We start from the raw sequence: 115343 nt of genomic DNA on the forward strand, positions 1-115343 counted from the left end.
ATGCTCCTTTTATCGACAAACAATAATCGCTGAATTCTTCGATATTCATAATCTGAAAAATTAGATTAAATCGTTGTAAGTGTATGTTTTCAAATGTTTTCCATAAATTTGTCCAATGCCCCAGCGTCCATTTTTACGTTGAGTATTGTTCCATCTTCATCCAACAATAATCCATCTGGTATCGTAGAAACATGATATGTATTCATGACCTCTCTAATCTTATTTTCCGGAATTAGAAGGTGTATCCACGGCATGTTGTACTTTTTCATAGCTGCTATCCAATTCGGTCTTTTTTCATCAATACTGATTCCGATCACGAGCAGTCCTTTGTCCTTATATTTTTCATATACTTCTTTCAGATGAGGCATTTCAGCTATACAAGGGCTACACCATGACGACCAAAAGTCAAGATAAATGTATTCATACTTACCTACATAATCTGATAATTGTACCAACTTGTTATCGGAAGTCAGTAGTTTTACGTCTTGATATTTAGTACCTATAGATTCTCTTTTTTTCTTTCTTTGATTATCGTATTCAATCTTTTCTTTAATTACAGGCGCAATCATTGGGCTATTCTTAAAATCTTCACTAACTTTTGAACATACATCTTCAAAATCACTAGTGGGGAAAGTTGAGGTAGCCCTTGCGAAGATCAATTTGCCTGCTATATTATCTTTATTTTCTATAATCAAATTCTTTACAGCTTGAAGGCTAAATATTGAATCTGTGAAATTTTGATATACATTATTCAGTGGCGTGCCGCTCACTTTAATTCTGGAGCTAATATCTGAACGTATATTGCCACGTTCTAATATTATATCTGTCCATCCCCAATCCTGATCACTCACACTAAGTTGTGTGGCCCCATTCAGATATTCTTCACCTTCGAAATGAAACTTACCATCTTTTATGATTGTAGAATCAATGTTGAAGATGTCTTTCATGTTTTCTTTGTAGCTGGTGATTGTGACCGTTTTTCCATTCATTTCATCACTGGCGGTTCCATTTAGATAAAACATATTGTTCTGTCCAAATAGGCCGAAAGAGGAGAGAAGTGTGAGATAAAATATAGATATAAGTTTTTTCATGATCGTATTTTGTTGCAACCGTCACGTTATAGGCACTGCGTTCAACCTTATTCTTCTTTTCTGAAAATACTGAAATTCACACTGCCGTATACTCGCTGATCATCGAATAAAGGCAATTCAGAGAAATTATAATCTTTCGAATGTTCCAGTATAAATATTCCTCCGGCTTTGATTAGGTCTTTTTCGAAAATAAGTTTAGGAACATCTGCGAAGTTTTTCAGATCGTAGGGAGGATCAGCAAAAATAAGATCAAACTGTTGAGTGGCGTGTTGTAGATATTTGAATACATCCATCTTAAACAGGGTGAGTTCCGTAGCTTTCAATTCAGCCTTTGTCTTTTCGATAAAACTGCCATGAACAGGTAGTTTTTCTACACATATCACCTTAGGGCATCCCCTCGAAACCAGTTCGAAGCTGATACCACCCGTACCCCCGAAAAGGTCTAAGGCTGTGGTTTCTTCCCAATCAATCTCGTTATTGAGTACATTGAACAGGTTTTCTTTTGCAAAATCGGTTGTAGGACGAGCCTTGAAGCTTTTAGGAGGACTGAATCTCCGCCCTTTATACTTTCCGCTGATTATTCTCATAATGATAGTGTGATTAAGTCGAGAGGTGCTTTCAATGCATCCTCATTCCATAAATAAACCTCGCGGGGCGTATCTACAGGATTTATATTTTTGATGTACTCTTGTAAAGTATGTTTTATTTCTTCTTCGGGCGATCCGGCAATATATAAATGATCGGTTAGCTGATCGAATCCGCACTGTTCCCAAAGCTTAAGGATAAAATAAACCAGATTGCTTGCAGGTTCACTTTCGTATGTTAGGCAATGAGTGAATTTTGAATTCTTGAAGCATATGATATCCAGTAGGTTGTTATGGAAATTCAGGAACATCTTGGAAGTGAGGCTTACCGATTTGCCCTTATCTCCAAACAAGTCTACTAACAAGCTTGTATGATGCGTGTATTTCGGATTGAATAAGCTACGCGACAGAAATTCATAGATATCTTCATCTATCTTGAACTGATTTACACAACTGTATTTTTCATTTTTATTCGATAATATACGTTCAGCTTTATCCGTATGAGTACGATTGTAAAGATCGATTTTTTCGTGTTCGCCGAAGTAGGCAGACGGGACAAAATCATATTCGGGAGAAACAATGATAACATTCGTTTCCAGAAATTCCTGCGTAAGAAAATTGAAGTCGAAAATAATTCGCTGAATATTATTCAACAGTGTTATTTCGGTCGAAAATGTAGTATCCCGAAGACAAAAGCTTTTTCCGTAATTAGGTTCCGAGATAGAGAACATAAATCTGTTCGGTTCTATCCGGATAGATAAGATATATTTTTCTGATTGTCCGAGGTCTATATTTTCGGGTATAAACATAATTGTTGTTTTATATCTACAAATGTAGAAAAAGATATTTTTATAAGCTACTTTTGATATTCATTTCAATATCCCATGTTAGTATGCTGAACGATTTTTTCCTTGACAAGATTAAAGATAATTTTCCTTTCGAGCCAACCGAAGAGCAGGGACAGGCTTTGACGAAAATTGTCGGGTTCTTATTCTTGCAAAAGGAAGAAACTTTATTCTTGCTCAAAGGTTATGCCGGAACAGGTAAGTCTTCGCTATTAGGTTCTTTGGTCAAAACAATGACCGAGTTCAAACAGAAAACCGTTTTGTTAGCCCCCACTGGTCGCGCGGCAAAAGTTTTTTCGGTTTATGCAAGCCATCCCGCATTTACCATCCATAAAAAAATATACAGACAAAAGAAGTTTTCGGCCGAAGCCGGCTACTTCGCTTTGATGGATAACCTGCATAAAGATACACTATTTATTGTTGACGAGGCTTCTATGATAAGCAATAACGGATTGGATTCGTCCGTTTTCGGTACAGGGCGACTTTTGGACGATCTTATTCACTATGTATATTCGGGTGAAAACTGCCGTTTGCTCCTGATCGGCGATTCGGCACAGTTACCCCCGGTGATGGAGGAGGAGAGTCCTGCTTTGCAATTAGAGGTGCTCGAAGGCTATGGCTTGGAGGTTATGCACTCGATGCTGTCGCAGATCGTGCGACAAGCCGAAAGTTCGGGAATACTCTATAATGCAACGAATATAAGGAATATATTGAGGAAGGGTAAGACCGAAGCCTTTCCAAAATTAAAACTTAAAGGCTTTTCGGATATTATCCGTATATCGGGCGAAGAGTTGATAGATGAAATATCGGCGGCTTACGATCGTGATGGAATAGAAAACACAATGATTATCTCCCGATCTAACAAACGCTCGAATATATATAATCAAGGGGTGCGCAATCGTATTTTATACCGTGAAGAAGAAATTTCTTCGGGCGATCTGCTGATGATAAACAAAAATAATTATTTCTGGACAGAGAATGTAGAGGGTATAGAGTTCCTTGCAAATGGCGAAATTGTAGAAGTATTACGTGTTCGCCGCGAACAGGAACTATACGGCTTTCGCTTCTGTGATGTTTTGGCCAGAAGTCTAGATTACGATATGGAAATCGAAGTAAAGATACTGATGGATACACTTTCTTCCGATACGGCGACATTATCACGTGAGCGGTCGCAAGAATTGTTTCTGAATATACTCGAAGACTATTCCGATATATCGACCAAGGCGGGCAAGATGAAGAAACTGAAAGTCGATCCTTTCTTTAATGCTTTGCAGGTTAAGTTTGCTTATGCCGTCACTTGCCACAAAGCGCAGGGCGGTGAGTGGAACAATGTCTTTCTCGATTTAGGCTATATTGCAGAAGAACATCTCGGTGTAAATTTTTATCGCTGGCTGTATACGGCGATTACACGAGCCAGCGATAAGTTATATCTGATAAATTTGGCAGACGATTTCTTATGAACCTAGTCCGTTTGCTCTAAGATAATCTTTAATTCCGAACTTCTTTTTCATTTCCCGTTTGTTTAAATCCTTTACATCTGTGTGTATTATCAGGTTTTGCTTTCCGATTACAAACTTATCTATAAAGGTATTGATCTCATTCAGATTTTCCGACATAGGCGTATTTGCTATCTCGTGTGCAGCATTCTCGACGCTGTAGAAGTAATAAGGATATTTTTCTTTGCTTAGCTTTTCAGCAATATGCTTCGAACCGTAGAAGCCGAATTTGGTAAATATAATAGTCAGTTTATTATAGGGCACATTACTATCTGCATCACCATGAAACATAAGCATAGGAGATGGTTTCTCCTGCCATTTCAAATCTCCTTTTATGCTGAATATTGCTCCTGCAAAAGAAATAACTCCTGCATAGTTGAAATCTTCGGGCAGGCGTTTAGCCAATTCTGTATTATTGCTTATTTCGTATTCGCCATGCAGAACTGTGATAGCTCCCGCACTCGAGCCGCAACTGATTATTTTGTCTTTATCTATATTCCATTCTTGGGCATGTTGCAGAACGAAATTAGTTGCGTCAAACAGGTCTTCTACTGCTATTGTAATAGCATGATCCATAACTCCGACAGCTTCACGTCCACCCATTTTAGCTTTTTTGCCTGTTTGGGCTTCCTGCTTCTTGCCAGCTTCCAAAGCCATCTTGATACCTAAACGGTAATCGATAGAAACAACGGCATATCCTTTAGCTACCAGCTGATTGAAATAATCCACATATGCTTTCTGATCGCGTTCTCCGCTGGTGAATCCGCCACCGAAAACGAATATAATGCAAGGCTTCTGCCCTGTTATAGACGGTAAATCATATTTGTCGAGTCGCAGCGTGTCATTACCTTTTATCGAGAAAATAAAGGTCTCCTTCTTTATCTCATCATCTTTTGTGAAATCGCTACCGAACGATGAGATACTGACTAGCAGTGCTAAGAATAGCGTATAAATGAATTTGTTTTTCATAACTAATGAGTTATTTTATATAACAGTTCTTTCAGTAATTGTCCGTCGGGGGTAGATACATTATCCACACCTTTGCATTTCCCGTCGTATATTCTTAGCAAGCTAAGTATATTCATGCATTTGAAAGCATTGTAGTTGCGAAGTGCAGCTACATAATCTTTCGCTTGATATGGGTTTCTGAACCCCAATTCGGCAGCGATGCCGTTTTCCGATTTATCCTTTGCCCAATAGCAGATCATCAGATTGCTGAAAAAGTTGAATAGTACGACTAATGTTACTATCAGCGGATTATTTTTCGGGTTACTTTCGAAGTAGTCGGCTATCTGATTCACCTTGAATGTATTCTTCTCGATAATGGCTTTCAGTAGCTCGAAGTTGTTGAAATCTTTGCTTATTCCTATATTTTGCTCTATCAGGTCGGCTGTTATCTGTGCCTGACCTTGCGGTAGTGTAATCAGCAGTTTCCCTATTTCATTCGTTAGTTTACTAAGATCGTTACCCAGATAGTCGGTCAGCATCTGTGCCGATTTCTGGTCTATTCTCAGCCCTTTAGTTCCAAGATAAGATGTAATAAAAGCAGGTATCTTATAATCGGGTATCTTTTTAGACTCGAGTACGACGCCATTCTTTTCTATCGTGGCCGATAATTTTTTTCGCTTATCGAGCGTTCCGTTTTTGTAGTTGAGTACAAGTATTGTAGTCGAGAGCGGATTTTTCGCATAAACCTCAAGTTCGTCTATCTTGCTTAAGCCTTGCGCTTCCTTGACTACTACAACCTGATAGTCTGACATCATCGGGTAACTGCGAGCCAATGTTATGACAGAAGGAACATCGGTCTCCATCCCATAAACAATAGTTTGATTGAAATCACGCTCGTCTTCGGGCAGAACGGTATTGATCAATAAATCTGTCAATTCATCGATATAATACGGTTCATCACCCATCAATAGGTAGATAGGCTTGAATCGTCTGGCCAGTATGTCTGTTTTTATCTGCTCGAAACTCATATTGGGATATTCATCTTGGATTTACTATTTAGAAGCGTAGATGTTTAACCGTTTCACCGTTATTGATCAATGTTTTCAACGACTTTATACCGATCAGCACATGTTCGTCGACGAAGTTCTGTGTCACAATATTGTCGCTTTTCTCAGTCTTTATACCGTCGGCTACCATCGGTTGATCCGATACGAGAAGTAAAGCACCGGTTGGTATCTGATTGGCAAATCCGCATGTAAATAGTGTAGCTGTTTCCATATCGACCGCCATAGCACGAATCTTGCGCAGGTAGTCTTTGAAAGTGTCGTCATGCTCCCACACACGGCGGTTGGTTGTATAAACTGTTCCTGTCCAATAATCCTTATTGTGATTACGGATAGTCGACGATACCGATCTCAACAGGCTGAAAGCTGGCAGAGAAGGTACTTCGGGCGGATAATAATCGTTCGATGTCCCTTCGCCTCTGATAGCAGCAATAGGAAGTATATAGTCACCTAAGGCGTTGTGTTTTTTTATTCCACCGCATTTACCGAGAAATAGGACAGCTTGTGGCTGTACAGCACTCAATAGATCCATGATAGTTGCAGCGTTGGCGCTACCCATCCCAAAATTGATAATGGTGATACCTTCCGCACTGGCATTAGGCATATTACTGTCTAAGCCCACGATAGGCACATTGAAATGATTGGCAAAAACTTCTACATATTTCGAAAAATTGGTAAGAAGTATATGTTTGGTAAATTGTTCCAATGGTCTCTTCGTGTAGCGAGGTAGCCAATTTTCTACAATCTCTTGTTTTGTTTTCATATAAACTCTACTTTTGTTTAGAACGATCCTACTGTATACAAAAACAAAGATTACTCCGATTTGTTTTCATAGGATGCTTTTAACAAAGGTAGCAAATGTTGAAGTTAAATTTACCCCCTTTCAATATAAATGTCAAAAAAATAGATGGTAAGTTATCTGTTTTTGATGAATTGAGGCGCAAGTATGTTGTGCTTACACCCGAGGAATGGGTAAGGCAGCATTTTATAAATTACCTGATTACAGAAAAGGGTTATCCCAAGTCTCTAATCTCGAACGAAATCCAGATTAATCTGAATCAGCAGAAAAAAAGGTGTGATACAGTGATTTACAGCCGTGAGCCATCTCCCTTGGTAATCGTAGAGTATAAAGCTCCCGAGGTGGTTATTACGCAAGATGTGTTTGATCAGATAGTGCGATATAATATAGTACTTAAGGTGCAGTATCTGATTGTCTCCAACGGTTTGAGCCATTATTGCTGCAAAATGGATTATGTGAATCAGTCTTTTGAATACTTATCTGATATTCCTTCCTACAACGAACTATAATAAATAAGTCGTTAGCATTACCACCAACCAACTACAGTATTTTTATGTCATCCCGATACGTAGTGAGGGATCTGCTCAGCCTCCCCAACCCCTCCCAAGGAGGGGCTCTTGTATACTCTCTTTGTGTTCCTCCCCTTGGGGGAGGTTAAGAGGGGCTTTCAGTTCGGAATGATAAAACAGCCATTAGGATGGCAGATATGAGTCTAAACGTCAAAATATACTTAAAAAGAAAAAAGCACCTCGGACTGAGATGCTTTTTTTTATGTTTTAACGAATACCAATATTATTGATTTTCTGCCGGAGTTGTCGGTGTTGGAGTTGTTGTTTGACTCGGCGCAGGAGTTAGAGGTGCAGCACCCGGCATTCCTGTAGACATGTCAGGAGTAGTTGTAGCAGGAGTAGCTAGAGGAATCGTTTGGATTTCTGATGCTGGTCCGGCAATTTGTTTAGGTGTTACCACCACATAAAGGATACTCATAACAATAATAAAGCTAGCTAATCCCCATGTTGCTTTTTCTAAGAAGTCAGTAGTTTTTCTAACTCCCATAATTGCATTTGAAGAAGAGAAGCCCGATGAAAGACCGCCACCTTTAGAATTTTGAACAAGAACTATTAATATAAGTACAATAGCTGCTATAACAATTAATACAATAATTAGCGTATTCATTTTTTATCTTTGAATTTCGAATTTATAATCAGTTTTTCCAGAAAACTCAATTGGTCTGCAAAGTAAATATTTTTTTTCGGATAATTCAAACTTAAGTGTTTAATTATTTTATATGCTTTTTCGTACTTCCGCTGTTTTATGTATATTTTAGCCAAAGTCTCAGTAAAGAACATGTCGTCACTTAGTTCGTCATCTGTATCTACTTCCTTGCTTTCAGCTGTAATGGGTGCGTTAATACCTTCTTTGTCGATATGTATTTTTATACCGCCATCTTCTTTCGATCGTTCTATAAAAGAATCGATAATCACTTGATGTTTGAGCGGAATTGCCTCTTTCTCTGGCTCTTTTTGGATGTTTTCTTTAGGCTGAATCTCCAGATAAGTGAAATAATCGGTCGAAGCAAGGCTCGAATTGATCAAATTGTATTCAAATTCGGGGTCGTCATCGTTGTTATCCAGCGTATCGAAGAAAGCATTTAAGAGAATACTGGTCTTATCTTCGGATATTTCTTTTTTTCCTGTATGTGTGAAAAACTGGTCGTATTCTTCACTTAATATATAGTAAAAAAGAGCCTTTCTGTCGTTAACAAAGATTGCCAGACGGGTTAACTCCGATTTATATTCGTCATTATTGTATAAAAATAATGATTTAAGATAAGCAAAAATACCAATTTGAAAATAGGGATATTCATCAACAATGTTCCTTAAGCCTGCTATTTCAGAATCCGAGGGAACTTTGCTGTTATCTACCAATTGATTAAATAGTTGAATATCCATATGATTTTAAGTTGATAAAGGGATTACCAATCAGACATTGTTGAGTTAAATATCTGATCGACAATTTCTTTTGTCAATTCTTCAATCAGTGCGTCCTGTACTTCGGTTAGCATCTTGCTACTGTCAAAATCCTGGAATGCAGTAAATGTCTCTTCCTTATCTTGCGATGGGTCTACGTTATTTCTGAAACGCATTCTGACACTCATCGTCAAACGTGTTTCAGCCGCAAAGGCATCTGCCTGAACGGATAAAGGCATAAGGTCGTATTGAGTGACCTCTCCTTCTATTTCGAGATCGGGACTAACAGTCGTGAAAATCAGTTTGGTATTTCTATCGAATACATCTCTTATCCTGTCATTAAATACCTGTGTCAATGGTGGATATACAAGAGGTGCCTGATTCGGGAAATCTCTGATTTCGATTGTTTTGGTTTTTGAATAATCGAGTGATGCTCCGTTAAATTTATAAGATATGCTGCAAGCATACATCAGGAATGGGAGTACTATAAGCAATAATGCCGTTTTTTTCATAAATTTTCCAGGTTGTATTCTTTTATTTTCCGATAAAGTGTGCGTTCTGATATTTTCAGATCCTGAGCCGCATTTTTGCGTTTCCCATTATGACGTTCAAGTGCTCTTATTATCATATCTTTCTCTACATCTTGCAGTGAAAGTGTTTCTTCTTCGTAATCCCGTGCCTCCACAATATCAGAATCATCCACTTTGGATGACGATACTATGGCTGGCATATCCTCTTTGGTAGAGAGCGATGTATTCCTGTCGCTACTAACAATGATAGGAGTGAGGGAACTTTCCGAATTATGCTTTATCGACGATGAAATGTCAGAAGGTTGTATATTTCCGGCAACAATATCGTGAACAATTTTCTTAAGGTCGTTCATATCCTTTTTCATATCGAACAGTACTTGATATAGGATTTCACGCTCGTTGTTAAAACTTTTAGAGTCGCTATGATCTTTTGTACTTATCGGAATAAGTCCTACTTCGTTGGCAGGTAGGTATAATTTTAATATTTCGGAGGTAATATCACGTGCCTGCTCTATTACAGATATCTGTTCTGTAATATTTTTTAGCTGGCGAATATTCCCCGGCCAGTAATAATCCTTAAGTGTTTGCTTTGCAGCTTCTGTAAGGACAATCGGCGGCATGTTATATTTTTCCGCACAATCACTGGCAAACTTTCTGAAAAGAAGCGGAATGTCTTCTTTTCTGTCCCTAAGGCATGGGATGCGGATAGGCACAGTGTTCAACCGATAATATAAGTCTTCACGGAATCGTCCGTGCTTTGTTGCGCTGATCATATCCAGATTGGTCGCAGCTACTACGCGAACATCTGTCTTTTCTACTTTCGACGAACCTACTTTAATGAATTCGCCTGTTTCTAATACACGCAGCAGACGAGCTTGTGTCGATAACGGCAATTCACCTACTTCATCAAGAAATAAAGTGCCTCCGTTAGCAACTTCAAAGTAACCTTTGCGTTCGCCGGTAGCACCGGTAAACGAACCTTTTTCGTGTCCGAATAGCTCCGAATCGATAGTACCTTCGGGTATAGAACCGCAGTTGACAGCAATATAGCTACCATGCTTACGGTGGCTATAATTATGTATTATTTGAGGGAAGCTTTCTTTGCCCACACCGCTTTCACCTGTAATAAGTACAGACATATCGGTAGGAGCTACCTGAAGAGCTATATCGATAGCCCGGTTCAGTTCGGGATTATTTCCAATAATACCAAATCGCTGCTTTACTTGTAGAATATCAGGTTTCGCCATAAGGAGCAAGACTTATAAAGGTCATCGACCTATTTATTATTTGTACCTGTGCCATGTGCAAGAATGCTTGGCAACAGATATTTATAGAATTTCAAGAAAACTAAGTAAAAGAATGTATTTAATGTCGCATTTCAAAAATATAACTATCAATCATTGTTATACTTGGACAAACTATAAGTGAGTTTGCGACCTTAATACTGACAAAATTACATATTTTATTCATATTCTGTCAGCCTTTTTAGTAAAGATTTGTGAAGATCGGTTTTCAGTCTGTTGGTTTAGCTAATGCATAAGTCTTAGCTTTGAGGAATTCGCCAAACTCTTTTATGTCTGTGTATATAGCCTGTTCTTTTGGCATGATAGGTTCTCCCAATCTAATATGTATTGTTTTACCTCTCTTGTTATATACTTCGTGTCCGAGACGCAACGAACGTAATTTCCAGCTTACTAAATCCAGAAAATTGAAAAACCAAGAGTTGTGCCCACTGAAGTACATTGGGATTACAGGTACTTTTGCTTTCTTTATCAGTTTTACTACCGGTTCTTGCCATTCACGGTCTTCGACCTCCATTTTGAGGCCTTTTAGTTTCGTCTTGGATACTGCTCCCGCAGGGAAAAAGCCGAGTGGATGCCCTTCTTTCAGATGATCTATACATTGCTTTATGCCTTCGAGGCTCGAACGTGCAGCCAGCCTTCCGCTTTGAAACGGATTGACAACAATGAAATGCATAGCCATTGTATCGATCATACCGAGAATATAATTCACCATCATCTTATAGTCGCCACGTACCGAACCTACTTTGTCGATGGCCGCTATTCCGTCTATGTGTCCGTAGGCATGATTGGATACTGTGATGAACGCCTTTCCTTCAAATTGATCGAGGACTTCTATATTTTCTACAATGATATTTACTCCTACATCTTTCAATAGGTTGTCGCAGAAAGCAACTCCTTCGTATTGCTTAGAAGTATCATAGATGCGGTTCACTTTGTTGAGCCCGGTCAACCACATTGCAAAACTGATTATTATATTGCCAAATGTTCCTTGAAGAATAGGATTCATTTTGCGAAGTTCGTCTTTACTTATAAGTTTTTCTTTCATGCGAAAAATGCATTTAATGAATAACAAAGGTGGTTAAAAATAGGAAAACAGGCAAATATTCTTTTCTGCTAATTTGCTAATCTTTTAGTTCGATAACTTCTAAGTCTCGGATGTTACCATTATCTAAAATAAATCTGACAAGAGTTCTGACTTTATGAAAGCCGTATTTGCCGGCAGCACCGGGGTTAATAAACAAACAATTATATTTTTTATCGAACATTACTTTCAGTATATGCGAATGCCCGTCTATGAATAATTTAGGCGGATTGGTATTTAATATTGTACGAATTCGAGGTTCATATTTTCCGGGGTAACCTCCGATATGAGTTATGAGTATATCTACATCATCTACGGTAAAGCGCAGAAATTCGGGATAGGCAGTACGCACTTTACTGTCATCTATATTTCCATATACTGCTCTAAAAGGTTTTAGGGCTTCGAAACGAAGAGCCAGATCCATAGAGCCGATATCTCCTGCATGCCAGATCTCATCGCATTCGGCAAAGTATTTTTCGTATTTTTCGTCCCACCAGCTATGTGTATCCGATAATAGTCCGATCTTTTTCATATGCGATTATAGATTTATACAAATAGAAAACGCAACGGATAATAAAAATGTTCCCATCGATGTGTATTTGAGGTAGGGGTCTAAAAGCCGATTTTCTTTTGTGCGAATAATATTGGATAATATTTTTATGAAAAGTAAAAATACAAGAACGTAAAAATACTGATAGCAGTTCGATAGATATAAAATTCCATAACCTACAAAACAAGCAAGTGAACCAATAGTCAGAATGCTATGATATCGTTTTGCCTTATCGAGCCCTATGCGAACGGGTATTGTGACTTTCCCCGACTTCTTATCGTTTTCAAGATCACGCATATTATTAATATTAAGTACCGCAGCCGATAAAAATCCTAACCCGATAGCAGGTAGCCACGCCCTGAAATCTAAGGCATGCGTATGAAGAAAATAGGTGCCGACCACAGGGACAGGACCGAAGAAGATGAAAGAAAACAGATCGCCTAGTCCTTTATATCCGTATGGGTTTTTTCCTGTCGTATATTTTATAGCTGCTACAATGGCTGCCAAGCCTAAGCCGAGAAAAATAAGAATATACTTTATATCCATAAATTGCAATGCTATATATATAAGGAGTGAACCCACTATTGCAGCCAGTCCGATAACTATATAGATGCCTCTTTTCATTTGCTGAGGTGTTATGGCTCCGCTTTGTACCGTACGCTTGGGGCCGACTCTTTCGCCTGTAATATCTGTTCCTTGCTGATAATCGCCAAGATCGTTCGCCATATTGGATAACAATTGCAGAATAGTTGCGATAAGGATGGTTAAAATGCAGACTGTAATATTGAATTTGCCTGTGCTGAAAGCCAGGCTACTACCACAGATAGCCGTAGCTACTGCAAGAAAAAGTGTTCGGGGGCGCAATGCTGAGACCCAAGAGGATATTGATGCCATTCTGTTTTAATATATTATCGATCTGAAAGCATCTATGCCAATGCTTAATCGAACGTCAAATTTAGTGTATTTTACGTTATTAAAAGAAGTGAATGCTCCAAAAGATATTAGTCTGGTGAGATTAATAGAATATCCGGCCTCGGTATAGAATTTATTATCGGGGGTATACAGGCTTTTCAAATGAAGTGTTTCCATAAATGGCTGCCCCTGAAAAAACGGGATACGTTTCAGCAGGATATATTTACTGGTATAATTTATACGCGTATCTATCCAATGGCGGTTGGTAGAGTATTCATAACTGTTTAGCATCAGGTACGAATCGAATGGGTTTTTGCATGTCAAGAATGAATTTACAGCATCGAAATGATGATAGTCGGCAAAATGTACCCTGTCGTTATTGCCGATAAATGTTCCTGCTTCTGCCGAGTAGTTGATATGGCTGAAATAGCTTAAAGCTAAAGATTGATTTATTCCTGCCTTTATTTTTCTGAATTTAGAATTGTTTGTCTGCCAAGAAGAAAACCCCTCTTCATAATCAATTAGAAATGTTGGCGACGCATAGTTCTCATATCTCTTTACTCCCTTTTTTATAGAATAATAAGCGTATGGTGTATATTCGAGACCGACATTATAAGACGTTTTATCAAAACTGTCATCACTATATATATTCGGTCTGATATTGCGTCTGGCTCCCCAGATCACAAAATCAGTATTGTTGCTTAATCCTCGTCGTTTGGCAATCTCGAATCCTGTATTCAATTTGAGTCCGTTCGCTAAATCGATTGAATTCTGTACGGCAACGAAATCTTTTTGATAAAAATAACTAAGGTTTTTGCCTTTCGATAATGACGAATACATATTGTCTAGACGAGCAGCCCCTAGTGGGTTAAAATCGGCGGACGTGGAGCCGGCTGATAAGCTTAAACTCCCAAGTTTCATAGGTGCATAATCCAAATCCATATTTGTACCTCCAATAAAACGTTCTCTGGCTGTGGCGTAATACAGATAAGGGCTGATTCTTAATTTTTGTTTCTCATTGAGTTTGTTTGTAATCGTAAATTTTTGCCCGATCCATGCCCCGTCCACAAAATTATATTCAGGTAGGATTCTTAGCAGACCGTCATATCTCACCCTGACCTTACTTGAGTCCGAACCCGTTTGTCCTCCCATCAGCAAATTTCCAAACGAAAATCTGGATGGTTTATGCTTTTCGCGAACCGAATCTATGCGTTGTTGTATTGAATCTTTTCTGACAAAACTTATAGCCTCCCTTTCGTCCAAAGGGATAACTCGTATCTGCTTCCAATACGAAGAGTCCCTATTTTGTGCCAAACTGTCCGATAAAGTGGTGTATAAAGAATCTGTTTTGATTTCAAAATTTCGCTTCGTGTTTTTCTTTTCGGCGATTATTTTCATCGCATCTTTATTTACATCTACATGTTTGTATTTAAGCGATGCATAATAGTTGAGAGCTCCGCTTATACCTAGAAAATCAAGATTGGAAGCGACAAAATAGCTGACAGGCAGATAAACATCTTCTGCTATTTTCTGATAAGTAATAGTATATGTTCGGTTGTCACCTAAATCATGGCTGCTCAGTTCGGCAAGATTTATATGCCATGTACCATCCACAATATAGATATAGCCTTCGAATAAAATGGGGTCTTTTACCTTTGGGCTAACTTTAATCTTGTTTATTGTCGTTCCATCTTCTTCGCTGTATCCTTCATATCTGAATTTGTAGTAAGAAAATGCATTTTCATTTAGCGGTGATATAAACTGTCCGAGTTTGGATGTATATAGTGACCCATTCATAATACTTATAGCTTCTTTCGAATCAAAGTTGTCGGGAATGCTGCTGGAAAAAGCTATTACCGTTTGCTTGTATTTGTCGGGGGCGTTATATTCTATTTCGTTGAATGTTTCCTGAACGAACATTTGGTTTCTAAGCTCCGAAGCCTTCATCCCTTCTGACTTTTGAATCATTCTGTCTAATAGTTTTGAGATTTTGAATAATTCCATATTCACCTTTATATATGTATCGGCAGTATATCCTTTTACTGTATTTGCATAATAGGGGGCTTTAGCGATTGCTTTTCGCATTATTTCATAGGCTGGGTCTTCGGTATTTGATACGGTTACCTCTTTTAGATCAAAAGGTTTTTCTTCCAAAGAAATATTTACGATAGTAGTTTCATTAGGCAGTATTTGTACTCGGCGTTCGATTCGTTCAAAGCCCAGGCATTTAAATTCGACCAGATAACTGCCGGTGGGCAAGGTTGTCTGGTATTGTCCATTTTCATTGCAGACTAATCCGTGATTAATCTCCTTTATATACACGGTTCCTCCATGTAAAGGTTCGTTTGCTTTATCTGTAATTTGTCCTTTGAAATTTTGTGATGAAAGGTTGAATGTAAAAAAAAGGAAGAAGGATAAAATACCGAAATACTTCATGTGTTATCTGTTTTGCGTAATATCATTTAAACTGCAAATATATTAGAAATATTATACTTGGAAATTAAGAATGTGAAAAAGTGACGCTTTTTCGACAGGTTATGCTAACAAATGTTTATAAGGGTATTCGGTTTTAGATTATTTTATTATTTTTGCTAGTCAATATAAGTCAAACCTAACGAGAGAAATGCTAACTGTAGAAAAAATTGGTGGGACATCTATGTCTCAGTTCAAGGATGTATTGGATAATGTAATTGTAGGAAAGAGAAAACCGGAAGAACTATACAATCGTATATTCGTGGTATCAGCATATAATAATGTGACCAATTGGTTGCTCGAACATAAAAAAACGGGTGAGCCGGGAGTTTATGTTCAATTTCTCGAAAATGCCGATTACAGTATAGGTTTGGATAGCTTGTGTCAGCGCCTTCTCCTTATTAATGACGGATTCGAAAGTATCGGTTTGAATCTGGCTGAAGCTCGTGAGTTTATTACCTATCGTATCAAGCAGGCTAAAACGATGTTGCATAGCCTAAGTAAAGTATTGGCTTCGGGTTATGTCAATGCTGACGATATCTGTTTGGCGGCGCGCGAAATATTGGCGTCAGTGGGTGAGGCTCATTCGGCATGGAACTCTGTTAATATTTTGAATAATAGTGGTATATCGGCAAGGTTTATCGACCTGTGTGGATTCAACGACTCGTTGCCACTTACTATAGATGAACGTATTCATCGTGCATTTAAAGATATAGACTTCGGTAAAGATCTTTGTATTGCAACAGGTTATACAAAGGGGACAGAAGGTATTATGCGTGCTTTCGACAGAGGATACACTGAAGTTACATTCAGTAAAATCGCGGTAGAGGTTCACGCTAATGAAGCAATTATACATAAAGAATACCACTTATCGAGTGCCGATCCTAATATTGTTGGGGTCGATAAAGTTGTTCCGGTGGGCTATACCAATTATGTTATTGCCGACCAGTTGGCGGATATAGGTATGGAAGCTATTCATCCTCAGGCTGCAAAGCCGCTCGAGTTGGCGAATATCAATATTCGTATAAAAAACACATTCGAATCGGAGCACCCTGGGACTATAATAACGAAAGAATATGTTTCTGAAATTCCAAAAATAGAAATAGTATCTGGTACAGATAAAGTATTAGCCATCGAGATACATGATCCTATGATGGTCGGTGAGGTTGGTTTCGACTTACGTATCATGCAGATGTTTTCTAAATTTGGAGTAAGCTATATACTAAAATCGACCAATGCTAACTCGATTACAATGGTAGTCTGGGATAATTATAAGTCTCGTGAGTTGATAGCTAGTCTTGAGCAGGCCTTTTACCGTGTTATTTCGGAGCGCGTAGCGTTGGTGTGTGTGATGGGGACTAATATTGCAATGCCGGGATTCTTATACAGAGCATCTAAAGCTCTGTTCGAACAAGGTATCAATGTCGAAAGTTTTGCACAGTCGCTTCGTCAGGTAAATATGCAGTTTGTTATTAAGAGAGAACACTATAAAAGCGCTGTTATAGCTCTAAACGACGAATTGTGCCTCGATAAATAAGGCGAAATAGTATTTTAATATTTTTTTTATTGTAAATAATAAATTTAAATTCTATTTTTGCTAACTGAATATAGCAAAATAGATACTTTAATACCATCGTGGAACACTTCTAATCATTTTAGACATTCCATAACAAAATATAATCTTTTTGTCTCATTAGGATGTTTTTCTATCTAAAATTCTTTATTTTAGACGAATAAAACGAGATGCCGAGCGTTCTGATTAAAAGAAAGGTATATCGATGTGTATTTTTAATATATAAAAATCTTTGAAAGATAAAATGGATTTGTATATTTGTACGCTTGTACAAACACTATTTACGCCATTTTTACTGGATTTAGAATAAATATTGTATAAACAAATATTATAAATTTGAAAATTAAAAATTAATTCACTAAACTTAATTTATTTATTATCACTATGGAAACTAAGAGACAACAACCAAAACAAAAGCCTAGATCAAAAGGCGTTTCAGCTGCGATTGTAATTGTTGGCTGTGCTATTGTAGCATTCTGCTTTTTCATCTTTGTTTGTGGAAATCCTAGCGGTTTCGACGAAAAAGGGCATCCACTTCCAGGTAATGTTTTCGGAATTTTATACCAAGGGGGGTATGTGATACCTTGTGTAATCACATTGCTTCTTACTGTACTTGTTCTTTCTGTTGAGAGATTCTTTGCATTGAACAGAGCAAGCGGTAAAGGAAGCACGTCTAAGTTTATCTTAAATGCTAAAACTAAATTAGCTGCTGGCGACATCGCTGGAGCTGCAAAACTTTGCGATGAGCAAAAAGGTTCAGTTGCTAACATCCTAAAAGCAGGTCTTGTTAGATATGAAGATGTAGAGAAACTTACAGATCTTCATAACGACGAAAAAGCTGCTATTATCCAAAAGGAAATAGAAGAAGCTACTACATTAGAGCTTCCTTACCTACAACAAAACCTATCGATCATTGCAACAATCTCTTCATTGGGTACATTGTTCGGACTATTAGGAACAGTACTAGGTATGATCAAGTCTTTCCAAGCTATGAGTAGCGAGGGATCACCAGATTCAACAGCACTGGCACTAGGTATTTCTGAGGCCCTAATGAATACAGCAATGGGTATCGGTACAGGTGCGTTAGCTATCATCTCTTATTCTTATTTCTCTGGTAGAGTAGAAGAAATGACCAATGCAGTAGACGAAGTTGGCTTCGCTGTTGGTCAAACTTATACTCAAACTCACGGAGGTTTGTCTAAATAATTAATATTTTTAGATTAATTTGTGGAATTTCTATGAGATTCTACTCTAATAAGAAAACAAAGAGAAGATATGGCTAAAGTAAAGGTTAAAAAACAGGATACGTTTATCGACATGACGGCGATGAGTGACGTTACTGTGCTCCTGCTTACATTCTTCATGCTTACATCAACATTTTTACCAAAAGAACCCGTACAGGTTTTGACTCCGGCATCCGTGTCTGAGGTAAAGATTCCTGAAAACGACGTTTTAACAATACTAATCGATCCGCAGGGCAAAGTGTTTTTAAACATGGACAGACCTGAGAATAAGGTTGCAGTATTGAAGTTGATGGGGCAGGATTATGGTATTACGTTTGACGACAAACAAATAAAATCTTTTGTAGAATTGACCCATGTTGGGGTTCCTATGAATAGAATGTCTGGCTTGTTGAACTTACCAATGGATGAGCAGAGTGCTGAGATTAAAAATTTTGGGGTGCCTACAGATAGTACAAATAATCAACTATCACGTTGGGTAAAACATTTTAGGGAAGTAAATGAGGACGCATCTATCGCTATCAAAGCAGATCAGTCGACTCCATATCCATTAGTGGATGGTGTGATGAAAACTTTGATCGAATTGAAAGAAAACAGATATAGTCTTATAACCACTCTTAGGGGAATGCCGGAAGGCCTATAATAATCAAAAACTAAAAAGAATAAGATTATGTCAGAAGTACAAACCGGTGGCGGCGAAAAGAAAAAAGGCAAACCCCAAAAGCTAAACCTACGAGTAGACTTTACTCCGATGGTTGATATGAATATGTTATTGATAACCTTCTTTATGTTTTGTACAACATTGAGTAAGCCGCAGATCATGGATATTGCGATGCCTACCAATGATGAGAACTTAACAGAAGAAGAGAAAGATAAAGTTCCTGAGTCTAAGACGGTGACTCTTTTGCTAGGTGAAAATGATAAAGTATATTATTACTTTGGAAAACCTAAATATGAAGATTACACATCGTTGAAAGAGACTGATTATTCTCCCGAAGGTATTCGTGGAATTCTTTTAGAACGTAATGCGGCAGCTGTTCAAAAAATGACTGAGCTGAAGCGTGAAAAACGTGAAAATAAAAGAATGTCCGATGAAGACTTTAAGAAACAAGCAAGTGAAATTAAGAATGATAAAGAGTCTATGATTGTTGTAATTAAGCCGACAAGCGATGCAACATACGAGAATCTGGTTGATGCTTTAGACGAAATGCAAATTTGCAGTATCGGCAAATATGCAATTGTTGATATGGCCGAAGGCGATCAATTCTTAATCGAGAACTTGAAAACGAAAGGTGCTTATGGCGCTCAAGCTGCAACTCCGAAGTAATCACATTATTAAAAGAAGAAAATTATGGGAAAAGACATAAATTTGAATTCAGGCGAATGGTGTGATGTAGTCTTTGAAGGAAAAAACAAGCAGTATGGTGCTTATAGACTTCGTCAAAGTTCTTCAAAAAGACACATCGCGGCATTTATTGTAATGCTTCTGTTCGCTACGTTTGTCGCAGCGTTGCCAGGGCTAATCGGTGTTGTGAAAAATCTTACAGCGAAAGACGATCTTGGTCCGATGGAAGACACTTTTGCAATGTCGAATATACCTGTTGAAGAACAAGTACAACAAGAGAACCTGATTAAGCAGGAGACTGCACCACCGCCACCACCGTTGAAAACAACAGTGAAGTTTACACCTCCTGTTATCACAGAAGATGACAAGATTGATGAAGATAAGTTGATGAAGTCTCAAGAAGATTTGACAACAACTAAGATCACTATCTCTGTGGCTGACGTGAAAGGTACGGACGATAAGCATGGTGTTGATATTGCCGAACTAAAGGAACATAAAGTAATTGTTGAGCAAAAAGTAGACACTGACAAGCCATTTGTTACAGTTGAACAAATGCCAACGTTCCCTGGAGGCGAAATGGAAATGCATAAGTTTATTAACGAGAACCTAAAATATCCTGTTGTTGCACAAGAAACAGGTGTTCAAGGTCGTGTAACTATTCGTTTCGTTGTAACTAAAACAGGTGCAATTTCGGATGTAACAGTTATCCGTGGTATCGATCCTTCTTGTGATAAAGAAGCAGTAAGGGTTGTAAAAGCGATGCCAAACTGGATTCCTGGAAAACAAAATGGTTTGAATGTACCAGTATATTTTACACTTCCGATTGTATTTAAGTTAAGACAATAATAAATACTCTTCTTGAGGTATTTATTGCAAAACATAAAACTTAGTAAAGAAGAGAAGTTGGACTAAAAACCTCTTCTCTTCTTTTTAAATAATAGAGATGAAACAAAACAAATTTTCCTTTAGAATCGTATGGAGTCTACTAATGGTATTCTTTTACCTGTGTGTCGCTGTACTACTTGTATTCACTCCTATATTTGCGAACGTATCTTTGATTATTCGTATTATAATGGGCGTGCTGTTCTTTGTCTATGGATTGTTTAGGGGATATAGAATGTGGAAGTCATTGTAATTTTTCAGATTAAGATTTTATAAATATAATTTTATTATAATGAAAAAGCTAAGTATTATTTTTTGCACAATAATCATTCTCTTATCATCCTGTGGTGATAGAAGAAAAATAACACGGACTGATACGCTTACCAGCGGTATTGCCGAAATAGCCGTAGATGAGTGTTTTGCACCCATTATACAACAGCAGGTAGATGTTTTTGAAGCACTGAATCCTGATGCTACAATCATTCCTTTATATACAAGTGAAATAGGAATGTTTGATTTATTTATGAAAGATAGCTTGCGGTTGATTATCGCTGCACGCGAACTGACGCAAAACGAGATAAATGTAATAAAAGACCGGCAACGTACTCCTCGGTCTCAAAAAATAGCAACAGATGGTATTGCTATCATTGTAAACAAGGCTAATACAGATACACTTGTTTCTGTAGCCGATTTGAAAAAAATATTTACCGGAGAAGTTCGTACATGGAATGAACTCCGCCCCGGTTCTTCATTAGGAGATATTGCCATTGCCTTCGATAGTCCAAATTCGAGCATGGTTCGATATATAAAAGATTCTATCTGCGGAGACGTACCTTTAGGTTCTAACCTACGGGCACGGGCAGAAGACGCACAGCAAACAATTGATATAAATTCGGAACGCACACCTAATCAGATGGTGATTGACTACGTGGCATCTACCCCTAATGCTCTCGGTATAATTGGTGTGAACTGGATTAGTAATCCGTCGGATACCACTAATCTTAGCTTTATAAATAATGTAAGGGTAATGTCTGTTAGCAAAGAAGAAAAAGCGACAGTGAAGGATAGCTATAAGCCTTATCCGTATCAACTTGCATTAGGAAAGTATCCACTAACCAGAGATATTTATGTAATAATTTCGGATGTTAGCGGTGGTTTAACATCAGGTTTTGTTACCTTTGTTGCTGGTGATCAGGGACAACGTATGATTACAAAAGCAGGACTGTTGCCCGCAACTCGTCCGATGCGATTGATACGTGCAAATCCTGGGTTTGTAAAATAATATTAGCATAAACAAATTAATCTAAATATATATAAGACAGTATGAAGATGAAGTATTTATTAAGTTCATTATTAAGTTTGGCAATTAGCTTGACAGCATTTGCTCAAAATAGCCCGGGTGCAGATTACTTTGCGTTGGGAGAGATAAAATTAGCGAAAGAGTATTTTACAAAGAATATTGGACAAACACCCGCTGAGTCCTATTATTATTTGGGTGAAATAGCTTTTCTTGAAGGTAATATGACAGAAGCTAAAACCAACTTCGAAAAAGGTTTGGCCGCTGATCCACTATCTGCTTTCAATGCAATTGGTTTGGCTAAATTAGAATTGAAATCTAATACAAAAGTAGCAGAAGATCAATTATCTGAAATTTTTAAGAAAAATAAAAAAGACGTTTCTGTTATTCTTGCAATAGCTAAAGCATATTCAGATAATGGAATGACTGAAAAAGCTACTGCAAAAGTAGAAGATGCCCGTAAGGCAAATAAAAAATCTCCGTACATCTATATTTTTGAAGGAGATCTTTTAGCAAAAGCTGGTAAAGCCGGTGATGCAGCTATGCAATACGATCAGGCGATCAACTTTGATCCTAATTGTGTATTAGCTTATGTTAAAGGGGCTAGGGTTTATGAGTCTATCAATCCTACTACAGCAATAGGAATGCTTAAGAAAGTAACTGCAATCCGTCCGGATTATAAAATTACTTACAGATATCTAGGGAAATTGTATTATGCAAATGGTTTTTATGCTGAAGCAATAGCTGCATATAAAGAATACTTTAGCGCTGGCGACTATACTGTTGCTGATATTATTGATCTTGCAGCAGCTCAATATTTTTCTAAAAATTATGGCGATGCTGTAACTGTTATCAATGAAGGTCTTGGTCGTGAGGCTGACAATTTCGTGCTAAATCGTCTATTGATGTATAGCGATAACGAATTGAAAGAATATGACGAAGGTATGGCTGTTGGTCAAAAGTTCTTCAGTATTCCAAGAGATACAGCAAAATATATCGTTCAGGATTATATGACTTATGGTAATATTCTAAGTGAGGCTGGTCAAAAAATAGATGCTATTGCTCAATACAAAAAAGCAATAGAGTTAGATCCTTCTAAAATAGAATTGAATAAAGAGATTGCTATTATCTTAGCAAACGAATCAATGAATGCAGAAGCTGCAGAGTTTTATAAAAAATATATCGAACTTATGGGAGAGAAAGCAGAAGCATCTGATTTCTTCCAACTAGGTCGTTATTATTATATGGCAGGAACAGCTGCATCCAAAGATTCTACTCTAACAGCCCAAGCTCCTGCTATGTTTAAGGACGCTGATGCTGCTTTTGCTATTGTTGCAGAGCGTATACCTGAAAGCCACTTGGGTAACCTGTGGAGAGCCCGCACGAATGCATCACTTGACCCTGAGACTATACAAGGTTTGGCGAAACCATATTATGATGAAACTGTAAGAATTATCACAGCTAAAAATGATGGTGAGAATACTAGAGAGTTAATTGAAGCTTACCGATATTTAGCTTACTATTATTATGTACAGTTTGATGCAACAGGAAGCGCAGAAGCAAAAGCGAATACAAAACTTAATTGTGAAAAGCTACTGGAACTAGATCCGGAAAACTCTGTTGGTTTGCAGTTGCTTGAAGTTGTAAAATAAAAGAACTGAAATTTATAAATATTAAGAGTTCGCACAACATTGTGCGAACTCTTTTTTTGTAGATATGTGTCCATCTGTATAAAAAGTTCTATCTTTGTATCAAATTTCGTGGAGGGATTTGTATGATTGCAACCACATAAAAAAAATGCTAAACCATTTTATGCAAGCTGCGCATATTATCTTTCCTTTTTTTAATTAGATAAATTGATTAAAATGAGTTATTTATTTACTTCTGAATCCGTTTCGGAGGGACACCCGGATAAAGTAGCTGATCAAATATCAGACTCTTTATTAGACGAATTTCTGGCATACGATGCCGAATCGAAAGTAGCTTGCGAAACCCTTGTAACAACAGGTCAGGTCGTATTAGCCGGAGAGGTTAAGTCAAAAGCATATATAGATATTCAAGAGACAGCTCGTAAAGTAATAGAACGTATCGGTTATACCAAAAGTGAGTATCAGTTCGAAGCTAAATCGTGTGGTGTACTATCTGCTATACATGAACAATCGGACGATATAAACAGAGGAGTTGACGGACGAATCGATCCAATGGATCAAGGGGCCGGAGACCAGGGGATGATGTTCGGCTACGCAACTAACGAGACTGATAACTATATGCCTCTTGCATTGGATTTGTCCCATGCATTGCTTTTCGAATTGGCAGCTATACGCAAGAATGAGCTTCATTTGATGCCTTACTTACGTCCTGATGCTAAATCGCAGGTTACGATCGAATATGATGACAATGGAACCCCCTTGCGTATAGATACGATCGTTATTTCTACACAACATGATGATTTTGCTGATGATGTTACTATGCAAAGTCAGATTAAGAATGATGTAATAAATATTCTGGTTCCACGTGTAAAGTCTAAATATAAGACCAGAGAAGATGTGATAAGCCTGTTTACAGATGATATTACATATCATGTCAATCCTACAGGTCGTTTTGTAATAGGAGGACCTCACGGTGATTCTGGTTTGACAGGGCGGAAGATTATTGTGGATACTTATGGTGGAAAAGGTGCTCATGGAGGTGGTGCTTTTTCAGGTAAAGATCCATCTAAAGTAGACCGTTCGGCTGCTTACGCAGCTCGTCATATTGCTAAAAACTTAGTGGCTGCAGGTGTTTCATCAGAAGTGCTGGTTCAAGTTTCATATGCGATCGGTGTTGCTAAGCCTATGAATATTTATGTAAATACTTATGGTAAGAGTAATGTCGCTATGGCAGATGGAGAAATTGCGAAAGTAATAGACCGTATGTTCGATATGCGTCCAAAAGCAATCGAAGAGCGCTTAAAACTTCGTAATCCTATCTATTCGGAAACAGCTGCTTATGGTCATATGGGACGAGAGCCCCAGATTGTAACCAAAGAATTCAAATCTCGTTATAATCCTAAGGGTATTATCCGTGAAGTGGAGTTGTTTACATGGGAGAAGTTAGACTATGTAGATGCTATTAAGAAAGAATTTAATTTATAATAAATAATATAAAAAGGTACATCCCTGTAGATTTCTAACAGGTATGTGCCTTTTCTTATCTCGTCTAATACATTGGTTAAAGATTCGATCTCATATATTGATGTTAGTGATGGAACTCGTGTTGCGATGCAGGATTCTCTTCACTTAGACTTTTACCGTCTTAGGCAAGTGAGTATGGGTGATACAGCAAGCCTGTCGAAGGATGGATTGCCATATTATTACACAAGTAAAGGCGACTCGACTAATAATAAAGGTCACGAGGGAAGCTTGCTGCCATTCGCATTGGAACAGACAGATGGTGTCTTCGGACTTCTCCTGTTGTGTTTTCTGTTCTTTGCCCACTTATACAATGGAGGTTTTAATTTTCTGAAAGAAAATATACGTTTAATTTTCTCTTCCGAAAAAAGCTATAGGGTGCACCGTCAAACTACGGTAAAAGAGATTTTCTATTCCTATTTTCTTATTTTTCAGGCAATAGTGCTAATCTCTATTTGCTTGTATGATGTATTTATGGAATATAGTCCATTGGGCAGGGAATCGCAGACACCTTTTATAACAATAGCTTCCTTTATAGTGTTAATATCCATTTTCCTTCAATTGAAGATTCACTTATATAAATTTATGGGATATGTATTTGACGCCAAGTCTCTCGCGTTGTCTTGGATTCGGACCTATATTGTTGTATTTGAGTTATTAGGTATACTGTTCTTTCTGCCGACGTTGGTGCTTATTTATTCGGAATATTGGCACTTTTTTGTTATCGGATTTATGTTAATTTTATTTCTAATATCTCAAATAATACTTTTTTATAGGATAATAATCTATTTTATATCCGAAAAATTTAACTTTTTGTATTTGATTGCCTACCTTTGCACTATCGAAATATTACCTTATGTGTTTTTAGCGCTGGGGTTGGTTTATTTATATAGATTTGATGTATTAAATGTACTATGGCTCTTAAAGTAAAAAAAATATTGGTGTCGCAACCGGCACCTCAAACAGAGAAATCGCCATATTTTGACATCGCGGAAAAATATCATTTGCAAATGGATTTTCGTCCATTCATAAGAGTGGATGGTTTGGATGCAAAAGAATTTAGGCAACAGCGTATCAATATACAAGATTATTCTGCTGTAGTGTTTACAGCTAAAGTGGCAATAGATCACTTTTTCTCTCTATGTGAGGAACTAAGGATACCAATGCCCGAGACGATGAAATACTTCTGTATATCAGAGTCGGTAGCTTTGTATTTGCAAAAATATATAGTATATAGAAAACGTAAAATTTTCTTTAGTGCTACGGGTAAAATGGATGGTTTGGCAACAGCGCTGACCAAGCATAATAAAGAAAAGTTTATAGTTCCGGTATCGGATGTGCATAGTGATGATCTCATTAATGTGCTGGATGACAAAAAAGCTGAATACACAAAAGCAATCATGTATCGTACGGTAAGTAATAATATTACTCAGGATGAAATATTGTCTTACGATATGTTGATATTTTTTAGTCCGGCAGGTATTTTATCATTGCAGAAAAATGCACCAGACTTCAAGCAGGGAGATATAGCTATCGGATGTTTCGGAGCGGCAACGGCTAAGGCTGTACGCGATGCAGGTCTGCGTCTCGACTGTGAAGCACCTCTGCCAGGAATGCCATCGATGACGGCTGCATTAGAGGCTTTTATAAAAGAAAATCATAAAAGTAAATAAAACATTTACATATAATAATAGAGAAAGCTTAACTTTACGGTTAGGCTTTTTTTATATGCTTATTTATGGAAATTTGGGACGAAGATTTAGGTGAAATTAAATTGATAAAGAGCAATCGTGCTCAACAAATTACTGTTCGTGCTAAGAATGGTGCTTTGCAATTGACTCATCCTCATTTCGTAGGATTGGGGGCTATTGAAGCGGCAGTTCGAGAAATGAAACCACGATTGTTGAAACTGAAAGAAAAATCACCACCTCAATTAATCTTTACACCACAAACTGAATTTAATGCTATTAGCTTTCAGCTCGACTTAAGGGAAAACACATGTGATAACTATTACATGAAATTAAAAAGTGGCGTTTTGTCTATTACGTGTCCTGCTAACTGTAATTTCGAAGATTCGGAAGTGCAGTCTAATATTCGTAACGGAATCGAAAAAGCACTCCGATTCGAAGCAAAGCGACTATTTCCACAAAAGGTAAAAGAGCTTGCCCAAGCTCATGGTTTTACGTATTCTGATGTCAAAATAAATAAAAGTCGTACGCGCTGGGGAAGTTGCTCTTCGAAGAAAAGCATAAACCTATCTTATTTCTGTATGATGATTCCCGAGCATTTGACTGACTTTGTCATTTTACATGAGCTTTGTCATACCATAGAAATGAATCATGGCGACAGATTCTGGAAGCTGCTCGATAAGGTTTCGGCAGGTAGGGCAAAAGCCTTGACGCAGGAACTAAAGTCGATCAAATTAAATTGGTAATATCTTAAATAAGTGAACTTTTGCCGAAGCTCAAGGGTAGTAGCCGCTTTATTGAATCCACTTCACATATCTTACTTTTCCCATACATTACTATTTTTATCGGATGGTTGTAGCGATTCTCTACTTCTAGAAGTGTCTGTCTGCACGAACCGCAAGGTGTACAAGGATTATCGGTATATGCGCCATCATGATATGCTGCAACGGCAATAGCTTCCACTGCAATGTCAGGATATTGAGAATTGGCATGAAATATGGCTACTCGCTCGGCGCATAGCCCCGAAGGATAGGCGGCATTCTCCTGATTGTTGCCTGTTATTATTTTTCCGTTCGCGAGTAATATTGCCGCTCCTACATGAAACTCAGAATAGGGAGCATAAGCATCCTTTGCTGCCAGTTTAGCCTTATCTATAAGTTTTTTTATGTTTTCGTTACACTCTTCAAAGCTGTAAACTAGTATCTTTGTTGTCAGATTTAAATTTTCCATAATTTACTGTCTATATTAAAATATTGAATGTTGTACTTCCAAGACGAAGAGATTGCTGCATTTATACTAAAAATAATAATAAATAGGTCTTCGGCCTTAATATTCTCAAATATATGAAATATCCTTCGATTGCCTTATCCAAATTGATTGTTTTATCGGTTCTGATTTTATTGCCAACCATATCTGCTTTTTCTCAGGCAAAACGCTATAAAACATACGATGACTATATTGATACATACAAAGGGATTGCGATCGATCATATGAAAAAATATAAAATACCTGCCAGTATCACACTCGCACAGGGATTGTTAGAATCGGGAGCAGGTAAAAGCTCTTTGACTCAAAGTTCTAATAATCACTTCGGTATTAAATGTCATAACGATTGGAAAGGCGAAAAAGTTTATAAAGCAGACGATACACCTAACGATTGTTTCAGAAAATATAAGAAGGCAGAGGAATCATACGACGATCATTCCCGCTTTTTGGCGGAAAAACCTCGTTATAAGAATCTTTTTGCCTTAGAGATAACTGACTATAGAGGTTGGGCAAAAGGTTTGCAACAGGCTGGTTATGCAACCGACAAGGCTTATGCTAATAAGTTGATCAAGCTGATAGAAGACTATGAATTGTATCAACACGATCGTCAAGGTAAGAGCGCTTCTAAAATAAAAAAGGAAGAAGAACGGTTCATTCAACAAAACTATAAGCACACACCATACAAAACACATAATCTGGTCTATGTTCTTGCTCAAGATGGTGATACCTATGAAGCTATTGCGGTAGAATTTGGTTTCAAGCCGAAAGACTTGTATAAGCACAACGAAGTACCCGAAGGTTTCCCGTTGAAAGCAGGAGACTTGGTGTATTTCGAGAAAAAGAAATCGAAAGCAGATAAGCCATATTATGAGCATACAGTACAAGTCGGAGAGTCTATGCATAGCATATCCCAGTTGTACGGAATTAAGGTGAAGAACTTATATAAAATGAACAAAAAAGACTTCGAATACGTTCCAGAGGAAGGAGATGTCCTTAAATTAAGATAAATTAGGAACTAAAAGAAATCGAAGTGATGAAGCGTTTATTAATAGCGTTGATACTTGCTGCTTCTACGTCGGCTCTATATGCGCAGGCGCAGACGGAAGATGCAGACGAGAACAAGGATAAAATGGAAAACAACAAATGGTATCTGAAAGGTATAAGCGGTTTAAACTTCTCGCAAACGAGCCTCAGTAACTGGGCGGCTGGAGGAGATAATGCTTTTGGTGGTAATCTTTACCTTAACGGATCATTAAACCGAAAGAGCGGGAATTGGCTTTTCGCAAATACATTCGCATTCGAATATGGACTGAATAATACAGCATCTGCCGGAACTCAAAAAACAGTTGACAGGCTCGAATTTTCGTCTCAATTAGGATACTCTACCGATCATATATGGTATTATACAGTGATGGGGGATTTCAGGTCTCAATTCGCTAAAGGATTTAATTATCCTGACAAAACGAATTATATATCGAAATTTATGGCTCCGGCCTATTCCAACATATCTGTGGGCTTGGAGTATAGACCCAATAAGATATATTCTGTTTATATGTCGCCTATAGCGACTAAGTTGACATTCGTCGAAGACGATTTCTTATCAGGTATAGGTGCTTTTGGCGTTGATCCGGGAGATCGTTTTATGGCCGAAATGGGTGCTTTTTTCAAGATAAGAGCGCAAAGACCCCTTATGGAGAATGTAAGTGCAATAACTGTTGCCGACTTTTTTACCGCTTATGACAGTTCTTTCGGAAATATTGATATTAACTGGGATTTGATGATCAATATGAAAATAAACAAATACCTGTCGGCAACAATCAGTACCAGCCTGAAATATGATGATGATGTTAAGATCAAATCATTTGACGAACAAGGGCAATTAAGTACAAGAGGACCAAGGGTGCAGTTTAAAGAGGTAATAGGAGTTGGGCTCGCCTACAATTTTTAAGGAGAGATAATTGATTGATATATGAATGGCACTAATCTATGGTTAGTGTCATTTTTTATTTAACTTTGGTATAAAAATTAGAATCTAATGAAGAAAATAGCATTGATAACAGGAGCGACATCCGGTATTGGTAGGGCGATAGCCGTTAAATTAGCTCAAGAGGGGTGCAATTTGATTATTACAGGACGAAGGGCAGATCGTTTGTCTGAATTACAAAAAGAAATTCAAGATAAATCGGAAGTAAAAGTGCTGACTCTCAATTTTGATGTCAGAGTTTATAAAGAAGTAGAGGATTCATTGTCAAATTTACCGAAGGAATGGAAGGATATCGATATTCTTGTCAATAACGCAGGCTTAGCAGTCGGACTCAATCCTATCCATCAGGGAGTCGTTGACGATTGGGAGCGAATGATAGATACCAATGTGAAGGGCTTGCTTTATGTAACACGCCTTGTTACACCGGGAATGGTAGAGCGTAAATCAGGGCATATTATCAACCTTTGTTCTATTGCAGGAAAGGACTCTTATGCAAACGGCAATGTTTATTGTGCAACCAAACATGCAGTAGATGCTTTAAGCAAGGGAATGCGAATCGATTTATTGCCTTATAATATAAAGGTAACTCAGATTTGTCCCGGAGCAGTGGAAACCGAATTTTCACTGGTTCGTTTCAAAGGTGATGAGTCTAGGGCGAATCAGGTGTATAAAGGATTTACTCCACTTTTTGCCGATGATATAGCGAATGCTGTTTTTTATGCTGTTTCTCAACCAACTCATGTGGACATACAAGATATGTTGGTGATGCCGACTGCTCAGGCGACGGGAACGATTTTTCATAAAGAAGGATAAGAAAAGTCAGTTATAATATAGAATAGAGTATGCTTTAGTAATAAAGTATGCTCTTTTTCGTTTTTTACCTACCTTTGTGTTTAAATAAAAAGAACTCATGCGAATAGATATAATAAGCGTACTGCCCCAGATGTTTACCGGATTAATTGATTGCTCGATTCTCAAACGTGCACAAGAAAAAGGTTTGGCAGAGATTGTAATCCATAACTTACGCGATTATACAACCGATAAACACCGTAAGGTAGACGATTATCCGTTTGGTGGCGAGGCTGGTATGGTTATGCAAATAGAGCCGATAGATAATGCAATATCATATCTGAAAAAACAACGGGTTTATGATGAAGTGATCTATACTTCTCCCGATGGAGAGGTTTTCAATCAGCCGATGGCAAACCAGATGTCTTCGTATGAAAATATAATTATACTTTGCGGACATTATAAAGGAATTGACTATCGTATACGTGAGCATCTTATTACGAAAGAGGTGTCTATCGGAGATTTTGTTCTTACCGGAGGTGAATTGGCGGCAGCTGTGATGGCCGATGCTATTGTGCGTCTGATACCGGGAGCAATAGGGGACGAGCAATCGGCTTTGTCTGATTCTTTTCAGGATAATTTATTGGCACCGCCTGTTTACACTCGTCCGGCAGAATATAAGGGATGGAAAGTACCCGAAATATTACTATCGGGGCATCAGGCTAAAATAGATGATTGGAAGTTGCAACAGGCTATGGAGCGTACCGAGCGTTTGCGCCCTGGTCTATTGGATAAAAAATATTAAACTTAAAACTTAATTTTTACTGTTACTCGTTGCGAAGCCACAGTCCATTTAGATCCGGATAAAATTAAGCGGATAGCTTCTTTATCGCAGGTTTGGCACAAGCTTTGTTTTATATTTAATTGATAAGGCTGCCCTTTTTCGTCAATAGAGAATTCTACAACGACTTCGCCTTTCACATCCTTACATGCTTCGTCGGTAGGTCTTACTAAAGAAGATATTAAATAAGCATCGTATTTCTCATAACCAATTATCGGTTGAGGGATTGGAGCGCTGGCGGCCACAGTCGGAACTGCTTGGTCTGCCTGAATATTCTTCATTCTGGAGGCCAATTTATTGCTATTACCCTTTTTAACAAAATGTTCTTCCTCTTCTTTTCTTATTTCTTTAGAAACCGAACTGCTTGCATATCCGGCAGCGGGTGCTTCTGTTACTACCATTTCAGCAAGAAGATTATCGCTACTGTCCATCGCAATTTGTCCGACAGTAATACTTTCATCTATATCAGCCGCTATGGCAGCCATCGGACTATTTTGGGCAAGGAGGGGTTCAGGCTCGTTTGCCGATTGTCGGATTGCATTTTTGTATTCTTTATTATTCTCGCTCGGTACGTATATATCAATAGGGTTATTCTCTGCAAGTAAAGTTCCGGCCAGCATTTCAAGTTCGGATTGAGATACATTCGAATCTATATCTTCGTCAACTGTAAAACGATTTATATTAGGCTTGTATTTTCTTACCAGTACAGTATTTGTTTGAGCAATTATTGCTATGTTTTCCACATAGAATTGTTCAGGTACATATATTTCTATGAGTCCCGCATAATTAGCTTCCTGTGCATGAAGATCACTTTTGTGTCCATTTACAAGAAAATAACCCCCAATTCCTAGCAAAAGCACAATACTTGCGGCAGCACTTTGCCAGATAGAGCGACGCTGCCCCATCCTGCTCGATCTTGCACCGATCAGATTTTGTATTTTATTAATTCGGGCGAGATGATCATCGTCTATACTGTCAAATCCTTCGATGGCTTCGGACAAAAAAGAATCCTTCATCGCATCTTTTTCAATTCGATTAGCATCTTTACCTCTTCTTTGTCCTTTTATGTAGTCTAATAAACTCATACCTTCAGATTCTTTTCTATACAGATTTTCAGATTCCGCTTTCCATTTTGAATATAGCTTTTTACACTTTTCAGATTAAATCCCGTTTCATCAACAATATCGACATATGATTTATCCTCATAGAAAAATTTGGACACCGATATACGCTGAGGTTCGGGGAGTTTTTCTAAACATTGATTCAGTGCAGTCTCTTTATCATTATCTATATCTTCGCTAAATAGATCCAAAGTGTCATCGGATTCCATAAGCTGCGAATCAAAATTAACGATAATTTCTTTTTTGTTTTCTCTCAGTATGTGGAAACAATGATTTGTGACAACGCTATATAGCCAATTTTTGAATATCTTGATTTCATATCCTGCAATTCTTGTCGACAGGTTTTCATATATGTCTATAACAGCATCCTGCGACCCTTCCGGCTGCTGCAGATACTTGAGGCATAGACCATATATAAGAGGAATATAACGTTCGTAAAGCTGTTGGAAATACTCAGCCTTACCCGTTTGTTTGAAATTAGCGAGTAGTTCTTCGTCGCTATATTCCTGCATTTTATTTTTATGTGAGCTGAAAAATCGCAATAAATTTCTTTTTAGCACAAATCTACATGATTTTATGTAATATGCAAATTGTTTTCTGTAATGATACTAAGTGAGTGGCTTTGACAATTTGTCCGTAGATATCCAGATTGTGTTGTTATAATATAGTTAAAATGATTGATAATGTTAAATTTTGATTACAATTTAACCACAATAGTAAAAAAGTATGGATGAAGTTTGTTTAAGTTTTAATAATTGTGTATTTTTGAACTAGTTAATGGTATATATGACCACATATTTCTAAACAAATTTGTTATGAAGGAGAAGATAGGAACAAATGCCGGTGTAATCTGGACACATTTAGATGCCGGAGGTAAAAAAACGTTGAAAGACATAAAAAAAGCTAGTAAACTAACAGAAAAAGATATGTACGCAGCTTTGGGTTGGTTGGCAAGAGAAGGTAAGATTGCTTTCAATGAGTTGAAGGACGATATTGAAGTAGTATTGCTTTAATTGAGAGAATAACATAGGAAAAAGGCAGTTTGCAGTATTAGCAACTGCCTTTTTTGTATTATTATCTATATTCTTGCGCTTAAGCATGAATTTAGAAGAGTAATATTTTGTATATTTGTGAGCAATTTTTATTTTTGTGTTACATTTAGTTGTGTTATGGCAGAAAAAGATGAAAAGCTCTTAGCTGAATTTGAATTAAGAATGAGGCAGCTTATGTTTTTCTGTGATTCTCTTAAGTCGGAAAATATTCGTCTTAAGCATGAGATTGCACAGAAGGATATAGCAATTGAATCTTTGACGAAAGAAGCAGAACAACTAAAAATAAAATATGATAATCTGAAGTTTGCAAAATCGTTTTCGTCACCCGATAGTGATGAAATGCAAATAGCTAAAAAACGATTATCGAAATTAGTGCGAGATGTAGATAAGTGCATCGCCATATTGAAAAGCTAAATAATGTTGAATTATGGACGAGCATTTAATAATTAATCTACGAGTAGCTGATATGAGGTATCCTCTCAAAGTAAAGAGGAAAGAAGAAGAAATGTATCGGAGAGCTGCAGATGAAATAGATTATAAACTAGGTCAATATAAGAATTATTTTACAGGCCAATCGTCGCAACCTTTGCGTAGCGCCGATTATATGGCAATGACAGCGATACAGGCTGTAACAGAGAAAACAGAGCATCAAATGCGTGTAGAGCTGTTTGAAGCTAAACTGAAAGAGTTGACACTTGAATTGGATAGTTATCTCAGGAATCTGTAAGAATAAATCCGGATATTGGGCAGCTATATGGCACTGATTGTAAGTAAAGGACTTGATTCCTATGCTTCAGTTGGTGTTTTTTTATTGAGTGAAAATGAAAAACCAAATTAGAAACTATTGATTTATAAATAAAAGTATAAAATTATGAATATATTATTTATTGTTATAGCCTTTCTTGTCGGTGCAATACTGACCTGGCTGACTTTGAATTTTATGGCAAATTCGAAGTTTAAGCGTCAGGTAAAGGAAGCTGAACAAGAAGCCGAGGTGATTAAGAAAAATAAGCTGTTGGAGGTTAAAGAACAGGCTTTGCATATGAAGTCGGAGTTCGAAAAACAAGTAAACAGCCGTAATTCGAGATTACAAGTTGCCGAAAACAAAATTAAGCAAAAAGAACTAAGTCTTAATCAAAGACAAGAAGAGCTTCAGCGTAAAAAGAACGAAGCTGACACGATTAAGGCAAACTTGGAAACACAACTGGAGGTTGTAGAGAAAAGAAAACTGGATCTAGATAAGCTTCACAAACAGGAAGTTGAACGATTGGAAGCATTGTCTGGATTGTCAGCTGACGAGGTGAAAGAGAAGTTGGTTGAGGCTTTGAAAGATGAAGCTCAAACACATGCCCAATCTTATATCAACGATATAATGGAAGAGGCTAAAATGACAGCGAATAAAGAAGCTAAAAAGATTGTCGTTCAATCTATCCAACGTGTGGCTACGGAAACTGCTATCGAAAATGCAATTACAGTATTCCATATAGAATCTGACGAAATAAAGGGTCGTATCATCGGTCGTGAGGGTAGAAATATCCGTGCGCTCGAAGCTGCTACAGGTATCGAGATAGTAGTAGATGATACCCCTGAGGCAATTGTGCTTTCAGGATTTGATCCTGTAAGGCGCGAGATCGCCCGTTTGGCTCTTCATCAACTGGTTGCAGATGGTCGTATCCATCCTGCCCGTATCGAAGAGGTTGTGTCTAAGGTGAAGAAACAAATCGAAGAAGAAATTATCGAAACAGGAAAACGTACTACCATCGATTTAGGTATACATGGTTTGCATCCTGAGTTGATCCGTCTTGTCGGTAAAATGAAATATCGTTCGTCTTACGGACAAAATCTGTTGCAACATGCTCGTGAAACGGCTAATCTTTGTGCTATTATGGCTGCAGAGTTAGGGTTGAACGTGAAGAAAGCAAAACGCGCGGGTCTATTGCATGATATAGGTAAAGTGCCTGATGATGAGCCAGAATTACCTCATGCTTTATTAGGTATGAAACTGGCAGAGAAATACAAAGAAAAACCTGATGTATGTAATGCTATTGGCGCCCATCATGACGAAGTAGAGATGACAACGCTTCTTGCTCCTATTGTGCAAGTATGTGATGCTATATCCGGTGCTCGTCCGGGGGCTCGTCGTGAAATTGTGGAGGCTTATATCAAGCGATTGAATGATCTGGAGCAATTGGCTCTTTCGTATCCGGGTGTTTTGAAGACATACGCAATTCAGGCAGGACGCGAATTGAGAGTTATTGTCGGAGCTGATAAAGTAGATGATATCGAAACAGAAAAATTATCGACAGATATTGCAAAACGTATTCAGGATGAAATGACTTATCCGGGTCAGGTTAAAATTACGGTTATCCGTGAAACCCGTTCGGTAAGCTATGCTAAATAAGTAGAGCAAAATATAATAAAAGATATAAAGAGGTTTCCACGATGGAAACCTCTTTGTTTTTATAAGAATTAAAAACAGAATAATAGTTTTGAGTATAAAGGTTATTTTGATTACTTTTGCAATAACCTAAAACTTTATAATCATTCATATTTCACCGAATAAATTAAGATTATGGCATACAAAATAGCAGTTTTTGACGCGAAGCCTTACGATCAGGCGATGTTCACCAAAGTGAATGAAGAGTATGGGTTTGAATTGACATTTTACAAAGAACACTTAGATATACACAACGTAATTCTGGCCAGCGGATACGACGCTGTTTGCATATTTGTGAACGCAGTAGTTGATGCCAAAGTAGTGGATAGGTTATGTGCTTATGGTGTAAAACTTATTGCATTAAGATGCGCCGGGTTTAATAATGTAGATATTGCTGCTGCGGCAGGCCGCATTAAGGTTGTTCGGGTTCCAGAATATTCTCCGCATGCTATTGCCGAACACACATTAGCACTGATGCTTTGCTTAAATAGAAAAGTACATCGTGCATTCCTGAGAACACGTGATGGAAACTTCTCTCTGAATGGATTTCAGGGATTCGATATGAACGGAAAAACTGTAGGTGTTATTGGTACAGGAAAGATTGGTAAGACTGTGGTGGGTGTATTGAAGGGACTGGGAATGAAAGTCCTTGCTTATGATTTATACCCTGATAATGCATTTGCAGAACGCGAGAATATAAAATATGTGACTCTTGACGAACTCTATACCAATTCGGATGTTATAACTTTACATTGCCCTCTGACTAAAGAAACGGAATATCTGATTTGTGATGAGTCGATCTCGAAAATGAAAGACGGCGTAATGATTATCAATACCGGTAGAGGGAAGCTTATAAATACGAAACATTTGATAGATGGGCTGGTAAGCCGAAAAATAGGCTATGCAGGTTTGGATGTTTATGAAGAAGAAGGTGCATATTTTTACGAAGACTATTCAGATAGTATTATGACGGATGAGGTGCTGGCACGTTTGTTATCATTTAACAATGTTATATTGACTTCGCATCAGGCATTCTTTACGGATGAGGCAATGTCTAATATTGCGCATACCACAATGGATAATATTAAAGATTTCTTTGAAGGAAAGGAATTGAAGAACGAAGTTGCTTATAAGGCCTAAAGGAAAACTGCTGAAACTACTTTTTATATAGAAGCATGAAGATTATTTTATCACTATTTATTTGTTTACTGACATTCTGCGGGCTAGTTTCTGCAGCAGACAATAAGTTTGTTGTCGTAATCGACGCCGGACATGGAGGTAAAGATGGTGGCGCTGTGCGTGCAAGCTATAAAGAGAAGAGTATAAATTTAGGAGTTGCTTTGGCTCTTGGTCAATTAATAGAGAAAAATTACAAAGATGTAAAGGTTGTTTACACCCGAAAGAGTGATGTATTTGTAGACTTGGATCGAAGAGCAGAAATTGCGAATAAAGCAAAGGCTAATCTTTTTATATCTATCCATACAAATTCGACAGCTGCAAAAACCACTTCAGCATCCGGGGCCGATACTTATATTCTGGGTTTGGCGCGTAGCGAAGAAAACTTAGAGGTTGCCAAGCGTGAAAACTCGGTGATATTATTAGAGGATGATTATACTACTAAATATGAAGGATTCGATCCTAATTCTCCCGAATCGAATATCATATTTGAGTTTATGACTAATAAATACATGGAGCAAAGTTTACAATTTGCTTCGTTTGTTCAGTCCGACTTTAAAAATGTCGCAAAGCGTAATGATCGCGGTGTGCGACAAGCAGGCTTTCTAGTGTTGAGAAAAACAAGTACACCAAGTGTACTTATCGAACTTGGTTTTATTAATAATATTGAAGAGTCCCGATATTTAGCTTCGTCAGTGGGTCAAAAAAATATGGCTACTGCAATTTATTCGGGTTTTAAGAAGTATAAGAGGAATTTCGATAAGATGCAGGGTAATCAGAAAATTACTTCGTCGAATGATAATGACGATGATGTAATAGTGGTTGATGAAATTGATATCGTAGAAGAATCTCCTATAGTAGTAGCTTCTGCAAGAGAAAGCAATGCTAATACTTCATCTTCGACAAAAAATAATACTCAAACTAAAACGGCAACAAATAAAAATAACGAAATTGAATATAGAGTTCAATTTTATGTATCGCCGACCAAACTTGCTAGTGATGCTAAGGTATTGAAAGGTTTATCGCCTGTGGATTATTATCGTGATGGGTCTTCGTATAAATATACGTATGGGGCAACTACCGATTATAATGAGGTCTTAAAATTGCAACGACAGGTCAGAACTAAATTTAAAGATGCCTTTGTCATTAAATTTAGAAACGGAGAGCGCTTAAAATAGAAACAAATTAGGAATTAAGAATTATAGATTATGGACAAAATTTCGAAAGAGGTTAAAATTGGTTTAGCTTTTATAATAGCTATTTTTATATTGTATTATGGGATTAATTTTCTGAAAGGAATCAATATATTTAAACCGTCGAATTCGTTTATTCTGGTTTTCGATAATGTCGAAGGGCTTACTCAATCGACGCCGGTAACTCTCAATGGTTTTCAAGTTGGGCTGGTTTATTCGATGGAGCTGGATCCAAACAACCCGAGCCGTGTTATTACATATCTTAATATGGATAAGGGATTGAAAATACCTACGGGCAGTAAATTCTCTTTAGATGTGTCTGTACTGGGTAGTGCCAGCATTGCTCTTGAAATGAATCCATATACAAAAGCATATATTTCATCCTCTGATACAATTGTTGGTGTTCGTAAAAAAGGTTTGATGGATGCTGCGGGTGGTATGCTCCCTCAGGTTGAATTGTTGCTGCCTAAAATAGATTCTATACTTTTGGGAATACAAGCGCTTGTAAATAATCCCGCTTTAGCTCAGTCTTTGACTAACGTGAACCAAATAACCGAAGACCTTGCTAAGACCTCTAAGCAGTTTAATGCTATGGCTGTTAGTTTGAATAAGGATGTTCCGGTTATTACCGGTAATCTGAATGCAATGTCGAGCGATTTGGCTAAAACGACAAAGCAGTTTAATCAAATGGATTTTGTGTCTACTTTTAATTCGGTAGACTCTACTATGAAAAATATTCATTATCTATCGACTAAAGTTACGGCGAAGGATAATTCATTAGGATTATTGCTTAACGACCGCGAATTATACGATAGTATAAACTCGACAATTGGCAATGCATCTTTGTTACTTAAAGATGTCAAAGAAAATCCACAACGCTATATTAATATTAAAGTATTTTGATGATTATTTAGAACTGATCTAAATAATACAAAAAGTGTCTTTTTTTAAAAGGTATAGCCTTAAGCACTTTTGAATGGTTGTGAATAATTATTAAAAGGTTGAACAAATACTTTTCTGAATTTATTTGTTTGATTATTAGGCTTTTGTATTTTTATGTAGGGCTGATTTGAATAAAACACTCTAAGTTGCTGAAACTAAATCAGATATTTCTTTTGCTGGAAATCCTAATTAAAGATGACTTTTTTATATAGATTTTATTTCTGAATTTTACATAACCAAACGGCTAAGATTTAGCTAAGAATTTTCAATATTTAAAGATTAATGAATAACAGTACTCAACATTTGTGGAAGAATTGCTTGGACGTAATTCGGGATAACGTTCCTGAAGCAGCGTTTAAAACTTGGTTCTTACCTATTGTGCCACTTTCTTATGAAAATAAGGTGTTCACAATTCAGGTACCCAGCCAATTCTTTTACGAATATTTAGAGGATAAGTTTGTTGATCTGTTGAAGGTGACTTTGCACAGAGAGATTGGTCAGGATACAATTCTTCAGTATCGTATCTTGATGGAAAATACAACTAATACGGTTGTAGACTATAGAGGGGATGCAAAATCGATGGCGGTAGATAAAATCGTCCTTAAGAATGCAAATAAAATCCCTAACCCATTTCAAAAAGTTGTAGCAGACGATTTCGAATCGCAGTTGAATACGAAATATACGTTCGATAACTTTTTCGAAGGAGAAAGTAATAAGTTAGCTCGTACTGCGGGAGATGCTATTACTAAGAACCCGGGAAAAACGGCTTTCAATCCTTTATTTGTACACGGAGCATCGGGAGTGGGTAAAACCCATCTTTGTCATGCTATCGGTACACAGATAAAAGAAATGTTCCCGGAGAAGCGTGTATTGTATGTCTCGGCTCATTTATTCAAGGTGCAATATGCCGATGCCGGACGTTACAATACAACCAATGATTTTATCAATTTCTACCAAGGCATAGATGTTCTGATTATCGACGATATTCATGAACTTGCCGGAATCGAAAAAACACAAAATACTCTGTTTCATATATTCAATCACCTGCATCAGAATAATAAGCAACTTATCCTTACTTCGGATAAAGCTCCATCAGAATTGCATGGAGTTGAAGAACGTTTGCTAACCCGTTTCAGATGGGGACTGACCACTAAGGTCGATCATCCCGATAAAGCCCTTCGACTAAAGATTCTTCAAAATAAGATTCTTCACGATGGATTATCTATCCCTGAAGATGTTGTAGACTATATCGCAGAGAATGTAACTAATAATGTACGTGATCTCGAAGGAATTATAGTTTCTATCATGGCTCACTCCCTTGTTTACAACAAGGATATCGATTTGGCATTAGCTAAACGTGTAATAGGGCAGGCTATAAAGAAAATAGAAAGCAAGAAGATTACGATAAGTGCTATCGAAGCCATTGTTTGCGAATATTATAATATAAAGAGTGAACTTATACACTCTGCATCTCGTAAACGCCAGATTGTACAAGCTCGTCAGGTGACAATGTATTTGTCGAAGACATATACCGAAATGTCGTTAGCACAGATAGGTTCGTTGGTTGGAAAGAAAAACCATGCGACGGTGTTACATGCCTGCAAAATGGTGCGGGAACAAATGGAGGTAGACAAAGTTTTCAGAGAAGAGATTGTCGAGATAGAGAAGAAATTAAAGAATTAAGAAAAGTTGGAAACGAAAGTTTTCAACTTTTTTCTTTTAGGTACATCCTGTATTGTTTTATATTCAGAACCACAGAAATAAGAATAAGTAATTCGAATGGAAAACTGAACCTAGAGTTCGTACCATAAGTAATAAGGGCTTGCAGTAGTGATGCAGTCAGAACAACTACTGAAATCGTAAATTGCGGAGTCAGATCTTTTCTTCTGAAATAACGGGAAATATTGTATGGAATAAGCATGACAAACAGGATCTTTATCACTTGAAATATAAGCCTTTCAGCAAGCGAGACATATTTAATCATTGGGGCGGTAGAGGAAACTTTTATATGATCATATTCGTAATATAATGAAGTTTTCCAGAAATCTAACCATGATATTCCTATTTGCTTTACATAGCCTATCGGATTCATCGAAATTGTAGTTAAGCTATAATCATAAAGTTTCTTTGATAAATCGGGGAATGACAATCCTGTTTCTTCTTTAAGTTCGGGGTAAGCCTCCCAAATGCTCATCGCTATATCTTTATCCATTGCTGTGTTAATACCCCTGTATCGGGCGTATATGTGCCCTATCTCGGCGTATTCATCCGATGTGTATTCTGCAAAACTCACACAATTCTGTGCTAGGTTGAATCCGTAGAAAGTCGTAGATGTAAAATAGCCTGTATTGACTTTGTTTATGTACGACCATCCTAAGAATATAAAGGCAGGCAGAATGAGGATAGATATGTATGCAGCAAATTTCCTTTGTATCAATAAATTGGAACAGAGCAAGAATATTACTATCAGGACAGGAATGAAGATATAGAATGGTTTTATCAGTACCAAGTATCCGCAAGATAAACCGAGCAATGCGTAATCATTCACCCTGCTTCTTTTTTCTAATATAATTTTGAAAAATAGATAAAAAGTAATTGTAATAACGAATAGAGTGAGCGTTTCGCTAAGAATAGCGAATTCAAAAAATAAGATGGGCAGATAGCATGCTACAAGTAATGTAATGGTCAAAGAAAATTCTTTTTTTATACCGGCCAACAGCAATGTTTTATAAGTCAACACTAGCGTGATAATGCCAATAACCGATTGGAATATACTTGTAATTACAAACGAATTATGAGCAAGGCTTAATAGTAATGGATAGCCGGGCGAACGTTCTCCTCCATATCCGTTTAGATCGAAATTGAGTAATCGATTTGCGAGAGCAATATAATCTTCACTATCTGGATAAATAGTTATATGTTGATATAAAATAGTTACCAGTATGCGAATGCAAGCAGCTATAATAACGATTGTTTTAACCGGATTATCTATTGCCCAAAGACGGATTCGATCTATATTTTTCACTCGGTTATTTTTTGCTAAAGATAAGGTTTCTCACTTTCTTATTCAATACGAATTCAGAAAATGCTTGTTTTCGGTAAATCTTTTGAGAACTTTTTTGTTCTTAATTGTTTATATAATTAGAACAGATTGATAATAACATAAATACAATTTAAATGCTTGATAATGATAAGAGGGCTTTTGTTGCTATCTCAGACACATCAGAAATATGTTTAGTATCTAAAATGGCGAATCGTCATGGATTGATAACAGGTGCAACAGGTACAGGTAAAACCGTCACTTTACAGACACTTGCCGAAACTTTCAGCCAGATGGGTGTTCCTGTTTTTGCAGCCGATGTGAAAGGCGACCTGTCGGGTGTTGCCGGAGTGGGAGGTAATAAGGATAGTGTTAAGCAACGTGTCGAATCTTATCATTTGGCCGAAAAAGGATTTAAATTTCAATCTTTCCCTGTACAATTTTGGGATGTGTTTGGCGAACAGGGAGTTCCTGTGCGTGCAACGATCGCAGATATGGGGCCATTGTTGTTGAGTCGTTTGTTGATGCTGAACGATACCCAGTCGGCGGTGCTTACTATTATATTCAAAATAGCAAAAGATAAAGAATGGGAGCTTATAGACCTGAAAGACTTACAGAAAATACTCGAATATGTGGGTAATGATGCGAATAAGTTCACCACTAACTATGGTAATATATCTGCTGCCAGTGTCGGAGCTATTCAGCGTGGGCTGATTACATTGGAGCATGATGGTGTAGACCAGTTTTTTGGAGAACCCAATCTCAACATAGACGACCTGATACAGACCGAAGGTGAAAAGGGCATTATCAATATACTGGCTTCGGATAGGTTGATGAACTCGCCCAAGGTATATTCTACTTTTTTACTCTGGTTGATGACCAAGCTTTTCGATGTCTTACCCGAAGTAGGGGATGTCGACAAACCGAAATTGGTTTTTTTCTTTGACGAAGCACATTTATTATTTAACGAAGCACCGAAAGTCTTGACTGATAAAATAGAACAGGTTGTTCGTCTGATCCGTTCCAAAGGTGTCGGAGTTTATTTCATATCTCAAACACCGTCCGATATTCCGGATGCTGTTCTAGGGCAATTAGGCAATCGGGTTCAGCATGCTTTGAGGGCATATACTCCTAAAGATCAAAAAGCCTTGAAAGTTGCTGCGCAGACATTTCGAGCCAATCCGGCTTTTAATACCGAGACAGCTATTTCCGAATTGGGTACAGGTGAAGCCTTAGTTTCTTTCTTGGATGAAAAGGGTACACCCCAACCTGTGGAACGTGTATTTATCTTACCGCCACAAGGCCAGATAGGGCCTTTGGATGTGGCAGTCCGTACACAGATGACTCAAGGTTCATTACTTTACAGGCATTATGCCGAAACGCAAGATCGTAATTCTGCCTACGAAATATTAAAAGAACAACTGGCAGGTGTTCAGGCTGAAAGAGATCAGGCAGCACAGGCAAAAATAGATGAAAAGGCTCAAAAAGAACAGGAAAAAGTGCAGAAGGCTCAAGACAAAATAGAGCGGCAGGAAGCAACTCAAAAGAAACGCTTCTGGGGAACTTTGGCTACTGCTGTTCTTGTACCTGTGGCTCGGCAGGTAGTAAATGCGCTGTTTAAAGGGGCAAAAAAGAGATAACTGGTATCAGTTAGTTCTTATAACGATTTATTTTCGGTATATTTCTTTCTGTTTTCATGTATAGTCAGGGTGTTTTCTTGTGCCCATTCTACGAGTCCCCTTAGCGGATTTAAGAGCGTAGCGCCCAAAGGCGTAAGCTCATATTCCACACGGGGAGGAACTTCGGCATATATCTTGCGGTTTATCAATCCGTCGGCTTCCAGAGAGCGCAATGTGACTGTAAGCATACGTTGGGAAATATCTTCTATATCTTTTTGTATTTCGTTGAATCTCATTGTTCCGTTTCGGCTTAATACGATAACTACCAGCAACGACCATTTGTCGCTCAAGTGAGACAATACATCCCGTATGGGGCAGAATTGATATTTTGAAATATTTTCCATTTATTTTAATTTTTATTGTTCTCATTATCAACAATAGTTACCTGTCTGTTCGTTTGTTCTCGCATGATGCGTTCTTGTTTTCAGAAACAAACTATTGTATCTTTGCATCCATAAAGGAACAAAGTTACATAAAGTAACTATCATAATCAAATAATTTATATTATGGGAAAGAAAGTAGCAGTAATCGCGTTGAATCCGGTAAACGGATCAGGATTGTTTCAGTATCTTGAAGCATTTTTCGAAAACGGTATTTCGTATCAGACATTCGCAATAGCCGAATCGAAAGATATCAAGACTAATTCGGGAATCAGTATTTCATTAGATCATGCAATTGCAGATCTGAAAGGAAAAGAAAACGAATATGACGCTCTTGTTTTTGCTTGTGGAGATGCTATGATGAAATTAGCAGAGAACGCCGATAAGCAATATAATAAAGATATGTTCGAGGTTGTTGCAAAGTTTAACGAACAAGGTAAACTTATCGCAGGACATTGTGCCGCTGCGGTAATCTTCGATAAGTCAGGAATAGCTGATGGTAAGAAAATGGCTGTTCATCCTTACGGAAAAGCAGGAGTATTGAAAGGTATACCTACTGACGAAAAATCGGTTGTGGATCATAATCTATATACAGCACAAACTGAAAGCTATATATGGACACTCCTACCGGAGCTCTTAGCTGCTTTGAAGTAATTGTTGCTAAATACATAGAATAAGGAAGGGCTGTCTAAAATTATTTTAGACAGCCCTTCCTTATATTGTAAACTGTATATCCAGTTATTATTTCATCGCTGATACACTTCCCGAACCTGAAATTGATTGTGTGATTTGTGGTTCACCTTTGTATTGAACACTACCGCTGCCCGATACATGTACATCAAGTAATTTGTTTGCATGCACAAAAAAGTCACCACTTCCCGAAACATTGCATGATACAGTGTCGGCAATCAATTCCGAAGCTTTCACTTTACCACTGCCCGATATGTAGCTGCTCAATTTGTTAGCTTTACCTGCCAGCGTAATATCGCCTGATCCAGATACATCGGTTTTCAGTGAATTACATGTTATATTATCTACAATAATACTACTGCTGCCAGAACTTGATATAGATAAATCTGTTGTTTGGATACTACCTTTCAGATGAGCATCTAAAGAGCCACTGATACCAAGTTTAGATAAGTTTGTAGAGTTGGTATATATAGTATACTTAGTAGGGCTTATATTTTCTTTACTGCCTATCGATAATACTCCATTTTCAGATTTTATTTCTAATAAAGGAAAAATATTTTCGTCTACTTCTATTCTAAGGTATGGAGCAGTGTCGGGTTTTTGTTCATAAACAAGAGTGCTGCCACCGCTGAATTTAAACTCGCTATAATCGGTTATGTTAACTTCCTGAGTAACGATTGTGCCGTTTCCTCTTACGGAATTAAAAGAACACGAATGGAGGGTAAGAGAGATCAGGGCTATGCTACAGATGTACAAAAGTGATTTCATTTTCATAAATTATTAAATTAAAAATTGTGATTTATATATATGACTTCCTCATCACATGTTAGGTTACAAGAAAAGTAATTTATTTTCAAAAAACTTTATTTTTTATAAAAAACACAATAAGTAAAACCCATCCTGCTATCATAAATCCACCACCTAAAGGTGTAACCGGACCTAAGAATCGTAGATTCACATTCCAATATTCAGAGAAAGTGAGAAAATAGATGCTGAATGAGAACAGAAATACGCCTATCATAAGGCAAATTGCCGACCATCGTTCAATGGATGTGCTATATGAAAAGGCAAACCCGATAACGAGCAAGACTATAGCATGATATATTTGATAACGTACACCTGTTTCGAAACTGATCAGCTTCTCAGCAGATAGCATGTTTTTGAAAGCATGGGCTCCAAAGGCTCCCAGTATAATGCCTAGCAATCCATATACGGAGGCAACAACTAATACAAATTGTTTCATTATCTATTATTCAAAGGTATATATTCTTTCACTTCTCCTGCATTTTTGTAAGCAGGGCGAATAATCCGTTTTTGTTTGAAATTCAGTTCTTCAATTCGGTGAGCGCACCATCCTACAATACGAGCCATAGCAAACAACGGTGTGAATATCTCTTGTGGCAAGCCTATCATATCGTATACAAAACCCGAATAGAAATCGACATTGGCGCATACTTGCTTATTTACCGATGTTCCTTTAAACTCCATAAAGTTCTTAATGGCGCGTTCTTCGAGTAGATTGTAAAATTCAAATTCCTTATCGCGTCCTTTTTCAAGAGCCAAATCTTTTGCCATTTCTTTAAGGAGCATCGTTCTGGGATCGGAAACGGTATAGATAGCATGTCCGATGCCATATATCAGACCCGATTTGTCGTATGCCTGTTTATTCAGCATCTTTTGCAGATAGGTATCTATTTCTTTTACATCGGTCCAGTCTTTTATGTTGCGTTTGATGTTTTTCATCATGTCCACCACTTTCAGGTTCGCGCCACCGTGCAGGCGTCCTTTGAGTGAGCCTATTCCCGAAGCAATAGCCGAATAGGTATCAGTTCCTGTCGAACTGGTTACACGTACAGTGAATGTCGAGTTATTACCACCACCATGATCAGCGTGAACCATCAATGCCAAATCTAATGTTTTTACATCCAATTCGGTATAATGGCGCCCCTTCATCATGTAAAGGAAATTTTCGGCAAGAGATAAGCCTTCCTGCGGGTGGCGGATATGTAATGATTTACCGCAATTGTGTCTTAGCGAATTATAGGCATAAGCTATAATCGTAGGGAAAGTTGCTACGAGATTCAGCGATTGTTTAATCAGATTTTCGGCTGAGGTGTCGTCCGGCTTATCGTCGAAAGTATATAGTTCGAGTACACATCTTGCCAGATTGTTCATGATATCCTGTCCTTCGAGATCTAGAATATGCATTGTAATCTTAGGATTCAGATCCATGGTGCGGCTCAATAGATCGGAAAATTCTTTCAAAGTATCTTTCTCAGGCAGGTTACCCGAAAGTATCAAATAAACTGTTTCTTCAAAACCCAGCCTGTTTTCTCTTTGTGCACCTTTTACTATATCTTCGAGACTTACACCTCTGTATATCAATTTGCCGGGAATAGGCTTTAGTTTACCCTCCTCGTCACGTTCGTATCCTACAACATCACCTACTTTCGTAAGACCGACTATCACCCCTGTATGATCTTCGTTACGAAGTCCGCGCTTTACATTGAATTTCTTGAATAAATCGTCTTCAATACTTGTCGTGGTTTTTATCGTATCTGATATTTTACTGATGATATTTTCCATATTTTAGTCTATTATATTATAAAGTGTTTCTTTTTTTATTGGTTGCAGAAATTATCTATGTCTGCATCGTTTTGCCAGTTGTATTCTATTCTGAATGCAATCTCTTCCGCTTTTTCTAAACTGTAAGTATCAGAAATGAAGCCTAGAGCCATATCTATTCCTGCGCTTATGCCCGATGATGTGTAATACTTTCCGTCAACTACCCATCGAGCTTGTTTTATCCATTGCACTTGACTGGATGATTCTCTCACCCAATCGAATGCACGTTTGTTCGAAGTAGCTCTCTTACCATCAAGCAATCCTGCCTTTGCGACTAATGTACTTCCGGTACAAACTGATAAAACGTATCGGCTTCGACCGGCTAACTTTTTTATCAGGTTAATGAGGTCGGCATTCTTGATTTCTATTCTCGTTCCCTCTCCTCCGGGGATAAGCAACACATCAATTGCCTGATACAAATCATGAATACTTTTCGTTACGATCGATATATTATCCTTGTTCGAAATAAGTCCCCCATTCAATGAATAATATTGAATAACCGAATTGTCTAATTTTCCGAAAATCTCGACAGGACCAAAAACGTCTAATGTTTCAAATTTATCGAATAGGATAATGCAGATATTCATAAATGATTTATTACAATATTAAGTCGCAATTCATTTCCACGTCATCGATAGTAGCGCCAAGGCTTTCGTAGAATGTTATAGCATGATTGTTCCAATTAGAAACCTGCCAGCGCAATTTATTACAATCGCTTTCTTTGGCAAATGAAATTGCTTTATTGATAAGGATTGTACCCAACCCTTTCCCCCTGTATTGCTGGCGGATGTATAGGTCGTCCATATATAGTGATTTTCCTATCCATGTGTAGTATGCGAAAAAGAATGTTACATACCCCGCTATCTTGTTATCCTTATCTTTAGCGACAAAACCAAGCAGGAAATCTTTTTCTCGCATCATTTGCTCTGCTGAATTTGTCATCTTTTCGGGTAATTTCTCGAAGTTGGCAAATTCATGAAATAAAGAAATCAATTCTTCGAAATGAGATTCCTGAATTTTCTCAATAACAAATACCATTCGCTATCAGTTTTTTTTCATATAGTTCAAGGCACTACCTGCTTTGAACCACTCTATTTGTAATTCGTTATATGTATGAGCCACTTCGAAAGATTCTTTTGTTCCATCTTTATGAGTTAACTCTACCGTCAGGTTTGTTCCGGGTTTGAAATCGGTTAAGCCTAATATGCTTATTTTATCATCCTCACGCACTTTGTCGTAATCTTCTTTGTTGATAAAAGTCAGTGCAAGCATACCCTGCTTCTTCAGATTTGTTTCGTGAATACGGGCAAATGATTTTACAATAATTGCTTTCACATTCAGGAAGCGGGGTTCCATGGCAGCATGTTCACGAGAAGAACCTTCTCCATAATTTTCTTCTGCCACTACAATCGAGCCTAAACCTTCGGCTTTGAATTTTCGTGCCAATTGAGGTACGGGTATATATTCTCCAGTCTGTACATCGAGTATAGCATTTGTCTTGTCGTTAAACGCATTTACTGCACCGATTAGCATATTATTGGATATGTTATCCAAATGTCCGCGGAAGCGTAGCCATGGTCCGGCCATCGATATATGGTCGGTAGTACATTTTCCTTTTGCTTTAATTAGTAGTGGTTGTTCTACAATGTCTTTGCCATTCCATGCAGCAAAAGGTTGTAATGCTTGCAAGCGTTGAGAGTCGGGAGCTATTTCCACAGCAATATTCTCACCGTCTTTTGCAGGAGCAATAAATCCTAAATCTTCTGTATCGTATCCTTTAGGAGGAAGTTCATACCCGTGAGGTTCTTGCAGTTTGACCTGCTCTCCCTTTTCATTCGTAAGGGTATCTTTCAGCGGGTTGAAGCATAAGTCTCCCGCAATTGTCAATGCAGCTACTATCTCGGGCGATGCTACAAAGGCGTGTGTATTCGGGTTACCATCATTACGTTTCGCAAAGTTACGGTTGAACGATGTAATAATCGAATTCGGACGCTCTGGGTTCTCTGTTTCACGTTTCCATTGTCCGATACAAGGTCCGCAGGCATTTGCCATAATCGTAGCCCCTGCCTCTTCGAATACGGAAAGTATTCCGTCTCTTTCGGCGGTATAGCGTACTTGTTCCGAGCCGGGATTAATTATAAATTGGGCTTTTACTTTTACATTCTTTTTGTTGGCATCCTCGACGATTGACACGGCACGTGACATATCTTCGTACGACGAATTGGTGCATGAACCTATTAAGCCGACCTCCATTGTTTGAGGATAGTTTTTCTCTTTTACTATTTTTGCAAATTCAGAAATTGGATGTGCAGCATCGGGAGTAAACGGACCATTGATATATGGCTCCAGTTCCGAAAGGTTAATTTCGATTACACGATCATAATATTTTTCAGGATTAGCGATTATCTCGCTATCCGGTTGTAAGTATGAAATTATATTATTTGCGGCATTCGCAACATCTTCGCGTTCGGTTGCTTTCAGATAATCTGCTGATTTGCTATCGTAAGGGAAAATCGAAGTGGTTGCACCTACCTCTGCGCCCATATTACAAATAGTAGCTTTTCCGGTAGCGGATAATGATGCCGTACCTTCTCCGAAATATTCTATAATGGCATTTGTTCCTCCTTTTACGGTAAGAATACCAGCCAGTTTCAAAATAACATCTTTAGATGAAGCCCATCCCGAAAGTTTTCCGGTCAGCTTCACGCCTATGATCTTAGGCATCTTCAATTCCCACGGCATACCTGCCATGACATCCACAGCATCGGCTCCACCAACACCAATCGCTATCATACCAAGACCTCCGGCGTTAGGAGTATGTGAGTCTGTACCGATCATCATTCCTCCGGGGAAAGCATAGTTTTCCAAAACTACCTGATGAATAATTCCGGCACCCGGTTTCCAGAAACCGATACCAAACTTATTAGAAACGACACTTAAGAAATCATACACTTCTTTATTTGTTATTTCGGCAGTCGATAAATCTTCTTTTGCAGATTTATATGCTTGTATCAGATGATCACAGTGTACTGTCGATGGAACAGCAACCGTCGATCTTCCCGAATTCATCAATTGAAGCAAAGCCATTTGAGCTGTTGCATCCTGCATTGCTACACGATCGGGAGCAAAGTTGACATAATCGGTTGCACGTACATAATCTTTCACTCCTTCGTTAGGAGAAAGATGGGCATATAAAATTTTCTCGCAAAGAGTTAAAGGTTTATTGAGAACCTTTTTGGCATTATCTACTTTCGTTGGAAAAGATTCGTAAAATTTGCGAATCATGTCTATATCGAAGGTTGTACTTGGTGTCATATTAATATTCTTTTTTCTATTGTCTCTTTTTAGTGAATGAAAGTAACTAGCAAAAATAATAAAAATATTCTGTATTGCGGCTCTTTATGTCTCATTTTCTCGTATTTGCCTCTTGTGTTATAGCATTTTGAAAGATGTATTTATTAATGTCTGTCTTTTTGTCTTTCGATAGGCTTGAGTCTATCTTATTGAATTGTATAGAGTTAATTGTTCGGATAAAAGTAATTTAAGTTCAGAGCGATTGCTGATGACTGATATTAAACCTTTTTACCCTTAAAAATGTCTAAGAGTTTTAACAATACCGCTAGGTTTGGAAGATTTTCTTACTTTTGTAGATTCAAATCGTTTTATATTTATGAAGAGCTTTTTTACAATTATTATATTTCTTTTATTTTCGACACAAATTGTGAATGCACAGGTATCATCCGAGAAACTTATCCGTCAAGGAGTAAGTTTGCATGACAAGGGACGTTATAAGGATGCCATAGCTTGCTATGAGGAGGCATTAAAGATAAATCCAACATCTATGTCTGCGGTATATGAAATGTCTTTATCTTATCTTCAGCTGAAAGACTATACGAATGCTCTGAAATATAGTACGAAGGTAATCAATGCCAATTTCCAACCATTATTGGTTGACGCTTATACTGTAAAAGGAACTGCTTTAGCCGATATGGATAAAACCGATGATGCCATCAAGCTGTTCAGTGAAGCATTGGTACGTTGTGGAGATGAATATTTGCTACATTTCAATCTGGGATTATGCTACTTCAATACAAAAAATAATCAAATGGCTGTTCAGCATTTGCGGAAAGCCATTGAAATAGACGCTACGCATTCGAGCGCATTTCTGTTATATGCTTATGCATTGAGTGATGCTGATAGGTGGATACAAAGTTTTTACTCATTTCATTTTTTTCTTTTGTTAGAGCCTAATACGCAGCGATCGAAAGATGCTTTTGCCGAAATGTATGATATAATTGCCACTAAGCTTCCCGCTAATGCACCTCAGTTGACACCCGAGGATGGAATAAACAGACAAAAATTATACGAATCGTTAGTGAGGATACAACCACAAGGCAACGATGCTATTTCTCAATATAAATATTTTGAAGAAGCATCTAAAACTATTTTCTTTGCATTGAGCCAAATGCAGAACGATACTCAAAGCGGATTGCTGTGGGATTTCTTTGTACCTACGTATGAAGAAATACTCGGTTCGGGGTATTTTGATACCTATTGCCGTTATGTCAGTGTCGCCTATTTCAACGAATCGTTGGAATGGTGGAATAATAATAAAACACAGGTAGATAGTTTTATTGAGTGGTTTGAACATGGGCAAGGAGGTATTGTAGATGAGGAGGCTGAATTCGGCGACGATTCTGATTTGGATGATGGAGCTTTGTAAAAATGCTCAGATATAATAAAAATAAAATAAATGTCACAAGAGCAAGACGAAAAGCTTATACAGAGGCTCCATAACAGCGACACACAGCGTGACGCTTTTGCCGAATTGGTGAAGGAGTATAGCGAGCTGCTTTATTGGCAAATACGAAAAATCGTATTGAGCCATGATGATGCGAATGATGTCCTTCAAAATACATTTATTAAGATATGGACAAGCATAGATAGTTTTAGAGGTGATTCTAAATTATCTACATGGCTGTATAGGATAGCTGTAAACGAAAGTATTACCTTTTTGAATAAGCAGCGGGCTCAAAATAATGTATCGATTGATGATACGGATACCTATCTTGTCTCTAAACTCGAAGGCGATGACTACTTCGATGGCGACGAAGCTCAATTGAAACTTCAAAAAGCGATATTGACATTGCCCGAAAAGCAGCGTATTGTATTTAATTTGAAATACTTCGACGAAATGAAATATGAAGAAATGTCAACAGTGCTCGATACCTCTGTTGGTGCACTAAAAGCCTCGTATCATCACGCCGTAAAAAAAATAGAAGAATATTTATCAACCGAGCATTAAACCTTTTTGGATATCTATAGTCTATAATAGTGTGGGTTAATATGTACAAGTGATATTATTAAAAAAATAAGCAGTTATGTTAGAAAAGGATAAGAACAAAGCGAATCCGTTTAGAGTTCCAGAAAATTATTTTGAGAACTTTAATGCGAGCATAATGGACAAACTGCCGGAGAAAGAAAGGAAGGTGGCTAAAATTGTTCCATTATGGAAGAAAGTACTCCCTTGGACTGCAATTGCAGCAGTGTTTGCAGGGGTAATCTTCTCTACGGGAATTATAGATCATCAGAGTATGCCTAATGATATGGGTACAAAAGATATCAAGGATATGACATCTTCTGCCTCTTCAATATCATCTGTAGATGAAGAAGATTTCTATCTATTCTTGCAAGAAGAAGCTATGTCATCGGCATACGATGATGCTGTTTATTCTATAGACTAAAAAAAATAAAAGATATGAAAACTAAAAATATATTACTGATACTTGCTTTCTTTTTGAGTTTGACATCTATAAATGCTCAACGAACAGGCGAAAAAAAAGAGTTTGATGTTACTAAGTTTAAAGAACAAAAAGCAGAGTTTCTTAAGAAAGAATTAAACTTGACGGATGCAGAAATGAAAGGTTTCATCCCGTTGGTGAATGAGTTTATGGATAAAAAATTTGAAATAAACAAAACCACACGTGACGAATCCAGACAGTTGCGCAGAGCGACCAATAAGACAGAAGCCGATTATAAAAAAGCGATAGAAAATTATCTGGATACTCGCGAGAAAGAGGTAATTCTGGAAAAAGAATACTATCAGAAATTTAAAGCTGTATTACCTGCCGAAAAATTGTTTAAGTACCAGAGAGCCGAACAAAAGTTTATGCAGCGTGCTCTGGAAGACTTCAGAGGTAAAAGAGAGGGGACTGGTAAGAAATAAAATAACTGACAAAAAGTTTGTTTATTATTTAATAATGTATACTTTTGTCTTATAGAAGAGAATTAAAATGAAAAAAACAATATTTCATCATCATTGCGAATTGCTGACCACAGGTAAGTAACATGATGATGTATTGTGTAAAATATATGAAAAAGCTTACCACTCGTGGTAGGCTTTTTTTGTTTCATAACGAAATAATATAAAACGAAATAATATGGTATTAAGAATTGCAGTCCAATCTAAAGGACGCTTGTTTGAAGAAACAATGGAGCTTTTGCAAGAAGCAGGTATTAAATTGAATAACAAAAAACGTACTTTGCTTATTCCTGCAAAAGATTTCCCTCTCGAAGTCCTTTTTCTTCGCGATGACGATATTCCTCAAGCAGTAGCAACAGGTGTTGCAGACATAGGTGTTGTTGGCGAAAATGAATTGGTAGAAAAAGACGAGGATGCAGCTATTATCAAGCGCCTGGGTTTCAGTAAATGCCGTTTGTCTTTGGCTATTCCGAAAGATGCAGAATATGCAGATTTAAAATGGTTCGAAGGCAAAAAGATTGCAACTTCTTATCCTCATATTCTGAAAAAATATTTGAACGAGAAATCTATTTCTTCTGACATCCATGTGATTACAGGATCAGTAGAAATATCACCTAGCATTGGTTTGGCAGATGCGATCTTCGATATTGTAAGTTCAGGCGGCACGCTTGTTAGCAACCGACTGAAAGAAGTCGATGTTGTTATGCAATCGGAAGCTTTGTTGATTGCTAATAAAGGTCTTGAGCAAGAGAAAAAAGATATCTTGGATGAACTTATTTTCCGTATCGAGGCTGTGCAGGCAGCAATAGATAAAAAATATGTTGTATTGAATGCGCCGGAAGATAAAGTAGATGAAATATTTGCTATCTTGCCCGGTATGCGTAGCCCAACTGTTACGCCATTGGCTACAGAGGGTTGGTGTTCAGTTCAATCGGTAGTGGATGATAAACGCTTTTGGGAAGTTATAAGTAAACTTAAGGCCTTAGGGGCAGAAGGCATTTTGGTATTACCCATCGAAAAAATGATATTATGATACAATTATCAAGTGATACCTATCTAAGACCATTATCGGCCGAAGATACACCTCTTATTTTTAATGAAATAATTGCAAATAGGGAGTATTTGAGAGAGTGGTTGCCATTTGTCGATTTTACGCAGGAAGTGGAAGATACGGAAGCTTTTGTAACCTCTACGCTCGAATCGGGTGAGAAACAATTTGTTATCTATCATCACGAACAGTTTGTGGGGTTGATCGGTTTCACTAGGACTGATGCGGCTAATAAACGAACCGAAATTGGTTATTGGTTGGCAGAGGCGGCACAAGGAAATGGTATCGTAACCAAAGCAGTGGTCGAATTACTTCATCTGGCATTTGGTGAACTTGATTTTAATAGAGTACAGATACGGGTAGCGGTAGCTAATACAAAAAGCCGGAACATACCCGAGAAACTCGGGTTTTGCTTTGAAGGAATTGAGAGGGATGGGGAGCTTCTTGTCGATAATGCTTTCACCGATCTTGCAATTTACAGTATGCTTAAAAAAGAATTTGGAGGATAATGAATATTCGGCTTATACCTGTAATAGACATTACATATTACGATCAGAATATTGTAAGTTCAACCAATGGGCCATATTGGGAGCATACAGATGAATGGAGCCTATTCAATAAAAAATGTCTTAAAGCGGCAGGTTTTGAAGGTGAAATGAATCCATATTCAAAGGGTTGTTCCTTGTATGAATTAGCGAAAATAACAAATCGAAATCTGACAAAATTGGTATTCGACGAAATAAAAGATATAGATAAGGATGGTAATGATATGGATTGCGTCGGATCACTATCTGGTGGGTATATATTGAATGTTGATGACGAAGATATACTTTATCCTCAATGTTGTGGTAGTTTGAATGATATTAAATCTTGGGAGGAATTGATTGGTGATGAAGATCTTTCTTTTTGGATAGGGCATCCATCTCCGAGTATAATAAAGAATGAAAATAGTATTGTGTTTGATTTGGAACATAGCAATGTGAATGAAAATTATGTTCCCAATCCAAATAAATTTATAGTTGAGGTCAATAAAAATAGTTTAACGAAGGCTATTGATGATGCCAAACTTCAGCTGGAAATTTTTTCTGTACAATTATTGGCAATCAATGCAACAAATCAATGGAATATTTCTGATATTGATAAGTTGCTTATTTATGGAGAATGAATAGTAATCAAAGAAATTAGAATTATGCAAATAATAAAATACCCCCAACGAGCCGATTGGAAAGCAATACTTGCTCGTCCTACATTCGATACATCCAGTTTGAACGAAACTGTTAGTGCAGTATTGTCAGATATAAAATCACGAGGCGATAAAGCGGTTTTTGAGTACGAAGCTAAGTTCGACAAAGTTAATCTTGCAACATTGGCTGTTTCGGAAGAGGAGATAAGTGCGTCTGCGTCACTTGTGCCCGAAGAGCTGAAATCGGCGATTCGTCAGGCAATACAAAATATAGAAACTTTTCACCGCAGCCAGATATTTGAAAGTAAAAAAATAGAAACTACTAAAGGGGTAACTTGCTGGCAAAAAGCAGTAGGTATCGAAAAGGTAGGCTTGTATGTTCCCGGTGGAACAGCACCACTTTTTTCTACCGTATTAATGCTTGCTATTCCTGCTAAGATAGCCGGTTGCAAAGAAATTGTTCTTTGCTCACCTCCAAACAAAGAAGGTAAGATACCTCCCGCTATTCTTTTCGCAGCGAAAGAAGCCGGAGTGAATAAAGTATTCAAGATAGGGGGTATTCAAGCTATCGGAGCAATGGCATACGGTACGGAATCTGTTCCCAAGGTGTATAAGATATTTGGTCCCGGAAATCAATATGTAATGGCGGCTAAACAATTGGTTAGCCTTAAGGATGTTGCTATTGATATGCCTGCCGGACCATCGGAAGTTCAGGTAATTGCCGACGAAACGGCTAATCCTCGGTTTGTAGCTGCCGATTTATTATCGCAGGCAGAGCATGGAGCGGATAGTCAGGTTATATTAACTACTACGTCCGAAAGATTGATATCGGAGGTGTTACACGAAGTTGAAAAACAAACGCTTGAGCTTCCTCGTTGCGAGATTGCTCAAAAGGCGTTAGCTCATAGCAAATTGATTCTGCTCAAAGATGAACAGGAGATAATAGATATGACAAATCAGTATGCTCCCGAGCATTTGATAATAGAAACTGCCGATTATATGGAAATAGCCGGACAGATAATAAATGCGGGTTCAGTTTTCCTTGGTCACTATACACCCGAGAGTGCGGGCGATTATGCATCGGGTACAAATCATACCTTGCCGACCAATGGTTATGCAACAACTTATAGTGGAGTAAATTTAGATAGCTTTGTAAAAAAAATAACCTTTCAGGAAATAACAAAAGAAGGCATCTTACGTTTAGGGCATACCATAGAGGTAATGGCTGAGAATGAAGATCTTCACGCACATAAGAATGCTGTAACTTTAAGACTTTTAGAATGATGCAATTTGATATAATAAAATACGATACGCCTGAGTATCATGAGATGGTCGCTTTGCGTTACCGCATCTTACGTGAACCTCTAGGGCTGTCTTTTACAGAAGCTGATCTGAAAAAAGAGGCTGATGATATTTTTTGTATTTGTAAGGATAACCAGTATATAATAGGCTGTGTTATATTATCGAAATTAGATACCGAAACGGTAAAATTCAGGCAGATGGCTATCGCTGAGCAATATCAGGGAGAAGGTATAGGTTCGCAATTAATAGAGTTCGCAGAAAAGGCAGCAAAAAATCATGGCTTTAAACGAATAACATTGCATGCCCGAAAAGTAGCGAAAGGTTTTTACGAAAAAAACGGCTATGATACAGTAGGGGATGAGTTTACCCTAGTGGGTATTCCTCATTACGAAATGGTGAAATTGATAGATAATAAATAGTTACAAGTAATTAGTTACGAGTTGCAAGATTGCTTGTCAGATAATAAACCTGTAAAAATACATCAATAAATAGTTACAATAACTTAATTGAAAAAAATATAGATATGAATAGTTGGGATGATGAGAAAAAGCAGGTAATAGCTGCTGTTTCCAAATACGTTGATCTTACGGTTGTACCTTTTGGCAAGCCTCAAAGGACTGTGCTGGATATAGAAAAACGTGATCCGATGTATGGAGGAAACGGGGTTGTTTACATGCTTTCTTTATTCGAAGCAGATGAGCTGGTTAATAATCGTATCGGGGTTTATATGGTGCTGTTGAATAATGGCGATCAGGCCGGATTCCATGAGCATGGCAGTAAAAATGAACAAGAACTATATGTAATTGTAAACGGACAGGGCGAATATATCGAGCGTTTAGGGCTGGATAACGAAACACGTAAATTGAACCTGAAAAAAGGGAATATTACTTCTATTCAGGGAAACGATAACTATCATTCTATTATAAATACAGGCGATGAACCGCTGATCATATTTGTAGTAACCACTTACCAACCTAAATAAGAAAAAATACGTATGGATTTACAACAATTAGTCCGCAAAAATATCTGGAATCTTAAACCTTATTCATCTGCCAGAGACGAGTTTAAAGGCGAAGCATCTGTTTATATAGATGCCAATGAGAATCCATTGAACGACAAATATAACCGCTATCCAGATCCATTGCAATGGTCTCTTAAAGAGAAGATTGCTAAGGAGAAAGGAGTAAATATATCAAGTATATTTTTAGGAAATGGGAGCGACGAACCTATCGATCTGGTAATACGCATTTTCTGCGAGCCGCAGATTGATAATATTGTGGCGATAGATCCTACTTATGGTATGTATCAGGTGTGTGCCGATATAAACAATGTGGAGTATAGAAAAGTATTACTGAATGAAGACTATACACTCGATGCCCAACGCTTATTGGATAGAGTGGATGAAAATACGAAATTAATATTTCTATGTTCTCCCAATAATCCCTCAGGTAATTTACTGAATAGGGTAGAAGTAGAGAAAATTATCACGTCATTCAAGGGTATGGTGATACTCGACGAGGCCTATATCGATTTTGCTTTAGATGCCACTTGGCTGAACGATTTAGACAAATATCCGAATCTTATTATTCTGCAAACATTTTCAAAAGCGTGGGGCTTAGCCGCAGTCCGTTTAGGTATGGCTTTTGCTTCTGCTGAGGTTATCTCATTTTTCAATAAGGTGAAATATCCTTACAATGTGAATATCTTGACTCAGAATTATGTGAGTGGAGAGTTGGATAAGGCTGATCAGAAAAAACAATGGGTAAATACTTTACTGAAAGGACGCGATTATTTGCAGATCGAACTGGCGAAACTTCCTTTTGTAGAAAAGGTATATCCTACAGATGCTAATTTCATCCTTATTAATGTAGGTGATGCAAATAAATTATATAAACAATTGGCCGAAAAAGGGGTGATTGTCCGTAATCGAAATTCTGTATCGCTTTGTCTCGGTTGCTTACGAATAACAGTAGGGACAGATGAAGAGAATAAGACGTTGATAGAAACCTTGAAAAGTATTTAATCAGATTACCGAATAATATAAATGAAAAAAAAAGCACTCTTTATAGATCGTGATGGAACGATAGTTATCGAACCACCTATTGATTATCAATTGGATAGTTTAGAAAAATTGGAGTTCTATCCCAAAGTAATACGTAACCTTTATTTTATTCAAAAGAATCTCGATTTTGAATTTGTAATGGTTACCAATCAGGATGGACTGGGTACATCTTCTTTTCCCGAAGATACCTTTTGGCCTGCGCATAACAAAATGATGACGACACTCGAAGGTGAAGGCATTACTTTTGATGATATATTGATCGATCGTAGTTTTCCCGAAGATAATGCCCCAACACGCAAACCTCGTACAGGTATGCTGAATAAATACTTATCGGCAGAATACGATCTTGAGAATTCGTATGTAATAGGCGATAGATTAACCGATGTGGAGTTAGCTAAGAATTTGGGAAGCAAAGCTATTTTTCTTAGTGATAAGGTAGAACTTCCGTCCGACTTGAAAGAATGCTGTGTTTTGCAAACTACCGATTGGGATGTTGTAAGCGAATATCTTTTTGCAGGAGAACGTAGGGCAGAGGTTAAGCGTACTACAAAAGAAACAGATATTTACATTGTACTCAACCTTGATGGGAAAGGGTATTGTGATATTTCGACCGGCTTGAGTTTCTTCGATCACATGCTCGACCAGATAGGTAAACACTCGGGTATGGACTTAACTATAAAAGTAAAAGGTGACTTGAATGTCGATGAACATCATACCATCGAAGATACGGCTATTGCTTTGGGCGAAGCTCTCTATCAGGCATTGGGCAATAAACGTGGAATAGAACGTTATGGCTATTGTCTGCCTATGGACGATTGTCTTTGCTCGGTAGCTCTCGATTTCGGAGGCAGGGCATGGCTTGTTTGGGACGCCGAATTCAAACGTGAAAAGGTAGGGGATATGCCTACCGAGATGTTTTTACATTTCTTTAAATCGTTGAGCGATGCAGCCAAAATGAATCTTAATATAAAAGCAGAAGGAGCGAATGAGCATCACAAAATAGAAGGCATATTCAAAGCTTTGGCACGAGCTATTAAAATGGCAAAAAAACGAGATATATTCAATTACGAACTGCCATCGACCAAGGGGGTTATTTAGTTGAATACTGTATAATGAGGACAAAATAAAAGTCTTAAAAAGAGGGATAGAATGCAATAAATACTATTCCTCTTTGTTTTTAATAAAAACATTGATTTAGCATTTCTCTTTTTTGTGTAAGTTTGCACCAATGAAAAAATATGTATCTATTATCCTTTTATTTCTCTTTATCTCTTTCGGAGCGAATGCTCAGGAAAAGAAATTAGAGATGGCATTGGATAGTCCCGCAAAGCAAGATTCTTTGAAACATAAGGTTGATTCGACAGCACTCCGCATTGCGTCGGCATACGTTTGGAAAATAACGCCTCGTTTGGGCGAGCGCGAAATGACAGTGAGAGATTCTGCTGCCGTTGATTTTCATCAAAGCTCATTGGTTGACGGTAAAGATGTCGCAGTAGGTTATCTGGGTAATATTGGTTCGCCTGCTCAGTCGAAAATATTTTTCAACAGGCCCGAAACTTCTCGTTTCACATTTCTTAATGGCTTTGATTATTGGAGGAAAGGACCGGAAGATCAGTTATTTTTGAATACAAAAATACCTTATTCTAATATTTATTATCAAAGTGGTGGTGGAGGAGAAAGTAAAGAAGAACGCCTAAGAACAGAACTATCTTCGAACTTTGGTAAAAAGCTCAACGTTGGCTTCAATTTCGATTACTTATATGCCAGAGGTTTTTATAACAATTTGTATAATAGACAGATCAGCTACGATTTCAACGCCAGCTATATTGGCGACAAATATCAAATGCATGCGTTCATTGCAAATAATAATTACAACAATTCTGAAAATGGAGGTATACGTGATACAATGTATATAACAAACCCTAATGCAGAAAGTATTAAATCGACTACGTTCAGAGGCAGTTCTTTAGATATTCCCGTAAGGATACAAGGTGGTGGGCTTTGGAATAGACTCCGCGGACGGCACGTTTACCTGACCAACCGTTACAATATAGGCGACGATATGGAAGAATATGCTGTTAATGACAGTGTAAACAGATGGCGAAAGAAAAAAGATTATATAGCACCTGCAAGTGTAATACTTACAACTCATTATAACGATCAGCGCCGCCTCCTCCATGCCAATAATACGGATATGGACGATCTTTATTTGAATTTCAAGAACATAAACGGCGATGTTGCTGATGGGCCTAAATATACAGGACCTATGGATGACTATATGTCGTACTTTTCGCTAAAAAATACACTTGCTTTGGCAATGAATGAAGGTTTCCGCAGTTGGATGAAATTTGGACTGACAGCCTTTATTGAATACGATATGCGGAGATTCTCTGTGCCAGGTTCTCTTCCCGGATTACATGACCGATATAGTGAAGATGCTGTTTTTATTGGAGGTGTTCTATCCAAAGAAAAAGGCAAATATCTTAGATATAGAGCTGTGGGGGAAAAAGACCTGTTGAACAGTGACTTCAAGTTGGAAGGTGAATTGACTACTATGCTTAACTTTAAGGGTCGCGATATGTCGGCAAAAGCAACAGCTTACATTAAAAATATAACTCCGAGTTTTTTCGAGAATCGCTTCTCTTCCAAATTATGGAATTGGGATACTCAATTCAACGATACTAAACGAGTATTTATAGGGGGTGAAATCGAAGTACCATTTACCAAAACGAAAATAAGTGGTGGGGTCGAAAACATTACAGGCTATATATACTACGGACCAAATGGCCTTCCGGCTCAGAGAACAGGTAGTGTACAGGTTGTGGCACTGCGTATAGATCAACAATTGGAAAAAGGTATTTTCCATTGGGATAATCAGGTTGTATATCAGACAACAACTGATGATGAGGCAATTCCACTTCCATCGCTTAGTATTTATTCGAATGTTTATTTGAAAACCCGAATATCCAAAGTATTAACTTTGCAATTAGGAGCGGATGCGCGTTTCCATACTAAGTATTATGCTCCCGGATATGAGCCTTTGACTATGCAGTTTTTTAATCAACGAAATCAAGAAATAGGAAATTTCCCTATTTCTACAGCGTATGTGAATTTGCATCTCAAAAATACCCGTTTCTTTCTTATGATGTACAATGTGGCTCAAGGTATGGGTAATTCCAATTATTTCTCATTGTATCGCTATGCTGTTGCGCCTCGTGTGCTAAAGATGGGTGTTTCGTGGAACTTTAATAATTAAAGCAATCTTTATGAAAATGAGTAAAAAGTCTATATTGGGCATCGGTATTGCAATCTTACTTGTGATATTTGCTATATACTTGTTTTCGAAAACGAATAAGGCTGATTATGCCGAAAAAGATTATCCTCAAATATCAGATGAGGGAATATTGCGCATTGTTACAGATTACAATTCTGTAGGTTATTTCGTTTCAGGTGATACTATTGCCGGATTCAATCACGATCTTATTCAATTGTTACAGACATACACACCACTTAAAATAGAGCTTTCGCTCGAAACAAGTCTTTCTAAAAGTATAGAAGATCTAAGGAAAGGTAAATATGATGTTGTGGCTCGCAATATACCTGTAACATCAGATTTGAAAGATTCTTTAAGTTTCACAGATGTGATAACTCAAAATAAACAGGTTCTTATTCAGAGAAAGAAAGAGTTTAATAATGATATTGAACCGATCAGAAGTCATCTCGATTTGGCAAAAAAGACACTCTATGTGCCATATAACTCTCCGGCTATACTACGGGTACGCAATCTGTCGAGCGAAATAGGTGATACGATATACTATGTAGAGGATAAACTGTATGGTGCGGAACAACTGGTATTGAAAGTTGCAGCGGGCGAAATCGATTACGCTGTGTGTGACGAGAAGGTTGCGAAGAAACTTTCGAAGTCTCTCCCCGAAATAGACTATTCAACTCTTATAGGTTTTACTCATTTCGAAGCGTGGATAGTAAGAAAGAATTCACCTGCCCTACTCGATTCGTTGAATGCATGGATCGGACGTGTAAAAGATACACCTGAGTACGATCTCATATATAAAAAATACTATGAATAAATATTCAGATATAATATGCCCTAAGGTGTATGCCGTAATATAAAATCAAATTAAATAACACTCTTATAAACCTGTTTCAAGAGAGTTTATTATCTTTGTTCGCGATGTTGTTACACTTTCCTTAATCTTGCCATAAACAACATTTTTGATAAAAAATGATTAAAATTGCTATCTAGACTTTGCAATGAGATAAAAAAAAATTACCTTCGTTGGGTTTAAAAGAGTATCAGTGGAATCTTTCTTCAGAACGCATAAATATTTAGTAGAGCACCTTGACGGAGTAATACCCAGACAATTGATGGAGCAAATAGATTGGTCTCATCGTTTGATTGGTATAAAAGGGACAAGAGGTGTTGGAAAGACCACATTCCTCATTCAGTATGCGAAAGAGTTTTTTGATATCGAAAAAAAAGACTGTTTGTATATCAATTTAAATCACTTTTATTTCACTATAAGAACGATCACTAGCTTTGCAAAAGAGTTTGTAGAGAATGGGGGACGAACTTTGCTGTTAGATCAGATATATAAATATCCAAATTGGTCGGCAGAATTAAAAGAGTGTTATGAGCAGTTTCCTCAATTGAAGATAGTATTTGCGGGTTCTACTGTTATGAAGTTGGATGAAGATGTTGAGCTTTCTTCCATTGTGAATAGCTATAATCTTCGCGGCTTTTCCTACAGGGAGTTTTTAAATATTTTGCTGGGCAAAAATTTCTTATCCTATTCTCTTAATGAAATTATAACTAATCATAAAGCTATAGCAGAGAGTATATGCAAAGAGATAGACCCTTTAGAACTTTTCTGGGATTATCTGCATCACGGTTACTATCCGTTTTTTCTTGAGAAAAGAAACTTTTCCGAAAATTTGCTGAAAACCGTAAATATGATGCTGGAGGTCGATGTCTTATGTATACGACAAATAGAGCTTTCATATTTGCCTAAATTGAGAAAATTATTGTATTTGTTGTCTTTATCCTCACCGGGTAAGCCCAATATAAGCCAGTTGAGTATCGACTGCGAAATATCGAGAGCTACTGTGACTAATTATTTGGAATACCTGAGAAGTGCCAGATTGATAAACATGCTTTATAGCGAAGGGGAGGAGTTCCCCAAAAAACCGGATCTGGTATATATGCACAATACAAACCTGATGTTTCCATTAAGGCTTTCGCCGATAGAAGATCAGTCGTTGCAAGAGACATTTTTTTACAATCAAATACATCATAGCGATTGCAAATTGAAGAAAGGGTCGAAAACAGGTATGTTCATCGTTGAAAAAAACAATAATAAATATAAATTTAAAATAGAAGGACAAAAAGGTCGGGGGAAAAAGAAGTCGGATCTTATATATGCGGTTGACAGACTAGCTATAGGCGACAATAATGTAATTCCTCTTTGGCTGTTCGGTTTTTTATATTGAAATATAACATTCTATCGATAAAGATTTATATACTCTATCGATACATAACTATCAAAATAAATAAGCTAAAAAAATAATCAATCTATTACAAAAAAAAGTATGGCTAAACAAAAGAAATTCCTAACATGTGATGGTAATCAGGCAGCGGCACATATCTCGTATATGTTCAGCGAAGTTGCTTCGATTTATCCAATCACACCATCATCAACAATGGCAGAATATGTTGATGAATGGGCTGCTGCCGGACGTAAAAATATATTCGGTGAAATACTTAAGGTACAAGAAATGCAATCGGAGGCTGGTGCTGCCGGTGCGCTTCACGGATCATTGCAAGCAGGGGCTCTGACTACTACATATACAGCTTCTCAAGGTCTTTTGCTGATGATACCTAACATGTATAAGATCGCCGGAGAACTTCTTCCATGCGTATTTCATGTATCGGCACGTGCATTGGCTGCACAGGCGTTATCTATCTTTGGTGACCACCAAGATGTGATGGCTGCCCGTCAAACAGGTTTTGCTATGTTCTTCTCAGGATCGGTACAAGAGGTTATGGACCTTTCGGCTGTTCCTCACTTGGCTACTTTAGAGTCGCGTATTCCTTTCATGAATATATTTGATGGTTTCCGTACTTCTCACGAAATCCAAAAAGTAGAATTGATGAGTCAGGAAGATTTAATTCCACTTATCGATCAGGAAGGTATTAAAGCATTCCGTGACAGAGCATTGAATCCAGAAAATCCGGTAACACGTGGTACTGCACAAAATGATGATATTTACTTCCAGTCTCGTGAGGCTTCAAATAAATTTTATGATGCAGTTCCTGATATCGTAGAAAAATATCTGACAGAAATAGCTAAAATCACAGGTCGTAAATATGGCTTATTTGATTATTACGGAGCAGAAGATGCTGACCGTGTAATTATTGCTATGGGATCGGTAACAGAAGCTATTCGCGAAACAATAGATTTCTTGAATGCACAAGGCGAAAAAGTGGGATTGGTTTCAGTTCACTTATATCGTCCGTTCAAAGCAGAGGCATTCATGAACGCAATACCTAAAACAGCGAAACGTATTGCTGTGTTAGACCGTACTAAAGAGCCGGGAGCTCCCGGACAACCGCTTTACCTTGATGTGAAAGATTGTTTTTATGGAAAAGAAGATGCTCCGACTATTGTTGGTGGTATCTATGGTCTTTCGTCTAAAGATACAACTCCTTCTCAGATTATGTCTGTGTATGAGAATCTTGCGATGAAACTTCCTAAAAATGATTTTACAATCGGTATCGTTGATGATGTAACATTCAAATCGCTTCCTCTTAAAGATGAAGTTTCGGTAGATGACTCGAACTATGAGGCTAAATTCTACGGATTAGGATCGGATGGTACAGTAGGAGCTAATAAAAATACAGTTAAAATTATTGGTGATAATACCGATAAATACTGTCAGGCATATTTTGCTTATGACTCTAAGAAATCGGGCGGTTTTACTGCATCGCATTTGCGCTTCGGGAACAATCCTATCCGTTCTACTTATTTGGTAAATACACCTAACTTCGTGGCATGTCACGTACCTGCATACCTTCACCTTTACGATGTGACTAAAGGTCTGAAAAAAGGTGGTACATTCTTGTTGAACTCTGTTTGGAGTAAAGAGGATGTAGGAAACAATTTGCCGGACAAAGTGAAGAAATATTTAGCAAAAAATGAGATTAACTTCTATATTATCAATGCTACTAAGATTGCTACTGAAATCGGTTTAGGTGGACGTACAAATACAATTCTTCAATCGGCATTCTTTAAAATCTCGAATGTAATTCCTTTCGATCTGGCTGTGGAGCAAATGAAGAAATTCATTGTGAAATCATACGGACGTAAAGGAGAGGATATTATTAATAAAAATAATGCAGCTGTAGATCGTGGTATCGAAATCGAAAAAGTTGAAGTACCTGCTGAATGGGCTAACCTGAATGTTGAACCTGTAGTGGAGGATGATGTTCCTGCATTTATCAAAGACGTAGTACGTCCTGTTAATGCTCAACGTGGATACGATCTTCCTGTGTCGGTATTTAACGGTCGCGAAGATGGTACATGGGATCATGGTACAACCGAATACGAAAAACGTGGTGTAGCTGCGTTCGTTCCTGTATGGGAAGCCGAAAACTGTATTCAATGTAACCAATGTGCCTATGTTTGTCCTCATGCTACAATCCGTCCGTTTGTATTGGATGCAGCAGAACAAGCTAAAACTCCGCAAGATGTTACACTTCTGAAAGCACAAGGAAAGCAATTCGATGGTATGGGATTCCGTATTCAGGTTGATGTTCTTGACTGTCTTGGTTGTGGTAACTGTGCAGATATATGTCCCGGTAAAAAAGGAAATTCAGCCCTTAAGATGGTTGAGATCGGTGGTCAATTCCCAGAGCAAGATAATTGGGATTTCATGATCAAAAATGTAACAAGCAAGGCTCATCTTGTAGATACTAAATTGAATGTGAAAAATTCTCAGTTCGCAACACCACTGTTCGAGTTCTCAGGAGCATGTTCGGGTTGTGGAGAAACTCCATATATCAAACTTGTTACTCAATTGTACGGTGACCGTATGTTGATTGCAAATGCTACAGGATGTACATCTATTTATGGTGGATCGGCACCTTCTACTCCATATCGTAAGAATGAAGAAGGAAAAGGTCCGGCTTGGGCAAACTCATTGTTCGAGGATAATGCAGAGTTTGGTTTAGGTTATGCATTGGCAAATATAACTATGCGCGACCGACTTCAAAAACTGATGACACAAGCACAAGATTGTGCAGATTGTCCCGCAGAATTGAAGCCGTTGTTCTTAGACTGGATTGCTAACAAGCAAGAAGCAGAAAAGACGAAAGAATTATATAAGCAAATGTTGCCAATGATCGAAGCTGCAGCTCCGAAATGTGAGTTCTGCAAAGAGATTCTTTCATTGAAACAATATATTGTTAAACGTTCTATCTGGATATTCGGAGGAGACGGCTGGGCTTATGATATAGGTTTTGGCGGTTTGGATCACGTGATTGCTTCTGGTGAAGATGTAAATATTCTGGTGCTTGATACAGAGGTTTATTCTAATACAGGAGGGCAGTCTTCTAAATCGACACCGGTAGCTGCTGTTGCAAAATTTGCTGCTGCAGGTAAGAAAATCCGTAAGAAGGATTTAGGTATGATTGCTACAACTTATGGTTATGTATACGTTGCTCAAGTATCGATGGGTGCCAACCAAGGCCAATGCTTGAAAGCGATCAAAGAAGCTGAGGAGTATAAAGGACCATCTTTGGTTATTGCATATTCACCATGTATCAGCCACGGATTGAGAAAAGGTATGGGACACGCTCAGGATGAAGAGAAATCGGCTGTTGCTTGTGGATACTGGCACTTGTGGCGTTACAATCCTATGTTGGAAGAAGAAGGTAAAAATCCGTTTACAATGGATAGTAAAGAGCCGGACTGGACTAAATTCCAAGACTTCTTGGGTAGCGAAGTTCGTTATACTTCACTTCAAAAATCGAATCCTTCAGAGGCTTCAGAGCTTTATATCGCTGCTCAAAATAACGCAATGTGGCGTTATAAGAGCTACCAACGCTTAGCGGCTGAGGTTTATGATAAATTTGATGAAAAGTCGGAGTTGCAAAACTGATTAGACTAAATACTTAATATACAGGGGGGATATCTGTCGGATTTCCTCCCTGTTTTTTTTGTGAAATTCCCCTCTAAAATCTTAATTTACTAGGAAGTGCGCAAAATATTGAGAAAAATATATTACCTTTGCCGCATTCGTTTAAAAGTTGTTATATAACTGCTGTAAGACATATGAATAAGAAAACTTTACTAGCTTCACTACTACTATTAATTAGCATGCCAATCTTTGTGCATGCGCAAAATGAAAAGAAGGAAACACTGAGTTCTCCTTCTAAGAATGAGTATCTGATAAAAGATCCGTTGTGGACCCTATCTATTGGGGCCGGTGCACAGATGTATATTGGAGAGGATGATAACAAGGTTGCTACCAAAAAGCGCTTGACTTTTTCTCCGACAATAACGCTTAGTCGACGCCTGAACAATTTGTTTGGTTTGCGCTTAGCTGTTACAGGTGGATCGCTACATGGGTATAATGACGGTGATTCCGGATTTTATACCAAATGGACAGGTGGGGATAATTATAATCCAAGTAGAATAACTATCGATCCTCAATGGGCTCATATGGGTTGGATTGAGGGACGCGATTATGCATTATTGCAGGGAGCAAATGATGCGTATGGATATACTTCTTTACATAGGGATTATTATTTCTATCAGCAAAGTATGCAGTATGTTGCTCTCTATGGAGATCTGACAATAGACCTTTTCAATTTATTTGAAGGTTATAGACCTAATCGCAGAGTTAGAGTTGTTCCTTTTCTGGGACTCGGTATAGCTCAGAAATTCTCAAATAATCGTGGAATGGAAGCTAATACTTTCTTTGCTACGACTGTGGGTTTGAATGCGTCATATCGCTTCTATAAAAATTTCAGTGCATTTGTTGAAATGAGAGGTGTTCTTGTTCCTGATTCATTTGACGGGCAAGTTGCCGATTTGCATAAGTTACCTAGCGATGGTATCCTTAGTTTAAATGGAGGTATATCTTATAGCTGGGGTTCATCCCGATATATAGATCCAGCTCTTGAAACTCGCTTGAATATGCCGTATAATATTGCCCGAGCAAAAGACAATATGGTTTTGGTTCCGGGTGGAAATATCGAATTAGGGTCTGGTGTCGATTTGATATGGGGAGATTCTGTTCCTCGTAAAACTGTTTCTGTTAGTCCATTCTGGATGGATGAAACAGAGGTTACTAATAGACAATATCGTGAGTTTGTTTATTGGGTTCGCGACTCAATAATTAGAGAACGTCTGGCTGATCCCGCTTATGGTGGCGATCCAACATATAAAGTATTGACAAGACCAAACGGAATTGGAAGCGAGGCTGTAGGTCAACGATTGAACTGGCAGAAGAAAATTCCATGGAGTAATCCAACCGATAGAGAAGCTATGGCTATTACAAGTGTTGTAAAAGGACATCCGACTGCGTTAGGTCTGGCTGGTTTGAATGAAGATGCTTTGAACTATACTTATGATTGGTTTGATACAAAAAGCTATTATGCTGCACAAATTGAGTTGAGGAAAAATAATGCGGAATCAATTGCAATATCAAAAGATACTGCTTACGTTAATTCTCGCGGAGATATTATTCGTGAAACGTTGAGTCGGACATCTCATGGCGATCCTATCGATTTTACCAATACATATATCGTAAATATATATCCTGATGTGTATTCTTGGATGACAGACTTTGCCAATGCAAAGAATGAGCAATATATGAAAAACTATTTCATTGTGCCGGCCTTCGACGATTTTCCTGTAGCAGGAGTTTCTTGGGAACAAGCTGATGCATTTTGTAAATGGCGTACAGATATTTTTAATGCAGCAAATCCGAAAACCGCTGGTTTTGAAACATATCGACTACCAACAGAAGCTGAATGGGAATTTGCAGCAAGGAATGGCCGTTCGGAACTTAAATACCCGTGGTTCTCAGACGATACACATACACGTGATGGCCTAGCATATTCGAACAACAGAGGTTCTAATGATTTGAAGGACCTGATGACACCAGTTGCTTCATTTCTACCTAATCGCTTTGGTTTGTATGATATGTCAGGTAATGTTTCGGAATGGACTACTACAACATATTCGGAGTCGGTAGACTTAATGTCGGATGAAATAAATCCTGATTATAGCTATAGAGCTGTAAATTCAGATCCTGATATTCTTAAACGTAAGATTGTTAAAGGTGGTTCTTGGAAAGATACAGACTCTTTCGTACGTGCAGATATCAGATCGGTTGAATATCAAAATAAAGGTCGTTCATATATCGGATTTAGATGTGTGAGATCTTGGGGGCTTAACAAAAAAGGACAAATGATCTTAAAATAAGATTTACATTTAAATCTCAACAAATAAAAATATACTAAAATGAGAAAAAAGAATAATTTAGAAGCTTTCCTATCTAGTAATGCAGGAAGACGTTTCTTTAATATTTTCTATAGTATTGGAGCTTCTGTTGTCATTATTGGTGCTTTATTTAAAATATTACATTTTAATTATGCGAATGAAATCCTTATGATCGGTATGCTTACCGAGGCCTTAGTGTTTTTCATCTCTGCATTTGATAATCCATCGTCCGATGATGATACATCAGTTAAGCAACAGGCATCGAATGTCGCTGTAAATTCAGCTGATAATGCTTACTTGTCTCCTGAGTATATTGATAAAATGTCTTTAGCTACAAAAAACATGGATGGTTTTGCAAAAGTTATGGACTCTTTGAATGAGGTTTCGTTGTCTCTTTTGGCTTCATATAAACAAGTAACAGATAGTTCTCAGGGAATATCTGCTAACAGTCAGGGATTTGCAGATAACATAAAATCGCTGAATCAAAATGTTTTAGGTTTAAATAACGTATATGAGTCGCAATTTCAGTCTATCAATGATCAGATTGCAACAATTAAATATATAAATGAAAGTCTCGAACGTATTAAAGGTTTATATGATGGTGCTATTACGGATAGTGCATTATTCAAGGATGAGACTGAGAAAATGACGAAGCAAATTGAAGCTTTAAATAAAGTGTATGCTCGATTATTACAAGCTATGACGGCTAATAACACACCTGGTTGATTGGGAGTGATATACTGTAATAAAGAAAAGAGAGATGGTTAAGGACATTTTATTAAACAAAAAAGATAACTAATGGCTTCAGATAAAAGACAATCACCGAGGCAGAGGATGATAAATCTTATGTACTTGGTATTTATTGCCATGTTAGCATTAAGTTTCCCTGAAGAGATTCTTGATGGTTTCGATTTGGTCAATGATAGCCTACTTGAAAATGTTGATAATACAACGACCCGTAACAACCAAATATATGCTGAAATAGAGGCTTCATATAAAATGAATCCTGAGAAAACAAAAGTTTGGTTTGAACGAGCACAAGAAGTAAATCAGAAATCAGATTCTCTGTTTAACTATATTCAATATCTGAAATTGGAAATTGCAAAAAAGAGCGATGGACCAGAAGCAGATGCTGATAATCTTAAATACAAAGAGAACTTGGATGCTTCGCCGGAAGTAATGATTGTTGGAAAACAAGGAAATAAACTTAAAGATGCGATAGATCAGTATCGAAATGATATTCTTTCTCGTATTACAGATGAGAACAAACAGAAGATTATCGCAAATTCCTTGTCTACCGAACCAAGACCCAAGTCGGCGGATGATAACAGAACATGGGTACAGGCATCTTTCGAGAGCATGCCGAGTATTGCGGTACTGACATACCTATCTAGTTTGCAATCAAACATAAAACAAGCAGAAGGAGAAGCTCTGAATAGTCTTTTGAAAAATATTGACTTTAGCGATTTCCGCGTTAATAATGTGGAAGCATTTGTTGTTCCTCAGTCCAATGTAGTAATGAGGGGTACATCATACAAAGCAAATATTGTATTGGCAGCGGTTGATACAACTCAACGCCCTCGTATTGTGATTGATGGCAAAGAATTACCTTCAGAGAATAATGGTATATACCAAATACCTGCTGGTGCTACGGGGCTACATTCGTTTAGTGGATATATCGAGATGACTTCTAGAGATGGTGTGTCTATGAGAAGACCATTTACTCAAGAATATACGGTAATGGAACCGATGGCAACTATTGCACCACTATTGATGGATGTCGTTTATGCCGGAATAGATAATCCTTTGAGTATATCGGTTCCGGGTGTTGTGGACAGAGATGTGACAGCCCGAGCAGAAGGTGGTACCTTGACTAAGAGTGGCAATAATTGGGTTGCAAGGCCTGCAAGAGCCGGACAAAACTTTGTAGTAACCGTTTTTTCGAACATGAATGGTGTACAACAGACGGTCGCTCGTAAAGAGTTTCGAGTTAGGTTGTTGCCAGATCCCACTCCTTTTATCGAGTATAAAGATGAAAATGGAAATTCTAAGATGTTTAAACGTGGTGCTTTGGCTCGTTCGATAATATTGAATACAAATGGGGTGAAAGCTGCAATAGATGATGGAATCTTAAATATTCCATTTACAGTTATTGCATTTCGCACTATTTTTGTTGATGCTATGGGTAATGCAATGCCAGAAGTATCGGATGGAGCAAATTTTTCTGCACGTCAATTAGATCAGATCAGAAGAATGGCCAGAGGTAAATATTTCTTTATTTCCGGAGTTAAAGTAAAAGGTCCCGATGGTATAGAGCGTGAGATTGCACCAATGGAAGTGCGTATAAATTAGTAATAAATTAATATAAAATAATAGATCTTATGAGATTTATAATATCAATGATGATTAGTGGATTTTTTATGATAAGTCCACTCCTTACACAAAACTTACAGGCACAGTCCACCGAATCGGCAGAAGATGTAATAAAAGAAGTTACAGCCAGAGAAAGAGTAGTTGTTAACAGTTCATTAAATGATTATGAGACTACAGTTTGGATGAGAGATGTTTATCGGGTTATATCAATAAATGATGATGCCAATGCAGCATTCTTTTATCCTATGGTATCGGATGCAAATCAGGCTAATCTGTTTTCGTTGTTATTCAATTTGATAAAAGATAATGCTATTGAAGCTTATAGATTTAATCTTCAAAATTCAGGAGTTAACGATGATCTTGAAACAGTTGGTTTTAGAGGTTTTTTAGATGTATATTCTATACCTTATGCTGTTAATGCAGATAATACCTTGTCTGTCAATAGCTATGATATTCCTTCTGATGAGATATTGGGCTATTATGTAAAAGAAAAGTGGTTTTTTGATTCTAAAACAGGGAAAGGCGATGTGCGCATAGCTGCAATTTGTCCGGTATTACACCGTGAGGGAAGTTATGGTAGCAATAGTTCTAACGTGCTCAGAAGCCCTTTGTTTTGGGTTTCATTTGATGAAATAACACCGTACTTGCTACGTGCAGAAAATTCAACATCTATTTCAGATATTACTAAACTTAGTAATAAACTTTCGATGTTCGATATTTTAAGAAAGAGATATTATAAAGGTGAAATTTATCAAATAGGAGATAGAACTCTTGTTAAGTATTTCACTACACCTGAATTGTTATCGCAAGAGCAAGACCGTTTGGAAAAAGAACTAGCCGCTATTCAAACGAGATTTAGCAAGATTAAATAAGTTATTAGATAATACAAAAAGGTCTTATGATTACTGTCATAAGACCTTTTTTATGTTGTAAAATACTGTATTTGTGCTTTAATATTATTGTGCTATCATATAAATGTACCTATCTTTGTAGGTTAGTAAGAATTTTTTATCTGTTTGCGCAATGAAAATTGACTGAACCTATAAAATAATACCAAATTAATTTTAAAAACAGCAATTTATGAAATCAAAAAAAAATCTTCTGGGTAAGCTCGTTGGCACAGGTTTGTGTTTGGGTCTTACTTTAGGAGTATTATCTTCATGTGAAGATAAAAAACCGCAGAATGATCTAGCGAACCTAACCCAATATGTAGATCCTTATATTGGTACAGGTGATCATGGACACGTATTTGTAGGGGCAAATGTTCCTTTCGGTGCTGTTCAATTAGGACCATCTAATATTACACAAGGTTGGGACTGGTGCTCTGGATATCATATCACAGATTCTACTATACTAGGGTTTGCAATGACTCATCTAAGTGGAACCGGAATCGGTGATTTAGGTGATATTTCTCTTATGCCTCTTACAGGTGATGTGCCATTAAGAAGAGGTGTACATGGAGATCAAGCTTCAGGTATGTACTCTTTGTTCAATAGAGATACTGAAAAAGTGAAACCTGGCTATTATGCTGTTCATTTAGATCGTTACGATGTAGATGTTGAATTGACAGCAACAAAAAGAGTTGGTTTTCATAAATATACATTCCAAAATAAATCTGTATCAGATCCTAGAATCGTTATCAATCTCGAAGCTGGTATTGGATGGGATACTCCGGTAGAAGGTTATATTACACAAGAGAACGACTCTGTAATTTCCGGATACCGCTATTCTAAAGGATGGGCAAAAGATCAACGTATTTATTTTACAGCAATCTTCTCTGAGCCGATTAAAAAATTCGCCGTATCTGATTCAACAGCTGTGCAAGAAGGTACTACTCTGAAATCTCGCAGAACATTCGGACAAGCATATTTTGCACCTGCTGAAGGCAAAAAAGATGTATATGTGAAAGTTGCGATCTCTCCGGTTAGTATCGAAGGAGCAAAAGCAAATATGGTTGCAGAACTTGCAGGCTGGGATTTTGAAAAAACTATTGCAGATGCAGACTTGGCTTGGAATCAAGAACTGAACAAAATAAAAGTGACATCTAACGAGCCATCGGTAATGCGCAATTTTTATACTGCCCTTTATCACACAATGATCGCACCGTCGTTACTTAACGATGTTAATGGTGATTATCTTGGATCGGATCTTGCTATTCATAAAAACGAAGGTTTTGTAAACTATACTACATTCTCTCTTTGGGATACATATCGTGCGGCTCATCCATTGATGACCCTTATCCATCCTGAAAAAATGTCGGATATGGTGAATACAATGTTACATATCTACAAACAACAAGGTAAACTTCCTGTATGGCATCTTATGGCTAACGAAACTGACTGTATGGTTGGTAATCCGGGCATAATTGTTGTTGCAGACGCATATTTGAAAGGATATGAAGGCTTTGATAAAGACCTTGCGTATGAAGCAATGAAAACATCAGCAATGCTTGATGAAAGAGGTTTGAAAGAATATAAAGAACTAGGGTATGTGCCTTATGACAAAGTAAACGAGTCAGTAGCAAAAGGTATGGAATATGCTATTGCAGACTGGGCTGTGGCACAAGTGGCAAAACAAAGAGGCGAAACCGCCGACTATGAATATTTCTTGAAAAGAAGTAATTCATTTACTCATTACTTCGATAAGAATATCAATTTCATGAGAGGAATAGATTCTAATGGTAAATTCAGACCGGGAGCTTTAGATCCTTTCAAGTCTGTACATCGTGAAAATGATTATACAGAAGGTAATGCATGGCAATATACTTGGTTAGTACCTCAAAATGTACAAGGATTGGTTGACCTATTCGGTAGCGAAGATAAATTTACGCAAAAACTAGACTCTTTATTTATTGTTCAAGGTGATCTAGGTGCTGATGCATCTCCTGATATTAGTGGTCTTATCGGTCAATATGCGCATGGTAACGAGCCAAGCCATCAGGTATTGTATATGTATCCGTATGTTGGACAGCCTTGGAAAACTGCCGAAAAGGTAAGAGAAGTATTGACTACTCTTTATCATGACGCTCCTGCTGGACTTTGTGGAAACGAAGATGTTGGCCAGATGTCTGCATGGTATGTATTGTCAGCTCTAGGCTTCTATCAGGTAGCTCCGGCTGGTGGTGTATTTGTATTTGGTAGTCCTATTGTGAATGATGCTATTATCAATGTTGGAAGTGGTAAGACATTCAATATAAAAGCAAATAACAACAGCAAGGATAATATTTACATCCAACGCATTACGCTTAATGGAAAAGATTATACCAAATCATATATCGAATTTAAAGATATCGTGTCTGGTGGAGACCTTGTATTCGAAATGGGTAACACGCCATCTAAAACATTTGGTGTAAATCCGGAAGATAGACCTAAAACTATTCAATAATAGGAAACTTTTGTTTCTTAATTCAAAAGGGGAATAACTTATTAGTTATTCCCCTTTTTTGTGTACAGGAATCGTCTGTAAAAGAAACATTTCTTATCTTTAATCTCACTTAAACTCTAATTGATCTAAAAATACAATGAAAAAAAAATTGCCACTACTCTCTTTTTTATTATTCTCTTTATTATCCACATTTGTTTCAGCGCAAAAACAATTTGTTCTGAAAGCACCTTATGGAAAGCTGCAAGTAAATATTATTATTGGTAAAACCCTAGAATATTCAGTTGCTCATGATGGAGATATAATGTTGGATAAATCGCCTATCTCGATGACACTTACAAATGGACAATCGTTTGGTGTTAATTCTAAACTGATTGGGTCGTCAACGAGAATCATTAATGAAGTGATTGATGCTCCGATTTATAAAAAGTCAAAAATTACAGATAATTGCAATGAACTTACATTAAGGTTTAAAGACTATAATGTTATTTTCAGGGCATATAATGAAGGTATAGCTTACCGCTTTGTTTCAACATCAAAGAAGCCATTGATTGTAGAAAATGAACAGGCTACATTTAATTTTCCGGCTAATAATCAGAAAGCATATATCCCCTATGTAAAACATGCCCGAAATAGCATTGAAGAGCAGTTCTTTAATTCGTTTGAAAATCCGTATGCTTATATCCCATTATCTGAATGGAATAACAAGCGTCTGGCTTTTTCACCTTTAGTTGTGGAGGGAGTAAATGGAAAGAAAGTTTGCCTTGCCGAGTCTGATCTGCTCGATTATCCGGGAATGTATCTTTATAATGCCAATGGTTCTAATGTGCTGACAGGTGTATTTGCTACATATCCTAAAGATGTAAAACAAGGAGGACATAACCAATTGCAAGAATTGGTCGAAACCCGTGAACCTTATATTGCAAAATGCAGTGGTGCGACAAATTTTCCATGGCGTATAATCGTTGTGTCAGAAAATGATAAGGAATTAGCTGATAATGATATGGTGTATAAATTGGCTACCCCAGCTCAATTTACCGACTATTCGTGGATAAAACCCGGTAAGGTTGCATGGGACTGGTGGAATGACTGGAATTTATATGGCGTCGATTTTCGTGCGGGGATAAATAATGAAACCTATAAATATTATATAGATTTCGCTTCAAAATATGGTATCGAATATGTGATCCTTGACGAAGGTTGGGCAGTGAACTTGCAAGCCGATTTATTACAGGTTATTCCCGAAATTGATCTGAAAGGCCTGGCTGACTATGCAAAAAGTAAGAATGTAGGTCTTATTCTTTGGGCAGGTTACTATGCCTTCAATCGGGATATGGAGAATGTGTGTAAGCATTACTCAGAGATGGGTATTAAAGGCTTTAAGGTAGACTTTATGGATCGGGATGATCAGCAGATGGTAGACTTCCATCACCGGGCGGCTCAGATGGGAATGAAGTATAAGCTCTTGATGGATTTTCATGGAACTTATAAACCTACCGGATTGCAACGGACTTATCCGAATGTAATAAACTTCGAAGGTGTTTATGGTTTGGAGAATATGAAAGGTAATCTGAATGTAGATCAGGTTACGTACGACGTTACTATTCCATTTATCCGACAATTGGCAGGTCCTATGGATTATACACAAGGTGCTATGCGCAATGCTACAAAATCGAATTATCGTGCCGTTAATAATGAAGGGATGAGTCAGGGAACACGTTGTCGTCAGTTAGCAGAATATATTATTTTCGAATCACCATTAAATATGTTATGCGACAGTCCATCCAATTATATGCAGGAAGACGAATGTACGCGCTTTATAGCTACTGTTCCTACTGTATGGGATGCAACAGTGTCTATAAATGGCGAAATAGCGAAATACGTTACCATAGCGCGTAAAAAAGGCAACGATTGGTATGTGGGTTCAATGACAGATTGGAATGCTCGCGATTTAGATATTGATTTATCGTTTTTAGGTGACGGAGTCTTTAAAGCAGAAGTATTCCGTGACGGAATTAATGCCGATCGTGCAGCTCGTGATTATGTCAAGGAAATAATAGATGTTCCTGCTAATAAGAAATTGAAGATCGCAATGGCTCCTGCCGGAGGCTATGTAATGCGAATTTATAAAGCAAACTGATCATATAGATCTAAAAATAAAAAATCCGAAAGGCTGACTTTCGGATTTTTTATTTTTATGATAATTGCTATTTAAGCAGGTCTTTGTACTTCTTCTATTATCTCCATTCCTTTTTGGATGGCTTGCTCATTCATCGGAAGCAATTTGTGATGACGTTCGGGCAATGATTTTTTTAACCCGAGCATAACATGTGTAAGATCGACCATCGGACAAATTTTTAATAATCCACCAAGAACGATCATGTTGAACGCTTTCGAGTTTTGCATCATAGTTGCTGTATCCAATGCAGCTATCTTGTAAATAAAAATATCTGTTCTTGTTGGCGGATGTTGCACGCCATTAGGGTCGTAAATCAGAATTCCTCCCGGCTTTACAGTCGGTTCGAATTTACCCATAGATGGTTGATTCAATATAATGGCTATATCAAATTCATTTATAATAGGTGAGCTTATTGGTTGGTCGCTCAGTATAACTGTTACATTCGCAGTTCCTCCGCGTTGCTCAGGTCCGTAAGACGGGAACCATGATACTTCTTTGTCTTCCATCAAACCGGAGTAAGCAAGTATTTTACCCATCGATAAAACACCTTGTCCTCCAAAACCTGCTATAATAATTTCTTGTGTCATTCTTCGTTATTTGATTTTAGATATTCTTTATATCACCAAGTGGATATGCAGGGAACATATTTTCTACCATCCAGTCGTTAGCTCCGGCAGGAGTCATTTTCCAGCCTGCGCTACAAGTCGAAACGATTTCAACTATAGATGTTCCTTTGTTAGCCATCGAGTTCTCAAAAGCGAGCTTAATCATGCGCTTAGCTTTCTTTACAGAGGCTGCTGTATGCACACTTTGTCGGGTTGCCAGACATACACCTTGAAGTTGAGCTAAAAGATCAAGAATCTTTAAAGGATATCCTGTTTCGTATGTGTCACGGCCATTAGGACTAGTCGATGTTTTCATCTGAGGCAGTGTCGTTGGAGCCATTTGACCACCTGTCATACCATAGATACCATTGTTGATGAAAATAATTGCAATATTTTCACCTCTGTTGGCTGCATGGATTGTTTCGGCTGTGCCAATAGCAGCTAAATCGCCATCGCCCTGATAAGTGAATACCATTTTGCTCGGATTCAAGCGTTTTGCAGCAGTTGCCAGTGCAGGTGCCCGTCCATGAGCGGCCTCCTGCCAGTCTATATCAAGATAGTTATATGCAAACACGGCACAGCCCACAGGAGCAATGCCTATTGTTATTTCCCTAATATTCAGTTCGTCTATAACTTCGGCAATCAGTTTATGTACAACGCCGTGGGAACAACCTGGACAATAATGCATGTCGGCATCGTTCATCAGTTCAGGCTTCGCATAAACTAAGTTTGCTGGGTCTATTATATTTATACTCATAATCTTTGTAACTTTAATTGTAAAATAGTTAGCCGACTGTCTTTAGCAATCGAACTTATTCTTTAAAGCATCTAACACCTCATTTGGTGTCGGTACAATACCTCCCATACGGCCATAGTGTTCTACTTTCACTTTTCCATTTACAGCCAGGCGTACATCCTCTATCATTTGTCCGGCATTCATTTCTACGGTTAGAATACCTTTTATTTGTGATGCATATTTATCTATTGCTTTCGATGGATAAGGCCAAAGCGTGATCGGGCGTATAAGTCCGACCTTTATACCTTCGGCACGGGCTAGTTCCATGGCCTTTTGACAAATACGGGCTGCTGTGCCAAATGCTACAAGTATATAATCTGCATCTTCGCAATTTATTTCCTGATGCATGTTAAGCTCTTTCTCTATCTTCTTGTATTTGGCCTGCAATTTAAGATTGTGAACTTCCATCTTATGAGCATCCAATTCCAGAGTTGTAATAACGTTCGGTTTTCTGTCAGCTGGTTTACCGAGTGTTGCCCATGGGCATTGCTCACGGATTTCTGCTTCAGTTCTTCGTGCTTTGAATGGTGGTAGTTTCACTTTTTCCATCATTTGCCCGATTGCTCCATCTGCAAGTATCATTGCCGGAGTATTGTATTTGAAAGCCAAATCGAAACCCAGCGCCACGAAGTCAGCCATTTCCTGTACTGTTGCAGGAGCCAAGGTTATTAATTTATAATCGCCATGTCCTCCACCTTTTACTGCTTGGAAATAGTCGGATTGCGATGGCTGAATAGTTCCTAGACCCGGACCGCCACGCATTACATTGATTAGTAAGCAAGGTAACTCTCCGCCTGCTAAAAATGAAAATCCTTCCATCATGAGGCTGATACCTGTACTCGATGAAGAAGTGAATACTGCTTTTCCACAGGCAGCACCACCATATACCATATTGATCGATGATGTTTCGCTTTCGGCTTGAAGAACTACCATTCCGGTTGTTTCCCAAGGTGCTTCATCCATCAGAGTTTCCAGTATTTCCGATTGTGGGGTTATCGGGTAGCCGAAATAGCCATCTGTCCCGTATCTGATAGCAGCATGGGCGATAGCTTCGTTACCTTTCATTAAAAATATTTCTTCAGACATGATCTTCTTTTTAAAATTAAAAAACGAATTGCGGGAATCTATATTGTAAACTTTTCGACAATTCCTGTAATTCGTTATTTTGTATCGATTTTTTTCTTGTAAATAGTGAGACATCCGTCCGGGCATACGTATCCACAATTGGCGCATCCGATACAAGCATCCGGATTCTTCATATATACGTAATGGTAGCCTTTGGTGTTTACATCTCTAGGTTGTAATTCCAATACATCGCAGGGGCAAGAAACAACACATAGGTCGCATCCCTTGCAACGTTCGGTATTGACAACCACAGTTCCTATTATTTTGGCCATTATATCTGTACTTTTTTATTAATAGTTATTCTCTAAGTAAAGAGCATTTTAGTGTTGAACTATGTACAAAGTTATTGGTTATTATTTTTATACTCCACTTTTTTTGATAGAAAGTTGTTAAAAAAACAAATATACTTACTCACTGTTTTCTAAAGCATTAATAATCTGATAGATTGAGATTCAGATGGTTGACTCGACAACCTTGTGTTATATTAAATCTTCTATATTTATGCCAATTGTTTTAACTAAATCGTCTGGATTTATCTGTATTTGCAGACCTCTTCTTCCCGCACTTATGTATATGAGGCTAAACTTTTTACATGATTTATCTATATAGGTTGGAAACAGCTTTTTCATACCGATAGGTGAGCACGCACCTCTGATATATCCGGTGATCCCTAACAAGTCTTTCGTCGGGATCATTTCGCAATTTTTATTCCCCGAAATCTTAGCTGCAGCTTTTAGATTTAGTTCTTCAGCTCCGGGAATAATGCAAACAAAATATCCTGTTTTATCTCCTTTCAGTACAAGTGTTTTAAATACCTGATTTACATCTTCGCCTAATTGTTCGGCTACATGTATAGCACTAAGATCAGATTCATCTACTTCGTAGGGTATGAGTTCGTATTTGACCTTTTCCTTATCGAGTAATCTGACGGCATTGGTTTTTTCTATTTTCATTTTCTCTTTATTCTCCTGCCTTTAAATAAAACAAACATTCATCGAAGAAGTTTATGGAATTATGGATTAACCTCCCTCTATTAACTAAAGTGCAAAATTAATAATAGAAATTATGAAAAACACTATTAAAACTGTAATTGTACTATTGGGACTTGGAGTCTTAGTAGCTTGTGGTAATAATGCCAAGAATGAGTCCGTGTCTGATTCATATTCTTTTACTGTCATGGATATGCAAATGCCGCCAGAGGAATCAAGAAATACTCAAGCAGCACCAGTTGCAGAACAATATGCTCCGCTTGAAGCTGGCACGGCTAATTTTATAGCAACTTCAGCAGCGAATACAAAAAATGATGATGGAGTGCATAAATTGATACGGACTGCTCGTTTGAAATTTAAGGTTAAGCAGGTTCCTCATGCAACCTATAAAATAGAAGATGCTGTTTTAAATAACAAAGGATTTATTGTAAAATCAGCAATAAATAACGAACAATTGCATGCTTCTATGGTGAAGGTATCTAAAGATTCATCGCGAGTTACATATTATAATAATTTAGTTGCAGATATGGAATTGCGTGTACCTTACGATCAACTAGGCAGAGTTTTGAGTGAGATTGCTCCTTTAGCAGTTGCTATTGATTATAGGATAGTAGAAACTCGTGACGTAACATTCGACTTGATGTCCGATCGTCTCGAGCAAGAGCGTAAGAAAGTAATGCAAAAGCGTTTGTCGAATGCTATTACGAATAAAGTGAGTAAACTGGACGATCTTGTAGAGGCAGAAGACAGAATGGACAATCTACTTACACAAGCTGATGATGCAAAATTATCTAGTTTTAGGCTGACAGATCAAATGGCTTATAGTACAATCAGCATTATATTATATCAAGATCAAACGGAATATAGTGAAATGGTTTTGTCTGATGTTGAAGCAAAAGAATACGAACCTGGTTTTGGTCTAAAATTTTTAGATGCTTTGAATAACGGGTGGATTATCCTTAGTGAATTGATGCTTGTTTTAATCAGTTTGTGGCCATATATTTTTGTGTTATCAATTAACGTTGTTGCACTTCTCTACTTAAGATACTGGATGAAAAACAGAAAGTAATCTGTTGTTATTATGGATATAGATATTTGGATGGAAGATTTTAAGGGGCTAATCGCTCTATCTTCCATTCATTGTTTAATAGCCTGTATTGCAATCTGTCGTGAAGTCTGCTCTTGCGCCCTTGCCAAAATTCGATCAGATAAGGCTTGACGATATATCCGCCCCAATTGGGAGGGCGGGTTATTGTTTTGCCTGTAAATCTAAGTTCGAAATCTGCATTTAGTTTTTCCAGATATTGTCTGTTTGGAATTACTTGGCTTTGTGGCGATGCCCAAGCCCCCAGTTTGCTTTTCTCGGGGCGTACCTCAAAATATGAGTCAGATTCTTCGTCTGATATTTTTTCGACTGTCCCTTCTATCCGCACTTGTCTTTCGAGTTCGTGCCAAGCGAAGTTTAAAGCGCAATATTTGTTTGCAGCTATCTGGTCTGCTTTTTTACTGTCGTAGTTAGTGAAAAATACAAAACCTTCGGGTTTTATTTGCTTTAGCAAAACGATACGGGACGATGGTTTACCATCAATTGTAGCCGTTGCCAGATTCATCGCATTGGGCTCTAATACCTCCGACTTTATTGCTTCGTCGAACCAGAGTTTGAACATATCAATAGGGTTGGGAAGAGCTTCCGACTCATCAAGGGTTTTGAGCGTAAAATCTCTACGTATATTAAATAGATTTGTCATATAATAATGTTTTTAGAAGACTCAAATATACGAAATCGATTTTTAGAAGAATCTGTTTATCTGAAAAATAAATCCTCATAGACATCACGTCTACGAGGATTCAAGATCAACTAAAAAAACTATCAATAGAAAAGTTATGCTAGACAAAGTGCAACATTCTTTGTTGCTGCATTTTCATGCTTTTTGCAATATCTGTTGCATTGCTCTTTGATGCTATAACCTAATAATATACCTAAAATAAAATCTTCTTCGGGGGTGAGTCGGTTCAATGGCTTGTTTTTACATATCTTATCAACTACCACCATACATTCTTCTTTACCGAAGAATATGTTTACATTTCCATTATTTAATGGTTGTATTATGTAACTAATACCATTTCTTTCTAACCTGGATTTGATAGACTCTTCTTCCTGTTTCTTAAAAGTGAAAAGAACCATATCTCTTACTCCTTTTCTGAATTCATAAATAAGGTGATCGAAAAGCCTCATAATTATAGTGTGTTATAGAAGTTAGATCGCTTTTTTTAGATCTTCTACCCAGCAAGCAATACGTTGGTCGGTCTGATCAGATTCGTTATCATTGTCGATAGGAAGTCCGATAAATTGTCCGTCTATTATGGCTTCAGAGCTATCGTATGTATATCCTTCGGGACTAACTCTTCCGATGATCTCACAACCTTTGTTTTTTATTGCATTGTATATTGTTCCCAGCGCATCACAAAATGTATCACTGTATGACGATGAATCGCCGCAACCAAATAAAGCTACTTTCTTACCCGCCAGATCAGCATCTTTTAATTTGTCGATGTAATCTTCCCAATCGTCTTGCAGATCGCCCATTCCTAGAGTCGATGATCCGAATAGAACAACATCGTAAGCCGAAAAATCAGCTTTAGCTTTTGATACATCGTGTTGGTTTCCTTTGTCTACACCTAGCTTTTTTGCAATGTCTTCTGCAACTTCTTGTGTATTCCCTGTGCTTGAACCGTAAAATATTCCTATGTTGGCCATTTTTGTGATTTTAGATAGATTAATAAATTAATTATTACGGATACAAAGTAAATGGATAGCCAACGGTAGTGCAATACCCAGATATAATGAAATATTCGATGTTTTCTACTTATATCTAAGTATTACGATCAGGTTATACACAAAAAAAGAGCAACTTGATAATTCAAGCTGCTCCTCTATGCTATTTGTAAATTGTTTACTTAAGCCTCTTCCGTTACAGGAAGTACAGAAACGAATGATCTGTCATTTCTTTTTCTGCGAAATGCTACTACACCATCAGTCAATGCAAATAATGTATGATCTTTACCGATACCTACATTTTCGCCCGGATGATGAGTTGTTCCTCTTTGACGAACTATAATATTTCCTGCTTTAACAATCTCTCCACCAAATTTTTTAACGCCTAATCGTTTACTTTCCGATTCACGGCCGTTTTTCGAACTACCTACACCTTTCTTATGTGCCATTTTCTTCTGTCTTTAATTGATTAAGCAATAATATCTTTAACTATAACTTCTGAAAATTGTTGACGGTGACCGTTCAATTTACGGTGACCTTTTCTTCTTTTCTTGTGGAAAATAAGAACTTTGTCTCCTTTTACTAATTCAGAAACGATTTCTACTACAACTTTAGCGCCTTCTACTGTAGGGGCACCAACTGTTACAGTTCCATCTTTGTCTACTAATAAAACCTTTTCGAACTCAACTTGAGAACCTTGGTCTGCATTAATTTTGTGAACAAAAATCTTTTGGTCTTTTTCAACCTTCATTTGTTGTCCTTGAATGTCTACGATTACGTACATCTGCTTTTAATTTTACAGGTTATATGTCTGAGGCGAACACTTTTTATAGTTGTTTCTTATTGGCCTATTGACAATCGGGTTGCAAAGATAATAAAATAGTTTGATTTTTTGAAAGCTTTTTCTTCAAAAAATCATCGGACTTCCATCATTCTCAATTCACCTTCTATATCACTTGGTAGAAGATTGGGGTCGTATATTCCAATCTCAGATAATATGGGGATTAGGTCTGCTCTTGTAATCTTACGGGTTGTTGTAAGTCTTGTTCTGCTCAACATGAATGCGGCTTTTGTTGTTAAGTCGATGATTAATGTGTCGCCGGCTATGGTGAAAGATTCCGTTTTCCTTCTTACTTCATATCCATCTTCTATTCTTTTGGCTATAGTAGTTGCTTTACCATCTTTGAAGGTTCTTTCTATATTGTATATTTTACTATCTTCTTTGAAATCTCGATTTATTTCTTTGTCTAGTTCGGGATAGTTTGTATCTAATGTTCTCTCTAAAGTAGACCATGTACCTTCTATGGATATAGGTTCACTATTATCGCTACTGCATGATGAGGCGACAATGCAAATTACTGCAAGTATTGCAAATGATAATATATTCTTTTTCATAAGGCTGTCGTATTCAATTAATTTGTTTTGCAAAGATAATTATAAATTAATAAGTATAACTCAATATAAATATAACACATAACGTAAATATATTGTAAATATTGAAACAAATTTTATGATTAATTGGTTTTATTTTGTCTATTTGAAGTTATATCTGTTAATACTGTGTTTATTTTCTATTTTAGTTTTGTTTCAAAGATAAAATGATATACATTTGCCAGACTTTAGCATAAAAATTGACATAGAAAATATAACGAAATAAAATTAGAATATGTGTGGATTTGTTGGTGCATTTGAATTAACACAAGATATTGATACATTACGTTCTCAAGTCTTGAGAATGGCGAAGAAAGTTCGTCACCGTGGTCCCGATTGGTCGGGTATATACTGTGGTGATAAGACTATTCTTGCCCACGAACGCCTGTCTATTGTAGGTATCGATTCGGGAAATCAACCGTTGTATAGTAAAGATAAAAAACTTGTATTGGCCGTTAATGGCGAAATATATAATCATAAAGAAATTCGAAGCAGGTACCCTGAATATGATTTTCAAACACATTCGGATTGTGAAGTAATCTTAGCTTTATATGAAGATAAAGGTGCAGACCTGTTTGAAGACTTGAATGGTATCTATGCATTTGCTTTGTATGATAGCGAAAAAGATGTTTATCTGATAGGTCGCGATCATATGGGGATCATACCATTATATATGGGATATGACGATTTCGGTCAGTTCTATGTAGCTAGCGAGTTGAAAGCGCTAGAAGGTGTGTGTCCTAATATTAAGGAGTTCTTGCCGGGTCATAGTTTATACAGTAAGGATGGGAATAATCCGAAGCAATGGTATAAACGTGAGTGGATGGAGTATGATGGCGTAAAAGATAATAAATCGGATATAGATGAACTTCGCGAGGCTCTTGAGAACTCAGTGCATCGTCAATTGATGTCTGATGTGCCTTATGGCGTATTATTGTCAGGCGGATTAGATTCTTCTATTATTTCTGCGGTTGCAAAGCGATATGCTGCTCGCCGAGTGGAAGACAATAATGAAACAGAGGCTTGGTGGCCACAGCTTCACTCGTTTGCAGTGGGACTGAAAGGTGCGCCGGATTTAGAGGCTGCCAAAAAGGTAGCAGAATATATTGGAACAGTTCATCATGAAATTCATTTCACAGTCGAGGAGGCTTTGGATGCGTTGAGTGATGTGATTTATCATATCGAAACTTACGATGTAACTACAGTTCGTGCTTCTACACCTATGTATCTTTTGGCTCGTTTTATTAAGTCTATGGGTGTGAAGATGGTGCTTTCGGGCGAAGGTGCTGACGAATTGTTCGGTGGTTATCTTTATTTCCACAAAGCGCCAAATGCGAAAGCTTTTCACGAAGAGAATGTTCGTAAATTAGATAATCTTCATCTATATGACTGCTTGCGTGCTAATAAATCGTTGGCAGCATGGGGTGTTGAAGGCCGTGTTCCATTCTTGGATAAAGAATTTATGGACGTTGCAATGCGTCTTAATCCACAAGATAAAATGTGTGGAAACGGTAAAATGGAGAAACATATTCTTCGTAAAGCATTCGAGAGTTATCTACCTGAAAGCGTAGTGTGGCGTCAGAAAGAGCAATTCTCTGATGGTGTTGGTTACAATTGGATCGATACACTTCGTGAAGTTGCTGAAAAGAAAATTACCGACAGGCAAATGGAACATGCATCAGAGCGTTTTCCTATCAATCCGCCTATGTCGAAAGAAGAATATTGGTATCGTACCATGTTTGAAGAGCATTTTCCTTCAGCTTCTGCAGCCCAATGTGTGCCATCGGTACCGTCGGTAGCTTGTAGTACAGCTGTAGCATTGGAGTGGGATGCCTCATTCAAAAACAGAATAGACCCATCCGGTCGAGCCGTTAAGTCGGTGCATACGGAAGCGTATGAAAAATAAATAGAAAAATAAGGAAGCCCAGGCTTCCTTATTTTTTTGTCTGTTATCAGATGTAATGTGTTTTTAGAAAATTGAAATAACAGAAAGGGTGTAAGAGATATATTGCTGTCAAAAAAACCTTAAACTAATTAAAGGGATAGCATATGATTGATAATGCTTTCTTTTAGATATTTAAATTGTTTGTTGCTTTGACTTTATGATATGTTTTTCTTTGAACTAAAAACAAAAAGTATATTTAATTTGTTAATATAGAAAAAATGTATAGTTTTTTCTTGTGAAATAGAATAATTTGTATGAAATTTGTGTCAGCTTTAAAAGAAATAAAGAAAAGAGTAAGATGAAAGGATTGAAATTTACCAAAATGCAGGGTGCGGGTAACGATTACATATATATTAATGGCTTTACTCAATCCATAGAAAATCCATCTGAAGCGGCAATCAAATTAAGTAATCGTAATTTTGGAATAGGATCGGACGGTCTGGTCTTTATACTTCCTTCCGAAACTTGCGATTTCAGAATGCAAATGTTCAACTCTGACGGCTCAGAAGCGGAAATGTGCGGAAATGCATCCCGATGTGTTGGTAAATATGTATTCGATAATGGTCTTACTACTAAAACAGAGATAACTCTCGAAACCAAGGCAGGTGTAAAGTATCTGTCCCTCCTCGAAGGTGACGAGAAAACACGTAAGGTGAGAGTTGATATGGGCGAACCAATTCTCGAACCTACATTGATCCCCGTAAGCATTGCAGAAGAACCTGTAATTAGCTATCCGTTAAATATAGATGGCAAAACTTGGAAAATAACATGTGTGTCGATGGGTAATCCCCATGCAGCAGTTTTTACAACAGGAATCGATAAGCTAGATTTGCCTCTTATCGGACCCAAGTTTGAAAAACATCCTGTCTTCCCACGAAAAACAAATACAGAATTTATAGAAGTTGTAGATCGAAATACACTGAATATGCGTGTATGGGAACGTGGTGCAGGCGAAACATTGGCTTGTGGAACAGGTGCGTGTGCCGCAGGAGTTGCCGCAGTTCTTAATGGTCTATGCGATCGTAACATTACGATTCATTTAATAGGTGGAGATCTTCAAATAGAATGGGATGTGGTAAATAACCATGTTTATATGACCGGTGAGGCTGTCACTGTATTCGAGGGTGTAATACTATAAGTGAATAGGAGACTAAAACGATAGAAGGAAAAAAGTATTTATAATAAATTTATGGCATTAATAAACGATAATTTCACCAAACTACCCGGAAGCTATCTTTTTTCGGATATAGCTCGTAAGGTAAATGAATTTAAAACAGCAAATCCACAAGCAAATATTATTCGTTTGGGCATCGGTGACGTAACTAAGCCTCTTCCCCCATCTGTTATACAAGCAATGCATAAGGCAGTTGACGAAATGGCTGATGCTTCGACATTCAGAGGATATGGTCCGGAGCAAGGATATGATTTTTTGGTTAACACTATTCTCCAAAACGATTATAAAGCTTACGGATTAGATATTGCTACAGATGAGATATTTGTAAGCGATGGTTCTAAAAGCGATACCGGCAATATAGGTGATATATTAGGATTGGATAATATCGTAGCTATAACTGATCCTGTTTATCCGGTGTATGTTGATACAAACGTTATGGCTGGTAGAGCAGGCGATTTGCAGGCTAATGGTAAGTGGAGTAAGATTGTTTATTTACCATGTACAGCCGAAAATGATTTTGTGCCATCATTACCAACCGAAAAAGTTGATATTGTATATCTATGCTATCCTAATAATCCGACGGGAACTACTCTTACCAGAGATCAGTTGAAAGTTTGGGTCGATTACGCAATTCAAAATAAAGTGCTTATCCTTTTCGATAGTGCTTATGAAGCATATATTACAGAAAGTGATGTTCCACATAGTATATACGAAATAGAAGGAGCCAAAGAAGTTGCTATTGAATTTCGTAGTTTCTCTAAAACGGCAGGATTTACAGGTACACGTTGTGCCTATACTGTGATTCCTAAAACTGTAATGGGATATACGCAATCGGGCGAAAAGGTTTCGTTCAACAAATTATGGAACAGACGCCATACTACCAAGTTCAATGGCGTACCTTATATTATACAGCGCGCGGCAGAAGCTTGTTATTCATTAGAAGGTAAGAAGGAAGTTAAGGCGACTATCGATTATTATCTGAATAATGCGAAAATTATAAGAGAAGGTCTTTCTGCTCAGGGCTTAAAAGTTTACGGTGGTATAAATTCTCCGTATATTTGGGTGAAAACACCGAATGATATGACTTCATGGCAATTCTTCGATTATCTGCTGCACGATTTGAATGTGGTCGGTACTCCCGGTGTCGGTTTTGGCCCTAGTGGCGAAGGGTACTTGCGATTGACAGCTTTCGGCTCATTAGAAAATACAAAAGAAGCCGTGAGTAGACTAAAAAATATTTCTATCTAAAAAATATATAACCCAATAAATAATAAATTTTATGTCAAAGTTACGTTTCAAAGCAGTAGCGGCAGCCTCAAATAGGAAACCACTCGACGTGGTTGCTCCTACTCGTAAAACATCGGAGTATTACGGAGAAAAGGTATTTAATCGTAATGCGATGGCTAAATATCTGTCCAAAGCAACATTCAAAGCTCTTTTTGATGCTATTGATAAAGGATCGACAGTAGATCGTGGTCTTGCTGAGCACGTGGCAGCAGGTATGCGCATGTGGGCTTTAGAAAACGGAGTAACGCATTATACACACTGGTTTCATCCCTTAACCGACGGTACAGCTGAAAAGCATGATGCTTTCGTTGAGCACGATGGGCAAGGTGGTATGATCGAAGAATTTAGTGGGAAATTATTGGCTCAACAAGAGCCCGATGCATCGAGTTTCCCATCGGGAGGGCTTCGTAATACATTCGAAGCACGTGGATATTCGGCATGGGATCCATCGTCTCCTGCGTTTATTATGGGTGATACACTTTGTATTCCTACCATCTTTATATCTTATATGGGTGAGGCACTCGACTATAAGACACCATTATTGAAATCTTTGGCTGCAATAGGTAAGGCAACTGCCGATGTGTGTCATTACTTTAATAAAGATGTTAAATCTGCGATTATTAATTTAGGTTGGGAACAAGAATATTTCTTGGTAGACCAAGATCTTTATTCGGCTCGTCCCGATTTAGCTTTGACAGGCAGAACATTGATGAGTCACGAAAGTGCGAAAAATCAACAATTGGAAGATCATTATTTCGGATCTATTCCATTGCGCGTTCTTAAATTTATGGAAGAACTGGAGTATGAATCGTATGCATTGGGTATCCCTGTGAAAACCCGTCACAACGAGGTTGCTCCTAACCAGTTCGAATTAGCTCCTATTTACGAAGAATGTAATCTGGCTGTAGATCACAACTTATTACTGATGTCTATTATGGATCAGGTAGCGCGTAAACATTCGTTCCGCGTATTATTCCACGAAAAACCATTCAGAGGAATCAATGGTTCGGGAAAACATAACAACTGGTCGATATGTACAGATACCGGTATCAATTTGTTATCACCGGGAAAAGATAAGGTGGAAAATCTTCGCTTTATTACTTTCGTTGTTAACATACTTGCAGCCGTGCATAAAAATAACGGTTTGTTGAAAGCTTCAATATCTTCGGCAACGAATGCGCATCGCCTTGGTGCTAACGAAGCACCTCCGGCTATTATTTCTGTATTCTTAGGTACACAAGTGAGTGATATTCTTGATAAATTTGAGAAAAGCTCGGTAAAAGATGCGATTGTTGTAGATAACAAAAAGCAAATCAGTCTGGGTGTTGGGCAAATACCTGAGATATTGCTGGATAATACCGACCGTAACCGTACATCTCCATTTGCATTTACAGGAAATCGTTTCGAGTTCCGTGCTGTTGGATCATCGGCTAACTGTGCATCCGGTATGACTGCTCTTAATGCATCTGTGGCAGAGCAATTAGTTGTTTTCAAATCAGAAGTGGATGCTTTGATCAAAGGCGGAAAATCGAAAGAAGAAGCACTTTATGAAGTGTTGAAGAAATATATTAAAGAGTCTCGTCCAATTCGTTTTAATGGTAACGGATATAGCGATGAGTGGAAAGCAGAAGCTAATAAACGTAAACTTGATTGCGAAACAAGTGTTCCTGTTATTTACGATAGCTACACATCTAAGCAAAGCGTGAAGACATTCCACGGTATCCTTTCAGAGGTTGAACTTCATGCTCGTAACGAGGTGAAATGGGAAACTTATGTGAAAAAGATACAGATAGAGTCTCGTGTACTAGGTGATCTTGCTTTAAATCATATTATTCCGGTTGCAATCAGCTACCAATCGATATTGTTGACAAATGTTGCTAAATTGAAAGAAGTATCGTTGGATTACAAACAATTGGGAGCAGAGCAAATGCGTTTGATCGAAAAGATTTCTACACATGTGAATTCTATCAATGCAAAGGTTCATGAAATGGTTGATGCCCGTAAAGCTGCAAACAACATAGAGAGCGAACGTGAAAAAGCAATTGCATACCACGATAATGTGGCTCCTTATTTAGATGAAATCCGTTATCATGTAGATAAACTGGAATTAATTGTAGATAACGAAATGTGGCCTTTGGCTAAATACAGAGAACTGCTGTTTATCAGATAATGATCGATAATCAGTTTATGATAAGATAAAATACTCCCGGTTTCAAACAGAAGTCGGGAGTATTTGTTTTATATTGGGCATATAATGATTTATTTTGCAACATTGTTGTTTGTTCTTTTGTTATATAAATGTGGTTAAAAGTGTATTTTGGTAAAAATAATAAACTTTTTAAAGCAAAAGTCATATTTTTATGTTCAAAAACAGTATATTTGTCAATAGAATTAGTTTAGGAGAGTGTCTATTTCTCTTTCATCCTTTATATCAACTAAAAATATGCAAAATTTAAGATCAGCAGCGCAGTACGGTTTATACGACCCTGCTTATGAGCATGACGCTTGCGGGGTAGGAATGGTGCTTCATCTGAAGGGGGCTAAGTCTCACACTATAGTTGAGAATGGACTTCGTGTATTGGAGAACATGACCCATCGTGGAGCTGAGAATGCCGATAATAAAACTGGAGATGGTGCAGGTATTATGTTGCAGATACCGCACGAGTTTATATTACTTCAAGGGATAGCTGTCCCAGAGAAGGGTCATTATGGTACAGGTCTCGTCTTCTTGCCTAAAGGTGAAAAAGAAGCTGAGGCATGTATGATTACACTCAAACAATATATCGATAAAGAAAAACTGATACTTTCGGCAGTGCGTGACGTGCCTGTGAATAGTGATATTCTGGGAGAGATGGCATTGGAGAATGAGCCGATGATTAAACAGATATTTGTCGTTGGCGATGAAGGGATGTCTCCGGATGAACTGGAACATAAACTTTATCTTTTACGTAAAAAAATAGAGCGAGAGATAGTTAATTCGACAATCTTCTCGAACGAAACTAAAAGAGCATTTTATATTGTTAGTCTGTCAACTAAACGTATAATATATAAAGGGATGTTGTCGTCAGAACAATTGCGACACTATTTCCCTGATCTTTTGAATCCGTATCTGACCAGTGCGATAGCTTTGGTGCATTCACGTTTTAGTACCAATACATTCCCTACTTGGGATTTGGCTCATCCGTTCCGTATGGTGGCTCACAATGGTGAGATTAATACCATAAAAGGTAACCGCCTGTGGATGGAAGCTCGCGAAAGTGTTCTTAAATCAGAACAATTAGGTAATATAAACGAACTTTGGCCTATTGTTCAACCCTATATGAGTGATAGTGCATCTTTCGATAATGTGCTTGAATTCTTGGTTATGTCTGGTAAGTCATTGCCACATGCTATGGCGATGATGATACCTGAATCGTGGAACGATAAGAATCCGATATCAAGTGACCTAAAAGCGTTTTATGAATATCATAGTATGTTTATGGAACCTTGGGACGGACCAGCTACAATCTTGTTTACCGATGGTCGTTATGCAGGAGGTTTGTTGGATCGAAACGGACTTCGTCCTGCTCGTTATCTGATGACGCATAACGATATAATGGTGGTTGCTTCCGAAATGGGAGTGTTACCGTTCGAACCATCTGAAATAAAAGAAAAAGGGCGCTTGAAACCCGGTAAGATGCTAATGGTAGATACCGAAACAGGTGCTATCCAATACGATGCAGAGTTGAAAGAAAACTTAGCAAAAGCATATCCATACCGTGAGTGGCTGAATAAAAACAGAATATCGCTCGATGATATATCTTCGGGACGTACTATAAAATACAGTGTAGATAATTATACCAAACTGCTAAAAGCATTCGGATATTATAGAGAGGATATTGAGAATATACTTATTCCGATGGCTAACGATGGCAAAGAACCTACTGCATCGATGGGTAATGATACTCCGGTAGCCGTGTTGTCGGAGAAGCCGCAGCGATTGTTTAACTACTTCCGTCAGCAGTTTGCGCAGGTAACCAATCCGCCTATCGATCCTATTCGTGAAGAGTTGGTGATGTCGTTAGAAGGCTATATCGGTTCACTGCATAAAAATGTGCTCGATCCTATCCCCGAACATACAAAAATGGTGGGGTTATCCAATCCATTTCTATCTAATAGAGAATTGGATTTGTTGGTTCATCTGGGATATAAAGGATTTAAAGCCGAAGTTATCCCGATGTTATTCGATCCTAAAGCAGGAGCTAAAGGTTTAGAACAAGCGATCGACGAGCTTTGTAAGAAAGCAGAAGAGGCCGTAGATAGCGGTAGCAATTATATTGTTATTAGCGATAGAGGTGTAGATAAAGATCATATCGCGATACCGTCATTGCTTGCAGTATCGGCAGTTCATCATTATTTGGTAGCATGCCGTAAGCGTATGCAGATAGATATAGTTGTAGAATCGGCAGAACCTCGCGAAGTAATGCATTTTGCATTATTGTTTGGTTATGGTGCCAATGCGGTGAATCCATACTTAGCATTAGCTGTGATAGAAGATGTAGTAAAGAAAGGTGATATTCATCTTGATTTCTATACTGCAATGAAGAATTATGTGAAGTCTATCAATAAAGGCTTACTCAAGACAATGTCTAAAATGGGTATCTCTACGCTGAAAAGTTATTTAGGTGCTCAGTTGTTTGAGGCAATAGGCATTAGTACAGAGGTTATTGATAAATATTTCGTAGGTACAACCTCCAAGATTGGAGGTATAGACTTAGAAGATATTGCACGCGAAGCTATCAATCCTTTCTTCGAAGCATTTGAAGAAGATTTTGAAGATCCTTCGTTAATTAATCAGGGAATATATGCTTGGCGTCGTGACGGAGAAAAACACGCTTGGAATCCTGAAACAATTTCTAAACTGCAATTGGCCACTCGCTTGGGTAGTTATAAGATGTTTAAAGAATATACACATTCTATCGATACTAAATCGGAAAAGATATTCTTACGTGACTTCTTAGATTTCGAACCAAGTAAGAAGCCATTAGATATAAAATCAGTAGAACCTATATCAGCCATTACAAAACGATTTGTAACAGGTGCTATGTCTTTTGGCTCTATTAGTCGTGAGGCACATGAGGCAATGGCTATTGCCATGAATGCAATCGGCGGGAAAAGCAATACGGGCGAGGGGGGAGAGTTACCTGAACGCTTTGCAACCAGTGCACGTTCGTCTATCAAGCAAGTAGCTTCTGGTCGTTTTGGGGTTACTACTGAATATTTAGTAAATGCAGATGAAATTCAGATTAAGATAGCTCAGGGCGCAAAACCCGGAGAGGGTGGACAATTACCCGGATTTAAAGTAGATGATGTGATTGCAAAAACACGTCATTCTATTCCCGGCATATCATTGATATCACCACCGCCACATCACGATATTTATTCTATCGAAGATTTGGCTCAATTGATATTCGATCTTAAAAGTGTTAATCCAAAAGCGCAGATAAGTGTGAAACTTGTTTCTGAAAGTGGAGTAGGTACTATTGCTGCCGGTGTAGCAAAAGCAAAAGCCGATCGTATTGTTATCAGCGGATGCGAAGGCGGTACAGGTGCTAGTCCCGCAAGTTCCATTAAGCATGCAGGTCTTCCTCTCGAAATAGGATTGGCTGAGGTTCAACAAACGCTTGTTTTAAATAATCTTCGTGGACAGATTCGTTTGCAAACGGATGGTCAGTTAAAAACAGGACACGACATAATTGTTGCTGCGATGCTCGGAGCTGAAGAATTTGGTTTTGCTACGAGCGCTCTTATCGTGTTAGGATGTATCATGATGCGTAAGTGTCACTTGAATACTTGCCCCGTAGGAGTGGCTACTCAAAATAAAGAATTGAGAGATAAATTTATCGGAAAAAGCGAATACTTGATCAGCTATTTTAACTTTTTGGCGGAAGAAGTGCGTGAGCACTTGGCTCGATTAGGATTCAAATCATTAGATGAGGTAGTCGGCAGAGCCGATTTATTGAAATATATGAAGAGCGATGCTAATGAGAAAGTGAAGAAACTTGATTTTTCACGTCTGATGTATTTTCCTGTTGAAGCTAAAGAAAACGCTATACATCATATAAAAGATCAGGAGCATAAACTGGACGATGTGCTTGACAGAAGTTTAATAACGACTTCCCGTATAGCTGTCGATAAAAAGATGCCTGTTCAGATGACTAAGGTAATCAGAAATACAGACCGTACAGTTGGAGCAATGCTTTCGGGCGAAATAGCTAAGAAGTATGGAAATGCCGGTCTTCCTGTCGATACAATCCAATGTTCGTTCAAAGGAGCAGCCGGTCAGAGTTTTGGAGCGTTCCTTGCTCATGGAGTAACATTCAGGTTGGAAGGTGATGCGAATGACTATGTAGGTAAAGGTTTATCGGGTGGTAAAATTATTATTGTTCCGCCTGCTGTGTCTACCTTCAAACCTGAAGATAATATCATCGCAGGTAATACATTATTGTATGGTGCTACGTCGGGCGAAATTTATATCAACGGACGAGTAGGTGAGCGCTTCTGTGTTCGCAATAGTGGAGCGATAGCCGTAGTAGAAGGAGCAGGAGATCACTGCTGTGAATATATGACAGGTGGTCGTACGGTTGTCCTTGGTAAAACAGGACGCAACTTCGCCGCCGGAATGAGTGGAGGTGTTGCCTATGTCTATAACATAGATGGCGACTTCGATTATTATTGTAATATGCAAATGGTGGAATTGACATTGATCGAAGATAACTACGACAGTAAAGAACTTCGTCAGTTGATAAACAATCATTATCACTATACAAACAGTCCTCGGGCAAAATATATTCTTGACAATTGGAATACCGAAGTAGAGAAATTTATGAAGGTAACTCCGATAGAATATAAGAAAGTGTTACAAGACGAAAAATTAGAAGCTATCAAAAAGAAAATAGCTCAGGTAGAATTTGACTATTAAGAGGAGGACGATAATTATGGGAAATCCAAAAGCATTTTTAACAGTAAAGAGAAAAGACGCAGGATACCGTCCGGTACAAGATCGTGTCCTTGATTTTAGTGAAGTTGAACAAACTCTAAATACGGAAGACAGACGCGAGCAAGCATCCCGTTGTATGGACTGCGGTATACCGTTTTGTCATTGGGGCTGCCCATTGGGTAATAAAATGCCCGAATGGCAGGATTATATTTATAAAGGAAATTGGAAGTTGGCAGCAGAGGTGTTGATGCAGACGAACGATTTCCCCGAATTTACAGGACGTATTTGTCCTGCGCCATGTGAGAGGTCGTGTGTGCTATCGATTCATCGTGCTCCTGTAACAATCCGTGAGAATGAGGCTGCTGCATTAGAACATGCCTTTAATGATGGATTTATACAGCCGCAAATACCTACTCATCGTACGGGAAAGAAAGTAGCGATAATCGGTTCAGGGCCATCGGGCTTGGCTGTTGCCAATCAATTGAACCGTAAAGGTCATGAAGTGACAGTATATGAAAAGAGTGCTCGTGTTGGTGGCTTACTTCGTTTTGGTATACCTGACTTTAAATTAAATAAGAACGTTATAGATAGGCGTATAAAACTGATGGAAGCCGAAGGCGTGAAATTTGTTACTAACGTTGAGGTTGGCAAAGACATTAAGGGAAAGAACCTGTTAAAGGATAATGATGTTGTTTGTGTTGCTATCGGCTCGCAAGTACCACGTAATCTTCCTGTCGAAGGGCGAGAACTAAAAGGAGTCTATTATGCAATGGAATATCTTACCGTGCAAAATAAGTTAGTGGCTAAAGACGAGATTCCATCTGCTCAGATAATTGATGCCAAAGGTAAGAATGTACTCGTTATCGGTGGTGGAGATACCGGTTCAGACTGTATCGGTACAGCTAATCGACAAGGAGCGGCTAATGTTCTTCAAATAGAAATTATGCCTAAGCCTGCTAAATTGGAGGATATAGAAAACCCTTGGCCTGTGCCATTTCCTGCTGTGTTGAAAACATCTTCATCTCATCTCGAAGGTTGTGATCGTCGCTGGTCGCTCAATACAAAGCGATTCATCGGCGAGAACGGTGTTTTAACCGGAGTTGAATTAGTTGAGGTTGCATGGGAGAAAGATGAGCAAGGTAAACACGTTATGAAAGAAGTTGGCATTCCCGAGATTCATAAAGTAGATCTCGTGTTTCTTGCTCTTGGCTTTGTTCACCCTATACAGGAAGGTCTCTTGGCCGAAATGAAATTGAAAACCGATGATATCCGCCATAATGTGGTAACGGATGCTAACCGTGCTACTAGTGTAGCCAAAGTATTTGCTACGGGCGACTGTGTCAGCGGACAATCGCTTGTTGTTACAAGTATAGCTTCGGGGCGTAAAACAGCACAACATATCAATGATTACCTGAAAGGATAATCATTACATATCGTATATTTGAAAGACGAATCTTGTTATCAGGGTTCGTCTTTTTTCTTATAATGACTATCTTTACAGTCAAACAATACTTTATCTATGTCGAAATATCTAATAACGAATTGCTCGGTTCTCATTCTGTTTGTCATTCTGATGAGCTCTTGTGGGGTACAAAGAACTTCGCAACCGGGTGCTTTGTATGACCCTAAAGAAGTGGCGGACTTATCCAGAAAATTAGGAATTGAACTTAGCAACATCAATAAGGATGATGATAAAAATATGGGTTTATATGCAGAATCTTCTCTTTGGCTAGGTGTTCCTTATCGCTATGGTGGGCAAACACGCAAGGGGTTAGATTGTTCGGGTTTTGCATCTATCATCTTTCAAAAAGTATATGGTAAAAAACTGCCTCGTTCTACAAATGATCTCGCGGATATGAAAATGCACCACGTTTCGAAGGGGAGCTTGCGGACAGGTGATCTGGTTTTCTTTGCTACAACGGGAAACAAGAAGAAAATAAGTCATGTTGGTATTTATCTTAAAGATGACTGTTTTATTCACGCATCTACATCTAACGGTGTGATTGTGAGTAGCCTTAAGGAAGATTATTATAAGCGAACATGGAAAAAAGGCGGACGTGTTAGGTAATTCTTATAGAACTTAAATTATCTAAAAAAATAACATTATTATAACTCAGATTTTCATTTATTGGTCATAATGTGTATATTCACGAATTCAAAAAAAATATTACGCATGTCCTTATCAAACAATACGTCTAAATTCTTCTCCTTACTTTTGGCCTTACTCATAGGTTCAGCATCATCATTCGCAGCAGTAGATGAGACTATGAAAGCACCAAAAGAAAAGAAAAAGACAACTTCAGACGCAACAACATTAACAGCTAAATCCCTTGAACTAATACAATCCTCACAAAATATAGAATTAACTACCCAAAACGGTAATTCAATATACCTTCCCCGCATAGATAAAGTTCTCGTAGATCAACCCAATTCAGCTCTTTCACCAACTAATCTCGCTTTTCATGAAGAAATGTCTGTTGGTACTGTAGCTCTTCAGGCAAAACTTATCGAACAACAAGAAATAAAGGAATTATCCGAAGTATTGGGTGTACGCATAAAAGATGCTAAGAATCTGGATTTATATCGTGAGGTAGCAGATTGGTTAGGTACACGTTATCGCAGAGGCAGTATGAGCCGTAAAGGTGTAGACTGTTCAGGCTTTACGAATATTATTTACAATACAGTTTTTGACAAGAAAATTTCGCGTGTAAGTACTCAAATAGCAAAAGACGTGAAAGAGTCCCTTCCTAAAGATGAATTAGAGCCGGGAGATTTAGTATTCTTCTCTACTTTCGGTAAAAAATATATTAACCACGTAGGTGTGTATCTTGGCGATGGGCTGTTTGCTCATGCGTCTATCAAAAAAGGTGTTATTGTAAGTTCTTTAATTGAAGGATATTACAGTAAGACTTGGCGTAAAGGTGGCCGCTTGGATTGAGTTAGATCCGCAAAACAATATAAGAGAGGAGATGCATATGTGTATCTCCTTTTTCTTTTTATAGCAAGAGTAAAACTATTAACCGAAACGAAACATATTTGAGATGAAAATGTTTTATCTTTGAGTAGGTATAGTTCTTATTTGTAGCTATATCGCATAGTTGTTACAGAAAATATTAACAGGTCTTAGACCTTAGAATAAAAGATATGAAGAAAAAACTTACAATTGCACTTGTTGCACACGATCATCGTAAAGCCGATATGGTAGAATGGTGTTATTATAACTCAGAGTTCTTGTCTAAACATCACCTTGTTTGTACGGGGACAACAGGTAGTCTTGTTGCTCAATCATTCAAGGAAAAAGGTATTGTAGCTGATATAACTCGCATGAATTCGGGGCCTTTGGGAGGAGATGCCGAGATTGCTGCTATGGTAGTACGTCACGAAGTAGATTTAGCTATCTTCTTGATCGACGACTTGAATCCGCAACCTCATGAAGCCGATATTATGATGCTACTTCGTCAGTGTCGTGTTCATAATGTGCCTATCGCATGTAATCGATATAGCGCGGATCTGATGATTACAAGCACTTTATGGGATGATTCGGATTACCTACCGACTAAACCTAAATATGAAAAATTCGACAGGAAAAAATTCGATGCTTTGTATCGTAAAGTGATGGAATAAAAAGAGCCGGTTAGATTTCTAATCGGCTTTCTTTTTATCTATGTCTAACAGAAGATTATAGGTCGATCTTAATGGATCTCCCTTCGTTGTCGAACGATACAGATGCTGCATCGACTTCGGCATCGAATGTGAATATCTCTGTTGGTATTATTGTGAAAGTTCTCTTTTCTTGTCCTTTAGTGATTGAATAGTAGATATGCAATGTCTTGTTATATAGACTTGTACTATCTAGTGTTATTGTTGTTTCAAATGGAGTTTCCGGTAGAACAATAGCGCCAACCTTTTCCATGTCGAAATTGATTTCGGTCGGAGAATTTTCCATTGTTTTTGCCGGTTGGAAATTCTTTTCAAATGTTGCCTGATCTAAAACATATACTTTCGGTTCAGTTAGCTTCACCGTTGAGAAATAACCGTCGACCGGATATAGTTGAATCGATGGTTCTGTTTCTATTGTATTTTCAGCAGAAGCCTTTTCTCCTTGGTCTATCGGTTGAGGTGTTTTTGACGAACAACTACTTAATATAAATGCTGAGATAACTGCTAAGAATAGAATTTTATTCATAATTAATCTATTGTTTTTGTAACTATTAGAAGTTAACAACTGAATAATAAATATAGTTTTTTCAATCATTTAATTGAGCGTATTTATTGCCTTTTTTCCAGCACTAAACGGTCACTAACTGTATTTGGAATTTCATCTTCGTAATGTGTTACATAGATAAGAGATTTATCTGCATCGCAGAAATCCTCTATTATCTTTTTTACTCGTTGTTTATTTACTATATCTAACCCATGTAGGGGCTCATCCAGAATAAGCAGATCCGGATTTTTGACAAACACACGCGCTAATAGTATCAGACGTTGTTCGCCCGACGATATATTAAGGAAAGAGACATCTTTGATGTGCTCGATATTGAATATCTTCATCCATTCCAAAGCAACTTTCTCTTGTTCTTCATTGCACTTTCTGTACAACCCGATAGTATCGAAAAAACCGGAACTGACTACATCCAGACATCTCACATTTTTGAGGTAGTAGAGATGCATTTCGGGTGAGACATAACCAATACGTTTTTTTATATCCCAGATGCTTTCTCCCGTTCCACGTTTGCGGTCGAAAAGTGTAATGTCGTTTGCATATGCTTGTGGATTGTCGCCACAGATAAGACTTAGTAATGTTGATTTTCCTGAACCATTGACACCGAGCAGAGCCCATTTCTCACCTCGTTTCACTTGCCAGTCTAAATCTTTAAGTATGGTACGTGCGCCATATCTTATTTGTATGTTTTTTAGTGTTGCAGCATTTTCGAAAGCTAGCCAATCGTTTTTATAATTGTCTTTTAGTTTTTCTATATCGCCTGTCTTAGTTGTTTTAAACAGGTTTTCAATAAATTCTTTGTTGTTACAGAATTCATTTTTGCTTGTTGCAGGATATATATGCTTGTCGCCGATTGGTAAGATATTCGTTATCATATCGGGAATATCTGCCGGATTAGAAAGAACCAGTACAATTTGCAAATGTTCTAAGTTGGATAGACGTGTTAGCAAATCGTTCAAAACAACACGCGAAGCTGCGTCTAAGCCTATAAAAGGATTGTCCAGTATCATTATTCGAGGTCGGGATAGGAGGGAGCGTACAATAAGGAATTTGCGTAATTCTCCGCTCGACAACATATTTACTTCCTTTTCCATCAGTTCGGATATTTCGAACCATCCTATCAAGGTGTCAAGCCATGTCTGATCTGCATTTTTCACAAGCTCTTTTACAACAGGAACTACCTGTTCGTCGCCTTTATTCCAACGTTGCTGGTAGTAACTGTTTTGTGTATCAACTATACTATATATGTCCCGGAAAGCCACACTTTTAACGACAGAAGAAACAGGAAGATTGTTACCTTTCTCATCTTTACAGATAATTTCACCACTTTTTAAAGCATATTTGCTGAGTAGAATATCTGTCAACAGTGTCTTGCCACCTCCGTTTGGCCCTATAATTGCCCAATGTTGTCCGTCTTCTATTTTCCAGTCTATTGGTTTGTCGAATCGCAGTTGTTCGAATCGGGGAACTGCGCTCGCTATCTCAATAATTGTTTTTTGCTCCATCTTATATTATAGTTTTTTGCTTATAGGTTTGTTTCAAAAAAGTAACAAAAGTAACACTTTCACCCTGTTATTGAATGTAACCTTTTCTGTTACTTTCAGCGATTTATTTTATATATAGATAAACTTGAAAATATGCTATCTCTTGATTTCGTACCTAATAAAAAGTGTATTGCAAAGGTACAGAAAAAGGGCTATCTTTATATTTTAAAACAAAAATACTATGGCACGAATTACAACAGTTCTTTTCGATTTTGACGGGGTTATTGCTGATACAGAACCTCAATATGATATTTTTTCCGATTGGTTAGCCGAGAAATATAAGTTGGGGATAGCCGATTTTGCATCGTGTGCAAGAGGTGTCACTTTTTCGTACGTATTGGAAAAATATTTCTCTGATTTCACTGATGAGGAGAAAGCTCAGATTGTAAGAGAATCAGATGAATTCGAATTGAAAATGGATTTTCCATTGGTTCCCGGAATATTTGAGTTTATTGCACATCTTAAAAAGAATGGCTACAAAGTGGGGTTGGTAACCAGTTCGCCCGATTTCAAAATGGAGATAGCTTTGGATAAGTTAAACCTAGTCGGGGTATTCGATACGGAAGTTACGGCAAATCGCATAACTCGAGGAAAACCCGATCCTATGTGCTTTCTTTTAGCCGCTAAAGATTTAGGATCACTACCCGAAGAATGTCTTGTCTTCGAAGATTCATTATTCGGGATACAAGCGGCTACAACAGCAGGAATGAAGGTTGTAGGTTTATCTACATCTTTTTCGGTAGAAGAATTGCAAGATAAGGTGCATGACGTGATGCCCGATTTCTCTGACCTACCGAAAGTGATTTCTTATTTATAGTTTTAATATAAAATCAATAATAACAAAAGGCGGCTCTCTATTTCAGACAGTCGCCTTTTGTTAGGACGTTTTTTTCTATACCAAGAAGCAAATTCTAAGCTTTCGTTCTCATTTTCTAATCAAGGCTCTTCATTGGTATTTTTCCATGTATTTATTTCTGCTAAAGAAGTATGAGCTTCATCTCTTATATGGTCTATTTCGAGTGCTGCTTTTTCTACCATCAACTGTGCTTTTTCGGCAACTAATTGGGCGTGTTGTCTGATGTAGTCTATTTGCTTTTCACTCTCGACTTTTAATTTATCGAACTCGTCTTCTATCTCTTGCCTTTTCTTCTTATTATTCCTGTCCATAAAAAAGCCTGCTATAGTAACCAAAATTGTCAATGCCGCAATGATGATTCCAAACAAATCTATAATTTTTGCCATACGGCTTTGTGTTTCAGCAAGACGATTATTTTGTTCTATTATCTTGTCATCTGCTTTATCTTTTTCGTTTTTTAGCTCTGTCAGCTTTTCATCCATCTCTTTTTTTTGAAGTTCAAGTTTCAGATCCACTTCTGTCTGGCTATATGTACTTTGTGCATAAGTAGCTAAACTGATACAAAACACTAGCAGGAACAATATTTTCTTTGTCATAAATTGATTTACTATAAGTTAAAAATAATATAGAATAGTTCTTTTTAAAAGAACACTTTTTAGAAGCATTTAGTTTTCTCAATCCTATATTTGAAGGATTTGTAATCACCACGCCCCCTCCTGCTCACTGAGAAGGGGGAGGATAATGAGAGAATTACTTCTTTTTTTGCAGAGATTAAGAGGGATAGTTATCTCAGTGTAATTTATGTTCTATTTAAAATTTTGAGACAGCCTCTTTCAGATATAAGAGATATCGTTTAAATCTTATCAGACTCATCGTCTCTCCAGTGTTCCGGTCTGTCAAGTGTGTTGCCACATTTGATCTTTCCTTTACCTACATTTAAACCATCTTCCGAAATCGCTTGCACCATCCAGTATTCACCGTATTCATCAGGAATAGGATAGGGAGCCGGAAATCCTAATTTTTTCGCATGAGGGGTAAAACCATATTTAGGATAATATTCTTTATGTCCCAAAACAAAAATCAATTTTGATCCTTTTTCTTGTAATATTTCGATACCCGCCTTTATTAGCATTCCTCCGATCCCTTGTCTTTGATAGGTTGGTATAACAGCCAATGGGGCTAAGATGTGCATTAAAGGTGAATTCTCTTTATTATCAAACGTTACTTTCGTAAATAAAATATGTCCTATGGCTTCGCCGTTATGAAAAGCAAGTAGCGAAATTATGGGTTCAGCTGTTTCGTCGCTCAATAGATCAGCGACCAGTTTTGCTTCTTTATTGTAGCCAAATCCTAATCTTTCTACTTTCATTATACTTTCAAAATCATTTATATTGGTTTCCCTGATTTCGATTTTTAATTGATTTTGTGTGATTTCCTGTCTTATTCTATAATTTTTGTTCATGATTATTGATGCTGTTTATCTTCAAATTATGCGACATGTAGATGTCTCTGATAATCTAAAAAAGTTAAATAAATATACGAAATTATTCTCTGGATGTATTCCAGAGTAAAGCGGAGGGATAACCTGTAAAGAAATTACACATTATTTACAGCACCAATATAGAATCGTTTGTAGTAAACATAGGCGACAAAGGTATATGTTTTTTGTCAATAATAAGAGAACTCACATTATTTTAAAGTGAGTTTGCAATAAGGGAAGAAGCAATAATTTTTTTACTTACCCTGTCATTCCGATACGCAGTGAGGAATCTTGACTGCAACTTGTTATAGAATAACAGATTCCTCACTGCGTATCGGAATGACAGAGTGGACTAAAGATAGATCAATTATAAAGGATAAACGATGCTTATCTCTGCCTCACGTTATTTTAAATACTGTGCCTCAATAAATCGAAGTTGTTTCTCCAGCATTGAAACATATTTCATATCATATCCATTTTTCGCTGCTTCTTCGATCGGGCGGGAATAGATGTAGTCTATTTCCAATTGACGATGCGAGTCAAAATCCAGTTTCATACTTGGCGAATATGGTGTCATTTTCCGTGTCATATCCATCATTTCATCTGCATACGATTCCGATATAGAGCAGCCTGCACGATTGGCAGCCTGAATAACCTCCAGCATCATTTGATTAATCAGTAAATCGGTATTGATGTTAGTCATCAGTTTATCGGTTGTGGTATTCAATACAACAGTCATTCCATTGAATGGTATATTCCAAACCAACTTCATCCAGCGTGCAGAATACAATTCTACGATATGCGTTTCAATGTCAGCCTGCCGAAAGTCGCTGTGTACTTTCTCCAATATATTCGTGTCAGTGCATGAATAAGAGCCTATATTGAGCTTGCCATAGTCTAGGTGGGTAATGTGTCCATCACCAGTCTTATTTGAGCAGATAAAGGCTAATCCACCCGCGATGTTTAAATTGGGAAAATCTTTCTGTAAATCGGCTTCCAAGCCGAATCCATTTTGTATTAATATAACTACGGTATCTTGATGTAATAGTGGTGGTAGTAGTTCTTTTAAAAGCTTGTTGTTTGTCGATTTGAGGCAAACGAATACTACATCACATTTCGGCATATCGGAGCTTTTGTTGTATGCTAAAACTGATGGTAGCTTAAAATTTCCATTAACCGAATCGATTTTCAATCCATGCTTTTTTACGTAATCATAATCGGAATGGAAAAGAAAATGTACTTCTTCGCCCGATCGGGCAAGCATACCACCATAGTATCCACCTATTGCTCCCGAACCTATTACTCCATATTTTAATGACATAGCTTTTTTATTGTAAAGATAAGTAAAAAGTAAAAGCGACTATCTCGATAGAGATAGTCGCTTTCAATATAATAAGATAATACTATCTTATTTAGTCTTGGAATTTTGCTTTCAAGAACTCACGGTTTAAGCGAGCGATATTGCTGATCGAAATATTCTTAGGGCACTCTACTTCACAAGCCTGTGTGTTAGTACAGTTTCCAAAGCCTAGTTCGTCCATTTTACCAACCATTGCTTTCGCACGGCGGGCAGCCTCAACACGTCCTTGAGGAAGTAATGCTAATTGGCTTACTTTTGCAGAAACGAATAGCATAGCCGATCCGTTTTTACAAGCAGCAACACATGCACCACAACCGATACAAGATGCAGAGTCCATAGCTTCGTCGGCATCTGCTTTCGCAATTGGAATTGCATTAGCATCAGGAATACCACCTGTATTTACACTAACGTAACCACCTGCTTGCATAATTTGGTCGAAAGCTGTACGATCAACCATCAAGTCGCGGATAACAGGAAATCCTGCCGAACGCCAAGGCTCAATCGTAATAGTTTCACCATCTTTAAATTTACGCATGTGCAACTGACAAGTCGTGATATCTTCGTCCGGTCCGTGAGGATGACCATTTATGTAAAGACTACACATACCGCAAATACCTTCGCGACAGTCGTGGTCGAATACAATTGGTTCTTTTCCGTCATTGATCAAACCTTCATTCAATATATCGAGCATTTCAAGAAATGAGCTTTCGGTAGAAATGCCATCAAGCGGATATGTTTCAAAAGCTCCCTTTACTTTAGGACCTCTTTGACGCCAAACTTTTAATGTTATATTTATTGTTTTATCCATTGTTTCTTAAAGTTACAAGTTACGGGTTACGAGTTACGAGAACTGCAAGGCAGCAACTTATTATTAATAAATAAATTAATCTTTTATACGAGTTTTTATAGACTTTATTAATGAGGATACCATTTTTATAATTTCATTCACTAAGATTTCAACAGACTCTGCTTTATTTTTCTCTAAGAAACCTAATTCTACAGATATAATAACTTGAGTTTCTAATTCAGATGCAGAACCTAGTGCTATATATAAGAATTGTATCAGTTCTTTATCTGAATTTCTGCCACATCCTTCAGCTATATTCGATGGTATTGATACAGAACATCTTCTTAGTTGTGAAACCAAACCAAATTGTTCGGATTTAGGATAAGAATCGGTAATTTCATAAATCGACTTTACTAATTCGATTCCTTTTTGCCAAACAATCAGGTCTTTATGGGTTTTCATCATTTCATTTTCTTGAAGTTACGGATTATTAATTGTTCTCTCACAATTGGTAACTCGTAACTTGTAACTCGTAACTAAAATTACGCTTTATAGTTACGTTGTTGTCTTACAACAAATTCATAATCAAGAGGCTCTTTGATAAGTTCAGGAGCAGCTTCTTCGCCTGTGTATTTCCAGCACGAAACATAAGAATACAGGTCATCTTGTCTCAATGCTTCACCTTCCGGTGTTTGATACTCTTCACGGAAGTGTCCGCCGCACGACTCGTTACGGTTCAAGCCGTCGTAAGCCATTAACAGACCTATTTCGATAAAGTCGTCAAGACGTAGCGCTTTCTCTAATTCTGTATTCAAATCGCTGGCTTCACCAGGGATGCGAACATTAGACCAAAATTCTTTTTTCACTTCTTTCAGTTCAACGATAGCTTTCTCTAGAGATTCTTTTGTACGTCCCATACCAACATTGTCCCACATGATAAGGCCAAGTTGCTTGTGGATAGAATCTACTGAGCGTTTTCCTTTTATGCTCATTAATTTAGCGACTTTTTCCTTGATTGCATTTTCTGCTTCTTGGAATTCAGGAAGATCAGTACTGAAACGAGGTACAGTAATCTGATCAGCTAAATAATTTTGAATAGTATAAGGCAATACGAAATATCCGTCAGCCAAACCTTGCATAAGAGCCGATGCTCCAAGGCGGTTAGCTCCATGATCAGAGAAGTTAGCTTCTCCAAGAGCATATAGCCCTTTTACAGAAGTCATCAACTCATAATCAACCCAGATACCACCCATTGTGTAATGGATAGCAGGATAAATCATCATCGGAGTTTCGTATGGATTATCATCTACAATTTTTTCATACATTTGGAAAAGGTTACCATATCTGGCTTCTACTGCTGCACGTCCTAAACGTTCGATTGCTGCAGAGAAATCAAGATAAACTGCTAGTCCTGTCGATCCGACACCGAATCCGGCATCACATCTCTCTTTAGCAGCACGTGAAGCAACGTCACGAGGTACAAGGTTACCAAACGCAGGATAGCGTCTTTCCAAGTAGTAATCTCTATCTTCTTCTTTAAGTTGAGTTGGTTTTAATTTACCTGCGCGAATAGCTTCTGCATCTTCTTTCTTTTTGGGAACCCAGATACGGCCATCGTTACGAAGTGATTCCGACATCAAAGTAAGTTTTGATTGGAATTCTCCGTGAACAGGAATACAAGTAGGATGGATTTGAGCGAAGCAAGGGTTTGCAAAGTAAGCACCTTTTTTGTATGCTTGTATCAATGCCGAACCATTCGATCCCATTGCATTTGTAGAAAGGAAAAATGTATTTCCGTATCCACCTGTAGCGATTACTACTGCATGAGCTGCAAAACGCTCTATCTTACCTGTTGTAAGGTTGCGGGCAAGTATACCTCGTGCACGACCGTCGATCATAACAACATCGACCATTTCGTAACGGGTATAAAGTTTTACTGTGCCTTTGTTTACCTGACGGCTTAGGGCAGAGTATGCGCCTAATAGCAATTGTTGTCCTGTTTGTCCTTTAGCATAGAACGTACGGGAAACCTGAGCTCCACCAAATGAACGGTTGTCTAGAAGACCACCGTATTCGCGTGCAAAAGGAACTCCTTGAGCTACGCATTGGTCGATAATGCTGTTCGCTACTTCGGCAAGGCGATGTACGTTAGCTTCACGAGCACGGTAGTCACCACCTTTTATTGTATCGTAAAACAGACGGTAAACAGAGTCACCATCGTTTTGATAATTTTTTGCTGCATTGATCCCCCCTTGTGCTGCAATAGAGTGAGCACGACGAGGTGAGTCTTGGATACAGAAGTTTAATACATTGAAGCCCATCTCTCCAAGAGATGCTGCTGCCGATGCTCCTGCAAGACCAGTTCCTACTATAATAACATCTAAGCGACGTTTGTTGGCAGGGTTCACCAGTTTTTGGTGAGCTTTATAGTTAGTCCATTTTTCGGCCAATTGACCTTCTGGAATTTTTGAATCTTTCTTCGGATCTAGTATAGTACTCATATCTGTTTTTCTTTTAATCTTTAACAAAAATAATCACAGTCTGCTTAAGCGAATAAGCAAAGTGATTTTGCGTAAAAATAGATGGTTACAAAAGCAAATCCCAGACAAATAACAGTCGCAAGTACTTGTCCGATCACTTTCCAGCGATTCATCCAAATTTTGCTATTCCATCCGATAGTTTGGACAGAGCTCCAGAATCCGTGAGACAAATGGAACCATAGTGCCACATACCATACCAAATAGGCTATTACAACCCATAGGTGACTGAAGTAGTACTTAATAAATGCAGCTCCATCTTGAGGGGAAACCATATTTCCGCCTAGTTCTACTTCGTGATGTCCCATTATTTCAGCAAACATCATTTTGTACCAGAACTGGCTAAAGTGAAGTAACATGAACCCGACAACGATTATGCCCAGCGCTAGCATGTTTTGAGAAGCCCACTCTACGTTTTTAGGACGAGAGTTTACTGCGTAGCGGTCGTTACCACGTGCTTTACGGTTTTGAAGCGTTAAGATAATCGCGTAGATAAAGTGGATTGCAACGATTGCACCCAAACCTGCAGTTGCTGCTACGGCATACCAATTAGCACCTAATAAAGCACAAATGGCATTGTAAGCATCTTCCGAAAACACAGCTGTCACGTTCATCGAGACGTGAAACAACAAAAATAAGACAAGAACGATGCCTGAAATACTCATTATCAGCTTCTTGCCAATAGAAGATTTAAGTAACCAACTCATAAATTAAATTTGTTTTAGTTATTTTAGAATAGTTAATTTTTTAGTTGTCGATATAGAAAATAAACATAAGCTATCGGTTTTTTCTATTACCTTACAAAAGTAGATTAAATAAAGGGATTATCAAAGGGAAATGCAAGCCTTTTTATCAAAATGCTTTTTCTGTTTTTGTTTTAAATAAGCCGAAAAAATAAGAGTTGCAAGACTAAATTACATGAACTTACACGCTAACTTGTAAACTTGTTCAGCCGATTTTTTCCACGAATATTTTTTTATTTGCTCCAATCCTTTTATTCGAAGTGATTGTCGTAAATCCGCATCACTAACTAATAGGTTTATTTTATTTGTAATATCGTTCACATCGAAAGGGTCGACATATAAAGCGGCATCTTCACTTACTTCACGCAAGGCGGGTATATCTGAATTAATAGCGGGACAGCCAAAAGTCATCGATTCTAATGGAGGTAATCCGAATCCTTCATATAGAGAAGGATAGACTGAAAGAAGAGCATTTTGATACATTGTTTGAAGCGCTTCGTCATCAATATACCCGGGCAAATGGATGTTTTCTCCTACCAGTTCTTCTAAATCGGGTGTATTGAACGCCTTAAAGCGCATTCCTATGATATATAGTTTGATCGATTTATCTTCAATCTGATTGAATGCTTTGACAAGGCGGATAAAGTTTTTTCTTGGATCCATCGACGAAACGGCAAGGATGTATCTTTCGCTATCAGGGGCCGGTTTGTAATTTAATATATCCTCTTTGGATGGCTTATTATGAAAGGGTACATTGCTATGTATTACATGTATTTTCTGGGGATCAAGTCCTAATGTTTGTACAATTTCGTTTTTCGAAAACTCACTGACTGTAAGTACAGCATGTGCTTTGCGACCGATACGAGGCATCATATAATGGTAGAAGCGATAGTAATTTTTAGAAAACCATTCGGGATAACGCTCGTGCGATACATCGTGAATGGTCATAATCTGATTGTTGTAGTTTAATGGGCCACAGCCTGTAAAGCTTATCAAAAGAGGACTGCCTATGCTTCTTAGATAACGGGGCAGTGATATTTGTTCCCAAAGATGGGTGTTCAATGAACCGCATTTCACAGTTTTAAAACTGAATTTGTAGTCAGGATGTATTTCTTTGGGTACAGCAACATGAAAATCGACACCCATTTCGTGGAGCTTATTACATATTTCGAAGGCATAGCGATGTACCCCTGTTGCTTTCTGAGTTAAATATCTACCGTTTACTACAAACATATTTTATTGGTTGGGTATTTCTATATATATTTTCTTTCTGAACCAGCTTTTCTTGATAAAGCACTTGGTAAGCCCTATCCAGAATCTCATTTTGAAGCGTTTCCATGCTTTATTCGATACTTTAGCATCGGCGAAATAGTCACAATCGGCCAGTATATTGAAGTACTCTTTCTTTTGTTGCATTCCACCTTTCAGAAACTCAATGTGATGTGTTGCTGTTTTTGATTTAGGAAAAACATAGAAGCGTCCTTCTTTTATATTCGGTACGTAGGGATATTTATATTTTATATAACTGGGTACATGTACGGGCATATTTTCTGAAATCCAGATATAGTTACCTTTGTTATCTCTCAGAAAATTAGATATATGACATTCAGGGAATAGCTCGAAATCAAATAGTTTTGGATTATTTCTTATATAATCAGATTTAATAAGGGCGAAGTCTGTCGCTAGCCCATAAGACTTATCGTACCAGTCGGCACTAGCCCAAACGGCATATTGTGATTGAGAGAGTAAATGGGCGTATTTGGTATGGATAGTATCCGTATAGACCCACGTATCGGCTTCCAGTATTAATGTATAATCGTATTCTTTGGGGATATACTTAATGCCCTCCATTAACAATTGAGAGTTGCCTTTACGATGTCCTGCGTTTTCTTCCAGTATGACGAGCTTATCTATAAGAGGTAATGATTCGGAAGGTATTTCATAGCCTTTGTTCTTACCATTACTAACAACGATTATATAATACTCATTTTCCTTCCATGTGTCGGATATGATTTGGAGATTATATTTCAGATCTTCAATTCTGTCATAAACACGTATAAGAACAGCTATCTTCATCTGAATTATTTTGTATGCCAGGTCTCTAAACCTTTTTTCGTAAAAGTGTATGGCTGTACTTTACCTCCCAGTTTTTCTAAGGCCTTGGCTACTTCGAATCTAGTGTTGCCCGGGCAGTAAAAAAATACATATCCACCGCCACCGGCTCCGGATATTTTGCCTCCTGAAGCACCTGCGTTTATTGCAGTATCGTATAATTCTTCAAATAAGGGAGTTGTAATGCCATCAGCCATTTCTTTTTTGAAAGTCCAGCTTCGGTGAAGAATATCCCCAATTTCGTCGAGATTGTTTTTTAGAATAGCTTCTTTTATTTCGTAAGCTTGCTGTTTGATACCATGCATAGCCTCTATCGATTTTTCTTTATTCTCAGTTACGTTCTTCTGTTGTTTTTCGATGATATCACCCGAATTGCGGCTCGAATTGGTGTAGTATAGTAACAGGTTGTTGGACAATTCGTTAATGGTTTCATTCTTTATTCTTAAAGGATTGACAATAACCTTGTCATCCGAATAAAATTCCATGAAGTTGAAACCTCCGAATGCTGCAGCATATTGATCTTGTTTTCCTCCCGCTTGCTTCAAATCTACACGCTCTATAAGGTAAGCCAAATAGGCCATATCGTATTCGCCTAATGGCAAAGATAACCATTCTGCATAAGCACCTAATATGGCAATAGCAAGAGTAGATGAAGTCCCCAATCCTGAGCCAAAAGGCACTTCTAAAGCGCAAGTCAGTGTGAAGGATAAAGGAGCGTCAACGAAGTCCTTGACAACGCGATTATATATCCCTTTCATCAAGTCCGCTTTATCTCCTAATATAGTTAATTCTAGAGCGGAATCGAATATATATTCTTCTCCTGTTTGTGGAATACGAAACACAATTTTATTATCCTCTCTTGGCTCTATATTTGCATACGCATATAAACTGATAGTTGCATTAAGAATGCACCCACCAAAGAGATCGGAGTAAGGCGAAACATCTGTGCCTCCACCAGCTAAACCTAGTCTGAAAGGAGCTTTACTTCTATATACCATAATTACTTATTAGGATTTCCAAACAATGTGCTTTCGATTATTTCGCAGATAATATGGCCTATCGTTATATGTGATTCTTGGATGCGAGGGGTGTCTTTAGAAGGCACACTTATACATATATCAGCTAATTTGCCCATTTGCCCACCACCTTCGCCAGTAAAAGCAATAGTGGAAATACCCATTTGTTTGGCTTTTTCGAAGGCTTTAACTATATTTTTCGAG

General features: G+C 37.8%; 110 protein-coding genes (2 of these 110 only partly in view). 60 read left to right on the plus strand and 50 right to left on the minus strand.

The features are described from left to right. The 4 genes in view from G7Y57_RS02045 to G7Y57_RS02060 are tightly spaced (at most 47 nt apart) and all read right to left on the minus strand, a layout consistent with a single transcriptional unit that may run on beyond the window. On the minus strand, positions 1-49 hold the beginning of the coding sequence (locus tag G7Y57_RS02045) for an MmcQ/YjbR family DNA-binding protein (RefSeq protein WP_165020503.1). It extends 323 nt beyond the left edge of the window; only the first 49 of its 372 coding nucleotides appear in the window; its start codon is at positions 47-49; its stop codon lies beyond the left edge, outside the window. Between the two features lie 40 nt (positions 50-89). Then, positions 90-1091, minus strand: a complete 1002-nt coding sequence (locus G7Y57_RS02050) for a TlpA disulfide reductase family protein (protein ID WP_165020504.1) — start codon at positions 1089-1091, stop codon at positions 90-92. Between the two features lie 47 nt (positions 1092-1138). Continuing rightward, on the minus strand, positions 1139-1678 hold the full coding sequence (locus G7Y57_RS02055; protein WP_165020505.1) for an RsmD family RNA methyltransferase: 540 nt from the start codon (positions 1676-1678) through the stop codon (positions 1139-1141). Further along, entirely contained in the window at positions 1675-2484 is an 810-nt protein-coding gene (locus G7Y57_RS02060; RefSeq protein ID WP_165020506.1) for a DUF3822 family protein, read from the minus strand. The genes G7Y57_RS02055 and G7Y57_RS02060 overlap by 4 nt, the downstream gene beginning before the upstream one ends. 83 nt (positions 2485-2567) lie before the next feature. Here G7Y57_RS02060 and G7Y57_RS02065 point away from each other — a divergent pair, with 83 nt between their 5' ends. After that, entirely contained in the window at positions 2568-3980 is a 1413-nt protein-coding gene (locus tag G7Y57_RS02065; RefSeq protein ID WP_165020507.1) for an ATP-dependent RecD-like DNA helicase, read from the plus strand. Here the strand turns inward: G7Y57_RS02065 and G7Y57_RS02070 are convergent. Genes G7Y57_RS02070 through G7Y57_RS02080 form a run of 3 tightly spaced genes read right to left on the minus strand, consistent with a single transcriptional unit; the run spans position 3975 to position 6791 of the window. Continuing rightward, positions 3975-4985 (minus strand): alpha/beta hydrolase, encoded by a 1011-nt coding sequence (locus G7Y57_RS02070; protein WP_165020508.1) that lies wholly within the window; start codon positions 4983-4985, stop codon positions 3975-3977. The genes G7Y57_RS02065 and G7Y57_RS02070 overlap by 6 nt on opposite strands. Before the next feature lie 2 nt (positions 4986-4987). Further along, positions 4988-5992, minus strand: coding sequence for a DNA polymerase III subunit delta (gene holA / locus G7Y57_RS02075; RefSeq protein ID WP_165020509.1), 1005 nt, complete (start codon positions 5990-5992; stop codon positions 4988-4990). Positions 5993-6020: 28 nt separating this feature from the next. Then, positions 6021-6791 carry an AMP nucleosidase gene (locus G7Y57_RS02080; protein ID WP_165020510.1) on the minus strand — a complete coding sequence of 257 codons (771 nt, stop codon included), beginning with the start codon at positions 6789-6791 and terminating at the stop codon, positions 6021-6023. Positions 6792-6886: 95 nt separating this feature from the next. Here G7Y57_RS02080 and G7Y57_RS02085 point away from each other — a divergent pair, with 95 nt between their 5' ends. Next, positions 6887-7336: a type I restriction enzyme HsdR N-terminal domain-containing protein gene (locus G7Y57_RS02085; protein WP_165020511.1), complete on the plus strand. Its 450-nt coding sequence runs from the start codon at positions 6887-6889 to the stop codon at positions 7334-7336. A 283-nt stretch (positions 7337-7619) separates the two neighbouring features. Here the strand turns inward: G7Y57_RS02085 and secG are convergent, their stop codons facing one another. The 8 genes from secG to G7Y57_RS02125 all read right to left on the minus strand — a co-directional run bounded on the left by secG (position 7620) and on the right by G7Y57_RS02125 (position 15610). Then, positions 7620-8003: a preprotein translocase subunit SecG gene (gene secG, locus G7Y57_RS02090; protein ID WP_165020512.1), complete on the minus strand. Its 384-nt coding sequence runs from the start codon at positions 8001-8003 to the stop codon at positions 7620-7622. Further along, positions 8000-8779, minus strand: coding sequence for a hypothetical protein (locus G7Y57_RS02095; protein ID WP_165020513.1), 780 nt, complete (start codon positions 8777-8779; stop codon positions 8000-8002). The genes secG and G7Y57_RS02095 overlap by 4 nt, the downstream gene beginning before the upstream one ends. A gap of 23 nt (positions 8780-8802) precedes the next feature. After that, the gene (lptE, locus tag G7Y57_RS02100) at positions 8803-9309 is read right to left on the minus strand and encodes an LptE family protein (protein ID WP_165020514.1); all 507 of its coding nucleotides are present in this window, start codon (positions 9307-9309) and stop codon (positions 8803-8805) included. Then, positions 9306-10574 carry a sigma-54 interaction domain-containing protein gene (locus G7Y57_RS02105; RefSeq protein WP_165020515.1) on the minus strand — a complete coding sequence of 423 codons (1269 nt, stop codon included), beginning with the start codon at positions 10572-10574 and terminating at the stop codon, positions 9306-9308. Before G7Y57_RS02105 ends, lptE begins: the two co-directional genes overlap by 4 nt. A 265-nt stretch (positions 10575-10839) precedes the next feature. Continuing rightward, positions 10840-11676 carry a lysophospholipid acyltransferase family protein gene (locus tag G7Y57_RS02110; protein WP_165020516.1) on the minus strand — a complete coding sequence of 279 codons (837 nt, stop codon included), beginning with the start codon at positions 11674-11676 and terminating at the stop codon, positions 10840-10842. 76 nt (positions 11677-11752) lie between these two features. Continuing rightward, positions 11753-12244: a metallophosphoesterase family protein gene (locus tag G7Y57_RS02115; protein ID WP_165020517.1), complete on the minus strand. Its 492-nt coding sequence runs from the start codon at positions 12242-12244 to the stop codon at positions 11753-11755. Positions 12245-12250: 6 nt separating this feature from the next. Further along, on the minus strand, positions 12251-13156 hold the full coding sequence (menA, locus tag G7Y57_RS02120; protein WP_165020518.1) for a 1,4-dihydroxy-2-naphthoate octaprenyltransferase: 906 nt from the start codon (positions 13154-13156) through the stop codon (positions 12251-12253). 6 nt (positions 13157-13162) lie between these two features. Further along, positions 13163-15610, minus strand: coding sequence for a DUF5686 and carboxypeptidase regulatory-like domain-containing protein (locus G7Y57_RS02125; protein ID WP_165020519.1), 2448 nt, complete (start codon positions 15608-15610; stop codon positions 13163-13165). A gap of 187 nt (positions 15611-15797) precedes the next feature. On the opposite strand from G7Y57_RS02125, the gene G7Y57_RS02130 reads away from it, so the two are divergent. The 11 genes from G7Y57_RS02130 to G7Y57_RS02180 all read left to right on the plus strand — a co-directional run bounded on the left by G7Y57_RS02130 (position 15798) and on the right by G7Y57_RS02180 (position 27588). Beyond that, complete coding sequence (locus G7Y57_RS02130) at positions 15798-17183, plus strand: aspartate kinase (RefSeq protein ID WP_165020520.1); 1386 nt, start codon at positions 15798-15800, stop codon at positions 17181-17183. Between the two features lie 420 nt (positions 17184-17603). Further along, a complete protein-coding gene (locus G7Y57_RS02135) occupies positions 17604-18425 on the plus strand; it encodes a MotA/TolQ/ExbB proton channel family protein (protein ID WP_165020521.1) in 822 nt (273 codons plus the stop codon). A 69-nt stretch (positions 18426-18494) separates the two neighbouring features. After that, complete coding sequence (locus tag G7Y57_RS02140) at positions 18495-19103, plus strand: ExbD/TolR family protein (protein ID WP_165020522.1); 609 nt, start codon at positions 18495-18497, stop codon at positions 19101-19103. A gap of 27 nt (positions 19104-19130) precedes the next feature. Then, positions 19131-19787: an ExbD/TolR family protein gene (locus G7Y57_RS02145; protein WP_165020523.1), complete on the plus strand. Its 657-nt coding sequence runs from the start codon at positions 19131-19133 to the stop codon at positions 19785-19787. Positions 19788-19811: 24 nt separating this feature from the next. Further along, positions 19812-20651, plus strand: a complete 840-nt coding sequence (locus tag G7Y57_RS02150; protein WP_165020524.1) for an energy transducer TonB — start codon at positions 19812-19814, stop codon at positions 20649-20651. A gap of 328 nt (positions 20652-20979) precedes the next feature. Next, complete coding sequence (locus G7Y57_RS02155; RefSeq protein ID WP_165020525.1) at positions 20980-21969, plus strand: PstS family phosphate ABC transporter substrate-binding protein; 990 nt, start codon at positions 20980-20982, stop codon at positions 21967-21969. 47 nt (positions 21970-22016) lie between these two features. Beyond that, positions 22017-23636 (plus strand): tetratricopeptide repeat protein, encoded by a 1620-nt coding sequence (locus G7Y57_RS02160; protein ID WP_255491308.1) that lies wholly within the window; start codon positions 22017-22019, stop codon positions 23634-23636. A 213-nt stretch (positions 23637-23849) separates the two neighbouring features. After that, entirely contained in the window at positions 23850-25118 is a 1269-nt protein-coding gene (gene metK, locus G7Y57_RS02165) for a methionine adenosyltransferase (RefSeq protein WP_165020527.1), read from the plus strand. Between the two features lie 45 nt (positions 25119-25163). Then, the gene (locus G7Y57_RS02170; protein ID WP_255491309.1) at positions 25164-26084 is read left to right on the plus strand and encodes a DUF4271 domain-containing protein; all 921 of its coding nucleotides are present in this window, start codon (positions 25164-25166) and stop codon (positions 26082-26084) included. Beyond that, positions 26069-26827 (plus strand): uroporphyrinogen-III synthase, encoded by a 759-nt coding sequence (locus tag G7Y57_RS02175; RefSeq protein ID WP_165020528.1) that lies wholly within the window; start codon positions 26069-26071, stop codon positions 26825-26827. Before G7Y57_RS02170 ends, G7Y57_RS02175 begins: the two co-directional genes overlap by 16 nt. Before the next feature lie 65 nt (positions 26828-26892). Next, positions 26893-27588 carry a M48 family metallopeptidase gene (locus tag G7Y57_RS02180; RefSeq protein WP_165020529.1) on the plus strand — a complete coding sequence of 232 codons (696 nt, stop codon included), beginning with the start codon at positions 26893-26895 and terminating at the stop codon, positions 27586-27588. Positions 27589-27592: 4 nt separating this feature from the next. Here G7Y57_RS02180 and cdd read toward each other — a convergent pair whose 3' ends face one another. After that, complete coding sequence (gene cdd / locus G7Y57_RS02185; RefSeq protein WP_165020530.1) at positions 27593-28072, minus strand: cytidine deaminase; 480 nt, start codon at positions 28070-28072, stop codon at positions 27593-27595. 113 nt (positions 28073-28185) lie between these two features. Between cdd and G7Y57_RS02190 the strand changes: the two genes are divergently transcribed. The 4 genes from G7Y57_RS02190 (at position 28186) to trmD (ending at position 31686) form a co-directional block, all read left to right on the plus strand. Further along, on the plus strand, positions 28186-29115 hold the full coding sequence (locus G7Y57_RS02190; protein ID WP_165020531.1) for a glucosaminidase domain-containing protein: 930 nt from the start codon (positions 28186-28188) through the stop codon (positions 29113-29115). Positions 29116-29141: 26 nt separating this feature from the next. Further along, complete coding sequence (locus G7Y57_RS02195; RefSeq protein ID WP_165020532.1) at positions 29142-30056, plus strand: DUF3078 domain-containing protein; 915 nt, start codon at positions 29142-29144, stop codon at positions 30054-30056. A gap of 87 nt (positions 30057-30143) precedes the next feature. Beyond that, positions 30144-30905, plus strand: a complete 762-nt coding sequence (locus tag G7Y57_RS02200; RefSeq protein ID WP_165020533.1) for an SDR family oxidoreductase — start codon at positions 30144-30146, stop codon at positions 30903-30905. Positions 30906-31002: 97 nt separating this feature from the next. Then, on the plus strand, positions 31003-31686 hold the full coding sequence (gene trmD, locus G7Y57_RS02205) for a tRNA (guanosine(37)-N1)-methyltransferase TrmD (RefSeq protein WP_165020534.1): 684 nt from the start codon (positions 31003-31005) through the stop codon (positions 31684-31686). 2 nt (positions 31687-31688) lie between these two features. Here the strand turns inward: trmD and G7Y57_RS02210 are convergent, their stop codons facing one another. Together G7Y57_RS02210 and G7Y57_RS02215 are read right to left on the minus strand one after the other, a co-directional pair. After that, positions 31689-32807, minus strand: coding sequence for an energy transducer TonB (locus G7Y57_RS02210; protein ID WP_165020535.1), 1119 nt, complete (start codon positions 32805-32807; stop codon positions 31689-31691). Then, positions 32804-33355: an RNA polymerase sigma factor gene (locus G7Y57_RS02215; RefSeq protein WP_165020536.1), complete on the minus strand. Its 552-nt coding sequence runs from the start codon at positions 33353-33355 to the stop codon at positions 32804-32806. The genes G7Y57_RS02210 and G7Y57_RS02215 overlap by 4 nt, the downstream gene beginning before the upstream one ends. Positions 33356-33658: 303 nt before the next feature. On the opposite strand from G7Y57_RS02215, the gene G7Y57_RS02220 reads away from it, so the two are divergent. The 8 genes from G7Y57_RS02220 (at position 33659) to dnaA (ending at position 41326) form a co-directional block, all read left to right on the plus strand. Next, positions 33659-33856, plus strand: a complete 198-nt coding sequence (locus G7Y57_RS02220) for a winged helix-turn-helix domain-containing protein (RefSeq protein ID WP_165020537.1) — start codon at positions 33659-33661, stop codon at positions 33854-33856. 156 nt (positions 33857-34012) lie between these two features. Then, entirely contained in the window at positions 34013-34309 is a 297-nt protein-coding gene (locus tag G7Y57_RS02225; RefSeq protein WP_165020538.1) for a hypothetical protein, read from the plus strand. Positions 34310-34322: 13 nt separating this feature from the next. Next, positions 34323-34622: a cell division protein ZapA gene (locus G7Y57_RS02230; protein WP_165020539.1), complete on the plus strand. Its 300-nt coding sequence runs from the start codon at positions 34323-34325 to the stop codon at positions 34620-34622. A gap of 144 nt (positions 34623-34766) precedes the next feature. After that, entirely contained in the window at positions 34767-36296 is a 1530-nt protein-coding gene (rny, locus tag G7Y57_RS02235; protein WP_165020540.1) for a ribonuclease Y, read from the plus strand. Positions 36297-36467: 171 nt separating this feature from the next. Further along, positions 36468-37472, plus strand: a complete 1005-nt coding sequence (locus G7Y57_RS02240) for a 2-hydroxyacid dehydrogenase (protein ID WP_165020541.1) — start codon at positions 36468-36470, stop codon at positions 37470-37472. A 35-nt stretch (positions 37473-37507) separates the two neighbouring features. Continuing rightward, positions 37508-38686 (plus strand): N-acetylmuramoyl-L-alanine amidase, encoded by a 1179-nt coding sequence (locus G7Y57_RS02245; protein ID WP_165020542.1) that lies wholly within the window; start codon positions 37508-37510, stop codon positions 38684-38686. 30 nt (positions 38687-38716) lie between these two features. Then, positions 38717-39604 carry an MlaD family protein gene (locus G7Y57_RS02250; protein WP_165020543.1) on the plus strand — a complete coding sequence of 296 codons (888 nt, stop codon included), beginning with the start codon at positions 38717-38719 and terminating at the stop codon, positions 39602-39604. Positions 39605-39925: 321 nt separating this feature from the next. After that, positions 39926-41326 (plus strand): chromosomal replication initiator protein DnaA, encoded by a 1401-nt coding sequence (gene dnaA, locus G7Y57_RS02255; protein ID WP_165020544.1) that lies wholly within the window; start codon positions 39926-39928, stop codon positions 41324-41326. Positions 41327-41348: 22 nt separating this feature from the next. Here the strand turns inward: dnaA and G7Y57_RS02260 are convergent, their stop codons facing one another. Beyond that, positions 41349-42668 (minus strand): phospholipid carrier-dependent glycosyltransferase, encoded by a 1320-nt coding sequence (locus G7Y57_RS02260; RefSeq protein ID WP_165020545.1) that lies wholly within the window; start codon positions 42666-42668, stop codon positions 41349-41351. Between the two features lie 152 nt (positions 42669-42820). Between G7Y57_RS02260 and G7Y57_RS02265 the strand changes: the two genes are divergently transcribed. Further along, complete coding sequence (locus G7Y57_RS02265; RefSeq protein ID WP_165020546.1) at positions 42821-44323, plus strand: helicase HerA-like domain-containing protein; 1503 nt, start codon at positions 42821-42823, stop codon at positions 44321-44323. Positions 44324-44340: 17 nt separating this feature from the next. Here the strand turns inward: G7Y57_RS02265 and G7Y57_RS02270 are convergent, their stop codons facing one another. Beyond that, on the minus strand, positions 44341-44706 hold the full coding sequence (locus tag G7Y57_RS02270; protein ID WP_165020547.1) for a winged helix-turn-helix transcriptional regulator: 366 nt from the start codon (positions 44704-44706) through the stop codon (positions 44341-44343). A gap of 162 nt (positions 44707-44868) precedes the next feature. Here G7Y57_RS02270 and G7Y57_RS02275 point away from each other — a divergent pair, with 162 nt between their 5' ends. Beyond that, positions 44869-45396 carry a DJ-1/PfpI family protein gene (locus G7Y57_RS02275; RefSeq protein WP_165020548.1) on the plus strand — a complete coding sequence of 176 codons (528 nt, stop codon included), beginning with the start codon at positions 44869-44871 and terminating at the stop codon, positions 45394-45396. Between the two features lie 87 nt (positions 45397-45483). On the opposite strand, the gene G7Y57_RS02280 is transcribed toward G7Y57_RS02275, so the two are convergent. The 6 genes from G7Y57_RS02280 to G7Y57_RS02305 all read right to left on the minus strand — a co-directional run bounded on the left by G7Y57_RS02280 (position 45484) and on the right by G7Y57_RS02305 (position 51372). Then, entirely contained in the window at positions 45484-46200 is a 717-nt protein-coding gene (locus G7Y57_RS02280; RefSeq protein ID WP_165020871.1) for a head GIN domain-containing protein, read from the minus strand. An 85-nt stretch (positions 46201-46285) separates the two neighbouring features. Beyond that, positions 46286-46675 (minus strand): DUF423 domain-containing protein, encoded by a 390-nt coding sequence (locus G7Y57_RS02285; RefSeq protein WP_165020549.1) that lies wholly within the window; start codon positions 46673-46675, stop codon positions 46286-46288. Beyond that, positions 46675-48018, minus strand: a complete 1344-nt coding sequence (locus G7Y57_RS02290; RefSeq protein ID WP_165020550.1) for a citrate synthase — start codon at positions 48016-48018, stop codon at positions 46675-46677. The genes G7Y57_RS02285 and G7Y57_RS02290 overlap by 1 nt, the downstream gene beginning before the upstream one ends. Before the next feature lie 35 nt (positions 48019-48053). Further along, on the minus strand, positions 48054-48644 hold the full coding sequence (locus tag G7Y57_RS02295) for a DJ-1/PfpI family protein (RefSeq protein WP_165020551.1): 591 nt from the start codon (positions 48642-48644) through the stop codon (positions 48054-48056). Positions 48645-48654: 10 nt separating this feature from the next. Further along, positions 48655-49095, minus strand: a complete 441-nt coding sequence (locus G7Y57_RS02300; RefSeq protein ID WP_165020552.1) for a GNAT family N-acetyltransferase — start codon at positions 49093-49095, stop codon at positions 48655-48657. A gap of 6 nt (positions 49096-49101) precedes the next feature. Continuing rightward, a complete protein-coding gene (locus G7Y57_RS02305) occupies positions 49102-51372 on the minus strand; it encodes an aconitate hydratase (RefSeq protein ID WP_165020553.1) in 2271 nt (756 codons plus the stop codon). A 355-nt stretch (positions 51373-51727) separates the two neighbouring features. On the opposite strand from G7Y57_RS02305, the gene G7Y57_RS02310 reads away from it, so the two are divergent. From G7Y57_RS02310 to G7Y57_RS02415, 22 genes are all read left to right on the plus strand, one after another. Next, the gene (locus tag G7Y57_RS02310) at positions 51728-52780 is read left to right on the plus strand and encodes a tetratricopeptide repeat protein (RefSeq protein ID WP_165020554.1); all 1053 of its coding nucleotides are present in this window, start codon (positions 51728-51730) and stop codon (positions 52778-52780) included. 30 nt (positions 52781-52810) lie between these two features. After that, positions 52811-53362 (plus strand): RNA polymerase sigma factor, encoded by a 552-nt coding sequence (locus tag G7Y57_RS02315; RefSeq protein ID WP_165020555.1) that lies wholly within the window; start codon positions 52811-52813, stop codon positions 53360-53362. 76 nt (positions 53363-53438) lie between these two features. Then, positions 53439-53801, plus strand: coding sequence for a hypothetical protein (locus tag G7Y57_RS02320; protein ID WP_165020556.1), 363 nt, complete (start codon positions 53439-53441; stop codon positions 53799-53801). Between the two features lie 14 nt (positions 53802-53815). After that, positions 53816-54283 (plus strand): hypothetical protein, encoded by a 468-nt coding sequence (locus G7Y57_RS02325; RefSeq protein WP_165020557.1) that lies wholly within the window; start codon positions 53816-53818, stop codon positions 54281-54283. A gap of 214 nt (positions 54284-54497) precedes the next feature. After that, entirely contained in the window at positions 54498-55352 is an 855-nt protein-coding gene (gene hisG, locus G7Y57_RS02330; RefSeq protein ID WP_165020558.1) for an ATP phosphoribosyltransferase, read from the plus strand. Continuing rightward, positions 55349-55876, plus strand: a complete 528-nt coding sequence (locus G7Y57_RS02335) for a GNAT family N-acetyltransferase (protein WP_165020559.1) — start codon at positions 55349-55351, stop codon at positions 55874-55876. The genes hisG and G7Y57_RS02335 overlap by 4 nt, the downstream gene beginning before the upstream one ends. Next, positions 55876-56532 carry a hypothetical protein gene (locus G7Y57_RS02340; RefSeq protein WP_165020560.1) on the plus strand — a complete coding sequence of 219 codons (657 nt, stop codon included), beginning with the start codon at positions 55876-55878 and terminating at the stop codon, positions 56530-56532. Before G7Y57_RS02335 ends, G7Y57_RS02340 begins: the two co-directional genes overlap by 1 nt. 24 nt (positions 56533-56556) lie before the next feature. Beyond that, positions 56557-57834: a histidinol dehydrogenase gene (hisD, locus tag G7Y57_RS02345; RefSeq protein ID WP_165020561.1), complete on the plus strand. Its 1278-nt coding sequence runs from the start codon at positions 56557-56559 to the stop codon at positions 57832-57834. Beyond that, positions 57831-58271, plus strand: a complete 441-nt coding sequence (locus G7Y57_RS02350; protein WP_165020562.1) for a GNAT family N-acetyltransferase — start codon at positions 57831-57833, stop codon at positions 58269-58271. The genes hisD and G7Y57_RS02350 overlap by 4 nt, the downstream gene beginning before the upstream one ends. A 104-nt stretch (positions 58272-58375) precedes the next feature. Then, on the plus strand, positions 58376-58834 hold the full coding sequence (locus G7Y57_RS02355) for a cupin domain-containing protein (protein WP_165020563.1): 459 nt from the start codon (positions 58376-58378) through the stop codon (positions 58832-58834). Between the two features lie 12 nt (positions 58835-58846). Then, the gene (gene hisC / locus G7Y57_RS02360) at positions 58847-59875 is read left to right on the plus strand and encodes a histidinol-phosphate transaminase (RefSeq protein WP_165020564.1); all 1029 of its coding nucleotides are present in this window, start codon (positions 58847-58849) and stop codon (positions 59873-59875) included. A gap of 21 nt (positions 59876-59896) precedes the next feature. Next, a complete protein-coding gene (hisB, locus tag G7Y57_RS02365) occupies positions 59897-61012 on the plus strand; it encodes a bifunctional histidinol-phosphatase/imidazoleglycerol-phosphate dehydratase HisB (RefSeq protein ID WP_165020565.1) in 1116 nt (371 codons plus the stop codon). 130 nt (positions 61013-61142) lie between these two features. After that, positions 61143-63170, plus strand: a complete 2028-nt coding sequence (locus tag G7Y57_RS02370; protein ID WP_165020566.1) for a putative porin — start codon at positions 61143-61145, stop codon at positions 63168-63170. A 10-nt stretch (positions 63171-63180) separates the two neighbouring features. Beyond that, on the plus strand, positions 63181-64002 hold the full coding sequence (locus tag G7Y57_RS02375; protein ID WP_255491310.1) for a transporter substrate-binding domain-containing protein: 822 nt from the start codon (positions 63181-63183) through the stop codon (positions 64000-64002). Between the two features lie 229 nt (positions 64003-64231). Continuing rightward, a complete protein-coding gene (locus G7Y57_RS02380) occupies positions 64232-65422 on the plus strand; it encodes an AAA family ATPase (protein ID WP_255491311.1) in 1191 nt (396 codons plus the stop codon). A 99-nt stretch (positions 65423-65521) separates the two neighbouring features. Beyond that, entirely contained in the window at positions 65522-69091 is a 3570-nt protein-coding gene (gene nifJ, locus G7Y57_RS02385; protein WP_165020567.1) for a pyruvate:ferredoxin (flavodoxin) oxidoreductase, read from the plus strand. A gap of 173 nt (positions 69092-69264) precedes the next feature. Further along, positions 69265-71424, plus strand: a complete 2160-nt coding sequence (locus tag G7Y57_RS02390; protein WP_165020568.1) for an SUMF1/EgtB/PvdO family nonheme iron enzyme — start codon at positions 69265-69267, stop codon at positions 71422-71424. A gap of 39 nt (positions 71425-71463) precedes the next feature. Then, complete coding sequence (gene gldL, locus G7Y57_RS02395) at positions 71464-72168, plus strand: gliding motility protein GldL (RefSeq protein ID WP_165020569.1); 705 nt, start codon at positions 71464-71466, stop codon at positions 72166-72168. 72 nt (positions 72169-72240) lie between these two features. Continuing rightward, entirely contained in the window at positions 72241-73794 is a 1554-nt protein-coding gene (gldM, locus tag G7Y57_RS02400) for a gliding motility protein GldM (RefSeq protein WP_165020570.1), read from the plus strand. 29 nt (positions 73795-73823) lie between these two features. After that, positions 73824-74687, plus strand: a complete 864-nt coding sequence (gldN, locus tag G7Y57_RS02405) for a gliding motility protein GldN (RefSeq protein ID WP_165020571.1) — start codon at positions 73824-73826, stop codon at positions 74685-74687. 208 nt (positions 74688-74895) lie between these two features. Then, complete coding sequence (locus G7Y57_RS02410; protein WP_165020572.1) at positions 74896-77199, plus strand: GH92 family glycosyl hydrolase; 2304 nt, start codon at positions 74896-74898, stop codon at positions 77197-77199. Between the two features lie 136 nt (positions 77200-77335). Continuing rightward, positions 77336-79336 carry a glycoside hydrolase family 97 protein gene (locus G7Y57_RS02415; protein ID WP_165020573.1) on the plus strand — a complete coding sequence of 667 codons (2001 nt, stop codon included), beginning with the start codon at positions 77336-77338 and terminating at the stop codon, positions 79334-79336. Positions 79337-79407: 71 nt separating this feature from the next. Here the strand turns inward: G7Y57_RS02415 and G7Y57_RS02420 are convergent, their stop codons facing one another. The 5 genes from G7Y57_RS02420 to ybaK form a co-directional block, all read right to left on the minus strand. Then, complete coding sequence (locus G7Y57_RS02420) at positions 79408-79962, minus strand: 2-oxoacid:acceptor oxidoreductase family protein (protein ID WP_165020574.1); 555 nt, start codon at positions 79960-79962, stop codon at positions 79408-79410. A gap of 16 nt (positions 79963-79978) precedes the next feature. Continuing rightward, positions 79979-80737 (minus strand): thiamine pyrophosphate-dependent enzyme, encoded by a 759-nt coding sequence (locus G7Y57_RS02425; RefSeq protein ID WP_165020575.1) that lies wholly within the window; start codon positions 80735-80737, stop codon positions 79979-79981. Positions 80738-80779: 42 nt separating this feature from the next. Further along, complete coding sequence (locus tag G7Y57_RS02430) at positions 80780-81862, minus strand: 3-methyl-2-oxobutanoate dehydrogenase subunit VorB (protein ID WP_165020576.1); 1083 nt, start codon at positions 81860-81862, stop codon at positions 80780-80782. A gap of 74 nt (positions 81863-81936) precedes the next feature. Beyond that, positions 81937-82173, minus strand: a complete 237-nt coding sequence (locus G7Y57_RS02435) for a 4Fe-4S dicluster domain-containing protein (protein WP_165020577.1) — start codon at positions 82171-82173, stop codon at positions 81937-81939. Positions 82174-82380: 207 nt separating this feature from the next. Beyond that, on the minus strand, positions 82381-82854 hold the full coding sequence (ybaK, locus tag G7Y57_RS02440) for a Cys-tRNA(Pro) deacylase (protein ID WP_165020578.1): 474 nt from the start codon (positions 82852-82854) through the stop codon (positions 82381-82383). Positions 82855-82966: 112 nt separating this feature from the next. Between ybaK and G7Y57_RS02445 the strand changes: the two genes are divergently transcribed. Continuing rightward, positions 82967-83959: a DUF4349 domain-containing protein gene (locus tag G7Y57_RS02445; protein WP_165020579.1), complete on the plus strand. Its 993-nt coding sequence runs from the start codon at positions 82967-82969 to the stop codon at positions 83957-83959. A gap of 40 nt (positions 83960-83999) precedes the next feature. Here the strand turns inward: G7Y57_RS02445 and pdxH are convergent, their stop codons facing one another. From pdxH to G7Y57_RS02475, 6 genes are all read right to left on the minus strand, one after another. Next, positions 84000-84638 carry a pyridoxamine 5'-phosphate oxidase gene (gene pdxH / locus G7Y57_RS02450; protein WP_165020580.1) on the minus strand — a complete coding sequence of 213 codons (639 nt, stop codon included), beginning with the start codon at positions 84636-84638 and terminating at the stop codon, positions 84000-84002. Between the two features lie 134 nt (positions 84639-84772). Further along, positions 84773-85126, minus strand: coding sequence for a DUF2023 family protein (locus tag G7Y57_RS02455; RefSeq protein WP_165020581.1), 354 nt, complete (start codon positions 85124-85126; stop codon positions 84773-84775). 21 nt (positions 85127-85147) lie between these two features. After that, the gene (locus G7Y57_RS02460; RefSeq protein ID WP_165020582.1) at positions 85148-85648 is read right to left on the minus strand and encodes a flavodoxin; all 501 of its coding nucleotides are present in this window, start codon (positions 85646-85648) and stop codon (positions 85148-85150) included. A 200-nt stretch (positions 85649-85848) separates the two neighbouring features. Beyond that, positions 85849-86115 carry a 50S ribosomal protein L27 gene (gene rpmA / locus G7Y57_RS02465; protein WP_165020583.1) on the minus strand — a complete coding sequence of 89 codons (267 nt, stop codon included), beginning with the start codon at positions 86113-86115 and terminating at the stop codon, positions 85849-85851. Positions 86116-86135: 20 nt separating this feature from the next. Further along, positions 86136-86450 carry a 50S ribosomal protein L21 gene (gene rplU / locus G7Y57_RS02470; protein WP_165020584.1) on the minus strand — a complete coding sequence of 105 codons (315 nt, stop codon included), beginning with the start codon at positions 86448-86450 and terminating at the stop codon, positions 86136-86138. Between the two features lie 131 nt (positions 86451-86581). Continuing rightward, on the minus strand, positions 86582-87061 hold the full coding sequence (locus G7Y57_RS02475) for a hypothetical protein (protein ID WP_165020585.1): 480 nt from the start codon (positions 87059-87061) through the stop codon (positions 86582-86584). A 271-nt stretch (positions 87062-87332) separates the two neighbouring features. Between G7Y57_RS02475 and asnB the strand changes: the two genes are divergently transcribed. From asnB to G7Y57_RS02520, 9 genes are all read left to right on the plus strand, one after another. After that, on the plus strand, positions 87333-89003 hold the full coding sequence (gene asnB / locus G7Y57_RS02480; RefSeq protein WP_165020586.1) for an asparagine synthase B: 1671 nt from the start codon (positions 87333-87335) through the stop codon (positions 89001-89003). A 337-nt stretch (positions 89004-89340) separates the two neighbouring features. Then, positions 89341-90180 (plus strand): diaminopimelate epimerase, encoded by an 840-nt coding sequence (gene dapF, locus G7Y57_RS02485; RefSeq protein WP_165020587.1) that lies wholly within the window; start codon positions 89341-89343, stop codon positions 90178-90180. A gap of 51 nt (positions 90181-90231) precedes the next feature. Further along, on the plus strand, positions 90232-91464 hold the full coding sequence (locus G7Y57_RS02490; protein ID WP_165020588.1) for an LL-diaminopimelate aminotransferase: 1233 nt from the start codon (positions 90232-90234) through the stop codon (positions 91462-91464). 31 nt (positions 91465-91495) lie between these two features. Next, the gene (locus G7Y57_RS02495; protein WP_165020589.1) at positions 91496-93673 is read left to right on the plus strand and encodes a glutamine synthetase III; all 2178 of its coding nucleotides are present in this window, start codon (positions 91496-91498) and stop codon (positions 93671-93673) included. A gap of 273 nt (positions 93674-93946) precedes the next feature. After that, positions 93947-98464 (plus strand): glutamate synthase large subunit, encoded by a 4518-nt coding sequence (gltB, locus tag G7Y57_RS02500; RefSeq protein WP_165020590.1) that lies wholly within the window; start codon positions 93947-93949, stop codon positions 98462-98464. Positions 98465-98480: 16 nt separating this feature from the next. Beyond that, positions 98481-99905, plus strand: coding sequence for a glutamate synthase subunit beta (locus G7Y57_RS02505; RefSeq protein ID WP_165020591.1), 1425 nt, complete (start codon positions 98481-98483; stop codon positions 99903-99905). 96 nt (positions 99906-100001) lie between these two features. Continuing rightward, positions 100002-100550: a C40 family peptidase gene (locus G7Y57_RS02510; protein ID WP_165020592.1), complete on the plus strand. Its 549-nt coding sequence runs from the start codon at positions 100002-100004 to the stop codon at positions 100548-100550. 105 nt (positions 100551-100655) lie between these two features. Then, positions 100656-101420: a C40 family peptidase gene (locus tag G7Y57_RS02515; protein ID WP_165020593.1), complete on the plus strand. Its 765-nt coding sequence runs from the start codon at positions 100656-100658 to the stop codon at positions 101418-101420. Between the two features lie 206 nt (positions 101421-101626). Beyond that, positions 101627-102106, plus strand: a complete 480-nt coding sequence (locus G7Y57_RS02520) for a methylglyoxal synthase (RefSeq protein ID WP_165020594.1) — start codon at positions 101627-101629, stop codon at positions 102104-102106. A 55-nt stretch (positions 102107-102161) separates the two neighbouring features. Here G7Y57_RS02520 and G7Y57_RS02525 read toward each other — a convergent pair whose 3' ends face one another. Both G7Y57_RS02525 and G7Y57_RS02530 read right to left on the minus strand, forming a co-directional pair. Next, positions 102162-102668, minus strand: a complete 507-nt coding sequence (locus tag G7Y57_RS02525) for a hypothetical protein (protein WP_165020595.1) — start codon at positions 102666-102668, stop codon at positions 102162-102164. A gap of 83 nt (positions 102669-102751) precedes the next feature. Then, complete coding sequence (locus tag G7Y57_RS02530; RefSeq protein ID WP_165020596.1) at positions 102752-104209, minus strand: ATP-binding cassette domain-containing protein; 1458 nt, start codon at positions 104207-104209, stop codon at positions 102752-102754. 220 nt (positions 104210-104429) lie between these two features. Here G7Y57_RS02530 and G7Y57_RS02535 point away from each other — a divergent pair, with 220 nt between their 5' ends. After that, the gene (locus G7Y57_RS02535; RefSeq protein WP_165020597.1) at positions 104430-105065 is read left to right on the plus strand and encodes an HAD family hydrolase; all 636 of its coding nucleotides are present in this window, start codon (positions 104430-104432) and stop codon (positions 105063-105065) included. A 119-nt stretch (positions 105066-105184) separates the two neighbouring features. Here the strand turns inward: G7Y57_RS02535 and G7Y57_RS02540 are convergent, their stop codons facing one another. The 11 genes from G7Y57_RS02540 to G7Y57_RS02590 all read right to left on the minus strand — a co-directional run. Then, complete coding sequence (locus G7Y57_RS02540) at positions 105185-105700, minus strand: hypothetical protein (RefSeq protein ID WP_165020598.1); 516 nt, start codon at positions 105698-105700, stop codon at positions 105185-105187. Between the two features lie 257 nt (positions 105701-105957). Further along, positions 105958-106566: a GNAT family N-acetyltransferase gene (locus G7Y57_RS02545; protein WP_165020599.1), complete on the minus strand. Its 609-nt coding sequence runs from the start codon at positions 106564-106566 to the stop codon at positions 105958-105960. 421 nt (positions 106567-106987) lie between these two features. Beyond that, the gene (locus G7Y57_RS02550; protein WP_165020600.1) at positions 106988-107905 is read right to left on the minus strand and encodes a putative 2-dehydropantoate 2-reductase; all 918 of its coding nucleotides are present in this window, start codon (positions 107903-107905) and stop codon (positions 106988-106990) included. A 91-nt stretch (positions 107906-107996) separates the two neighbouring features. Beyond that, positions 107997-108752, minus strand: coding sequence for a succinate dehydrogenase/fumarate reductase iron-sulfur subunit (locus G7Y57_RS02555; RefSeq protein WP_165020601.1), 756 nt, complete (start codon positions 108750-108752; stop codon positions 107997-107999). A 75-nt stretch (positions 108753-108827) separates the two neighbouring features. Continuing rightward, the gene (locus G7Y57_RS02560) at positions 108828-109193 is read right to left on the minus strand and encodes a four helix bundle protein (RefSeq protein WP_165020874.1); all 366 of its coding nucleotides are present in this window, start codon (positions 109191-109193) and stop codon (positions 108828-108830) included. Positions 109194-109273: 80 nt separating this feature from the next. Then, positions 109274-111232, minus strand: coding sequence for a fumarate reductase/succinate dehydrogenase flavoprotein subunit (locus tag G7Y57_RS02565; protein ID WP_165020602.1), 1959 nt, complete (start codon positions 111230-111232; stop codon positions 109274-109276). Positions 111233-111276: 44 nt separating this feature from the next. Further along, entirely contained in the window at positions 111277-111975 is a 699-nt protein-coding gene (locus tag G7Y57_RS02570) for a succinate dehydrogenase cytochrome b subunit (RefSeq protein WP_165020603.1), read from the minus strand. A 207-nt stretch (positions 111976-112182) separates the two neighbouring features. Beyond that, entirely contained in the window at positions 112183-113244 is a 1062-nt protein-coding gene (locus tag G7Y57_RS02575; RefSeq protein WP_165020604.1) for a glycosyltransferase family 4 protein, read from the minus strand. 3 nt (positions 113245-113247) lie between these two features. Next, positions 113248-114087: a glycosyltransferase family 2 protein gene (locus tag G7Y57_RS02580; protein ID WP_165020605.1), complete on the minus strand. Its 840-nt coding sequence runs from the start codon at positions 114085-114087 to the stop codon at positions 113248-113250. 5 nt (positions 114088-114092) lie between these two features. Further along, positions 114093-115121, minus strand: a complete 1029-nt coding sequence (locus G7Y57_RS02585; protein WP_165020606.1) for a dehydrogenase — start codon at positions 115119-115121, stop codon at positions 114093-114095. Between the two features lie 2 nt (positions 115122-115123). After that, positions 115124-115343, minus strand: partial view of an SIS domain-containing protein gene (locus G7Y57_RS02590; protein ID WP_165020607.1) — the 3' portion only. The gene runs 365 nt beyond the window's last position; the window shows 220 of its 585 coding nt (coding positions 366-585); its start codon lies beyond the right edge, outside the window — the gene reads right to left on this strand; the stop codon is at positions 115124-115126.

It is taken from the genome of Dysgonomonas sp. ZJ279, assembly GCF_011039205.1.
Classification (GTDB): Bacteria; Bacteroidota; Bacteroidia; order Bacteroidales; family Dysgonomonadaceae; genus Dysgonomonas.

Bases quoted from the DNA above. Each gene is read 5' to 3' on its own strand.
- G7Y57_RS02220 (WP_165020537.1), top strand. From the start codon at position 33,659: ATGAAGGAGAAGATAGGAACAAATGCCGGTGTAATCTGGACACATTTA.
- G7Y57_RS02230 (WP_165020539.1), top strand. From the start codon at position 34,323: ATGGACGAGCATTTAATAATTAATCTACGAGTAGCTGATATGAGGTAT.
- gldL (WP_165020569.1), top strand. From the start codon at position 71,464: ATGAGAAAAAAGAATAATTTAGAAGCTTTCCTATCTAGTAATGCAGGA.
- G7Y57_RS02325 (WP_165020557.1), top strand. From the start codon at position 53,816: ATGAAAACTAAAAATATATTACTGATACTTGCTTTCTTTTTGAGTTTG.
- G7Y57_RS02065 (WP_165020507.1), top strand. From the start codon at position 2,568: ATGCTGAACGATTTTTTCCTTGACAAGATTAAAGATAATTTTCCTTTC.
- G7Y57_RS02320 (WP_165020556.1), top strand. From the start codon at position 53,439: ATGTTAGAAAAGGATAAGAACAAAGCGAATCCGTTTAGAGTTCCAGAA.
- G7Y57_RS02545 (WP_165020599.1), bottom strand. From the start codon at position 106,566: ATGAACAAAAATTATAGAATAAGACAGGAAATCACACAAAATCAATTA.
- rny (WP_165020540.1), top strand. From the start codon at position 34,767: ATGAATATATTATTTATTGTTATAGCCTTTCTTGTCGGTGCAATACTG.
- dapF (WP_165020587.1), top strand. From the start codon at position 89,341: ATGAAAGGATTGAAATTTACCAAAATGCAGGGTGCGGGTAACGATTAC.
- G7Y57_RS02145 (WP_165020523.1), top strand. From the start codon at position 19,131: ATGTCAGAAGTACAAACCGGTGGCGGCGAAAAGAAAAAAGGCAAACCC.
- gldM (WP_165020570.1), top strand. From the start codon at position 72,241: ATGGCTTCAGATAAAAGACAATCACCGAGGCAGAGGATGATAAATCTT.
- G7Y57_RS02225 (WP_165020538.1), top strand. From the start codon at position 34,013: ATGGCAGAAAAAGATGAAAAGCTCTTAGCTGAATTTGAATTAAGAATG.
- G7Y57_RS02085 (WP_165020511.1), top strand. From the start codon at position 6,887: ATGTTGAAGTTAAATTTACCCCCTTTCAATATAAATGTCAAAAAAATA.
- G7Y57_RS02080 (WP_165020510.1), bottom strand. From the start codon at position 6,791: ATGAAAACAAAACAAGAGATTGTAGAAAATTGGCTACCTCGCTACACG.
- G7Y57_RS02505 (WP_165020591.1), top strand. From the start codon at position 98,481: ATGGGAAATCCAAAAGCATTTTTAACAGTAAAGAGAAAAGACGCAGGA.
- G7Y57_RS02250 (WP_165020543.1), top strand. From the start codon at position 38,717: ATGGACAAAATTTCGAAAGAGGTTAAAATTGGTTTAGCTTTTATAATA.
- G7Y57_RS02460 (WP_165020582.1), bottom strand. From the start codon at position 85,648: ATGGCCAACATAGGAATATTTTACGGTTCAAGCACAGGGAATACACAA.
- G7Y57_RS02565 (WP_165020602.1), bottom strand. From the start codon at position 111,232: ATGAGTACTATACTAGATCCGAAGAAAGATTCAAAAATTCCAGAAGGT.
- G7Y57_RS02535 (WP_165020597.1), top strand. From the start codon at position 104,430: ATGGCACGAATTACAACAGTTCTTTTCGATTTTGACGGGGTTATTGCT.
- G7Y57_RS02425 (WP_165020575.1), bottom strand. From the start codon at position 80,737: ATGAGTATAAATATAATAGACCCAGCAAACTTAGTTTATGCGAAGCCT.
- G7Y57_RS02300 (WP_165020552.1), bottom strand. From the start codon at position 49,095: ATGGTATTTGTTATTGAGAAAATTCAGGAATCTCATTTCGAAGAATTG.
- G7Y57_RS02510 (WP_165020592.1), top strand. From the start codon at position 100,002: ATGTCGAAATATCTAATAACGAATTGCTCGGTTCTCATTCTGTTTGTC.
- G7Y57_RS02355 (WP_165020563.1), top strand. From the start codon at position 58,376: ATGAATAGTTGGGATGATGAGAAAAAGCAGGTAATAGCTGCTGTTTCC.
- G7Y57_RS02095 (WP_165020513.1), bottom strand. From the start codon at position 8,779: ATGGATATTCAACTATTTAATCAATTGGTAGATAACAGCAAAGTTCCC.
- G7Y57_RS02580 (WP_165020605.1), bottom strand. From the start codon at position 114,087: ATGAAGATAGCTGTTCTTATACGTGTTTATGACAGAATTGAAGATCTG.
- gldN (WP_165020571.1), top strand. From the start codon at position 73,824: ATGAGATTTATAATATCAATGATGATTAGTGGATTTTTTATGATAAGT.
- G7Y57_RS02245 (WP_165020542.1), top strand. From the start codon at position 37,508: ATGAAGATTATTTTATCACTATTTATTTGTTTACTGACATTCTGCGGG.
- G7Y57_RS02350 (WP_165020562.1), top strand. From the start codon at position 57,831: ATGATGCAATTTGATATAATAAAATACGATACGCCTGAGTATCATGAG.
- G7Y57_RS02265 (WP_165020546.1), top strand. From the start codon at position 42,821: ATGCTTGATAATGATAAGAGGGCTTTTGTTGCTATCTCAGACACATCA.
- G7Y57_RS02585 (WP_165020606.1), bottom strand. From the start codon at position 115,121: ATGGTATATAGAAGTAAAGCTCCTTTCAGACTAGGTTTAGCTGGTGGA.
- G7Y57_RS02210 (WP_165020535.1), bottom strand. From the start codon at position 32,807: ATGAGTTTATTAGACTACATAAAAGGACAAAGAAGAGGTAAAGATGCT.
- G7Y57_RS02490 (WP_165020588.1), top strand. From the start codon at position 90,232: ATGGCATTAATAAACGATAATTTCACCAAACTACCCGGAAGCTATCTT.
- gltB (WP_165020590.1), top strand. From the start codon at position 93,947: ATGCAAAATTTAAGATCAGCAGCGCAGTACGGTTTATACGACCCTGCT.
- G7Y57_RS02175 (WP_165020528.1), top strand. From the start codon at position 26,069: ATGGCTCTTAAAGTAAAAAAAATATTGGTGTCGCAACCGGCACCTCAA.
- G7Y57_RS02130 (WP_165020520.1), top strand. From the start codon at position 15,798: ATGCTAACTGTAGAAAAAATTGGTGGGACATCTATGTCTCAGTTCAAG.
- hisB (WP_165020565.1), top strand. From the start codon at position 59,897: ATGAAAAAAAAAGCACTCTTTATAGATCGTGATGGAACGATAGTTATC.
- G7Y57_RS02190 (WP_165020531.1), top strand. From the start codon at position 28,186: ATGAAATATCCTTCGATTGCCTTATCCAAATTGATTGTTTTATCGGTT.
- G7Y57_RS02310 (WP_165020554.1), top strand. From the start codon at position 51,728: ATGAAGAGCTTTTTTACAATTATTATATTTCTTTTATTTTCGACACAA.
- G7Y57_RS02055 (WP_165020505.1), bottom strand. From the start codon at position 1,678: ATGAGAATAATCAGCGGAAAGTATAAAGGGCGGAGATTCAGTCCTCCT.
- hisD (WP_165020561.1), top strand. From the start codon at position 56,557: ATGCAAATAATAAAATACCCCCAACGAGCCGATTGGAAAGCAATACTT.
- G7Y57_RS02270 (WP_165020547.1), bottom strand. From the start codon at position 44,706: ATGGAAAATATTTCAAAATATCAATTCTGCCCCATACGGGATGTATTG.
- nifJ (WP_165020567.1), top strand. From the start codon at position 65,522: ATGGCTAAACAAAAGAAATTCCTAACATGTGATGGTAATCAGGCAGCG.
- G7Y57_RS02240 (WP_165020541.1), top strand. From the start codon at position 36,468: ATGGCATACAAAATAGCAGTTTTTGACGCGAAGCCTTACGATCAGGCG.
- G7Y57_RS02335 (WP_165020559.1), top strand. From the start codon at position 55,349: ATGATACAATTATCAAGTGATACCTATCTAAGACCATTATCGGCCGAA.
- G7Y57_RS02115 (WP_165020517.1), bottom strand. From the start codon at position 12,244: ATGAAAAAGATCGGACTATTATCGGATACACATAGCTGGTGGGACGAA.
- G7Y57_RS02445 (WP_165020579.1), top strand. From the start codon at position 82,967: ATGAAAAACACTATTAAAACTGTAATTGTACTATTGGGACTTGGAGTC.
- metK (WP_165020527.1), top strand. From the start codon at position 23,850: ATGAGTTATTTATTTACTTCTGAATCCGTTTCGGAGGGACACCCGGAT.
- G7Y57_RS02560 (WP_165020874.1), bottom strand. From the start codon at position 109,193: ATGAAAACCCATAAAGACCTGATTGTTTGGCAAAAAGGAATCGAATTA.
- G7Y57_RS02525 (WP_165020595.1), bottom strand. From the start codon at position 102,668: ATGAATAAAATTCTATTCTTAGCAGTTATCTCAGCATTTATATTAAGT.
- G7Y57_RS02060 (WP_165020506.1), bottom strand. From the start codon at position 2,484: ATGTTTATACCCGAAAATATAGACCTCGGACAATCAGAAAAATATATC.
- G7Y57_RS02415 (WP_165020573.1), top strand. From the start codon at position 77,336: ATGAAAAAAAAATTGCCACTACTCTCTTTTTTATTATTCTCTTTATTA.
- G7Y57_RS02195 (WP_165020532.1), top strand. From the start codon at position 29,142: ATGAAGCGTTTATTAATAGCGTTGATACTTGCTGCTTCTACGTCGGCT.
- G7Y57_RS02105 (WP_165020515.1), bottom strand. From the start codon at position 10,574: ATGGCGAAACCTGATATTCTACAAGTAAAGCAGCGATTTGGTATTATT.
- pdxH (WP_165020580.1), bottom strand. From the start codon at position 84,638: ATGACAAATCTATTTAATATACGTAGAGATTTTACGCTCAAAACCCTT.
- G7Y57_RS02070 (WP_165020508.1), bottom strand. From the start codon at position 4,985: ATGAAAAACAAATTCATTTATACGCTATTCTTAGCACTGCTAGTCAGT.
- rpmA (WP_165020583.1), bottom strand. From the start codon at position 86,115: ATGGCACATAAGAAAGGTGTAGGTAGTTCGAAAAACGGCCGTGAATCG.
- G7Y57_RS02180 (WP_165020529.1), top strand. From the start codon at position 26,893: ATGGAAATTTGGGACGAAGATTTAGGTGAAATTAAATTGATAAAGAGC.
- G7Y57_RS02455 (WP_165020581.1), bottom strand. From the start codon at position 85,126: ATGAGGCTTTTCGATCACCTTATTTATGAATTCAGAAAAGGAGTAAGA.
- G7Y57_RS02160 (WP_255491308.1), top strand. From the start codon at position 22,017: ATGAAGTATTTATTAAGTTCATTATTAAGTTTGGCAATTAGCTTGACA.
- G7Y57_RS02410 (WP_165020572.1), top strand. From the start codon at position 74,896: ATGAAATCAAAAAAAAATCTTCTGGGTAAGCTCGTTGGCACAGGTTTG.
- hisG (WP_165020558.1), top strand. From the start codon at position 54,498: ATGGTATTAAGAATTGCAGTCCAATCTAAAGGACGCTTGTTTGAAGAA.
- G7Y57_RS02315 (WP_165020555.1), top strand. From the start codon at position 52,811: ATGTCACAAGAGCAAGACGAAAAGCTTATACAGAGGCTCCATAACAGC.
- G7Y57_RS02125 (WP_165020519.1), bottom strand. From the start codon at position 15,610: ATGAAGTATTTCGGTATTTTATCCTTCTTCCTTTTTTTTACATTCAAC.
- G7Y57_RS02390 (WP_165020568.1), top strand. From the start codon at position 69,265: ATGAATAAGAAAACTTTACTAGCTTCACTACTACTATTAATTAGCATG.
- G7Y57_RS02375 (WP_255491310.1), top strand. From the start codon at position 63,181: ATGAAAATGAGTAAAAAGTCTATATTGGGCATCGGTATTGCAATCTTA.
- trmD (WP_165020534.1), top strand. From the start codon at position 31,003: ATGCGAATAGATATAATAAGCGTACTGCCCCAGATGTTTACCGGATTA.
- G7Y57_RS02570 (WP_165020603.1), bottom strand. From the start codon at position 111,975: ATGAGTTGGTTACTTAAATCTTCTATTGGCAAGAAGCTGATAATGAGT.
- hisC (WP_165020564.1), top strand. From the start codon at position 58,847: ATGGATTTACAACAATTAGTCCGCAAAAATATCTGGAATCTTAAACCT.
- G7Y57_RS02515 (WP_165020593.1), top strand. From the start codon at position 100,656: ATGTCCTTATCAAACAATACGTCTAAATTCTTCTCCTTACTTTTGGCC.
- lptE (WP_165020514.1), bottom strand. From the start codon at position 9,309: ATGAAAAAAACGGCATTATTGCTTATAGTACTCCCATTCCTGATGTAT.
- G7Y57_RS02135 (WP_165020521.1), top strand. From the start codon at position 17,604: ATGGAAACTAAGAGACAACAACCAAAACAAAAGCCTAGATCAAAAGGC.
- G7Y57_RS02340 (WP_165020560.1), top strand. From the start codon at position 55,876: ATGAATATTCGGCTTATACCTGTAATAGACATTACATATTACGATCAG.
- G7Y57_RS02555 (WP_165020601.1), bottom strand. From the start codon at position 108,752: ATGGATAAAACAATAAATATAACATTAAAAGTTTGGCGTCAAAGAGGT.
- G7Y57_RS02475 (WP_165020585.1), bottom strand. From the start codon at position 87,061: ATGAAAAAGAATATATTATCATTTGCAATACTTGCAGTAATTTGCATT.
- secG (WP_165020512.1), bottom strand. From the start codon at position 8,003: ATGAATACGCTAATTATTGTATTAATTGTTATAGCAGCTATTGTACTT.
- G7Y57_RS02285 (WP_165020549.1), bottom strand. From the start codon at position 46,675: ATGAAACAATTTGTATTAGTTGTTGCCTCCGTATATGGATTGCTAGGC.
- G7Y57_RS02110 (WP_165020516.1), bottom strand. From the start codon at position 11,676: ATGAAAGAAAAACTTATAAGTAAAGACGAACTTCGCAAAATGAATCCT.
- G7Y57_RS02305 (WP_165020553.1), bottom strand. From the start codon at position 51,372: ATGACACCAAGTACAACCTTCGATATAGACATGATTCGCAAATTTTAC.
- G7Y57_RS02495 (WP_165020589.1), top strand. From the start codon at position 91,496: ATGTCAAAGTTACGTTTCAAAGCAGTAGCGGCAGCCTCAAATAGGAAA.
- G7Y57_RS02280 (WP_165020871.1), bottom strand. From the start codon at position 46,200: ATGAAATCACTTTTGTACATCTGTAGCATAGCCCTGATCTCTCTTACC.
- G7Y57_RS02575 (WP_165020604.1), bottom strand. From the start codon at position 113,244: ATGTTTGTAGTAAACGGTAGATATTTAACTCAGAAAGCAACAGGGGTA.
- G7Y57_RS02520 (WP_165020594.1), top strand. From the start codon at position 101,627: ATGAAGAAAAAACTTACAATTGCACTTGTTGCACACGATCATCGTAAA.
- G7Y57_RS02430 (WP_165020576.1), bottom strand. From the start codon at position 81,862: ATGTCTGAAGAAATATTTTTAATGAAAGGTAACGAAGCTATCGCCCAT.
- holA (WP_165020509.1), bottom strand. From the start codon at position 5,992: ATGAGTTTCGAGCAGATAAAAACAGACATACTGGCCAGACGATTCAAG.
- G7Y57_RS02050 (WP_165020504.1), bottom strand. From the start codon at position 1,091: ATGAAAAAACTTATATCTATATTTTATCTCACACTTCTCTCCTCTTTC.
- rplU (WP_165020584.1), bottom strand. From the start codon at position 86,450: ATGTACGTAATCGTAGACATTCAAGGACAACAAATGAAGGTTGAAAAA.
- G7Y57_RS02200 (WP_165020533.1), top strand. From the start codon at position 30,144: ATGAAGAAAATAGCATTGATAACAGGAGCGACATCCGGTATTGGTAGG.
- G7Y57_RS02435 (WP_165020577.1), bottom strand. From the start codon at position 82,173: ATGGCCAAAATAATAGGAACTGTGGTTGTCAATACCGAACGTTGCAAG.
- G7Y57_RS02275 (WP_165020548.1), top strand. From the start codon at position 44,869: ATGGGAAAGAAAGTAGCAGTAATCGCGTTGAATCCGGTAAACGGATCA.
- menA (WP_165020518.1), bottom strand. From the start codon at position 13,156: ATGGCATCAATATCCTCTTGGGTCTCAGCATTGCGCCCCCGAACACTT.
- G7Y57_RS02155 (WP_165020525.1), top strand. From the start codon at position 20,980: ATGAAAAAGCTAAGTATTATTTTTTGCACAATAATCATTCTCTTATCA.
- G7Y57_RS02370 (WP_165020566.1), top strand. From the start codon at position 61,143: ATGAAAAAATATGTATCTATTATCCTTTTATTTCTCTTTATCTCTTTC.
- dnaA (WP_165020544.1), top strand. From the start codon at position 39,926: ATGAATAACAGTACTCAACATTTGTGGAAGAATTGCTTGGACGTAATT.
- cdd (WP_165020530.1), bottom strand. From the start codon at position 28,072: ATGGAAAATTTAAATCTGACAACAAAGATACTAGTTTACAGCTTTGAA.
- G7Y57_RS02550 (WP_165020600.1), bottom strand. From the start codon at position 107,905: ATGTCATTAAAATATGGAGTAATAGGTTCGGGAGCAATAGGTGGATAC.
- G7Y57_RS02215 (WP_165020536.1), bottom strand. From the start codon at position 33,355: ATGCAGGAATATAGCGACGAAGAACTACTCGCTAATTTCAAACAAACG.
- G7Y57_RS02290 (WP_165020550.1), bottom strand. From the start codon at position 48,018: ATGGAAAATATCATCAGTAAAATATCAGATACGATAAAAACCACGACA.
- asnB (WP_165020586.1), top strand. From the start codon at position 87,333: ATGTGTGGATTTGTTGGTGCATTTGAATTAACACAAGATATTGATACA.
- G7Y57_RS02420 (WP_165020574.1), bottom strand. From the start codon at position 79,962: ATGACACAAGAAATTATTATAGCAGGTTTTGGAGGACAAGGTGTTTTA.
- G7Y57_RS02150 (WP_165020524.1), top strand. From the start codon at position 19,812: ATGGGAAAAGACATAAATTTGAATTCAGGCGAATGGTGTGATGTAGTC.
- G7Y57_RS02295 (WP_165020551.1), bottom strand. From the start codon at position 48,644: ATGAATATCTGCATTATCCTATTCGATAAATTTGAAACATTAGACGTT.
- G7Y57_RS02140 (WP_165020522.1), top strand. From the start codon at position 18,495: ATGGCTAAAGTAAAGGTTAAAAAACAGGATACGTTTATCGACATGACG.
- G7Y57_RS02530 (WP_165020596.1), bottom strand. From the start codon at position 104,209: ATGGAGCAAAAAACAATTATTGAGATAGCGAGCGCAGTTCCCCGATTC.
- G7Y57_RS02540 (WP_165020598.1), bottom strand. From the start codon at position 105,700: ATGACAAAGAAAATATTGTTCCTGCTAGTGTTTTGTATCAGTTTAGCT.
- ybaK (WP_165020578.1), bottom strand. From the start codon at position 82,854: ATGAAAATAGAAAAAACCAATGCCGTCAGATTACTCGATAAGGAAAAG.